The sequence below is a fragment of the Pseudoxanthomonas sp. JC1303 genome (assembly GCF_058448525.1).
In genome coordinates this window covers 225,197-338,774 of the sequence record NZ_CP185958.1, presented here as the reverse complement: position 1 = coordinate 338,774, position 113,578 = coordinate 225,197, and the positions used below count along the sequence as shown (strand labels likewise).

General features: G+C 67.0%; 99 protein-coding genes, 1 tRNA gene and 2 pseudogenes (1 of these 102 only partly in view). 65 read left to right on the top strand and 37 right to left on the bottom strand.

Translation table 11 applies throughout. The annotated features are described in order from the left end of the window. Positions 1-373 precede the first annotated feature (373 nt). On the top strand, positions 374-850 hold the full coding sequence (locus ACORQU_RS01565; protein ID WP_491642955.1) for a cupin domain-containing protein: 477 nt from the start codon (positions 374-376) through the stop codon (positions 848-850). 76 nt (positions 851-926) lie between these two features. Further along, on the top strand, positions 927-1,910 hold the full coding sequence (locus tag ACORQU_RS01560; RefSeq protein WP_491644909.1) for a TraB/GumN family protein: 984 nt from the start codon (positions 927-929) through the stop codon (positions 1,908-1,910). Here ACORQU_RS01560 and ACORQU_RS01555 read toward each other — a convergent pair. From ACORQU_RS01555 to ACORQU_RS01535, 5 genes are all read right to left on the bottom strand, one after another. After that, positions 1,880-2,518: an RBBP9/YdeN family alpha/beta hydrolase gene (locus tag ACORQU_RS01555; protein ID WP_491642953.1), complete on the bottom strand. Its 639-nt coding sequence runs from the start codon at positions 2,516-2,518 to the stop codon at positions 1,880-1,882. The genes ACORQU_RS01560 and ACORQU_RS01555 overlap by 31 nt on opposite strands. A gap of 77 nt (positions 2,519-2,595) precedes the next feature. Next, positions 2,596-4,512, bottom strand: coding sequence for a 1-deoxy-D-xylulose-5-phosphate synthase (gene dxs / locus ACORQU_RS01550; protein WP_491642951.1), 1,917 nt, complete (start codon positions 4,510-4,512; stop codon positions 2,596-2,598). Between the two features lie 138 nt (positions 4,513-4,650). Further along, positions 4,651-5,328: an HNH endonuclease gene (locus ACORQU_RS01545; protein WP_491642949.1), complete on the bottom strand. Its 678-nt coding sequence runs from the start codon at positions 5,326-5,328 to the stop codon at positions 4,651-4,653. A 152-nt stretch (positions 5,329-5,480) separates the two neighbouring features. After that, positions 5,481-7,271, bottom strand: a complete 1,791-nt coding sequence (locus tag ACORQU_RS01540; protein WP_491642947.1) for an acyl-CoA dehydrogenase C-terminal domain-containing protein — start codon at positions 7,269-7,271, stop codon at positions 5,481-5,483. A 136-nt stretch (positions 7,272-7,407) separates the two neighbouring features. Next, a complete protein-coding gene (locus tag ACORQU_RS01535; RefSeq protein ID WP_491642946.1) occupies positions 7,408-7,890 on the bottom strand; it encodes an LEA type 2 family protein in 483 nt (160 codons plus the stop codon). 241 nt (positions 7,891-8,131) lie between these two features. Here ACORQU_RS01535 and ACORQU_RS01530 point away from each other — a divergent pair, with 241 nt between their 5' ends. Further along, a complete protein-coding gene (locus ACORQU_RS01530; RefSeq protein WP_491642945.1) occupies positions 8,132-8,479 on the top strand; it encodes a hypothetical protein in 348 nt (115 codons plus the stop codon). Here the strand turns inward: ACORQU_RS01530 and ACORQU_RS01525 are convergent. The 4 genes from ACORQU_RS01525 to ACORQU_RS01510 form a co-directional block, all read right to left on the bottom strand. Further along, on the bottom strand, positions 8,470-8,670 hold the full coding sequence (locus ACORQU_RS01525; RefSeq protein ID WP_271645126.1) for a hypothetical protein: 201 nt from the start codon (positions 8,668-8,670) through the stop codon (positions 8,470-8,472). The two genes, ACORQU_RS01530 and ACORQU_RS01525, sit on opposite strands and share 10 nt — an antisense overlap. Positions 8,671-8,845: 175 nt before the next feature. Beyond that, entirely contained in the window at positions 8,846-11,935 is a 3,090-nt protein-coding gene (locus tag ACORQU_RS01520; RefSeq protein ID WP_491642943.1) for an efflux RND transporter permease subunit, read from the bottom strand. Beyond that, complete coding sequence (locus ACORQU_RS01515) at positions 11,932-13,026, bottom strand: efflux RND transporter periplasmic adaptor subunit (RefSeq protein WP_491642941.1); 1,095 nt, start codon at positions 13,024-13,026, stop codon at positions 11,932-11,934. The genes ACORQU_RS01520 and ACORQU_RS01515 overlap by 4 nt, the downstream gene beginning before the upstream one ends. Before the next feature lie 105 nt (positions 13,027-13,131). Next, positions 13,132-13,779, bottom strand: coding sequence for a TetR/AcrR family transcriptional regulator C-terminal domain-containing protein (locus tag ACORQU_RS01510; protein WP_271645129.1), 648 nt, complete (start codon positions 13,777-13,779; stop codon positions 13,132-13,134). Positions 13,780-14,248: 469 nt separating this feature from the next. Between ACORQU_RS01510 and ACORQU_RS01505 the strand changes: the two genes are divergently transcribed. Next, positions 14,249-14,410 carry a hypothetical protein gene (locus ACORQU_RS01505; RefSeq protein WP_491642940.1) on the top strand — a complete coding sequence of 54 codons (162 nt, stop codon included), beginning with the start codon at positions 14,249-14,251 and terminating at the stop codon, positions 14,408-14,410. 114 nt (positions 14,411-14,524) lie between these two features. On the opposite strand, the gene ACORQU_RS01500 is transcribed toward ACORQU_RS01505, so the two are convergent. Then, positions 14,525-14,600, bottom strand: a tRNA-Phe gene (locus ACORQU_RS01500). Positions 14,601-14,766: 166 nt separating this feature from the next. Here ACORQU_RS01500 and ACORQU_RS01495 point away from each other — a divergent pair. The 3 genes from ACORQU_RS01495 (at position 14,767) to ACORQU_RS01485 (ending at position 16,305) form a co-directional block, all read left to right on the top strand. Further along, the gene (locus ACORQU_RS01495) at positions 14,767-15,231 is read left to right on the top strand and encodes a DUF6491 family protein (protein WP_271645151.1); all 465 of its coding nucleotides are present in this window, start codon (positions 14,767-14,769) and stop codon (positions 15,229-15,231) included. A gap of 65 nt (positions 15,232-15,296) precedes the next feature. Further along, on the top strand, positions 15,297-15,752 hold the full coding sequence (locus tag ACORQU_RS01490) for a DUF6491 family protein (protein ID WP_491642938.1): 456 nt from the start codon (positions 15,297-15,299) through the stop codon (positions 15,750-15,752). Between the two features lie 76 nt (positions 15,753-15,828). Then, positions 15,829-16,305: a DUF6491 family protein gene (locus ACORQU_RS01485; protein WP_491642936.1), complete on the top strand. Its 477-nt coding sequence runs from the start codon at positions 15,829-15,831 to the stop codon at positions 16,303-16,305. 3 nt (positions 16,306-16,308) lie between these two features. On the opposite strand, the gene ACORQU_RS01480 is transcribed toward ACORQU_RS01485, so the two are convergent. The 4 genes from ACORQU_RS01480 to ACORQU_RS01465 form a co-directional block, all read right to left on the bottom strand. Further along, a complete protein-coding gene (locus ACORQU_RS01480; RefSeq protein WP_491642934.1) occupies positions 16,309-16,587 on the bottom strand; it encodes an oxidative damage protection protein in 279 nt (92 codons plus the stop codon). 1 nt (position 16,588) lies between these two features. Next, positions 16,589-17,632, bottom strand: a complete 1,044-nt coding sequence (gene mutY / locus ACORQU_RS01475) for an A/G-specific adenine glycosylase (RefSeq protein WP_491644907.1) — start codon at positions 17,630-17,632, stop codon at positions 16,589-16,591. A 205-nt stretch (positions 17,633-17,837) separates the two neighbouring features. Further along, positions 17,838-19,235, bottom strand: coding sequence for a signal recognition particle-docking protein FtsY (gene ftsY / locus ACORQU_RS01470; protein ID WP_491642932.1), 1,398 nt, complete (start codon positions 19,233-19,235; stop codon positions 17,838-17,840). A gap of 139 nt (positions 19,236-19,374) precedes the next feature. After that, entirely contained in the window at positions 19,375-20,094 is a 720-nt protein-coding gene (locus ACORQU_RS01465) for an AraC family transcriptional regulator (RefSeq protein ID WP_491642930.1), read from the bottom strand. Between the two features lie 156 nt (positions 20,095-20,250). On the opposite strand from ACORQU_RS01465, the gene ACORQU_RS01460 reads away from it, so the two are divergent. From ACORQU_RS01460 to ACORQU_RS01385, 16 genes are all read left to right on the top strand, one after another. After that, a complete protein-coding gene (locus ACORQU_RS01460) occupies positions 20,251-21,213 on the top strand; it encodes a proline racemase family protein (RefSeq protein ID WP_491642928.1) in 963 nt (320 codons plus the stop codon). After that, on the top strand, positions 21,210-22,322 hold the full coding sequence (locus ACORQU_RS01455; protein ID WP_491642926.1) for an NAD(P)/FAD-dependent oxidoreductase: 1,113 nt from the start codon (positions 21,210-21,212) through the stop codon (positions 22,320-22,322). Before ACORQU_RS01460 ends, ACORQU_RS01455 begins: the two co-directional genes overlap by 4 nt. 23 nt (positions 22,323-22,345) lie before the next feature. Continuing rightward, positions 22,346-22,591, top strand: a complete 246-nt coding sequence (locus ACORQU_RS01450; protein ID WP_491644905.1) for a (2Fe-2S)-binding protein — start codon at positions 22,346-22,348, stop codon at positions 22,589-22,591. Next, positions 22,584-23,894 carry an FAD-dependent oxidoreductase gene (locus ACORQU_RS01445; RefSeq protein ID WP_491642924.1) on the top strand — a complete coding sequence of 437 codons (1,311 nt, stop codon included), beginning with the start codon at positions 22,584-22,586 and terminating at the stop codon, positions 23,892-23,894. Before ACORQU_RS01450 ends, ACORQU_RS01445 begins: the two co-directional genes overlap by 8 nt. Then, a complete protein-coding gene (locus tag ACORQU_RS01440) occupies positions 23,891-24,796 on the top strand; it encodes a dihydrodipicolinate synthase family protein (RefSeq protein ID WP_491642922.1) in 906 nt (301 codons plus the stop codon). The genes ACORQU_RS01445 and ACORQU_RS01440 overlap by 4 nt, the downstream gene beginning before the upstream one ends. Positions 24,797-24,884: 88 nt before the next feature. Further along, positions 24,885-26,483, top strand: coding sequence for an aldehyde dehydrogenase family protein (locus ACORQU_RS01435; protein WP_491642921.1), 1,599 nt, complete (start codon positions 24,885-24,887; stop codon positions 26,481-26,483). Further along, a complete protein-coding gene (locus ACORQU_RS01430; protein ID WP_491642919.1) occupies positions 26,480-27,682 on the top strand; it encodes a M24 family metallopeptidase in 1,203 nt (400 codons plus the stop codon). The genes ACORQU_RS01435 and ACORQU_RS01430 overlap by 4 nt, the downstream gene beginning before the upstream one ends. Positions 27,683-27,786: 104 nt before the next feature. Continuing rightward, positions 27,787-29,619: a DUF885 domain-containing protein gene (locus tag ACORQU_RS01425; RefSeq protein WP_491642918.1), complete on the top strand. Its 1,833-nt coding sequence runs from the start codon at positions 27,787-27,789 to the stop codon at positions 29,617-29,619. After that, positions 29,616-31,430 (top strand): DUF885 domain-containing protein, encoded by a 1,815-nt coding sequence (locus ACORQU_RS01420; RefSeq protein ID WP_491642917.1) that lies wholly within the window; start codon positions 29,616-29,618, stop codon positions 31,428-31,430. Before ACORQU_RS01425 ends, ACORQU_RS01420 begins: the two co-directional genes overlap by 4 nt. Before the next feature lie 108 nt (positions 31,431-31,538). Then, positions 31,539-33,110 carry an APC family permease gene (locus ACORQU_RS01415; protein WP_491642915.1) on the top strand — a complete coding sequence of 524 codons (1,572 nt, stop codon included), beginning with the start codon at positions 31,539-31,541 and terminating at the stop codon, positions 33,108-33,110. 115 nt (positions 33,111-33,225) lie between these two features. Then, positions 33,226-34,881 carry a DUF5597 domain-containing protein gene (locus ACORQU_RS01410; protein ID WP_491642914.1) on the top strand — a complete coding sequence of 552 codons (1,656 nt, stop codon included), beginning with the start codon at positions 33,226-33,228 and terminating at the stop codon, positions 34,879-34,881. A 38-nt stretch (positions 34,882-34,919) separates the two neighbouring features. After that, complete coding sequence (locus ACORQU_RS01405; RefSeq protein ID WP_491642912.1) at positions 34,920-35,216, top strand: flagellar basal body rod protein FlgC; 297 nt, start codon at positions 34,920-34,922, stop codon at positions 35,214-35,216. 199 nt (positions 35,217-35,415) lie between these two features. After that, positions 35,416-37,767: a Tat pathway signal protein gene (locus ACORQU_RS01400; RefSeq protein ID WP_491642911.1), complete on the top strand. Its 2,352-nt coding sequence runs from the start codon at positions 35,416-35,418 to the stop codon at positions 37,765-37,767. A gap of 443 nt (positions 37,768-38,210) precedes the next feature. Continuing rightward, complete coding sequence (locus ACORQU_RS01395; RefSeq protein WP_491644903.1) at positions 38,211-40,586, top strand: beta-L-arabinofuranosidase domain-containing protein; 2,376 nt, start codon at positions 38,211-38,213, stop codon at positions 40,584-40,586. A gap of 444 nt (positions 40,587-41,030) precedes the next feature. Beyond that, positions 41,031-43,931, top strand: coding sequence for a TonB-dependent receptor plug domain-containing protein (locus tag ACORQU_RS01390; RefSeq protein ID WP_491642910.1), 2,901 nt, complete (start codon positions 41,031-41,033; stop codon positions 43,929-43,931). A gap of 284 nt (positions 43,932-44,215) precedes the next feature. Beyond that, positions 44,216-44,485: a hypothetical protein gene (locus ACORQU_RS01385; protein WP_491642909.1), complete on the top strand. Its 270-nt coding sequence runs from the start codon at positions 44,216-44,218 to the stop codon at positions 44,483-44,485. On the opposite strand, the gene htpG is transcribed toward ACORQU_RS01385, so the two are convergent. Continuing rightward, entirely contained in the window at positions 44,454-46,364 is a 1,911-nt protein-coding gene (gene htpG / locus ACORQU_RS01380) for a molecular chaperone HtpG (protein WP_491642907.1), read from the bottom strand. The genes ACORQU_RS01385 and htpG overlap by 32 nt on opposite strands. 328 nt (positions 46,365-46,692) lie before the next feature. On the opposite strand from htpG, the gene rsmD reads away from it, so the two are divergent. The 5 genes from rsmD to ACORQU_RS01355 all read left to right on the top strand — a co-directional run bounded on the left by rsmD (position 46,693) and on the right by ACORQU_RS01355 (position 49,843). Beyond that, a complete protein-coding gene (gene rsmD / locus ACORQU_RS01375) occupies positions 46,693-47,298 on the top strand; it encodes a 16S rRNA (guanine(966)-N(2))-methyltransferase RsmD (protein WP_491642905.1) in 606 nt (201 codons plus the stop codon). 109 nt (positions 47,299-47,407) lie between these two features. After that, entirely contained in the window at positions 47,408-47,908 is a 501-nt protein-coding gene (gene coaD / locus ACORQU_RS01370; RefSeq protein ID WP_271645172.1) for a pantetheine-phosphate adenylyltransferase, read from the top strand. A 63-nt stretch (positions 47,909-47,971) separates the two neighbouring features. Continuing rightward, the gene (locus ACORQU_RS01365) at positions 47,972-48,478 is read left to right on the top strand and encodes a hypothetical protein (protein ID WP_491642904.1); all 507 of its coding nucleotides are present in this window, start codon (positions 47,972-47,974) and stop codon (positions 48,476-48,478) included. 150 nt (positions 48,479-48,628) lie between these two features. After that, positions 48,629-48,877, top strand: coding sequence for a YfhL family 4Fe-4S dicluster ferredoxin (locus tag ACORQU_RS01360; protein WP_271645174.1), 249 nt, complete (start codon positions 48,629-48,631; stop codon positions 48,875-48,877). A gap of 72 nt (positions 48,878-48,949) precedes the next feature. Then, positions 48,950-49,843, top strand: a complete 894-nt coding sequence (locus ACORQU_RS01355; RefSeq protein ID WP_491642902.1) for an MBL fold metallo-hydrolase — start codon at positions 48,950-48,952, stop codon at positions 49,841-49,843. 145 nt (positions 49,844-49,988) lie between these two features. Here ACORQU_RS01355 and upp read toward each other — a convergent pair whose 3' ends face one another. Continuing rightward, on the bottom strand, positions 49,989-50,624 hold the full coding sequence (upp, locus tag ACORQU_RS01350) for a uracil phosphoribosyltransferase (protein WP_491642901.1): 636 nt from the start codon (positions 50,622-50,624) through the stop codon (positions 49,989-49,991). Positions 50,625-50,847: 223 nt separating this feature from the next. Between upp and ACORQU_RS01345 the strand changes: the two genes are divergently transcribed. From ACORQU_RS01345 to ACORQU_RS01325, 5 genes are all read left to right on the top strand, one after another. Further along, entirely contained in the window at positions 50,848-53,385 is a 2,538-nt protein-coding gene (locus tag ACORQU_RS01345; protein ID WP_491642899.1) for a TonB-dependent receptor, read from the top strand. Then, positions 53,385-54,569 (top strand): phytase, encoded by a 1,185-nt coding sequence (locus ACORQU_RS01340; RefSeq protein ID WP_491642898.1) that lies wholly within the window; start codon positions 53,385-53,387, stop codon positions 54,567-54,569. Before ACORQU_RS01345 ends, ACORQU_RS01340 begins: the two co-directional genes overlap by 1 nt. Continuing rightward, on the top strand, positions 54,557-55,942 hold the full coding sequence (locus ACORQU_RS01335; RefSeq protein WP_491642897.1) for a purple acid phosphatase family protein: 1,386 nt from the start codon (positions 54,557-54,559) through the stop codon (positions 55,940-55,942). The genes ACORQU_RS01340 and ACORQU_RS01335 overlap by 13 nt, the downstream gene beginning before the upstream one ends. Positions 55,943-56,133: 191 nt before the next feature. After that, positions 56,134-56,682 (top strand): inorganic diphosphatase, encoded by a 549-nt coding sequence (locus ACORQU_RS01330; RefSeq protein ID WP_491644901.1) that lies wholly within the window; start codon positions 56,134-56,136, stop codon positions 56,680-56,682. 151 nt (positions 56,683-56,833) lie between these two features. Beyond that, the gene (locus tag ACORQU_RS01325; protein ID WP_491644898.1) at positions 56,834-57,541 is read left to right on the top strand and encodes a glycosyltransferase family 32 protein; all 708 of its coding nucleotides are present in this window, start codon (positions 56,834-56,836) and stop codon (positions 57,539-57,541) included. Between the two features lie 62 nt (positions 57,542-57,603). Here ACORQU_RS01325 and ACORQU_RS01320 read toward each other — a convergent pair whose 3' ends face one another. Next, on the bottom strand, positions 57,604-59,103 hold the full coding sequence (locus ACORQU_RS01320) for an aminotransferase class III-fold pyridoxal phosphate-dependent enzyme (protein ID WP_491642895.1): 1,500 nt from the start codon (positions 59,101-59,103) through the stop codon (positions 57,604-57,606). Between the two features lie 150 nt (positions 59,104-59,253). Between ACORQU_RS01320 and ACORQU_RS01315 the strand changes: the two genes are divergently transcribed. From ACORQU_RS01315 to queA, 4 genes are all read left to right on the top strand, one after another. Beyond that, positions 59,254-59,688 carry an Lrp/AsnC family transcriptional regulator gene (locus ACORQU_RS01315; protein ID WP_271645181.1) on the top strand — a complete coding sequence of 145 codons (435 nt, stop codon included), beginning with the start codon at positions 59,254-59,256 and terminating at the stop codon, positions 59,686-59,688. A 175-nt stretch (positions 59,689-59,863) separates the two neighbouring features. Further along, positions 59,864-60,541 carry a hypothetical protein gene (locus ACORQU_RS01310; RefSeq protein ID WP_491642894.1) on the top strand — a complete coding sequence of 226 codons (678 nt, stop codon included), beginning with the start codon at positions 59,864-59,866 and terminating at the stop codon, positions 60,539-60,541. After that, the gene (locus ACORQU_RS01305) at positions 60,538-61,944 is read left to right on the top strand and encodes an XVIPCD domain-containing protein (RefSeq protein ID WP_491642893.1); all 1,407 of its coding nucleotides are present in this window, start codon (positions 60,538-60,540) and stop codon (positions 61,942-61,944) included. The genes ACORQU_RS01310 and ACORQU_RS01305 overlap by 4 nt, the downstream gene beginning before the upstream one ends. Positions 61,945-62,052: 108 nt before the next feature. Then, complete coding sequence (gene queA, locus ACORQU_RS01300; protein WP_491642892.1) at positions 62,053-63,099, top strand: tRNA preQ1(34) S-adenosylmethionine ribosyltransferase-isomerase QueA; 1,047 nt, start codon at positions 62,053-62,055, stop codon at positions 63,097-63,099. 67 nt (positions 63,100-63,166) lie between these two features. On the opposite strand, the gene ACORQU_RS01295 is transcribed toward queA, so the two are convergent. From ACORQU_RS01295 to ACORQU_RS01280, 4 genes are all read right to left on the bottom strand, one after another. Beyond that, positions 63,167-66,712, bottom strand: a complete 3,546-nt coding sequence (locus ACORQU_RS01295) for a glycosyltransferase (protein WP_491642891.1) — start codon at positions 66,710-66,712, stop codon at positions 63,167-63,169. A 90-nt stretch (positions 66,713-66,802) separates the two neighbouring features. Next, positions 66,803-67,573: a class I SAM-dependent methyltransferase gene (locus ACORQU_RS01290; RefSeq protein WP_491642890.1), complete on the bottom strand. Its 771-nt coding sequence runs from the start codon at positions 67,571-67,573 to the stop codon at positions 66,803-66,805. Between the two features lie 20 nt (positions 67,574-67,593). Further along, on the bottom strand, positions 67,594-68,712 hold the full coding sequence (locus ACORQU_RS01285; RefSeq protein WP_491642889.1) for a hypothetical protein: 1,119 nt from the start codon (positions 68,710-68,712) through the stop codon (positions 67,594-67,596). Positions 68,713-68,742: 30 nt separating this feature from the next. Further along, positions 68,743-69,936: a DegT/DnrJ/EryC1/StrS family aminotransferase gene (locus tag ACORQU_RS01280; protein ID WP_491642888.1), complete on the bottom strand. Its 1,194-nt coding sequence runs from the start codon at positions 69,934-69,936 to the stop codon at positions 68,743-68,745. Between the two features lie 240 nt (positions 69,937-70,176). On the opposite strand from ACORQU_RS01280, the gene tgt reads away from it, so the two are divergent. The 6 genes and pseudogenes from tgt to ACORQU_RS01250 all read left to right on the top strand — a co-directional run bounded on the left by tgt (position 70,177) and on the right by ACORQU_RS01250 (position 75,841). After that, entirely contained in the window at positions 70,177-71,319 is a 1,143-nt protein-coding gene (gene tgt, locus ACORQU_RS01275; protein WP_491642887.1) for a tRNA guanosine(34) transglycosylase Tgt, read from the top strand. A 168-nt stretch (positions 71,320-71,487) separates the two neighbouring features. Next, positions 71,488-71,835, top strand: coding sequence for a preprotein translocase subunit YajC (gene yajC, locus ACORQU_RS01270; protein WP_271645190.1), 348 nt, complete (start codon positions 71,488-71,490; stop codon positions 71,833-71,835). Between the two features lie 137 nt (positions 71,836-71,972). Beyond that, positions 71,973-72,356 (top strand): annotated as a pseudogene (gene secD / locus ACORQU_RS01265) (protein translocase subunit SecD); the annotation flags it as partial. Between the two features lie 21 nt (positions 72,357-72,377). Then, the gene (gene secD / locus ACORQU_RS01260) at positions 72,378-73,859 is read left to right on the top strand and encodes a protein translocase subunit SecD (protein ID WP_491644897.1); all 1,482 of its coding nucleotides are present in this window, start codon (positions 72,378-72,380) and stop codon (positions 73,857-73,859) included. A gap of 66 nt (positions 73,860-73,925) precedes the next feature. Beyond that, entirely contained in the window at positions 73,926-74,912 is a 987-nt protein-coding gene (gene secF, locus ACORQU_RS01255) for a protein translocase subunit SecF (protein ID WP_491642886.1), read from the top strand. A gap of 134 nt (positions 74,913-75,046) precedes the next feature. Continuing rightward, positions 75,047-75,841, top strand: a complete 795-nt coding sequence (locus ACORQU_RS01250; RefSeq protein WP_491642885.1) for a dienelactone hydrolase family protein — start codon at positions 75,047-75,049, stop codon at positions 75,839-75,841. A gap of 19 nt (positions 75,842-75,860) precedes the next feature. Here ACORQU_RS01250 and ACORQU_RS01245 read toward each other — a convergent pair whose 3' ends face one another. Further along, on the bottom strand, positions 75,861-76,862 hold the full coding sequence (locus ACORQU_RS01245) for a polyprenyl synthetase family protein (RefSeq protein WP_491644895.1): 1,002 nt from the start codon (positions 76,860-76,862) through the stop codon (positions 75,861-75,863). Between the two features lie 169 nt (positions 76,863-77,031). Between ACORQU_RS01245 and ACORQU_RS01240 the strand changes: the two genes are divergently transcribed. The 9 genes from ACORQU_RS01240 (at position 77,032) to ACORQU_RS01200 (ending at position 86,714) form a co-directional block, all read left to right on the top strand. Continuing rightward, positions 77,032-77,562: a single-stranded DNA-binding protein gene (locus ACORQU_RS01240; RefSeq protein WP_271645194.1), complete on the top strand. Its 531-nt coding sequence runs from the start codon at positions 77,032-77,034 to the stop codon at positions 77,560-77,562. A gap of 494 nt (positions 77,563-78,056) precedes the next feature. Beyond that, positions 78,057-78,875, top strand: a complete 819-nt coding sequence (locus ACORQU_RS01235; RefSeq protein ID WP_491642884.1) for an HDOD domain-containing protein — start codon at positions 78,057-78,059, stop codon at positions 78,873-78,875. 194 nt (positions 78,876-79,069) lie between these two features. Then, positions 79,070-81,043, top strand: a complete 1,974-nt coding sequence (locus ACORQU_RS01230; RefSeq protein WP_491642883.1) for an OPT family oligopeptide transporter — start codon at positions 79,070-79,072, stop codon at positions 81,041-81,043. A gap of 90 nt (positions 81,044-81,133) precedes the next feature. After that, the gene (locus tag ACORQU_RS01225) at positions 81,134-81,682 is read left to right on the top strand and encodes a P-loop nucleotide/nucleoside kinase family protein (RefSeq protein WP_491642882.1); all 549 of its coding nucleotides are present in this window, start codon (positions 81,134-81,136) and stop codon (positions 81,680-81,682) included. A 37-nt stretch (positions 81,683-81,719) separates the two neighbouring features. Further along, complete coding sequence (locus tag ACORQU_RS01220) at positions 81,720-83,855, top strand: S9 family peptidase (protein WP_491642881.1); 2,136 nt, start codon at positions 81,720-81,722, stop codon at positions 83,853-83,855. Between the two features lie 345 nt (positions 83,856-84,200). After that, the gene (locus ACORQU_RS01215; protein ID WP_491642880.1) at positions 84,201-84,611 is read left to right on the top strand and encodes a roadblock/LC7 domain-containing protein; all 411 of its coding nucleotides are present in this window, start codon (positions 84,201-84,203) and stop codon (positions 84,609-84,611) included. 104 nt (positions 84,612-84,715) lie between these two features. Next, positions 84,716-85,078 carry a roadblock/LC7 domain-containing protein gene (locus tag ACORQU_RS01210; protein ID WP_491642879.1) on the top strand — a complete coding sequence of 121 codons (363 nt, stop codon included), beginning with the start codon at positions 84,716-84,718 and terminating at the stop codon, positions 85,076-85,078. A 135-nt stretch (positions 85,079-85,213) separates the two neighbouring features. Next, positions 85,214-86,170: a hypothetical protein gene (locus ACORQU_RS01205; protein WP_491642878.1), complete on the top strand. Its 957-nt coding sequence runs from the start codon at positions 85,214-85,216 to the stop codon at positions 86,168-86,170. A gap of 31 nt (positions 86,171-86,201) precedes the next feature. Continuing rightward, on the top strand, positions 86,202-86,714 hold the full coding sequence (locus tag ACORQU_RS01200) for a GTP-binding protein (protein WP_491644893.1): 513 nt from the start codon (positions 86,202-86,204) through the stop codon (positions 86,712-86,714). 312 nt (positions 86,715-87,026) lie between these two features. Here the strand turns inward: ACORQU_RS01200 and mctP are convergent, their stop codons facing one another. The 3 genes from mctP to corA all read right to left on the bottom strand — a co-directional run bounded on the left by mctP (position 87,027) and on the right by corA (position 89,981). Next, positions 87,027-88,532 (bottom strand): monocarboxylate uptake permease MctP, encoded by a 1,506-nt coding sequence (mctP, locus tag ACORQU_RS01195; protein WP_491642877.1) that lies wholly within the window; start codon positions 88,530-88,532, stop codon positions 87,027-87,029. Continuing rightward, a complete protein-coding gene (locus tag ACORQU_RS01190) occupies positions 88,529-88,711 on the bottom strand; it encodes a DUF3311 domain-containing protein (RefSeq protein WP_271645200.1) in 183 nt (60 codons plus the stop codon). Before ACORQU_RS01190 ends, mctP begins: the two co-directional genes overlap by 4 nt. Positions 88,712-88,940: 229 nt before the next feature. Beyond that, positions 88,941-89,981 carry a magnesium/cobalt transporter CorA gene (corA, locus tag ACORQU_RS01185; RefSeq protein WP_491642876.1) on the bottom strand — a complete coding sequence of 347 codons (1,041 nt, stop codon included), beginning with the start codon at positions 89,979-89,981 and terminating at the stop codon, positions 88,941-88,943. 120 nt (positions 89,982-90,101) lie between these two features. On the opposite strand from corA, the gene ACORQU_RS01180 reads away from it, so the two are divergent. From ACORQU_RS01180 to ACORQU_RS01170, 3 genes are all read left to right on the top strand, one after another. Continuing rightward, entirely contained in the window at positions 90,102-90,467 is a 366-nt protein-coding gene (locus ACORQU_RS01180; protein ID WP_271645202.1) for a PadR family transcriptional regulator, read from the top strand. Continuing rightward, entirely contained in the window at positions 90,464-91,366 is a 903-nt protein-coding gene (locus ACORQU_RS01175) for a sensor domain-containing protein (protein WP_271645203.1), read from the top strand. The genes ACORQU_RS01180 and ACORQU_RS01175 overlap by 4 nt, the downstream gene beginning before the upstream one ends. Before the next feature lie 165 nt (positions 91,367-91,531). Then, complete coding sequence (locus tag ACORQU_RS01170; protein WP_491642875.1) at positions 91,532-92,143, top strand: DUF2306 domain-containing protein; 612 nt, start codon at positions 91,532-91,534, stop codon at positions 92,141-92,143. A 90-nt stretch (positions 92,144-92,233) separates the two neighbouring features. On the opposite strand, the pseudogene ACORQU_RS01165 reads toward ACORQU_RS01170, so the two are convergent. Beyond that, positions 92,234-93,469, bottom strand: a pseudogene (locus ACORQU_RS01165) (polyhydroxyalkanoate depolymerase); the annotation flags it as partial. A gap of 103 nt (positions 93,470-93,572) precedes the next feature. Continuing rightward, on the bottom strand, positions 93,573-94,166 hold the full coding sequence (locus tag ACORQU_RS01160; protein ID WP_491642874.1) for a class I SAM-dependent DNA methyltransferase: 594 nt from the start codon (positions 94,164-94,166) through the stop codon (positions 93,573-93,575). 73 nt (positions 94,167-94,239) lie between these two features. Here ACORQU_RS01160 and ACORQU_RS01155 point away from each other — a divergent pair, with 73 nt between their 5' ends. Then, the gene (locus tag ACORQU_RS01155; protein ID WP_491642873.1) at positions 94,240-94,692 is read left to right on the top strand and encodes a CopD family protein; all 453 of its coding nucleotides are present in this window, start codon (positions 94,240-94,242) and stop codon (positions 94,690-94,692) included. A 37-nt stretch (positions 94,693-94,729) separates the two neighbouring features. Here the strand turns inward: ACORQU_RS01155 and ACORQU_RS01150 are convergent, their stop codons facing one another. Beyond that, positions 94,730-96,415, bottom strand: a complete 1,686-nt coding sequence (locus ACORQU_RS01150; protein WP_491642872.1) for an alkaline phosphatase family protein — start codon at positions 96,413-96,415, stop codon at positions 94,730-94,732. 191 nt (positions 96,416-96,606) lie between these two features. Between ACORQU_RS01150 and ACORQU_RS01145 the strand changes: the two genes are divergently transcribed. Continuing rightward, a complete protein-coding gene (locus ACORQU_RS01145) occupies positions 96,607-97,929 on the top strand; it encodes a dicarboxylate/amino acid:cation symporter (protein WP_491642871.1) in 1,323 nt (440 codons plus the stop codon). Between the two features lie 34 nt (positions 97,930-97,963). On the opposite strand, the gene ACORQU_RS01140 is transcribed toward ACORQU_RS01145, so the two are convergent. Then, the gene (locus ACORQU_RS01140) at positions 97,964-98,368 is read right to left on the bottom strand and encodes a hypothetical protein (RefSeq protein ID WP_271645209.1); all 405 of its coding nucleotides are present in this window, start codon (positions 98,366-98,368) and stop codon (positions 97,964-97,966) included. Positions 98,369-98,510: 142 nt separating this feature from the next. Here ACORQU_RS01140 and ACORQU_RS01135 point away from each other — a divergent pair, with 142 nt between their 5' ends. Further along, positions 98,511-99,011 (top strand): acyl-CoA thioesterase, encoded by a 501-nt coding sequence (locus ACORQU_RS01135; RefSeq protein WP_271645210.1) that lies wholly within the window; start codon positions 98,511-98,513, stop codon positions 99,009-99,011. Between the two features lie 79 nt (positions 99,012-99,090). Here ACORQU_RS01135 and ACORQU_RS01130 read toward each other — a convergent pair whose 3' ends face one another. Further along, the gene (locus ACORQU_RS01130) at positions 99,091-99,756 is read right to left on the bottom strand and encodes a C40 family peptidase (RefSeq protein WP_491644891.1); all 666 of its coding nucleotides are present in this window, start codon (positions 99,754-99,756) and stop codon (positions 99,091-99,093) included. A 399-nt stretch (positions 99,757-100,155) separates the two neighbouring features. Next, positions 100,156-100,722, bottom strand: coding sequence for a C40 family peptidase (locus ACORQU_RS01125; protein WP_491642870.1), 567 nt, complete (start codon positions 100,720-100,722; stop codon positions 100,156-100,158). Positions 100,723-100,790: 68 nt separating this feature from the next. Here ACORQU_RS01125 and ACORQU_RS01120 point away from each other — a divergent pair, with 68 nt between their 5' ends. The 3 genes from ACORQU_RS01120 to gorA all read left to right on the top strand — a co-directional run bounded on the left by ACORQU_RS01120 (position 100,791) and on the right by gorA (position 104,045). Beyond that, the gene (locus tag ACORQU_RS01120) at positions 100,791-101,270 is read left to right on the top strand and encodes an FKBP-type peptidyl-prolyl cis-trans isomerase (RefSeq protein ID WP_271645211.1); all 480 of its coding nucleotides are present in this window, start codon (positions 100,791-100,793) and stop codon (positions 101,268-101,270) included. Positions 101,271-101,336: 66 nt separating this feature from the next. Continuing rightward, on the top strand, positions 101,337-102,608 hold the full coding sequence (locus ACORQU_RS01115; protein ID WP_491642869.1) for a DUF418 domain-containing protein: 1,272 nt from the start codon (positions 101,337-101,339) through the stop codon (positions 102,606-102,608). A gap of 75 nt (positions 102,609-102,683) precedes the next feature. Then, positions 102,684-104,045, top strand: coding sequence for a glutathione-disulfide reductase (gene gorA / locus ACORQU_RS01110; RefSeq protein WP_491642868.1), 1,362 nt, complete (start codon positions 102,684-102,686; stop codon positions 104,043-104,045). Positions 104,046-104,057: 12 nt separating this feature from the next. On the opposite strand, the gene ACORQU_RS01105 is transcribed toward gorA, so the two are convergent. Continuing rightward, entirely contained in the window at positions 104,058-104,402 is a 345-nt protein-coding gene (locus tag ACORQU_RS01105) for a LysR substrate-binding domain-containing protein (RefSeq protein ID WP_491642867.1), read from the bottom strand. Between ACORQU_RS01105 and ACORQU_RS01100 the strand changes: the two genes are divergently transcribed. Next, the gene (locus ACORQU_RS01100) at positions 104,393-104,776 is read left to right on the top strand and encodes an alpha/beta hydrolase (RefSeq protein WP_491642866.1); all 384 of its coding nucleotides are present in this window, start codon (positions 104,393-104,395) and stop codon (positions 104,774-104,776) included. The two genes, ACORQU_RS01105 and ACORQU_RS01100, sit on opposite strands and share 10 nt — an antisense overlap. Before the next feature lie 143 nt (positions 104,777-104,919). Here the strand turns inward: ACORQU_RS01100 and ACORQU_RS01095 are convergent, their stop codons facing one another. The 5 genes from ACORQU_RS01095 to ACORQU_RS01075 form a co-directional block, all read right to left on the bottom strand. Then, on the bottom strand, positions 104,920-106,506 hold the full coding sequence (locus ACORQU_RS01095; protein ID WP_491642865.1) for a DHA2 family efflux MFS transporter permease subunit: 1,587 nt from the start codon (positions 106,504-106,506) through the stop codon (positions 104,920-104,922). A gap of 10 nt (positions 106,507-106,516) precedes the next feature. After that, the gene (locus tag ACORQU_RS01090; protein ID WP_271645216.1) at positions 106,517-107,719 is read right to left on the bottom strand and encodes an HlyD family secretion protein; all 1,203 of its coding nucleotides are present in this window, start codon (positions 107,717-107,719) and stop codon (positions 106,517-106,519) included. Next, complete coding sequence (locus ACORQU_RS01085; protein WP_491642864.1) at positions 107,716-109,191, bottom strand: efflux transporter outer membrane subunit; 1,476 nt, start codon at positions 109,189-109,191, stop codon at positions 107,716-107,718. The genes ACORQU_RS01090 and ACORQU_RS01085 overlap by 4 nt, the downstream gene beginning before the upstream one ends. 2 nt (positions 109,192-109,193) lie before the next feature. Further along, complete coding sequence (locus ACORQU_RS01080) at positions 109,194-109,655, bottom strand: MarR family winged helix-turn-helix transcriptional regulator (RefSeq protein ID WP_271645218.1); 462 nt, start codon at positions 109,653-109,655, stop codon at positions 109,194-109,196. 94 nt (positions 109,656-109,749) lie between these two features. Further along, the gene (locus ACORQU_RS01075) at positions 109,750-110,550 is read right to left on the bottom strand and encodes a cytochrome C assembly family protein (protein WP_491642863.1); all 801 of its coding nucleotides are present in this window, start codon (positions 110,548-110,550) and stop codon (positions 109,750-109,752) included. 109 nt (positions 110,551-110,659) lie between these two features. Between ACORQU_RS01075 and ffh the strand changes: the two genes are divergently transcribed. The 3 genes in view from ffh to ACORQU_RS01060 are tightly spaced (at most 7 nt apart) and all read left to right on the top strand, a layout consistent with a single transcriptional unit that may run on beyond the window. Further along, positions 110,660-112,042, top strand: a complete 1,383-nt coding sequence (gene ffh, locus ACORQU_RS01070) for a signal recognition particle protein (protein WP_491642862.1) — start codon at positions 110,660-110,662, stop codon at positions 112,040-112,042. Between the two features lie 7 nt (positions 112,043-112,049). Next, entirely contained in the window at positions 112,050-113,120 is a 1,071-nt protein-coding gene (locus ACORQU_RS01065; protein ID WP_491642861.1) for an NAD(P)H-dependent flavin oxidoreductase, read from the top strand. After that, on the top strand, positions 113,117-113,578 hold the 5' portion of the coding sequence (locus ACORQU_RS01060) for an aminotransferase class IV (RefSeq protein WP_491642860.1). The gene runs 339 nt beyond the window's last position; only the first 462 of its 801 coding nucleotides appear in the window; it begins with the start codon at positions 113,117-113,119; its stop codon lies beyond the right edge, outside the window. Before ACORQU_RS01065 ends, ACORQU_RS01060 begins: the two co-directional genes overlap by 4 nt.

Sequence of the window (113,578 nt, the reverse complement as noted above, 5' to 3'; positions counted from 1 at the left end):
CGGTCTAAACGGTCTCACGGCAGGGCGCCCACGACGGCGCCATGCCCATTACGGCGCGCATGATCGCCGCTGTAAGGGTTGGCGCTCGAGGGATGGGGGCTCCGAAGGACCGCCGTGTCGTCCCATGTAAAGTGGCGCTACCGGCAGGACAAAGGATCCAATCAGCCGTGGGACGTCGGCGAGTTGGCCCCCCAGGGGCGAGAACGTCCTTGGAGTCGGTCAGGCTCGAAGGCAGTCTGAAGGTCGGGTCCATCTGTGCTGCCTTGAGCGAGATCGACAAGCCTCCTCCTGTAGCGCAGAGAACCACGCCTCTGCTTTCGGTGCGAGTGCGGCACGCCTGCGGCACGTGCGACCTGCTTGCTACGATGGCGCCATGACAGGTGAGGCCGATCAACGCATCCACACATTGCAACTGGCGCCGCATCCGGAAGGCGGGCACTACCGGCGCGTACACGCGTCCGAACGCGTCGTGGCCGCGCCAGGAGGCCCGCTTCGGCCGGCGATGACCGCCATCACTTTCCTGCTCAAGCAGGGCGAGCACAGTCGGTGGCACCGGGTGGATGCCGACGAGCTGTGGCACTGGCAGGCCGGCGGCGCGCTCTGCCTGCAGCAGTTCGACGTGGTCGATGGGACCTTGCGAACGGTGGAGCTGGGGCCCGCATCGGAGGGCCATGTCGCCATGGCGGTCGTGCCTGCCGGGCAATGGCAGCGCGCCTGGACGTCCTCCGCGTTCGCCCAGGTCGGCTGTGTCGTGGCACCGGGCTTCACCTGGGAGGGATTTGCCCTGCTGGAGCAGGCGCCGGAGGTGGGGGTGCGATTGCAGGCGCTTGGCGTCGGCGAGGACGCCTGAGCCGGGGATTTCAATGGGGGACGGGATGCGTCGATGGCTGCTGCTGGTGGGATTGGTGGGCTGCGCACTGGCAACGCTGGCTCGCGCGCAACAGGTACCGGCCACCGCTTCGCCGACGCAGGCGGAGCCTGTGCCCATTACCGACATGGCGCCGATGATCGTGTCGGGGGTGCAACCCGGGCCGGGCCTGTGGAAAGTGACAGCACCGGATGGCCATGTGCTGTGGGTCCTGGGCACGCTGACGCCGCTGCCCAAACGCATGGACTGGCAATCGCGTGAGGTCGAAGCGGCCATCGACCAGTCGCAGGAGTTGCTGCTCCCGCCGACCATGTCGCTGGACACGGGCCGGGGCATGTTCCGCAACCTGTTTCTGCTGCCGGCGCTGTTCAAGGCGATCAAGAATCCCGATGGCAAACAGCTGCAGGACGTGGTGCCGGCCAGTGAATATGCGCGGTGGCGTTTCCTCAAGGCGCGCTACATGGGCGGCGATCAGAGCGTCGAGCGGCGGCGTCCGATCTTCGCCGCGCTCGAGCTCTACAAGGATGCGATGCGTCGCTCGGGCTTGAGCACCGACAACGTCGTGGCCGACCGCGTGGAAAAGCTCGCCAAGCGCGCGGATTTGAAAATCACCCCGGTGGTGAGCACGGTCAAGCTGGAGGACCCGAAGGCGGCCATCAATGAGTTCCAGCGCACCGGCCTGGAGGATCGGACCTGCTTTGCCAGGACGCTGGATGTCCTGGAGCATGAAATCGATGCGATGCGTCTGCAGGCCAATGCATGGGCGATGGGGGATGTGGAGGCATTGCGCGTGGCGCCGCAGGCCAGCCAGTACGCCGTGTGTCAGACGGCCATCGGCGAAAGCGCCATCGCCCGCAAACTGGGTCTCAATGACCTGCGTGAGCGCTCGCTCCAGCTCTGGCTGGAAAAGGCCGAGTCCGCGCTGGCCCACAACTCCAGCACGATCGCCTTGCTGCCCATGGGCCTGGTGCTGCGCAAGGGCAATCTGATGGACGCGCTGCGCGCCAAGGGCTACACCGTGCAAGCGCCCGGCGAGTACTGAGGCCAGCCAGATCCGCCGTGCGGACCGCGCAGCTGGTCGAGCAGCGACTTCGCCGCGGGAAGTTCCAGCACGCCCTCGCTGCCCAGGAAGTGCCCACCGTTTGGTAATACGGTGATCGGGGCGTCCAGGCGCTCGGCCAGCGCGACGCTCAGGGAGGCGGGTACGATTGCGTCATCCGCTGCGGCCAGCAGGGCACGCCTTGGTGCCAAGGTCTGCAGACGGGCGTAATCCAGGGAAATGTTGATAAAGGCATCGAGTTGGGGGAGGCCCGGCAGTGCGGTATCGAAGCCGGATACCAGCAGCAGGGCACCAAGGGGGGCTTCGGTCGGCTGGTGCTGGAGGTGACGTAGCAGCGCGATGCCTCCCAGGCTATGCGCGATCAGCAGGGTGTTCGGGCCGAGAGGCGGCAACGCTTGTTGGAGGTAGGCGTCCCAGCGGGCAGGCTCCGGTGCAGCAGGTTCGGGTGGCGCCAGCACGATGACCTGGGCGCCTTGCGCCTGCAGGGCGTCGCGCAGCCACGGGAACCAGTGGTCGCCGGGCGAGGCGAGATAACCATGCAGGATGAAGACCTGCGCGCCGGCATACGGAAGCGTGGAGGAGGCGGTCAACGCGATGGGCTCCGATGCGAGGAGCGCATGACCTTACCCGCGCGACGACCTCCCGGAAGCTGCGTTGCCACAACGGATCATCTTGCCGCCGACAGGGGCGCGGCCTGACCCGACTGCAGCTGCGGCCAGCGCTTCAGGACCGCGCTGCGGATGCCGCTCGCGTCGAGCCCGGCTTCTGCCAGCAGCTGCTCGCGGCTGGCGTGATGTTGGAATGCATCGGGCAGGCCCAGGTGCAGGATCGGTACGGCCAGGGCCTCGGCATTGAGCAACTCGGCCACGCCCGAACCGGCGCCACCGGCCACCACGTTGTCTTCCAGCGTCACCAGGCCGTCGTGACCGCGGGCCAGCTCAAGCACCAAGGCGCGGTCCAGCGGCTTGATGAAACGCATGTTGACCACCGTCAGGCCCAGTTCGCGGCCGACCTGCTCGGCGGCGGGCACGGTGGCGCCGAACGCCAGCAACGCCACCTGCCGCCCACGATGCCGGACCTGCGCCTTGCCCAGCGGCAAGGTGTCCAGGCTCGCCTCGATGCTGACGCCAGGACCGCTGCCGCGCGGGTAGCGCACCGCTGCCGGGCCCTGGTGCCTGAAACCGGTGGACAGCATCTGGCGGCATTCGTTCTCGTCGGCGGGGGCCATCACCACCATGTTGGGCACGCAGCGCAGGAAGCTCAGGTCCAGGTTGCCGGCATGCGTGGCGCCGTCCGGACCGACCACGCCGCCGCGATCGATCGCGAACAGCACGTCCAGGTCCTGGATGGCCACGTCATGCACCAACTGGTCGTAGGCACGCTGCAGGAACGTGGAGTAGATGGCCACCACCGGTTTGGCGCCGTCACAGGCCATGCCCGCCGCCAGCGTGACCGCGTGCTGTTCGGCAATCGCCACGTCGAAGTAGCGGTCCGGGAACTCCTTGGAAAAGCGCACCAGGCCCGAGCCCTCGCGCATCGCCGGGGTGATGCCCATCAGGAGCGGGTCCGCGGCGGCCATGTCGCACAGCCAGTCGCTGAAGACGTCGGTATAAGTGGGCTTCCTGGTCCCGCCGGCGGCCTTGGGTACCAGGCCCTTGTCCGGGTCGAACGGCCCCACGGCGTGGTAGCCGATCTGGTCGCCTTCGGCCAGTTCGTACCCTTTGCCCTTGGTGGTAATGACGTGCAGTAGCTGCGGGCCCTTGAGGCCCTTGAGGGTCTTCAGGGCGCTGACCAGCGCCGGTACGTCGTGGCCGTCGATCGGGCCGGTGTAATGAAAGCCCATCTGCTCGAACAGCGTGGACGGCACGAACATGCCCTTCCAGTGCTCTTCCCAGCGCCGCATGAAGCGTGCCGGCGGCTTGCGCTTGTCGCCGAGCAGCTTCTTGCCGCCTTCGCGCAAGGCGTTCAGGGTCCGGGACGAACTCATCCGGCCCAGCAGCTGGGTCAGCGCGCCGACGTTCTCGGAGATGGACATCTGGTTGTCGTTGAGGACCACCAGGATGTCCGGATCCTGCTCCATGCCACCGGCATGGTTGAGCGCCTCGAAGGCCATGCCCGCGGTCATCGCGCCGTCGCCGATCACCGCCACGGTCCGGCGGCCATTGCCCATGTGGGCGTTGGCGATCGACATGCCCAGCGCCGCGGAGATCGAGGTGGAGGAATGGCCGACGCCAAAGGTGTCGTACTCGGATTCCTCACGCTTGGGAAACGGCGCCACGCCGTCGGCCTGCTTGACCGTATGGATCGCATCGCGACGCCCGGTGAGAATCTTGTGCGGATAGGTCTGGTGGCCGACGTCCCACACCAGGCGGTCGTGCGGGGTGTCGTAGAGATAGTGCAGGGCCACGGTCAGCTCGATCACGCCGAGCCCCGCCGCGAAATGACCGCCGCTCTTGCCGACCGATTCGATCAGGTAGGCGCGCAGTTCGTCAGCGATGGCGGTGAGCTCTGCCTCGTCGAAACCGCGCAGGTCTGCCGGGGTTTCGATACGGGAAAGGCGGGGATAGCGGATGGCGTCGATCATCGTGGCTGCCACAGATACAGCTGCGTATTTTCGCCCCCAGGGGAAGGAGGGGCAAGCAAGGGGTTCAGTCTGCGATCACCTGACCGGTCGGCGCGTGAAACGCGCGGTCGAGCGCGTTGCGGTGAACCGGCACGACAATCAGGCCGATAGGCGCGAACGCTTGGGCAGGTGGGTCTTCAGGAAGGCCATCTGGTCGGCCAGGATGTTGCGGTTGGACAGGATCAGGTGCTCGATCCAGCTGGGACGGTACGGCACGGCCAACAGCGGCATGTTGGCCTGCTGCGGCGTGCGGTTGGCCTTGCGCGAATTGCAGTGAAAACAGGCGCTGACCACGTTTTCCCAGACATCACGGCCACCCTTGGAGACCGGCAGCACATGGTCGCGGGTGAGCAGTTGCCGCGAATAGGACTGTCCGCAGTACAGGCATAGATGGTCGTCGCGGGCGAACAGGGCCTGGTTGGTCAGCGCCGGGGTGGGCGACAGGCCGGCGGCACGGGCATGCCCGCGCGAGGCGACGATGGGGTGCAGGTCGATGAAGCTTTGCTGGCCTGTGAGCCGGTTCATGCCGCCGCGGACGGTCATGCAGGGGTCGCCCAGCGTCCAGGCGACCGCGTCGCGCGCGTAAAGGCAGGTCGCATCCTGCCAATTGATCCAATCCAGCACCCGACCGTGGGCATCCAATGACAGGAAGCGCACGCCAGAGGGGCGGATCAGAGGGGAGAGTGCGGCGACGACTGCGCCGTCCGACGTGGCGCCATCGATCAGGGCCGGGTTGCCGGAGTCATCCGAATGAAGCTGAGCGGTGTCTGCTTCCATCGGGAAAACAGCTTATACCTGATGGATGACGAATTGTGTACCGCGTTGCGCATTGCATCGTCCTCATGGCCTCCCAGCGGACCGCCGCGAACGCAAAGGGATGCCCTGAGGCGGGTCCACCGCGCTTGCGCGGTGGACCCGCGATGCGGCACTCAGGCGTCGAAACGCGCCTCGTCCATGGCCATCAGCGACTCGGCGCCGGCGCGGATGGCGGCGGCGTGGGCGAGCGTGCGCGGCAGCAGGCGGGCGTAGTAGAAGCGCGCGGTTTCCAGCTTGGCCTGCTTGAACGCCGCATCCTGCTGCGAGGCCTGTGCGGCGACCACGCTGCGCGCCCACCAGTAGGCCAGCACCACGTAGCCCGAATAGAACAGGTAGTCGGTGCTGGCCGCGCCCAGTTCCTCGGGGTTGGTGGCCGCGCGCTGCAGCACGTCCTGGGTCAGGGCGCCCCATTCGGCGGCCTTCTCGCGCAGCGGGGCAATGAACTCGGCGGCGGTCGCATCGCTTTCATGCGCGCTGGCGAACTGCTCGATCAGGCCCAGGAACAGCTTCAGCCCGGCCGCACCGCTGGCCGCGGTCTTGCGCCCGATCAGGTCCAGCGACTGGATGCCCGTGGTGCCCTCATAGAGGGTGGTGATGCGCGCATCGCGGGCCAGCTGCTCCATGCCGTGCTCGTGGATGTAGCCGTGGCCGCCGAAGCACTGCAGCGCGTTGTAGGTGTTCTCGATGCTCCACTCGGTCTGGCAGGCCTTGGAGATCGGGGTGAGGAAGCCGGCCAGGATGTCGGCCCGTTCGCGCTCGGCCGGGTCGGTGGCGTGGTGGGCGATGTCGACCTGGGTGCCGGCGTGCAGGGCGAGCAGGCGCGCGCCTTCGGTCAGGGCCTTGATCGACAGCAGCATCCGGCGCACGTCCGGGTGGACGAAGATCGGGTCGGCCGGCTTGTCGGGGAACTTGGGCCCGGACAGCGAACGGGTCTGCAGGCGCTCGCGCGCATAGGCCAGGGCGTTCTGGTAGGCGCGCTCGGACAGGCCGATGCCCTGCAGGCCCACGCCCAGGCGTGCGGTGTTCATCATGGTGAACATGGCCTGCAGGCCCTTGTGCGGCTGGCCGACCAGATAGCCCTGGGCGCCGTCGAAATTCATTACGCAGGTCACCGAGCCCTTGATGCCCATCTTGTGCTCGATCGAACCGCAGCGCAGCGTGTTGCGCGCGCCGACCGTGCCATCGCGGGCGACCTGGAACTTGGGCACCACGAACAGCGAGATGCCCTTGGCCCCGGCCGGGGCATCGGGCAGCTTGGCCAGCACCAGGTGGACGATGTTGTCGACCAGGTCGTGCTCGCCGGCGGTGATGAAGATCTTGGTGCCGGTGATGGCGTAGGTGTCGTCGCCCAGCGGCTCGGCGCGGGTGCGCAGCAGTCCCAGGTCGGTGCCGCAGTGCGGCTCGGTCAGGCACATGGTGCCGGTCCAGCGGCCCTCGACCAGCGGTTTGAGGAACACCTCCCGCTGCCAGGGCTGGCCGTGGAACTTCAGCGCCTCGATCGCCCCGTGCGAGAGCAGCGGGAAATTGCCCCAGGCCAGGTTGGCGGCGTTGATCATCTCGCCCAGCGGCACGCCCACGGTATGCGGCAGGCCCTGGCCGCCGAACTCGGTGGCCGCGGTCAGGCCGGTCCAGCCGCCTTCGGCGAACTGCGCGTAGGCCTGCTTGAAGCCGGTCGGTGTGGTGACCTCGCCGGTGGCGGCATCCAGGGCGCAGCCTTCTTCGTCGCCGACGCGGTTGAGCGGGGCCAGCACCGTGGTGGTGAAGCGGCCGGCTTCCTCCAGCACCGCGTCGACCAGCTCGGCGTTGGCGTCGGCAAAGCCCAGGCGGGCGAACAGGGGCTCGACGTCCAGCACGTCGTAGAGGGCGAAACGAAGATCTTTCAGCGGGGCGCGGTAGCGGCTCATACGAAGGCTCTCTGGGGCGTGCAGGCCGCTTTCCGGCCCGCTTCGACCCGGAAGCATACTATGGCGTATGGATGTGGGTTTGACCGTGCCGGATGAACCGGCGCGCCGGTCGCGACGCGCCCTTCCTCGCGGCGTGTCAGCGCAGGACGCCGGCCAACCCGGGCGCCGGGCTGAGGGTGCTGTGCATGTCGATCTGGAAGTCGCGCTGCTTTTCGTCTTCCGGCGTGGCCTGGACGCTGCCCTTGAGCGCGTATTCGAGCACGGTGCCGCCGGCCAGGGCATTGGCCACGGCCATCCTGGCGTCGGCCGAGGGCGAGAGCCTCACCTCCACCACGTCCGCCGACTCGGGACCGATGGAAAAGCCGGGAGAGGCATTCAAGGTGCCGGCCTCCACGCCGCCGGCGGTGACCGCCAATGCGACCGTGTCATAGCGCATGGGGATGGAACTGTAGTTCTGCAGGCGCAGCTGGACTTGCCACTGGCCGTCGGCGCCCACGGACACCTGCTGCAGGCTGGCGGCGGGTTCGGAGACCCGCCGGACCAGCCCACGGTGACAGCCGGCCAGCAGGAGGACGGCGCAGGTCAGCAAACACAGCACAAGCGTCAGGCGGCGGGACATCAGGGGAGCCTCGAGTATCAGTGGTTGGGGAGGATACAACGCCGCTTTGTCTGCCCTCGCGGCTTTTTGCGAAGCCACCGCGGCCGTCGCCAACGGCAGTATCGATGGCATCGGCGCAAGGCAGGCGCCAACGCTCAGTGTCGTTGCACAAGCTGGGTCAATGTGACGCTTTTTACATCAGAAACGCGATCGTCCGCGCATAACCTGCCCAGACACGACCTTTGGTGGAGGGATTCTGCTTATGGACAAGGACATGCACGTCATCGCGTTGCCCTGGTTTTACGAAGACGATTACGAGGATTTCCGCGATCTGCTGCGCGAGCGCCAGTGGCATCGCAACTACCAGGACTGGAAGCAAGCCGCGCCCGAAGCGCGCGCGCGCTTGGAGCGGCAGGGCATGAAGGTGGTCCAGGTGCCGGTCCGCACCGCCGACCTGAAGGCCTTCTGCGACCAGCGGACCCGGCGCGTCAACAACGATGCGCTGGTCGACTACTGCAACGAATGGGCCCGCGCCTCACGTGGCCTGGCGGCCAAGCAGCGTGGCAGCCTCAGCCTGGCCGACGAGAAGCCGCGCGCCGATCACCGGTAGTGCAGGGTGCCGTCTGGATCGATCCGCTCGATGGTGTCGAGCAGGCGGCGCATGTGCTCTTCCATGTCGCGGGTGGACATCGACGGCCCGGTGGCAGGCACGGTGCGCAGCAGGGCACCGTCCGGGCCGTACACCATCAGCACGCCTCGCATGCAGCGGTTCGGTGCGTCCACCAGATAGGACGTGGTCACCTCGAAATCCCCGAACCTGCGTTCCAATCGTCAACCCGCCGCGCTTGAATCCCAGGGCGAATGGTAGCGGCAGTCGCGCGAAAGGCCCGTCACCGGCAGATGGCGGTTGCGTCATGTGGCAGGGCGGCGGGCGAGGATCCTCGTTGAGGCCTCGCCCCTGCCTGCCGCCAAGCCCTCAGTTCCCGCGAGGCGAGGCCGCGCTGGCGTGCGGGTGTGAAGGCCGTCGCCGCAGCTTGCGCGACAGCCACTCGCCGATGTCGTCGATCAGGGTGAAGGCCGCCGGGATCACGATCAGGCTCAGTAGCGTGGAGGTCACCAGGCCGCCGATCACGGCGATGGCCATCGGCGCACGGAAGCTGGAATCGCCGGCGAAGCCCAGCGCGATCGGCATCATGCCCGCGCCCATGGCCAGGGTGGTCATGATGATCGGCTGGGCGCGCTTGCGGCAGGCGTCGATCAGGGCGTCGTGTTGGCTCAGGCCATGTTCGTCCTCGGCGATCACCGCGTAGTCCACCAGCAGGATCGAGTTCTTGGTGGCGATGCCGATCAGCATCAGCAGGCCGATCAGCGCCGGCAGGGACAGCATGTTCTGGGTGAGCAGCAGCGCCCCGAACGCCCCGCCCGCGCACAGCGGCACGGCGATCAGGATGGTCATCGGCATCAGCGCGTGGTTGAACAACAGCAACAGCACCATGTAGATGCACACGATGCCGGCGGCCATGGCCAGCAGGAACCCGACGAACAGCTCCACGAACACCTCGGCATCGCCGGTGTTGAGGAAGCTCACGCCTGGCGGCAGGTGCTGCACGCTGGGCAGCTTCTGCACGGTGTCCATGACATCGCCCAGCGGCCGGCCGTTGAGCTCGGCGGTGAGGGTGACGTTGCGCTGGCGCTGGTAGCGCGAGATCTGCGAGGGGCCGCTGCCCAACTCGATATCGGCGACCGCCGCCAGCGGCACCGGGCCGTAGCGGCCAGGCACGCGCAGTTGGTCGATCAGCGCGGGATTGGACAGCGTCGCCTCGGAAAAGCCGACGCGGATCGGCACCTGGCGATCTGGCAGGTTGAGCTTGGCCAGGCGCTGTTCGTAGTCGCCGGCCGTGGCGATGCGCGCGGCCTCGGCGATGTCGGTGGTGGATACGCCCAGGTCCGCCGCGCGCGCCGGATTGGGCACGATCTGGATCTCGGGGCGCAGCAGCGATGCGCTCGAAGTCACGCTGCCCAGGCCCGGGATATCGCGCAGGTCGCGCTCCAGCGCGAGCGAGGCCTCCTGCAGGTGCTGCGGGTCGTCGCCGGACAGCACCAGCTGCAGCAGGTTGCCCGGTTCGGAGCTCACATAGCTCACGCGCACGCCGGGCAGATTTGCCAGGCGCGCACGCGCGTCACGCTCGAGCGCGCGCTGGTCGCGCTTGCGCGTGTCGGCCGCGCCCCAGTCCAGCACCAGGGTGGCCTTGCGTGGGTCGGCCACGCCGGTGGTGGACGGATCGCCCAGGTCCAGCACGCTGCCCACCGCGGTGTAGACCTGCTTGAGTTCGGGCATGTCCTTGAGCAGGGCACGCGCGCGCTCGGAGACGGCGACGGTGTCTTCCAGCCGCGTGCCCGGCGGCAGTTCCAGGCTGAGGTTGCTGCGGCCCAGGTCGGACTGCGGGATGAAGGTCGCCGGGATCAGCGGCACCAGCGCCAGCGACGCGACGAACAACCCGGTCGCGATCCACAGCGTGCGGCCACGGTGGCGCAGCGCTGCGTCCACCCAGCCCAGGTACCAGGTCATCAGCTTGGATTCGGCCTTTTCTTCGCCATGCGGCTTGAGCAGATAGGCCGCCATCATCGGGGTGAGCAGGCGCGCGACCAGCAGCGAGAACAGCACCGCGGTCGCCGCCGTCCAGCCAAACTCGCGGAAGAACTTGCCGGCGATGCCAGGCATGAAGGCGACGGGGACGAAGACCGCGGCCAGGGTCAGCGAGGTGGCGATCACCGCGTTGCCGATTTCCCCGGCCGCCTCAGTCGCCGCTTCCAGCGGTGGCTTGCCCATGCGCAGGTGGCGCACGATGTTCTCGATCTCCACGATCGCATCGTCGACCAGGATGCCCACCACCACCGACAGCGCCAGCAGGGTGATCATGTTGAGGGTGAAGCCGAACCAGTACATCACCGCGAAGGTCGGGATGATCGACAGCGGCAAGGCCAGCGCCGAGACCCAGGTCGCCCGCCAGTCGCGCAGGAACGCCCACACCACCAGCAGCGCCAGCAGCGCGCCTTCGTAGAGCATGGTCATCGACGAGTCGTAGGAGCGGTGGGTCTCGTCGATGGCGGTGGTGACCAGGCGGAAGTCCACGCCAGGGTGCGACGCCTTCAGCGCGTCCAGCGCCTTGTGCACGCCGGCCTCGACCTCGACTTCGCTGGAGCCGCGCGTGCGCGACATCGAGAACGCCACCACGTCCTTGCCATCCAGCAGGGCGGCCTCGCTTGGATCGGCCGATGCGTCGGTGACGGTGGCCAGTGCCGACAGGCGCACCGAGCGACCGTCCGGTAGGCTGATCGAGTAATCGCGCAACGCCTGCGCGTTGGCGACCGTGCCCAATGTCCGGATGGTCTGCTGTGCGCCGTCCAGCTCGGCCTTGCCGCCGGCGCGTTCGACCTGGATCCTGGCCAACTGCTGCGACACATCGCCGGCGGTGACGCCGAAAGCGAGCAGGGCGTTCGGGTCGAGGTCCACGCGCACCTGGCGCTCGACGCCGCCCACGCGGGTGACCCGAGCCACACCGGGCACGCCGTACATCGCGCGCATGATCTCGCGGTCGACAAACCAGCTGGCCTCGTCGCGGCTCATCTTCGGCGCGACCAGGGCATAGGTCATCAGCGACCCGCCGATGTCGACCTTGGAGATCACCGGCTCCTGGATGTCCTGCGGCAGGTCGGTGCGGATGCGGGTGACCGCATCGCGGGTGTCGTCCAGCGCAGTGCCCAGGTCGACATTCAACTGGAACTCGATGCTGGTGGTGCTGACGCCTTCGCTGACCGTGGAGATCACGCGCTTGACGTTGTTGATCGTGGCGACCGAGTCCTCGACCTTGCGCGTGACCTCGGCCTCCAGCTGGCTGGGCGAGGCGCCCGGCTGGGTCACCGTCACGGTGGTCATCGGGAAGGCGATGTCCGGGAAGCGCGCCACCGGCAACTCGTGGAAGCCCCATAAGCCGGCTACGCACAGCACGAAGAACAGCATCAGCGCCGGCAGTGGCCGGCGGATGGCCCAGGCGGAGAAATTCATGGGGCGTTCGCTCCCTTGCCGGCATCGACCACGCGCACGCGATCGCCATCGCCGAGGAAGCCAGCGCCTTCGGACACGACCCGTTCGCCGGCCTTGAGGCCTTCGACGATCTCGGTGCGGCCCTGCACGGTTTGCCCGGTGCGCACGCGCCGTCGGGTCACGCTGTCCTTGTCCTTCAGCGTGAACACATAGCTGTGACCGTCGCGCTGGACGATGGCCGCGCTGGGCACCATCAGGGCCTGGCCGTCGCCGGTCAGGATGCGGCCTTCGACGAAGGTACCCGGCTTGAGCGGCCCAGGCGTGGGCAGATCGGCGTACACCGTGCCCGTACGCGTCTGCGCATCCACGCCCGGCGTCACCGCGCGCACGCGGCCGGCGATCTGCTGGCCGGCATAAGTCAAGGCAACCGGGTTGCCGACCGCCACGTCGGCGAGCTGCGCTTCGGGCAGTTCGGCGCGCCATTCCAGACGACCGTCGCGGATCAGGCGCAGCAGTTCGCTACCGGCCGAGACGACCTGGCCGGGCTGGATCAGGCGCTTGGAGATCACCCCATCGGCGGGCGCGCGCAGTTCGGCGAAGTCGCGCTGTAGCCTGGCCGCGTCCAGCGAGGCGCGCGCGGTGGCCAGCTGGGCCCTGGCCTGGGTCGCGGAGGCGCGTAGTTCGTCCAGGTCGCTGACACTGATCAGCTGCGTGGCCGCGAGCTTCTCGCCGCGCGTCTGCTTGGCTTGCGCGAGGTCCAGCGCGGCCTTGGCCTGCTGGGCGGCGGCGTTGGCCTGGGCCACCTCGCTGTCCAGCGTGCGGTGGTCGAGTTCGAGCAGGACCTGGCCCTGCTTCACGCTCTGACCGACATCGACGTTGAGGCGGGTGATGCGCTGGCCACTCAACTCCACGCCCAGCTGCATTTCCTCGTAGGGCGACACCGGGCCGGAGACGATCACGCTGCGCGCCAGCGGATAGGTCCGCACAGGCGTCAACGCCACGGCCAGCGCCGAAGATCCCTCCACAGGCTTGTCTTCGGCACCGCCACCGCAGGCGGCGAGCAGGGGCAGGGCGGCGAACAACAGGGACCAACGCAGAAGTGGCGCACGCATAGAGGAACCAAAGTGAAAGGGTGAGGTGTTGGCTGGTGCAGGGCGCCAGTTGGCCCTTGCATGGCTTTGAAAGCGGCGGTGTTCCGGGATGCGTCCCGGGGCGAGCTAATGGGAAGGGACGGAGCGCTTCAGGATCTGTTGCTCGACCCCATCGAGGATGAGATCGATGCCATTGCTGAAGCGCTCGTCGAACTTCGGCTCGGCCAGCACCTCGCGCGCCTCCCAAAAGTGCGGAAAACGCGCCTTGGCCAGTTCGAAAAACGCCTGCTGGACGCCTTCGGCCGCATCGGGATAGTCATGGTGCGACTGTTCCTCGATCACAAAGCCCATGACGTAGTAGATCGAGTCCAGCGCCGAACTCGCGGCGAACGCCACCGACGCGCCGGCCTGCAGCAGCGCTGCGATGGTCGCATCGCCGACGCGCAGCATGTTCTCGGTCGCCAGGAACGTGCCCGCGAAGACGCGCGCGCCATCGCGGTGTGCCTTGAACGCGGTGCGGAACTCGTTTGCGATCTGGTGCATGGTGCTTCGCCAATCCTGTCCTTGTGGAATGTCACGCGCCACCTCGGCGATCAGCGCATCGGCCAGCGCGTCGATCAGCGCCTGCTTGCTCTTGAAGTGCCAATACAGCGAGGGCGCCCGGATCCCGAGGTTGCACGCCAGCTTGCGCAGACTGACGCCCTCCATGCCCGCCTCGTCGAGCAGACGGAATGCCGCCTGGATGATGTGATCCTGCGTGAGCGGGCTGCGCATGGCGTGGCGTCTAACAGCGTTAGGTTGCGGACTCTAACGGTGTTAGGTCGGGGTGGCAATTGCTTCGCAGGCCTCCAACGGCAGAAGGAAATCTCGGTTATCCAATTGCATGAATTCGCGCGGCGCTGACGCGTCCAGCCAGGCACGGTCGCGTCCAGCCAGGCACGGTCGCGTCCAGCCAGGCACGGTCGCGTCCAGGCCGAAGCGCTCCACGTCGCGATTGAGCGTTTCCAGGTCTTGGCCTGGGCCACCGACGAGCGCCTGATCGCCGAGGTCGGTGTTCGTCTGGACCAGGCGCTGTTCTGCTTGTTGGTGTGGGAGGCGGGGCGATCAGTGTGGTCGACCTAGCCGACCTGGCCGAACAGTGGGCGCGATTATCCGACCGTCAGGCCGCCAGGTCGCCAGGCTGGAGCATATGGAACTTGTGATCCGCCGCGGGAATCCCTAAACCCGCCGTAGGCGCGAAGCCGTGGCTTCGCCTAAGGGCAGGGCGGCGACCGACCAGCTCGACCAGGCGCGCGGGCGCATGGCGCAGGACATCTTCAAGGACTGGTCTTCGACCGACATCAACGACCTGGTACGGCTGATGCGCAAGTTCGCCGACGCACTGAAAGCAGGGACCAAGGCGTGACGTGGGAATGGCGATGTGCGTGGATCACAACGACGGTATTCCCATGGTTGAATGAAAAAGGCCTCGCATCGCTGCAAGGCCTTGCTTCGTTACGCTTTAGATCGCCACCTGAAGTGGTGGCCGGGGAGGGAATCGAACCCCCGACACAGGGATTTTCAATCCCTTGCTCTACCAACTGAGCTACCCGGCCGGTGCTGCACTTGCGGCCGAGCCGAAGCGAGGCGCGCATGATACGGAGGGATTTCCGATCCGGCAAGCCATCGGTTTCCTGAACGTCCAGATTCGGACAGCGGACGGCGGCACATCATGGGCGCATGATCCTCCAGGCGGATTGCCATACATCAAAGGGAGTTGCCATGTCCAGGTTTCGCGCCTCGCTTAGAGGTTCTTTATTTGCTTTTGCGGCTCTGCTGTCTGGTTGCGCCTCGCTAGGGACTTCACGGCTGAGCGCGGCGCAAGATGTGGAACTCTTCCAGTCGCACGCTGGCGAACCCATCAAGGCTTTCAGCCCCTTTGGCGGAATTTCCCAATGGGAGACTGTAGGTGACTCGGCAGTTGCCGTTTGGACAAAGCCGGACACTGCGTATTTGCTCGGTGTCGCCGAGGGCTGCTTGGATCTTGAGTGGTCGCCGCGGCTGTCCCTGAGCCGCGAGCACGACAGGGTCTATGCCGGCTTTAATCATGTCCTTGTGAGGCGGCCGGGTGAGAAGGATGCTAAGCGATGCAGGATCGAGACGATTCAGCCCTTGGACGTGCAGGCCCTGCGAGCCGCGCAGGCGCGCGCACGCCCTGGTGCTCTGAAATTATCCGAGGCGGGATGAGAGGAGCTGCCAGTACGGTGAAGATGACAATTACGTCTACCTTTGCCGGATACCTCGCCAGATCAATGGCCGCCGCCCTGCTGGCCATACTCGGCGTGGGTTGCGCCACGACCGGACTGACCGACGAACAGGAGCTGGCGCTGTATCGCGCGCATGCGGGCGAGCCGGTGAAGAGCTTCACCTTCCTGGGTCAGCTCAATGGCTGGACTCCGCTGGGCGATACCGCGCTGGCGGTGTGGACCAGGCCCAGCGAGGCCTATCTGCTGGAGCTGCCGGGCCGTTGCATGGACCTGGACACCGCGCCTGCGATCACCGTGACCAATCAGGGCAGCCGGGTCTACGCGAAGTTCGACGACGTGCTGGTGCTGGGCGGGCTGCGCAATACCTTCCGCATGCCGTGCCGCATCGACACGATCCGGCCGCTGGACGTCAAGGCATTGCGCCGGGCGCAGAAGCAACTGCGCGAAGCCAGGGCGGCCGAGCGACAGGCCGGTGCGCCGCCGCCGCCGGCGAGCCCCTGAGAGGCGCCCTCACGGCGCATTGCGGTGCGCGGGCGTCTGATCTCCGACGTCCTGTGGACGTCAACGGAGAATCGTCATGCAGCGTCTGTGTTTCCTTGCGGTCCTGGCCGGCGCGTTGGCGCTCTTGTCGCTGGGTGGTTGCGCGACCGGCACCGGGCTCAGCGATGCGCAGCGTCTTGCGCTGTATCGCGAACACGCGGGCGAGCCGCAGCGCGATTTCCGCTATACGAGCCGCCAACTCACCGGCTGGACCGCGCTGGGCGACGAGGCGCTGGCGGTGTGGACCAAGCCGAACGAGGCGTATCTGCTGGAGTTCGGGGGCGGTGGCTGCAGGGATTTGAACGCGGCCTCGACCATTCTGATCACCAACCTGCTGGGTCAGGTGTCGGCCGGGATGGATCGGGTACAGGTGCTCAATCGACCGGCCGGCTTCAACATCGCCTGCCGCATCCAGACGATCCGCGCGCTGGACACCAAGGCGATCCGCGCATCGGAAAAAGCCCTGCGCCAGGCGCGCACCGCACAGCGTGACGCGGCCCCTGCCAGCGATTGACCCTTAGGCGTCGCTTTCGGGCGCAACGTAGCCGGCGGGCTTGTCGGTCTGGCCGCCGAACAGGAACTTGCGCAACTCGTCCTCCAGGAACGCGCGGTCCTTCGGGTTGCGCGGCGACAGGCGGTTCTCGTTGATGAGCATGGTCTGGTGGGCCAGCCATGCCGCCCAGCCAGCCTTGCCGATGTGCTCGAACACCTGCTTGCCCAACTCGCCGGGGTAGGGGACGTAGTCCAGGCCTTCGGTGTCTTTGTTTTCGTACTGGCAGAACACGATGCGGGGCATGTCAGGCATCCAGGAGTTTGCGGATGGGCGCGGGCAGGCCCAGCGTGGAAAGTTCGCCGGTAGAGACCCAGCGCAGGTCGGCATTGTCGCCCGCCGCGTCGCGCGAGGACAGGCGCCGCCAGCGCAGCGGCTGCATGTGTAGACGGTAGTGGGTGAAGGTGTGCGGGGTGTCGGGCAGTTCGTCGGCGGCGTCGAAATCGCCGGACAGATGCGCATCGAACCAGACACGCGCGGAGGCGGTGTCGTCGGCCTGCGGCAGCGACCACAGGCCCGACCAGATGCCCACCGGCGGCCGGCGTTGCAGCAGCACCCGGCCCTGCGCGTCGAAGGCCATCAGCATCACCGCGCTGCGTTCGGGCAGCGGCTTGCCGGGCTTGGGCGTGGGCAGGGCCTCGGTGAGGCCCTCGCGGAAGGCGACGCAGTCCGCCGAGATCGGGCACAGCAGGCAGGCTGGATTGGCGCGTGTGCACAGGGTGGCGCCGAAATCCATCTGCGCCTGGGTGTAATCGGCCAGGCGGCCTGCGGGGACGTGCTGGACGTGATCGATCGCTAGTGCCCACAGCTGCTTTTCGATGGCCGGCAGGCCGGGCCAGCCGGCGATGCCGTGCACGCGCGCGAGCACGCGCTTGACGTTGCCGTCCATGATCGCGAAGCGCGCGTTCCAGGCCTGGCTGAGGATCGCGCCGGCGGTGCTGCGGCCGATGCCGGGCAGCGCATGCAAGGTCTCGAAGTCGCGCGGCAGGTCGCCGTCGTGCAGCTCCACGCAGCGCTTGGCCGCGGCATGCAAGTTGCGCGCGCGGGCGTAGTAACCCAGGCCGGCCCATTGTGCCATCACCGCATCCGAGCTTGCGGCGGCCAGATCCGGCAACGTCGGGAAGGCCTGCAGGAAACGCGCGAAGTACGGGATGACCACGCGCACCTGGGTCTGCTGCAGCATGATCTCCGACAGCCACACGCGGTACGGCGTGCGCGGATGCTGCCAGGGCAGGTCATGGCGGCCATGCTGGTCGAACCAGGTCAGCAGTTTGATGGCGAAGGTATCGATGGGCGGCTGCTCGTGCGGGCGATGAGTGGCTGGCCTGTAGCGCCGAGCTTGCTCGGCGGGGCTTTGCCGGGACAGCTCCAGCCGAGCGAGCTCGGCTCTACCGGGAAGGCTTGGTTGTAGCGCCGAGCTTGCTCGGCCGGGCTTTACCGGGACAGCCCCAGCCGAGCGAGCTCGGCTCTACAGGGAGGGTGCGAGCGATCTGTTGCTAGGCCGCGCTGCCCAGCGCTTCGGGCAGCAGGGCGTCGACGAAGGATTCGGCGTCGAACACGCGCAGGTCTTCCGGGCGCTCACCGATGCCGGCATAGCGGATCGGGATGCCGAACTCGCGGGCCAGGGCGAACACCACGCCGCCTTTGGCGGTGCCATCCAGCTTGGTCACCACCAGGCCGGTCACGCCCACGGCGGCGTGGAACTGTCGCAGCTGGGAGAGCGCGTTCTGGCCGGTGGTGCCGTCGATCACCATCAGCACCTCGTGCGGGGCGGCGGCGTCGATCTTGCCCAATACGCGGCGGATTTTGCCCAGCTCGTTCATCAGGCCGGTCTGGGTGTGCAGGCGGCCGGCGGTATCGGCGATCAGCACCTGGGTGCCGCGGGCCTTGCCGGCCTGCAGCGCGTCGAAGGCGACGGAGGCTGCATCCGCATTCTGGCCCTGCGCCACCACCGTCACGCCGTTGCGCTCACCCCAGGCCTGCAGCTGGGCCACGGCCGCGGCGCGGAAGGTGTCGCCAGCGGCCAGCATCAGGCTGAAGCCATCGTCCTTGAAGCGCTTGGCCAGCTTGCCGATGGTCGTGGTCTTGCCCACGCCATTGACGCCCACGGTCAGCACCACAAAGGGCTTGGCGTCGCGGTCGATGGCCAGCGGCACGGCGACCGGCTTGAGGATGGCGATCAGCTCGGCGCGCAGCGCGGCCAGCAGCGCGTTGGCATCGACGAACTCGCGGGCCTTCATCCGCTTGCGCAGGGATTCGACCAGCGTGGTGGTGGCGGTCACGCCGACATCGGCGGTGATCAGCGCGGTCTCGATCTCGTCCAGCAGGTCGTCGTCGAGCTTGGGATTGCGCGAGAACAGCCCGCCGAAGCTGCGCGCGAACGCACTGCCGCGCAGGCGCTCACGCCAGCCGGTCTTGCCGGCCGGGGCGGCGGGTTTTTCGGTGGTGGCAAAGCTTGGCGCCGGGGCAGGATCCGGTGCCGGGGCGGGATCCGGGTCCGGCGGGGGCGCGACCACCGCCGGCGCGACGGCCACCACCGGCGGCTGCGCGGGCAGCGGGGTGGTCGTAGACACGGCCGGTTCAACGGCGACTGGCGTTTCCGGCTGCGCGGCAGGCGGAGCGGAGGGAGGCGCCGGTGCGGGCGTCACGACGTCTGGCTGGCCTTGATCGGGCGGAACAAAGCGCTGCGTGTCAGGCGTCTGCGGGGCGGCCGGTGCCTCGGCCGCGGATGCCTGTCGGGCCTGCTCAACCGCGGTGACGGGATCGTCCTGCTGTGGCGGCGCCGGGCGTGGGTCCGGAAACGCCGCAGCCAGTTCTTCCACGCTGTAGCGCCGGGTGCTGCCATCCTTGCCGGAGGCGTCATCGGGCTTTTTGCGGCGGAAAAAACTGACCATATCGAGGCACTTTTTCAGGGGGCTACATGCTAGCACCCAGCCTGTGCGCGGCCTTTAAGCCAAGGTGAAAGCCAGGCGTGGGCGCCATGCCGAATTCTGCACCGGCCTGCTGGTGCCGGCGGCCCGAACGCGCCGCGGCTCAGCCGCGCAAGGTGCGGTAGTCGCGCGGTGTCATGCCCACGGTGGCCTTGAACTGGCGTGCGAAGGCGCTCTGGTCGGCAAAGCCGCACTGCTGGCCGATGCTGGCGATGCTGTCCTCGCCGTGCAGCAGGCGCATGGCCGCTTCGATGCGCAGCTTGGTCAGCAACTGCTGCGGGGTGACCTGGAACACGCGGCGGAAGTGTCGCTCCAGCTGCGCCACCGACAGGCCGGCCAGATCCGCCAGGGTCTGGACGCGCAGGTTCTCGCCGAAACGCTTCTGCATGAATTCCATGACCGTGTTCAGGCGTTCGAAGGCGCTATGACGGTTGTCGGGCTGGCCCAGGTCGCGCGAGACGCCGACCACGCCGATCACCTCGTTGTCTTCGCACACCGGGCGCTTGAAGGTCAGGCACCAGCCGGGCAGGCGGTTGGGATACAGGTGCACTTCCAGCTGGTTGTCGATGACCTCACCGCAGAGCACGCGGCGGTCCTGCATCAGGTAGCTGCCGCCCAGCGGCAGGGGAAAGACATCCAGCGGTGAATTGCCGATGACCTCGCTGCGCTGCTTGCGCCCAAGCCGGCGCACCAGGGTTAGGTTGCAATGGGTATAGCGGCCTTCGCGGTCCTTGATGAAGAACACCACGTCGGGCAGTGCATCGAACAATGTCTGCATTTCCAGCGCGGGAAGGTTGAGCTGCATGGTGGTGACCAAACGCATCGCCGTTGCGGCGGGGACCCTGCCCAGCCAGGGCGGAGTTCACGATCCTAGCGCAAAGCACGGGCCCGTAGACGGCGGCGAAATTGTGCGAATTTCCGCATCGCGGCCCGGGATTGGACGCTAGTCGTTCCCGGTGCCCAGGTGTGAGGATGTGGCATGCACACGATCGACGTCATTGACTCCCACAGCGCCGGTGAACCGACCCGGGTGGTCCTGTCAGGGTTCCCGGACCTGGGCGCGGGAAGCCTGGCCGAGTGTCGCGAGCGTTTCAGCCGCCGGTACGACCACTGGCGTAGCGCCATTGCCTGCGAACCGCGCGGCTCGGACACCATGGTCGGTGCGCTGTTGCTGCCCGCGCGCGATCCCGGGGCGTGCACCGGCGTGATCTTCTTCAACAACGTGGGCACCCTGGGCATGTGTGGCCACGGCACCCTGGGCGTGGTGGCGACCCTGGCGCAGCTGGGCCGCATCGGGCCTGGTCAGCACCGAATCGAGACGCCGGTGGGCACCGTGGCGGTGGAGCTGGCGGAGGACGGGCGCGTGACCATCGACAACGTCGAGAGCTATCGCCATGCGGCTGGCGTGGTGGTGGACGTGCCCGGCTACGGTCAGGTACGAGGCGATGTGGCCTGGGGCGGCAACTGGTTCTTCATCACCGAGCAGTCGCCCTATCCGCTGGACCTGGCCCACCAGCGCCAGCTCACGGCCTACACCGAGGCGATCCGGATCGCGCTTGAGACCGCCGGGATCACCGGACAGGCCGGGGGCGAGATCGACCATGTCGAAGTCAATGGCCTGGCACCGGACGGCAGCGGCCAGGCGCGCAACTTCGTGTTGTGCCCGGGGCTTGCCTACGATCGCTCGCCCTGCGGCACCGGCACCAGTGCCAAGCTGGCCTGCTTGGCGGCGGACGGCAAACTGGCGCCAGGCCAGGTCTGGGTGCAGCAAGGCATCCTGGGCAGTGTGTTCGAAGGCAGCTTCAGCGTGTCCCCCTCCGGGCGCGGCATTGTCCCGCGCATCTCCGGCCAGGCCTACGTCACCGCGCGGTCGCAGCTGTTGATCGACCCGGCCGATCCGTTTGCCTGGGGCATCGGGACCAGGGTGCCAATCCCGGAATGATCGTTTACGACCTCATCGTGGTCGGCGCCGGCATTGTCGGGGCGGCCTGTGCCGAAGCGGCGGCGGGTGAGGGCCTGCGCGTGGCGTTGGTCGAGCCCGGCCCGGTGGGCGGCGGGGCGACGGCGGCGGCGATGGGGCATCTGGTGGCCATGGACGACGATCCGGCCGAGCTGGCGCTTTCAGCCTATTCGCTGGGCTTGTGGGAGCGCTATGCCGAGTTGCGAGAGGCTGAATTCAGCCGCTGCGGCACCCTGTGGGTGGCGCGCAACGAAAGCGAGCTAGCCGTGGTGCCGGCCAAGATCGCGCGCCTAGCGGCGGCGGGGCTGGCCGCCGAGGTGGTCGATGCCCAGCAGTTGTACGCGTTGGAACCGGCGCTGGTCCCGGGCCTGGCGGGCGGCATGCGGGTGCCGGGCGAGGCAGTGGTCTACCCACCGCGCATGGCGCGCTATCTGGTGGACCAGGCCTTGCAGGCTGGTGGGCAACTGTTCGCCGGCCGGCGGGTGACCGAGCTGCTCGCCGATGGCGTGCGCCTGGACGATGGCCAGCGGCTGTCCGGGCCGGTGCTGGTGGCCAGCGGCCTTGCGGTGCCGCAGCTGCTGCCCGAACTCAAGGTGTATCCGCGCAAGGGCCAGCTGGTGATCACCGACCGTTATCCGGGCCGGATCCGGCACCAATTGCTGGAACTGGGCTATGCCGATTCGGCGCACGGCGATGCGGCCACCAGCGTGGCCTTCAACGTGCAGCCGCGTCCAACCGGGCAGCTGCTGATCGGCTCATCGCGCCAGGTCGGAGTGAGTGATCGGGAGATCTCGATGCCGCTGCTGCGGCAGATGCTGGAGCGGGCGTTCGCGTTTCTGCCGATGCTGCGTGGGCTGCAGGCGCTCCGGGTCTGGACCGGGTTGCGTCCGGCCACGCCCGATGGCCGCCCTTACCTGGGCCAGGTGCCTGGACGTGGTCAGGTCTGGGTGGCAGCCGGACACGAAGGGCTGGGCGTCACCACCGCGCTGGGAAGCGCGCGATTGCTCATCGATGGGCTGCTTGGGCGCACCCCGGCCATCGACCCGGCCCCTTACGACCCGGCGCGCGCGCTGACGCGAGAGGCGGCATGAGCGGCACCACCTCCACGCGCGTTGTGCCTGGCCTGATTGGCCTCGACGTCAATGGCCAGCGGGTCGAAGTGCCGGCCGGTGCCAGCGTCGCCGCCGCGGTGGCGACGCTGGGCGTGCCGTTCCGGCAATCGCGCAGCGGTCAGCCGCGCGCGCCCCTGTGCGGCATGGGCGTGTGCTTCGAGTGCCGGGTGCAAATCGACGGCGTTGCCCAGTCGCGTGCGTGCATGACGCCGGCCCGCGAGGGCATGCAGGTGTCCACCGATGCTTGAGCCGGTCCGCCATTATCAGGTGCTGGTGGTCGGTGCCGGCCCGGCCGGGCTGGCCGCCGCGCAGGCGGCGGCCAGCCATGGCGCACGTGTTGGCCTGGTCGATGCGCAGCCGCGCGCGGGCGGCCAGGTCTGGCGACACGATATCGACCAGGGGGTGCCGGCTGCGGCGCAACGTGCGTTGGCCATGCTGGATCAACGTGGCATCGACTGGCTCGCGCAGACCCAGGTGACCTTGTCGCAACCGGGCTGGCTGCTCGCCGATGGTCCTGATGGCGCGTGCCAGCTGCATTACGACAGACTGGTGCTGGCCACCGGGGCGCGCGAACTGCTGCTGCCGTTCCCGGGTTGGACCCTGCCCGGCGTGACCGGTGCGGGCGGCGCCCAGGCGTTGGCCAAGCAAGGCTGGCCGCTGGCCGGCAAGCGGGTGCTGGTGGCAGGCAGCGGTCCGTTGCTGCTGGCCAGCGCGGCCACCCTCAAGGCCCATGGCGCGGTGGTGCTGGGAATCCACGAACAAGCCTCGGCCGGCGCATTGGCAGGCTTCGCGCTGCAACTTGCGCGCTGGCCGGGCAAGGCGGCGCAGGCGGTGGCGCTGCGCGCGCAGCTGGCGGGCATTGCCTATCGCGGCAGCAGCGTAGTGGTCGCCGCCCATGGCGATACCTGCTTGCGCGAAGTGGAGATCGAAGGCCCGCGCGGCCGCCAGCGCATCGCCTGCGACCAGTTGGCGGTCGGCTATGGGCTGGTGCCCAACACCGAGCTGGCGCAGTTGCTCGGCTGCCGCATCGAATACGTCGGCGCGCATCCGCAGGTGGCGGTCGATGCCCAGCAGCGCACCAGCATCGAACACGTCTTTGCCGTGGGCGAGGCCTGCGGCATCGGCGGCCTTGACTGTGCTTGGGTCGAAGGTGCCATCGCCGGTCACATGGCTGCCGGTGGCTACGCGGCCGCGCGTGCACTGACCCCGCGCCGGCGCCGCGCGCGGGCTTTCGCCAGCCTGCTGCGGCGCCAGTTCGCACTCACCCCACGCGTGCACGCGCTGGCGACGGCCACCACCACCGTCTGCCGCTGCGAGGACGTGACCCTGGGTGAACTGGCCGGCTTTGCCGATAGCCGCGAGGCCAAGCTGCAATCGCGCTGCGGCATGGGCGCCTGCCAAGGACGGGTCTGCGGCACCGCGCTGGCAGAACTGGGCCTGGGCCGGCCCGAGCTTTCCACCGATGGCGGCCGCCGGCCGCCGTTGTTCCCGGTCCGCCTTGCGGCGCTGGCCGACTCCTTCACCGATCCATCGCAAGGGATATCCCCATGAGCAATGCACCTTTCTGGAAGGGCGTCCTGCCCGCCATCACCACGCCGTTCAATGAAGACGGCAGCGTCGACCATGCCTTCCTGGCCAAGCACGCCGGGCAGCTGGTGGACGCCGGCTGCACCGCCATCGTGCCGCTGGGCTCGCTGGGCGAAGCGGCCACGCTGTCCTTCGATGAGAAGGTCGCCATCATCACCACCCTGGTCAAGGCGGTTGGCGAGCGCGTGCCGGTGGTGCCGGGCATTGCCTCGCTGTCCACCGCCGAAGCGGTCAGGCTGGCCCAGGCCGCCAAGGACGCCGGTGCGCGCGGGCTGATGGTGCTGCCGGTGTACGTGTATTCGTCCGACTGGCACGAGGCCAAGGCCTACGCGCGCGCGGTGCTGGGCGCCACCGACCTGCCCAGCATTCTGTACAACAACCCGGTGGCCTATCGCACCGACATCCTGCCGGCGCAGATCGCGGAACTGGCCGCTGAGTTCCCCAACCTGCAGGCGGTCAAGGAATCCTCGGGCGAGATCCGCCGCTTCGCCGCCATCAAGGAACTGCTGGGCGAGCGCCTGGTGCTGCTGGTGGGCATGGACGACGCCATCGTCGAAGGCCTGGCCATGGGCGCCGAAGGCTGGATCGCCGGCCTGGTCAATGCGTATCCGGTGGAGTCGGTGAAGCTGTTCGAACTGGCCCGCGATGGCGGCTACCCGGCCGCAGCCGAGCTCTACCACTGGTTCCTGCCGCTGCTGCGCCTGGATACGGTTCCCAAGTTCGTGCAGTTGATCAAGCTGGTCCAGGCCAAGGTCGGCATGGGCAGCGAAACCGTGCGTGCCCCACGCTTGGTCGTGGAAGGTGCCGAACGCGCCGCGGCATTGCAGGTGATCGACCAGGCCATCGCCACCAAGCCTGCGCTGTAAGGCCCTGGCGGAGCCTGCTCCGCCGCGCCGTTGAATGCCTGCGCCGGCGTGCCCGGTCCAGGCCGATGTCCCCGTCTTGGAGACCGTGATGAATGCTTCGAAACAACCCGTCCTGTTGGCCGGACGCTGGCAGCAAAGTCTGTCCCCCCAGGGTGGCTTTCATGCAAACGACCCGACCACCGGTGAGGTGATCGGGCCGTGCTTCCCGATCAGCGGCGCGGACGATATCGAGGCGGCGCTGGCTGCCGCCTGCGAGGTGGCCGCCACCCTGGCGGCGGCGCCAGTTGAACGCATTGCCGCGTTCCTGGACGCGTATGCCGCTGCACTGGAGGCCGATGCCGACACCCTGGTGGCCCTGGCCCACCAGGAAACGGCATTGCCTGGACCAACCCGCCTGCGCGGCAATGAGCTTCCGCGCACCAGTGGCCAGCTTCGCCAGGCGGCCAAGGCGGTGCGTGAGCATGCCTGGACCACCCCGACCATCGATACCGCCGCGGGCTTGCGCGCGCATCTGGCGCCGCTGGGCAAACCGGTGCTGGTGTTCGGCCCGAATAATTTTCCGTTCGCCTTCAACGCCATTGCCGGCAGCGACTTTGCCTCGGCCATCGCCGCGCGCAACCCGGTGATTGCCAAGGCCCATCCCTTGCACCCTGCCACCAGCGAGCGCATGGCGCAGTTGGCGCATCGGGCGCTGGAGGAAGCCGGCCTGCCGCCGGCCGCGGTGCAGATGCTGTACCAGTTCGACAACGCGCTTGGCCTCAAGCTGGCCGGCGATACGCGCCTGGGCGCGATCGGCTTTACTGGCAGTCGCGCTGGCGGATTGGCGCTGAAGGCGGCCGCCGACGCCGCCGGCGTGCTGTTCTACGCCGAGCTGTCCAGCGTCAACCCGGTGTTCGTGCTGCCGGGCGCACTGGCCGAGCGCGGCCAGGCGCTGGCGCAGGAGTTCTTTGCCTCCTGCACGATGGGCAGCGGCCAGTTCTGTACCAATCCCGGCGTGCTGGTGGTGCCCCGCGGCCCGGCCGGTGATGCCTTCGTGGCGGCGGCGACCGAGCACTTTGCCGGGGCCGCGCCGATGGTGCTGTTCTCGCAGGGCGGTGTGACCCACCTGGCGCAGGGCGTGGCCACCTTGCGTGACGCCGGGGCCGCCCTGTTGGCCGGCGGCACGGCGGGCGAGGGTGCGGGCTTCCGCTACGCGCCAACCCTGCTGAGCGTGGATGCGGGCGATTTCCTCGCCCACCCGCAGGCGCTACAGACCGAGGCGTTTGGCCCGGTCAGTCTGGTGGTGCGGGTGGACGGCACCGAACAGATGGTCGCGGTGGCGAGCGCCTTCCAGGGCAACCTCACCGGCACCTTGTATCGCGCCGCCGACGGCGGCGATGACGAGGCCTGGCGCGCGATCGCCCCGGTCCTGCGCGCGCGCGTGGGCCGTTTGATCAACAGCAAGATGCCGACGGGGGTGGCGGTCAGTGCGGCCCAGAACCACGGGGGACCGTTCCCCAGCACCGGCCATCCAGGCTTCACCTCGGTGGGCATGCCGGCGGCGATCCATCGCTTCGCCGCGCTGCACAGCTACGACGCGGTGCCTGATGCGCTGCTGCCGATTGAACTGCGCGATGCGAACCCGGCGCGGATCCAGCGCCTGGTCGATGGGCGGTGGACCTGTGCCGATGTGGAGGTGGTGGCATGAGCGGCCAGATCGGTGGCCTGAGCCTGGCCGAGGCCCAGGCGCAGCTGCAGCCATGGACAACGTTGGCACCGGCCATCGGCGCCGATGAATACCAGCAGCGCATTGCCCGCGCCCGCGCGCTGATGCGCGAGCAGGGCGTGGACGCGCTGCTGGTCGGTGCCGGGACTTCGCTGCGCTATTTCACCGGCGTGCCGTGGGGCGCGACCGAACGCTTGGTGGCCATGCTGCTGACCGCGCAAGGCGAGCCGCAGCTGATCTGCCCGGTGTTTGAGGAAGGCTCGCTGGATGCGGTGCTCAAGGTGCCGGTCGCCAAGCGCTTGTGGGAAGAACACCAGGACCCGCACGCGCTGGTGGTGCAGGCCATGGCCGCCCAGGGCGTCACCAAGTTGGCGTTGGACCCGGGCATCGCCTTCGGCGTGCACACCGGCTTGCGCGCGCATCTGGATGCGGACGCCATCGTCGATGCCAGCGCGATCATCGACGGTTGCCGCATGTGCAAATCCGCGGCCGAACTGGCGTTGATGCAGCAGGCCTGCGACATGACCTTGCAGGTCCATCGGTTGGCGGCGGGCATCGCCCGCGCCGGCATCGGCACCGACGAACTGGTGCGCTTCATCGACCAGGCCCATCGCGCGCTGGGCGCCGACAACGGCTCGACCTTCTGCATCGTCCAGTTCGGCCATGCCACCGCCTTCCCGCATGGCATCCCTGGCGTGCAGCACCTGCAGGAAGGCCAGTTGGTCCTGATCGACACCGGCTGCACCGTGCAGGGCTACCACTCGGACATCACCCGCACCTGGATCTTCGGCACGCCCAGCGACGCGCAGCGCCGGATCTGGGACCTGGAGCAGGCCGCGCAGGCTGCTGCGTTTGCCGCGGTGCGCCCGGGCGTGAGCTGTGAGTCGGTCGACGCTGCCGCGCGTGCGGTGCTCGAAGCGGCCGGGCTTGGTCCCGATTACCGGCTGCCTGGCCTGCCGCATCGTACCGGCCACGGCTGTGGACTTTCGATCCACGAGGCGCCGTATGTGGTCCGTGGCAACGCCACGCTGCTGCAGCCCGGCATGTGCTGCAGCAACGAACCGATGATCGTGGTCCCGGGTGAGTTCGGGGTGCGGCTGGAAGACCATTTCTACGTGACCGAACGCGGTGCGCAGTGGTTCACGCCGCCATCGCCGGCCATCGACCGGCCGTTCGCCTAGATGGCCGCGCGCGCGGACCGCGCTCGCAGTGACCGCGCGCGCTGGCTTTTAGTTTTTCGTCGGTCTTGTCATGGCCGCATCGTGGCCTTCCATGGAGTGAGTGCATGAACCTGTTCCGTCCTCTTGTTGCCAGCGTGCTGGCTGCTGCCTTGTGTACGGCCTGCAAGCCGGATGCGCAGGCGCCAACGTCCCAGGTCTCAAGCAGTGCGGCCTCTGCGCAGCAGGCCGCCAAGGCCTTTGATGCGTTGCTGGACGTGCAGTGGCAGTACCAGCTGCAGCACAGCCCGGAGTTCGCCAGCATCATTGGCGACAAGCGCTACAACGACCGCTGGAGTGACTACTCGCTGGCGGCGGTCGAGGCCGACCGTAAGGCCACGGCCGATTTGCTGGCCCGGTTCAAGGCGGTCGATGCGCGTGCACTGGACGAGCAGCGCCAGCTCAGCCTGAAGATGATGCTGGGCCAGCTGCAGGACAAACTGGAGTCGATCCGGCTGAAGAATTACGAAATGCCGCTGGAACCGGTGGGCGGCATCCAGCTGTCGCTGGCCGGGCAGGGCGATGCGTTTCCGTTCGACGATGCCAAGGATTTCCAGGACTACATCAAGCGCCTGCAGGCGGTGCCGGTGGTGATCGACCAGGTGATCGAGGTCTCGCGCCAGGGCGCCAAGGACCACCTCATCCAGCCGCGCTATCTGCTGGAAAAGCTGCCCGCACAGATCACCAAGATCGCAGCGCCCGCTGGGGCCGACAGCGCGTTTGCCTCGCCGCTGAAGAAACTCGACCAGGCCGTGGCCGATCCGGCCCAGCGTGAGCAACTGCGCGCGCAGTTGATCGCGGCCATCGATGACCAGGTGCGCCCGGCCTATACCAAGCTGGCCGCGTTCGTGCGCGACGAGTACGCCGCGCAAGGGCGTGAGCACGAAGGCCTGTGGTCCTTGCCCGATGGCGATGCGCGTTACCGGTTTGCCATCCACACCCAGACCACCACCGACAAGTCGCCCGAGGAGATCCACCAGATCGGCCTGAGCGAGGTGGCGCGGATCGAGGGCGAGATGACCGCGATCGCCAAGGCCCAGGGTTATCCGGACCTGGCCAGCTTCCGCAAGGCGGTGGCCACCGACAAGTCGCACTTCGCCAAGAACAGCGAGCAGATCCTGGACCTCTACCGCGGCTATATCGCCGGGATGGAGCCGGAGCTGCCCAAGCTGTTCGGCCGCCTGCCCAAGACGCCGTTGATCGTGCAGGGCATGCCCGCGTTCCGCCGCGAGGCGCCCGGTGCCGAGTACTGGCAAAGCAATCCGCAAGGCACCAAGCCGGCCATCGTGATGGTCAACGCCAACGATGCCACCGAGCGCACCTTGGTCAACATCGAGACCACCGCCTATCACGAGGGCGTGCCCGGCCATCACCTGCAGATCTCGCTGGCCCAGACCCTGCCGCTGCCGCCGTTCCGCCAGCAGGCCGGCTACAACGCCTTCATCGAAGGCTGGGCGCTGTATGCCGAGCGCCTGGCCGGCGAGGTGGGCTTCTACAAGGATCCTTACAGCGCCTATGGCCACCTGGCCGGGGAGCTGCTGCGTGCCAACCGCCTGGTCCTGGATACCGGCGTGCACTACAAGCACTGGACCCGCCAGCAGATGGTGGACTTCTTCCACGCCCATCCGTCCGACGACGAGCCCAGCATCCAGGCCGAGACCGACCGCTACATCGTCTGGCCAGGCCAGGCCCTGGGCTACAAGCTGGGCCAGCTGAACATCCTGGCGCTGCGCGCCAAGGCGCAACAGGCGCTGGGCGACAAGTTCGACATCCGCGCCTTCCACGACGAAATCCTCGGTGGCGGTGCCATGCCGCTGGATCTGCTTGATGCACGGATCGATGCGTGGATCGCACAGGTCCAGGCCGCACCGGCTGCCCCCAACACCAAGGAGACTCCATGAGCCTGCGTGCCCCCCTGTCCTTGGCGCTGCTGCTGGCCATGACCAGCACCGGTCTGGCCGTCCACGCCGGCGATGCGAGCGCCGCCGTGACCCCAACCACCGGCAGCACTCCGGCCAACGATGCGGCGGCGCGCTTCAAGGCGCTGTACACGCGCGAATGGGCCTGGCGCCAGGTGCAGGACGCCGGTGGCGATGACGAAAACGGCAACAGCAGGCCGGCCGACCACCTGCCCCAGGTCGATCCGGCCACCCAGGCCATGCGCACCGCGTACTGGCAGCAGGTGATGGCCGAACTGAAGACCATCCCGCAGGATCAGCTCTCGGCGGTGGACCAGGTCAACTACCAGGTCTACCAGCAGCAGATCCAGGTGCTGCTGGACCAGCAGCGCTTCCACGCCTGGGAGATGCCGTTCAACAGCGACACCGCGTTCTGGACCAACCTGGGGTTCACCGCGCGCGGCACCTTCCACAACGCCGAGGACTATTGCCGTTACCTGGCCCAGCTGGCCGATATCCCGCGTTACTTCGACGACCAGACCCGCAACATGCGCGCGGGCCTGGCGCGTGGCTTCAGCGTGCCGCGCGTGACCTTGACCGGCCGCGACCAATCGATTGCCGATGTGGCCAACGCCAAGGGCGAGGCCAATCTGTTCTACACCCCGTTCAAGCAGATGCCGTCCAGCATCCCCGCCGCCGAACAGGCCCAGCTGCGCCAGCAGGCGTTGGTCGCCATCTCCAGCAGCGTGATCCCGGCCTACGACAAGCTGCTGCACTTCATCCGCCAGGAGTACTTCCCCAAGGCGCGCAAGACCCTGGCCGCCGAAGCCATGCCCGATGGCAAGGCCTACTACCGCGCGCAGATCCGCGAGTTCGTCACCGAGGACATGGATCCCGAGCAGATCCACCGCATTGGCCTTGAGGAAGTGGCCAGCCTGCGCAAGCAGATGCAGCAGGTGATGGACGAGGTGGGCTTCAAGGGCAGCTTCTCCGAGTTTCTGACCTTCCTGCGCACCGATCCGCAGTTCTATGCCAAGACCCCGCAGGAACTGCTGGACCACGCGGCCTGGATCGCCAAGACCATGGACGGCAACCTGGGGAAGTTCTTCGGCCGGGTGCCGCGCCAGCGCTTCACCATCAAACCGGTGCCCGACGACCTGGCGCCGTTCTACACCGGTGGCCGCGGCGGCATGGACACCTATTGGCTCAACACCTACAACCTGCCGTCGCGACCGCTGTACGTGCTGCCGGCGCTGACCCTGCATGAGTCCTCGCCAGGTCACTCGCTGCAGATGTCGCTGGCGGCCGAAGACACCGATCTGCCCGACTTCCGCCGCTACACCTATATCTCCGCCTATGGCGAGGGCTGGGCGCTGTACTGCGAATACCTGGGCCAGGAAATGGGCATGTACACCACGCCCTACGAGCGCTTTGGCTACCTGACCTACCAGATGTGGCGCGCGGCACGGCTGGTCATCGATACCGGCGTCCACCACCAAGGCTGGACCCGCGAACAGGCGCTGGCCTACCTGCGCGACAACGCGGCCCTGAGCGAGCACGAGATCACCACCGAGGTGGATCGGTACATCGCCTGGCCGGGCCAGGCCCTGTCCTACTACCTGGGCGAGCTGGAGATCCTGAAGCTGCGCAAGCAGGCGCAAGCGGCGCTGGGCGACAAGTTCGACATCCGCAACTTCCACGACGCGGTGCTGTCGCTGGGCTCGGTGCCGCTGCCGGTGCTGGACGCACGGATCGAGCGCTTCATCGCCGAGGGCGGCAAGTCGCCCTGGGCCGATCAGGACACGAGCCGGTAGCGCGCAGCTTGCTGCGCTGGGAGCTTCACCGGTAGCGCCTCAGCCGAGCGCGCTGGGGCGCTAAAAAAAATGCCGGGCACGCGCGGCTTTACTTCTCGGGGGACATCCATGGCAGCACAGGGCAAGTTCCACAAACGTCTCAGCCTCACCGACCTGACCTTCATCGGGCTGGGGTCGATCTTCGGCTCGGGCTGGCTGTTTGCCGCCAGCCATGTGTCCTCCATTGCCGGGCCGGCCGGGATCCTGTCCTGGATCGTCGGCGGCATCGCCGTGTTCCTGCTGGGCCTGGTGTATTGCGAACTGGGTGCGGCACTGCCGCGCGCCGGCGGCGTGGTGCGCTACCCCGAGTATTCGCACGGGACGCTGCTGGGCTGGCTGACCGGCTTCATCACCCTGATCGCGTTTTCCAGCCTGATCGCCATCGAAGTGGAAGCCTGCCGGCAGTACGCCGCGGCCTGGTTCCCGACGCTGAGTCAGCCTGGCAGCACCCATCCCAGCCTGTCCGGCTGGCTGCTGCAGTTTGGCCTGCTGGTGCTGTTCTTCCTGCTGAACTACTTCAGCGTCAAGACCTTCGCCCTGGCCAACAACATCATCAGCGTGTTCAAGTTTTTGGTGCCGCTGCTGGTGATCGTGCTGCTGCTGGCGCACTTCAATGGCGACAATCTGACCAGCCACGGGTTCGCGCCTTCCGGTGCTGCGGGCGTGGAAGCGGCGATCTCCGCCGGCGGCATCATCTTCGCCTACCTGGGACTGACGCCGATTGTGTCGGTGGCCAGCGAGGTGCGTGATCCGCAGCGCACCATTCCCATCGCCTTGATCCTGTCGGTGGCGCTGTCCACGGTGATCTACGTGCTGCTGCAGCTCTCGTTCCTGGGCGCGGTGCCGGGCACCGCACTGGCCAACGGCTGGGCCGGCATGGACAAGCTGTTCTCATTGCCGTATCGCGATATCGCCCTGGCGCTGGGCCTGGGCTGGCTGGCCACGCTGGTGGTGGCCGACGCGGTGGTCTCGCCCAGCGGCACCGGCAACATCTACATGAACGCCACGCCGCGGGTGGTCTATGGCTGGGCACGCAGCAGCGGGTTTTTGTCGGCGCTGACCCGGGTGGACGCCAAGTCGGGCATTCCGCGTCCTGCGCTGTGGCTGAGCTTTGCGCTGTCGGTGTTCTGGACCCTGCCGTTTCCTTCATGGGACACCCTGATCGGAGTGGTGTCGGCGGCCCTGGTGCTGAGCTATGCCATCGCGCCGGTGACCGTGGCGGCGTTGCGGCGCAGCGCGCCTGACTTGCCGCGGCCGTTCCTGGTCAAGGGCCTGGCGGTGCTGGGCCCGCTGTCGTTCATGATCGCCGCGCTGATCGTCTACTGGTCCACCTGGGCCACGGTGTCCTGGCTGCTGGGCCTGCAGGTGCTGATCTATGTCGGCTATGTGCTCTCGCAGCTGTCCGATGCGGCGCGGCGGGCGCGAGTGCTGTGTCAGGTGCGCAGCTCGGCGTGGCTGATCGCGTTTTTCATCGGGGTGATGGCGGTGTCGTACCTGGGCACCTTCGGTGGCATCGGCGTCATCGCCCATCCCTGGGACACGGTGTGCGTGGCCGTCATCGGGTGGTTCATCTACCAATGGGGCGCACGCAGTGGCCTGCCCAGCAGCGCGTTGAAGCTGGAGGAAGACGATGGCGAATGAGCGTTTGTCGGGCGCCTGCAAGGGCGGCGCCGGGTTGATCGGCCCCGTCGCGGCCGGTGCAGCGCCTGGGATGCGGCGGATCATGAGCAGGCAGATGAGAGCGGCTTGGGCAGCGATGAGTCATTTCCGGCCCAGCCGTCATCCGGGCCCGGCCCGCCGCGGCGCCATCGACGCCCAACGCGCCTGGGCGCTGAAGCCGCTCCTGCGCCGGCTGGCATGCGCCGCGCTGCTGCTGCCTGGGCTGGCCTGCGCCGAGCAGATGCCGCGCTTTGTCAGTCAAGACGGGCGCCATGCGCTGATCGTCGATGGCGCTCCGTACACGGTGCTGGCCGCGCAACTGCACAACTCCTCGGCCTGGCCGGCGGTGTTGCCCGAGGCGCTGGACCAGGTGGTGGCGCTGCATGCCAACACGGTGGAGGCGCCGGTGTATTGGGAGCAGTTCGAGCCTGCACCGGGCAAGTTCGACACCACCAACGTCGATGCCTTGGTCGAACAGGCGCGCCAGCGCGGCCTGCGCGTGGCGCTGCTGTGGTTCGGCACCTGGAAGAACGGCCAGATGCATTACGTGCCCGAGTGGATCAAGCGCGACGAGGCCAAATACCCGCGCATGCGCGATGCCGACGGCCAGCCGGTGGATGTGCTGTCGCCATACGCGCCGGCCAATGTGGAGGCCGATACGCGTGCGTTTGCGGCGTTGATGGCGCACCTGCGCAAGATCGATGGCGATCGCCATACCGTGATCCTGGTCCAGGTCGAAAACGAGCCCGGGGCCATCGGCACCGTGCGCGACCACGGCCCGGCTGCCGATGCCGCGTTCGCCCAGCCGGTGCCGGCGCAGATCGCCGCCAAGCTCGGCAAGCCGGCGGGCAGCTGGCAGCAGCTGTTCGGGCCGGAAGCGGCCGAGGCGTTCAACGCCTATGGCATCGCCCACTACATCGAGCAGGTCACCGCCGCGGGCAAGCGCGCCTATCCGCTGCCGATGTACGTCAATACCTGGCTGCGCTACAAGGGCAAGAAATTCCCGGGCCTGGATTACCCATCGGGCGGGGCGACGGTCAACGTGTTCGACCTGTGGCGGGCGGCCACCCCGTCGGTGGACTTCATCGGCACCGACATCTACACCAGCGACTACAACGAATACACCAAGGTGATCGGCCAGTACGCGCGGCCGGACAATCCGGCCTGGGTGTCGGAAACCGGCTTCGAGGCGGCCACCGCGCCGTTCCTTTATCACGTGCTGGGGCAGGGCGGGATCGGCTTTTCGGTGTTCGGGATCGACGGCAATACAGACAGTGCCGACAATCGCGCCGCCATCGCCGCCCATGCCGCCAACTTTGGCCAGCTCGCGCCGTTGCAGCGCATGGTGGCCAAGGCCGCGTTCGAGGGCCGGCTGCAGGCCATCGCCGAGCAGCCCGGCCAGCCGCAGCGCACGCTGGTGTGCGGCCCCTGGCAGGCCAAGGTGTCCTTCGGGGCGCCGCATTGGGGCGATGCGCCGCCGATCCTGCCCGGCACCGAGGACCACGGCGGACGGCTGCTGGTACTCCAGCAGGGGCCCGATCAATTCCTGGTGACCGGGATGGCGGCGCGGATTGAATTTTTCCGCGAGGCGGCCGATAACCAACATGGAAAGCTGCTGCGGGTGGAGCAGGGCCGGTACGTCGAGGGGCAATGGCGGTTCGAGCGCCTGCTCAATGGCGATGAAACCGACTACGGGCTCAACTTCGGTCGCGACGATCCCCCCGTGTTACGGGTGACCGTCGGGACCTACTGACCGCCGCAGCCGTCCTTGTCTTTGCTTAGGATGCGCCCATGAGCCTGACGTCCATCTCCAGTTCCGGCATGCAGGTCGCGGCGATGCGCCAGGACGTGGCAGCCGGCAATATCGCCCGCTCGGTCGTGCCCGGCGCCCCACGTCAAGGCGTAGCGGCCAGCACCTTGCCTGATGGCGGGGTGAGCGGGTCTGTGATCGCTGCGCCTGCTGGCGAGGACGGCATGGTTACCGACCTGGTGGACAGCCTGTCGGCACGCAACGACTTCCAGGCCAACGCCGCGGTGCTGGCGCGCTCGGACCAGATGCTGGGTAGCCTGCTGGACGATTGGGCTTGAGCGATCGCACTGGCCCGAGGGGTCAGGGCCTGCAATGTCCCGCGCGTCCCGCGTGGTGATGCGCTGCTCGCCTGCGCGGCGTCTGTGACCTGGCGCCCAGGTTGTGCACGATTCCGCGTCGCTGCAACCGCCATCCCACAAGACGCAGCGCGCTGCGACTGCGCACGATGCAGGCTGATCATTGCACGGGTGAACGGAGATGGATCGGAGAGCATTCCTGCGTCAGGGCGTGGTCGCCACGGCAGCCATTGGCGTGGGACCGGCTGTCGCGGTCTCGCCCATCGCTGCACCTCAAGCCGTACCACCGCCGCGTCCACGCCTGCAGCCGCTGCCTGAGGCGGGCTTTGTCGGGCACGCCGTGTTGTGCCAATTCCAGCATCTTGGCAGTCAGTGGACGGTCTATGAGGACCAGCGTTCGCCCCAGGGCGTGCTGAGCCTGGCCTGTGCCGAGGGCGTGCTGGCGCTGGGCAAGCGCACCGAGGCGGTATGGGGTGCTGATACGCCGCCGTATTTCGGCATGCCGTTGGCCAAGGTGGCGATGGCCCAGGCCGACTTGCTCGCCGACCGGCTGCTGCGCGACGGAGACCCACGCGAGGATGAAGTGCGCGATGCGGCGCCGCCGCCGGCCTCGCGGCTGGACCCCAAGGACACCAACGGCCGGCTGCCGTGGACCACCTTCGTGGGCACGGTGCAGGGCAACGACACCATGCAGGTCTATCCGGACGGACGCACCCGCACCTATCGGGCGATTCAGGCATTTCCCGAGTTGGCCGATGCAGACCAGGTCGCCCATCGCGACGAAGGCTTGCTGGGCGGCTGGATGCCGGCGGTCCACAAAGTGATTCCGGCAGGTGCGGGCCGCTGGTATGACCTGCTGGTGTTCGCCGACGTGGACGCGCAGGACAAGTTCGTGGTCCAGACCTGGCATCGCGCGGTGCTGGTCGAACACGGCGTGGCGGTCAAGACCGTCTACGGCTACAGCTATCCGGACTTTCCGCCGCGGCGTGGCCCGGCCAAGCCAGAGGATTTCTATCGTGGCCTGATCGACTTCGCCGCCAGCTGGCAGGCGCGATTGGCCGATTTTTCGGCGCTGCAGCTGCCCGATGCCAGCTGGTCGGACATGGCACGCTTTGCGTTTGCCCGCGAACTGGTGGTGCGCCCGCTGGGCGTATACCCCAAGTACGGCGCGGTGGACCGCGACTACTACGGCAACGAGTACGACGGTTTCCAGGATACGTTCACCAGCTCGCTGTACGCCAACCTGGAATGGGGCCGCTTCGCTCAGGCCGGTGCCGTGCTGGACAACTACCTGTCCGAGTACACCGCGCCCGACGGCATGGTCAACATGCGCGGGCCGGAGACCGGCCAGTTCGGCTTGACCCTGTCGCTGCTGGCGCGCTACCTGCGCTACACCGGCGATGTGGCGCTGCTGCGCAAGCACCAGGGCAAGATCGTGGCCACCGCGCAGATCCTGGTCGAGCTGCACGAGGCCAGCCTTGCGCTGCCAAAGACCGATCGCGGCCATGGGCTGATCCACGGCTGGAGCGAGTCCGATGCCTGCCTGTATCCCGACCCGACGCTGTGGTGGAAACCGTACTTCGGCAACAGCGCACTGGCGATCCGCGGCTGGGAAGACATCGCCGCGGTGTGGCCGGTGCTGGCCGGCACGGCCGGTGCCAGCGGGCAATGGCGCCAGCGTGCGCAGCAACTGCGCAAGCGCTTGCTCGACAGCATCCGCGCCGATGTGCGACATGACCTCAGCCCGGCCTATCTGGGACCGTTGCCCGGCACCACGGAAACCTTTCGCCAAGCGATGTCGCAGGACGATCCCAGCAAGAGCGAGCAGCTGTGGTCGCACCGTGCCTATGCCGAACTGCTGCAGGCCGATGTGCTGCCCGATGACCTGGCCAACCTGGTGATCGACTGCCTGCGCGGCCACGGCGGCACCACCTTGGGCATCGTGTCCAACATCTGGAAGCCCAGCCCCGAAGCGCGCGACATCCTGGGCTTCATCTCCTACGGCTACGCGCAGCAGCTGCTGCGCCTGGACCGGATCGAGGAATACCTGCTGTTCCTCTATGCACACCGCTACCAGGCCCACACCCGTGGCAGCTGGACCGCAGGCGAGGTGGCCGGCATCACCGGTGGCATGCCGCTGTTCTGCATGCCGGCGCAGATGACCGTGCCGCTGCTGCTGCGTTGGATGCTGGTGTTCGACCAGGGGGATGACTTGTTCCTGGCACGGGCCGTGCCACGCGATTGGCTGGCCAGCGGCGAGCCCATCGAGATTGCCGATGCGCCGACACCCTGGGGCAAGGTCGGCCTATCGCTACGCGCCGAGGCGGACGAGCGGCTGATCACTGCCGAGGTCGTGCTTCCGCCTTCGCGGCCCAAGGCGATCTGGCTCACCTTGCGAGCGCCGGCCGGCACGCGCTTGAAGGATGTAAAGGTCGCCGGTGTTGCTGCCCAACCCGTGGGCCCGCACGGGGATCGACTCGCGTTGCCGCTCAGCGCTGCATGCAGGATCAAGATCCAGGCGCGCTACGACTGAGCCTGTCCACGCAAGCAGGACCTCGGCTTTGCGCAGGCATTCCGGGTGTCGGCAAGGACCAGGTGCACCTGGACCCTCGACATGCCCTGGCGCTGTTTGCACAGGCGGCGCGCCGGTCCGTTGATGCCCGGCGCTGGCAAGGTCAGGGGGTCTGCGGGCGATTTCATGCGCAAATCCGCGCCAGGAGCTGCTTCAGCGCGCAAGACCTCGGTGCGTTTGCGGTGTGATAGTCCTTGACAGCCCCGCCAGCGATGCAGGCCCATCGCTGGCGCCGTGGCGGCATGTCGGAAAACGCCGATCGATGGCGTGCCTGCGCCGCGCGGTGACGGGGTGATCCAGTCAGCGAGAGAGCACCCCATGCGCCCATCCTCAAGCCCGATTGTCTCCTGCCCGCGTCAGGGTCGGCCGACATGAGCGACCAACCCAACCTCCCTCTGTCGGGGATGTCGATGGACGATGCGGTCCACACCGGGTTGACCGAGGTTTCGCGGCGCCGCTTCCTGCAATGGAGCGCGCTGGCGGTGGCCGCCGGCTTTCTGCGCTTCCCGCTCGATGCGTCGGCAGCGACGGCTGGCAAAGTCAGCGCGGTGCCGCTGCAGGACGTGAACCTCAAACCGTCGATGTTCCTGGACTCCCTGCAGACCAATCGTCGCTATCTGTTCGAACTGGAGCCGGACCGGCTGCTGCACAACTTCCTCCAGTACGCCGGCCTGCCGCCCAAGGGCGAGGTCTATGGCGGCTGGGAAGGCGACACCATCGCCGGCCACACCCTGGGCCACTACCTCAGTGCGCTGTCCAAGCTGTACGCGCAGACCGGTGATGAACAGGTCAGGCAGCGTGTCGACTACATCGTCAATGAGCTGGCGCGTGCGCAGGCGCAGGACAAGGATGGCTACGTCGGCGGGCTGACCCGCAAGACCGACGATGGCAACATCGTCGGCGGCAAGCACGTGTTTGAGGACATGCGTGGCGGCGCGGTCAAGGGTAGTGCGTTCAACATCAATGGCAGCTGGTCGCCGCTGTACACCGTGCACAAGCTGTTCGCCGGTCTGCTCGATGCCAACGCCCTGGCCGACAACGCCCAGGCACTGCAGGTGCTCACGCCCCTGGCTGGCTATTTTGCCGGCGTGTTCGACGCGCTCGATCACGTCCAGATGCAGAGCCTGCTCGATACCGAATTCGGCGGGCTCAACGAGTCCTACATCGAGCTGGGCGCGCGCACCCGCAAGCCGCGCTGGATCGCGGTGGGCAAGCGCCTGCGCCACGAGAAGATTATCGACCCGACCATCGCCGGCAAGGACGACCTACCGCATCACCACGCCAATACCCAGGTGCCCAAGTTCATCGGCGAGGCGCGCCAGTTCGAAGTGGCCGGCGATGCTGATTCGGCCGCTGCGGCGCGCTTCTTCTGGGAGACGGTGACCCAACACTACAGCTACGTCATCGGCGGCAATGCCGACCGCGAATACTTCCAGCAACCGGACACCATCGCCTCGTTCCTGACCGAGCAGACCTGCGAGCATTGCAACAGCTACAACATGCTCAAGCTGACCCGGCACCTGTACCAGTGGACCCCGCAGGCGCGCTATTTCGATTACTACGAACGCACCCTGCACAACCACACCATGGCCGCCCAGCATCCGGCCACCGGCATGTTCACCTACATGACGCCGATGATCAGCGGCGGTGGTCGCGAATACTCGAACAAGTTCGATTCGTTCTGGTGCTGCGTGGGCAGCGGCATGGAGGCGCATGCCCAGTTCGGTGACTCGATCTACTGGCAGGACGGGCAGTCGCTCTACGTCAATCTCTATATCCCGTCCAAGCTGGACTGGAAGGCAGGCGATCTTGCGCTGGAACTGGACAGCGGCGTGCCCGACAACGGCCGCGTGCGGTTGCAGGTCACCCGTGCAGGTGACAAGGCGCCGCGCCGACTGCTGCTGCGCATCCCGGCGTGGAGCCAAGGCCGGCACGTCCTGAAACTCAATGGCCGCAAGACCCGCGGCAAGGTCGCGGACGGCTATGTCGCGCTGGAGCGCGACTGGAAGGCGGGTGACCTGGTCGAGATCGCGTTCGATACGCCGCTGCGACTGGAGCATGCCGAAGGCGACCCGGAGACCGTGGTGGTGATGCGTGGCCCGCTGGCGCTGGCGGCCGATCTTGGCCCGGTCAGTGAACCCTATGACGCGCCAGATCCGGCACTGGTCGCCGATGCCTCGCCATTGTCGGGTTTCAGCGCATTGCCCGAGCCAGGCCGCTACCTGTCCAGCACCACGCGGCCGCAGGCGCTGGAATTCTCGCCGTTCTATGCCCAGTACGAGCGTCGCAGCGCGCTGTACTTCAAGCGCATGGATTCGCAGCAGTGGGCGCGGGAAGCGGCGCGTCGCGAGCACGAGCAGCAGGCGAGGGCAGCACTGATGGCCAGTGCAGTGGACATGATCCAGTTTGGCAACGAGGCTTCCGAGAACGCGCACAAGCTCAGCAGCGACACCTCGTTTGGCGGCGCCTACCGCCGCCAGGAATGCCGCGACGTGCGCGGCAAGGGCTTCGTCGAGTTCCAGATGCAGGGCGGCGAACAGCCGATGGCGTTGCGGCTGCGCTTCTGGGGCAGCGACAAGGGCCGCTTCAACATCCTCATCGACGGCCAGCTCGCGGTCGAAGTGCAGGTCGACCGCAGCCAGGTCATCGACTTCATCGATCGTGACTATCCGCTGCCGCAGGCGTTGACCCGCGGCAAGAAGCGGCTGACCTTCCGTTTCGAGCCGCAGCACGGCGACACCGCCGGTCCGCTCTTCGGCGGCTGGCTGATTCGGGTCTGATCGGGTCGCGTGTTGTCCTGCCTGACACACCCCCGCGGAGCTTCAACGACAATCCAGTGCATGCTTGTGCTGCCGCTGGCCCTGCCGCCTCAAGGCCGCGGCATTCGCTGATCCCGCAATCATGCAAATTTCCGCGCCCAACACTGGGATTTGCAACAAGACGTGACGGCGGCAAGCCGGCACATTGTGACCATCAGGTTAAAAGTTCACCGGGGATTGACGGTGGACTGCAACGCACAAGCGCCGACGCATCGAGGCGGATGAAGGCAGGTCGGTCACCGTCGGCCGGCCGTGTCCTCGTATCGCTGCAACACGACTGCGCCGGCGCGCTTTTCGATCTTCGCTGATGAGGGTTTATCTGCCGACCACTGGCCCATGCCGGTGCGTGGTTCGCTTTGCCTGACATTTCTCTTCGCTCGCCCCCACTGATCCAGGAGTTCGCACATGCCTTCACGCCCGTCCCATCCTCGGCCGCTGTACGGGGCTGTCCGATCTTCCGGTCGTCGCCTCCGACCGCTCGCGCTGGCCACCGCCTCGGCGCTGGCGGCTGCGTGGATGACGCCTGCCCTTGCGCAGGACACCAGCGGTGACCAGGCCCCCAAGACCCTGGACAGCGTGGTGGTCACCGGTTCGCGCCTGCGCCGGGTGGATACCGAAACCGCCAATCCGGTGGTGACGGTCTCGCGCGAGCAGATCACCGCCAGCGGCAAGGCCACGGTCGGCGACCTGCTGCAGTCACTGCCGTCCATTGCCGGCAACGCGACCAATCCCTACACCAACAACGGGGGCGGCACCGGCGCATCGACGGTTTCCCTGCGCGGCCTGGGCGACAAGCGCACCCTGGTGCTGGTCAACGGCACGCGCCTGGCCTACAACGACGTCAATGCGATCCCGGCCAGCATGATCGAGCGCATCGAAGTGCTCAGCGACGGTGCTTCGGCCGTCTATGGCTCCGATGCCATTGGCGGGGTGGTCAATTTCATCCTGCGCGAGCGCTATGAGGGCGTGCAGTTCTCCACCGACTTCGGCACCAGCGCCAAGAGTGACGGCAATCGGCGCAATTTCTCGCTGACCGCGGGCAAGGCGTGGGACCGCGGCAGCCTGGTTGGCGGCCTGTCTTATCACAACATCGATGCGGTCTCGGCCGCCGAGCGCGACTATTCCAAGGACGCCCTGTACCTAATCGATGGACAGCCGGTGAAGCAGGGCTCCTCGGCCACGCCGACCGGATCGGTCAACTTCAACGATGGCTCGGCGGCCTCCACGGCGCTGGCGTCCAGCAATGGCTGTTCGCGCGTCACGCTCAACGCTGGCGTCAGCGGCATGGCCAACGCCGGGGATTTCCATTGCTATAACGCAGCCAACGACTCGTACAATTACCAGCCCTACAACCTGTTGCAGACCCCGCAGAAGCGTACCAATGCCTTTCTGCTTGGCAGCCTGCGCCTGACCGACTCGGTCGAGGCCTACATCAACACATGGTTCAGCAAGACCGAGTCGTCCTCGGTGATCGCGCCGATCCCGATCTTCGCCAACGGCGACAACTTCCTGGTCTCGGCCGACAGCTACTACAACCCATTCGGCGTCAACTTCGGCACCGACCGCAGTACGGGCACCTCCTACAACGACCTCAACGTGCGCATCACCGGGTTGGGCAACCGGCGCTACCAGTACAACACCTACAACCTGCAGATCAATCCAGGCCTGCGCGGCAGCTTTGGCCAGTCATCCTGGCAATGGGATGCCAGCCTCAACTACGGACACGTCAAGCAGAAGTCGATCAATTACGGCTTCCTGGATTACGAGACGTTCAACCAGGCCGTGGGTCCTTCTTTCATGGACAGCGACGGCACGGTCAAGTGCGGTAGCGCGGGCAACGTCATCGCCGGCTGCACGCCGGTCAATATCTTCAACATCAACGATGCCTCCAGTCTGTCGGCGCTGCAGGACATGCTGGTCAATCCGGTGAACACCAGCGTTTATACGGTCAAGCAGTTCGAGGCCAATGCCAACGGCAACCTGTTCGATCTGCCGGCGGGCACCGTGAGCCTGGCTGCAGGCGTGTCCTATCGCAAGGAGTCCACCAGCACCCAGGCCGACCCGCTGTGGACCGGTGACGAGAACGGTTTGTGCGGGGTGATCGAATACTGCGCGTCGGTCCTCAGTGGCAGCTTCACCGTCAGGGAAGCCTATGCCGAGGCCTTGTTCCCCTTGCTCAAGGACCTGCCGTTCGTAAGCTCGCTGAACTTGAGCGTGGGCAGTCGTTTTTCCGATTACAGTTCGGTCGGAAGCAAGACCAACAGCAAGGTGTCGCTGGAATATCGTCCCGTGGAGGACTTGCTGCTGCGCGGTACGGTGTCCCAGGTGTTCCGCGCTCCCAACATCAGCGAGTTGTACGCCGGCGTGGCTGGCGACGCGGCCACCGCCAGCGATCCATGCAATGGCTACACCGGTGGCCATGATGCAGCCTGTGCCAATGTGCCGACCGATGGCAGCTACCAGCAGGCCGATGGCCAGGTATCGGGCAAGGCATCCGGAGCCGCCATCGCCGGCTATCAGCTCCAGCCTGAAACCGGCAAGTCCTATGACGTTGGCTTTGTCTATGACCCCCATTGGATCGAAGGCCTTTCACTGAGCGCGGACTGGTGGCGTATCAACCTGGAGGACACCATCACCCAGGTCTCGGCGCAGACGGTGCTCAATCAGTGTTATGCCAACGGTGGCAGTGCCTTCTGCTCGCTGATCCACCGGAACGGCAACGGCACCATCAATTACGTGGCCGAGCCCACGGTCAACCTCGGCAAGTTGTGGGCCAGTGGTATCGACTTCAACGTCGGGTATCGCCTGCCTGACACCGCCTGGGGACGGCTCACCACCAGCCTCAACGGCACCTACCTGACCCGCTATGACGTGCTCCCCGACACCACCGACCCCAGCACGGTGACCATTCACAACCTCGGCAAGTTCACCTACTCGTACGGCAACTTCCCGCGCTGGCGAGCCTTGGGCACGGTGGGTTGGAACCTGGGTGACTGGAGCGCCAACTGGCGTATCCGCTACGTGGGCAAGACCCAGATCGGCAGCAGCGACCTGGACCAGAGCCTGTCGGCCGATGCCGATCAGGCAGGCGTGGTTCGCAAGATCGGTGCAGTGGTCTACAACAACCTGCAGGTGGGCTACAACGTCAAGCCGTGGCACACCTGGTTCGAAGTGGGCGCGGACAACATCGGCAACAAGCAGCCGCCGCTATACTACGCCAACAATGTTGGCAATGCCAACACCGACGTGGCGACCTACGACTTGCTTGGCCGTTACTACTGGGCGCGTGCGACGGTGAGCTTCTGAGTGTGGTCTCCAGGGCACCTGCGTGGTGTCCTGGAGGCGATGCCAATGCCGCCTGTGTTGGGCGGTTGCATGAGGGTGTGGATCGCTGGCTGGGCGCAGGCGCTGTTGCTGCGCCCGGTATCAGCACGACCTGCAATGGCATCCGTTCTGAAGATCTCACTGGCTGGCGATCGTGCGGCCAAAGGCGCTGCACAACTCCCGAACCTGGCGCTCGGTGATGGGTTCCACCTGGCACGTGGGGGTCGAGGCGACCCTGCGCCTGGCAGGGGTGTCAGGTGTGGATCGTGACCAATCACAGTGAACAGGCGCGCAGCCTGGATCTGCCCACCGCGATGCGTGATCTTCTGGAAGACCATGCCCCTGCGCGCAAACACCTGGTGTCGCCGGCCTATGGTGTGGCCTTGCTGAGTCAGGCGGACCTGCGCGCCCAGCGCGTTGAAGCAGGGTTCCATGCGGATGTCGCGCACAAAAAAAGACCGGCGCGGAAGGCCGGTCTTTTCATTCAACGTGTGGGTGCAGTGATCAGCGTGCCAGGTCAAGCAGCAGCTTGTTGAGCCGACGCACGTAGCCGGCCGGGTCCTTGAGGCTGTCGCCGGCGGCCAGCGCGGCCTGGTCGAACAGCACCTTGGACAGGTCGGTGAACCGGTCCTCGTCGGCCTCGGCATCCAGGCGCTCGATCAGCGGGTGGCCGGGGTTGAACTCGAACACCGGCTTGCCCTCGGGCACCTTCTGTCCGCTGGCTTCCAGGATCTGGCGCATCTGCAGTCCCAGGTCGCCCTCGCCAATGGCCAGGATGGCTGGCGAATCGGTCAGGCGGTGGGACACGCGCACCTCAGAGACGTCCTCGCCCAGCGCGCCCTTGAGACGCTCGACCAGCTTCTGCTTGTCCTTGGCGATTTCTTCCTGGGCCTTCTTGTCCTCTTCGGACTCCAGCGCGCCCAGGTCCAGGTCGCCACGGGCGACATCGACGAAGGACTTGCCGTCGAACTCGGTCAGGTAGCTCATCAGCCATTCGTCGATGCGATCGGTCAGCAGCAGCACCTCGATGCCCTTCTTACGGAACACCTCCAGGTGAGGGCTGTCCTTGACCGCAGCGAAGCTCTCGCCGGTCAGGTAGTACAGCTTGTCCTGACCTTCGACCATGCGCGACACGTAGTCGGCCAGGGCCACGTCCTGGGCATCGGTGCCGGACTTGGTGGAGGCAAAGCGCAGCAGGCCGGCGATCTTCTCGCGGTTGGTGTAGTCCTCGGACGGGCCTTCCTTGAGGACCTGGCCGAACTCCTTCCAGAACTTCGCGTAGTCCTCCGGCTTGTCCTTGGCCAGCTTCTCCAGCATGTCCAGGGCGCGCTTGGTCAGCGCCGACTTCATCGAGTCGATCACCGGGCCTTTTTGCAGGATCTCGCGCGAGACGTTCAGCGGCAGATCCGAGGAATCCACCACGCCCTTGATGAAGCGCAGGTACAGCGGCAGGAACTGGTCGGCCTGGTCCATGATGTAGACGCGCTGCACGTAGAGCTTCAGGCCCTTGGCCGCGTCGCGGTGGTACAGGTCGAACGGCGCACGCGCCGGGGCATACAGTAGCGAGGTGTACTCCAGCTTGCCCTCGACCTTGTTGTGGCTCCAGGCCAGCGGATCGGTCTGGTCGTGGGCGACGTGCTTGTAGAACTCCTGGTACTCGGCGTCGCTCACCTCGGACTTGGGCCGGGTCCACAGCGCGCTGGCGCGGTTGACGGCCTCCCATTCCGGCGCGGCCGGGGCCTCGCCTTCGGCCGGGGCGGGCTGGTCCTTGAGCAGTTCCACCGGCAGGGCGATGTGGTCGGAGTACTTCTTGACGATGCCGCGCAGGCGCCAGCCATCGGCAAAGCCTTCCTCGCCTTCCTTCAGGTGCAGAACGATGGTGGTGCCGCGCTCGGGCTTGTCGACGGTGGCCACCTCGAAGTCGCCTTCGCCCCTGGACGACCAGTGCACGCCCTCGCTGGCGGGCAGGCCGGCGCGGCGGGTGTAGACGTCGACCTGGTCGGCGACGATGAAGGCCGAGTAGAAGCCCACGCCGAACTGGCCGATCAGGTGCGAGTCCTTCTTCTGGTCGCCGGAGAGATTCTTGAGGAAGTCGGCGGTGCCGGACTTGGCGATGGTGCCCAGGTGCGCGATGGCTTCCTCGCGGCTCATGCCGATGCCGTTGTCGTCGATGGTGACGGTCTTGGCTTCGGTGTCGTAGGTGATGCGGACGCGCAGGTCGCTGCCATCGCCTTCCAGCAGCGAGGCGTCGGTCAACGCCTCGAAGCGCAGCTTGTCGGCCGCATCGGCGGCGTTGGAGACCAGCTCGCGCAGGAAGATCTCCTTGTTGGAATACAGCGAGTGGATCATCAGCTGCAGCAGCTGCTTGACCTCGGTCTGGAAGCCCCGGGTTTCCTTCTGGGTCTCGGTGGTCATGGGTCGTCTTGCTCCGTGGGTGGGACAGGCCGGTGGCGGCCGATGGCTCCCGGGGTGTGGGCACATGCCCGGTTTTCAAGAGCGGCGGATGCGGCCGAAGCCCTGTAGCGCGGCGCTTGCTCCGCTGGAGCTTTTCCCGCGATCTGGTCGAAGGGCAGCGGGGCAGGCTCCGCTCTACAGAGGGAAATCTCGGGCGAGCCCAGCGGAGCGAGCTCCGCGCTACAGGTGCGGCAAGATCATCGGCGTGTCCAGCGGAGCAAGCTCCGCGCTACGGGGAATGCGGGCACCGGGATCGTTATCATCTGCGGCCGTCCCATCGATCCCGACCATGCCGCGTCTGCCGCCCCCGTCTCCGGCCCGTTCCGCCCGTTCCGCCCGTTCCGGCCATGGCCAGGTGCGCATCGTCGGCGGGCGCTGGCGCAACACGCGCCTGGCCGTGCCGGACGTGTCCGGCCTGCGCCCCAGTGGCGATCGGGTCCGCGAGACGCTTTTCAACTGGCTCACCGGGCAACTGGCCGGGATGCGGGTGCTGGATCTGTTTGCCGGGACCGGGGCGCTGGGGCTGGAGGCGGTCTCGCGCGGGGCTGCGGAGGCCGTCCTGGTCGAACGCGACACCGGGGCGGCGCGGCAGTTGGTCCAGGTCGTGGAGCGGCTCGGGGCCGCCGGGCAGGTCCAGGTGGTGCAGGGCGATGCGCTGGGCTGGCTGGCCCAGCAGCCCGAGGGCGGCTTCGACCTGGCGTTCGTCGACCCGCCGTTTGCCGCCGGGCTCTGGCAGCAGGTGCTCGACGACCTGCCGCGCGTCCTGGCGCCCCAGGCCTGGCTGTACGTGGAGTCGCCGCTGGACCAGGCACCGGCGCTGCCGTCGGGCTTCGTCCTGCATCGGGAGGGCCAGACCCGCGAGGTGCGCTATCGGCTGGCCCGCGCGCTCGGGTGAAGTCCGCTGCCCACCGCCGCGCCTGGTGTCTGTGCGTGCACCGGGGCTTGGACAGCTTCCGAGGCGGCGCTGTTACACTGAACGGCGAACTTTCCACGGTATTTTCTGAATGAGCGTGTCGCCCATCCGGACCGCGGTCTATCCGGGCACTTTCGACCCGATCACCAACGGTCACCTCGACCTGATCGACCGCGCCGCACCGTTGTTCGAGCGGCTGGTGATCGGTGTTGCCGCGAGCCAGAAGAAAGGCCCGGCGCTGCCGCTGGAGCAGCGCGTGGCGCTGGCCCAGTCGGCGGTGGCCCACTATCCCCACGTGGAAGTGCTGGGATTCGACAGCCTGCTGGCCGATTTCGTGCACAAAGTGGGCGGCCGGGTGCTGCTGCGCGGGCTGCGCGCGGTGTCCGATTTCGAGTACGAGTTCCAGATGGCCAGCATGAACCGGCATCTGATCCCGGACGTGGAAACGCTGTTCATGACCCCGGCCGAGCAGTTCGGCTTCATTTCCTCGACCCTGGTGCGCGAGATCGCGCGCCTGGGCGGCGACGTGTCCGGCTTCGTGCCGGCCTCGGTCGCCAAGGCGCTGCAGGATGCGCGTCGCGATGCGGCCTGACGGCCGACCCACCCAAGATTCCCCCGCCCCTAGACCGAAAGATTCCAACCGGAGGCTGTACCCATGAAGTCCACCAACCGCCTGCTCCTGGCCGCCTGCCTGGGCCTGTCCGTCGTGTCCCTGGCCGCCTGCGGCAAGAAGGACGCGGCGCCCGCGCAGGAAGCCGAGGCCGCACCGATGAGCGCGCCGTCGGGCACCGATGACGCCGCGTGGAAGAAGTACCTGCAGGACGTGGTGCCGCGCAACATGGGCAACATCAACAACCCGCCGATCATGTACTACCTCCCCGCCGAGACCGACTCGGACTTCCAGGGCAAATACGACCGCCTGGCCGAGCAGATCGACAACGCTGCCCAGCGTGGCGTGACCACCGGCAACATGGTGGCCTTCGGTTCGCCGGTCAGCGCCAAGATGGCCGACCTGATCGTGGCCGCCTTCGGCAAGGCCTCTCCGGGCTCGTTCAAGGGCGCACGCGTGCTGTTCGTGGGCGCCGCTGCCGACAACGACCGCGTCAAGGCGGCCGTGGAGCCGTCGGGCGCGGACTACGTGTTCGTCGACACCAAGCAGTAATCCTGTGCGAGACGGCGGCGCGCGCATGCGCTGCCGCTGCCAGGACCCCAGTCGCCGCGTGCGGCTGGGGTTCTTTGCTTCACCGCCTTGCATCGTCGCAGGGCTGCCCGCACCTTCCTTCGTGTTCCCGCGCAACGCTGCAGACGTGCCATGTCGCTGAAGATCAACAACCTGTGCGTCAACTGCGACGTCTGCGAGCCGGCCTGTCCCAACCAGGCCATCTCCATGGGCGAGGAGATCTATGTCATCGACCCGGCGCGCTGCACTGAGTGCGTCGGGCATTACGACGAGCCGCAGTGCGTGGTGGTCTGCCCGGTGGAGTGCATCGACCCGGATCCCGAATACCCGGAGAGCCAGGGCGATCTGTTGGCCAAGCTGGCGCGCCTGCAGGCCGGCTGATCGTCACCACGGCTTGGGCTGCAGCGCTCGCGCGCGCATCATGTGCAACTGGTCGCCGGGAGGGCACGTCTGATGAAACTCTGGTCCATCGTGGGCAATTCGCAGAAGCTCGATGGCGGGGCGATGTTCGGCAACGCGCCGCGCGCGCTGTGGGCGCGCTGGGTGCAGCCGGACACGCACAACCGTATCGACCTGGCCTGCCGCGCGCTGCTGGCGCAGGATCTGGGCGGCAAGACCGTGCTGTTCGAGACCGGCATCGGCGCCTTCTTCGAGCCGAAGCTGCGTGAGCGCTACGGCGTGGTCGAGGCCGAGCATGTGCTGCTCGACTCGCTCGCGCACGCGGGTGTCTCGCACGAGGACATCGACGTGGTGGTCCTGAGCCACCTGCACTTCGATCATGCGGGTGGGCTGTTGGCGCCGTGGTCGGAGGGGCAGGGGCCTCGACTGCTGTTTCCCAACGCGACCTTCGTGGTCGGCGCGGCGCACTGGCAGCGCGCCCGGCAGCCGCATCCGCGTGATCGCGCCAGCTTCATCCCCGAGCTGCCCGGCTTGCTGGAAGCCAGCGGACGGCTGGAGATCGTCGAAGGCGAGTATGCAAAGGCGCTGGGCGAGACGGTGCGCTTCCGCTACAGCGATGGCCACACACCAGGCCTGATGCTGGCCGAGATCGTGGGGCCCGAGCGCGATGCGCAGGGGCGGCCCCATGGCGGGGTGGCGTTCTGCGCCGACCTGATCCCGGGACGCTTCTGGGTGCATGTGCCGATCACGATGGGCTACGACCGCAATGCCGAACTGCTGATCGACGAGAAGCGCGCGTTCCTGGAAGACGCGCTGGCGCGCGACGTGCGCCTGTTCTTCACCCATGACACCGATTGCGCGCTGGCGCAGGTGACCCGCGACGAGCAGGGCCGGTTCGGCACCACCCACGAACTGGCGGAACTCAAGGCGCGGCCGCTGGCCGCGTAACACCTCTGCTCCCGTAGAGCGGAGCTTGCTCCGCTGGGCTTTCTCGCTGACCGAACAAAAAAGTAGCGGAGCGAGCTCCGCTCTACGCGGGCCTGTTTGGTTGGGAGGGCTGTAGCGGAGCGAGCTCCGCGCTACGCCGACCGGTTCAGCTCTCCACGCGCGTGCCGAAGATTCGGTCGCCCGCATCGCCCAGGCCGGGCAGGATGTAGCCCTTCTCGTTGAGATGGTCGTCGATCGCGGCGGTATACACCTCCACGTCTGGATGCGCGGCCTCCAGTGCCTTGAGGCCTTCCGGGGCGGCGACCAGGAAGATGCCCTTGATCCGCTGTGCGCCGGCGCGCTTGAGCATGTCGATGGTGGCGATCAGCGTGCCGCCGGTGGCCAGCATCGGGTCCAGGATCAGGGCGTCGCGTTCTTCCAGGCGGCCGGTGAGGCGCTCGAAGTAGGGCACCGGCTGCAGCGTTTCTTCATCGCGCTGCAAGCCGACCACGCTCACGCGCGCGGCCGGGATCAGGGCCAGCACGCCGGGCAGCATCCCCAGGCCCGCGCGCAGGATCGGCACCAGGGTGATCTTGGCCCCGGCGATCTTCTGCACCTCGACCGGGCCCGCCCAGCCCTGCAAGGTGTCCGGCTCGGTGTGCAGGTCCGCCGTGGCCTCGTACGCCAGCAGCGTGCCCAGCTCGGTGACCAGTTCGCGGAAGCCCTTGGTGCTCAGGTTCGCATCGCGGAGCAGGCCGATCTTGTGGCGGACCAGGGGATGGCGGACTTCGACGGTTTTCATGGCAGGGGTCTTCGAGGAGGGTGCGGGCAGTGTGCCGCAACCGGCGCGGGCTGAACCAGCCGGAAGATGACGTTGGCATGACGGATATGGCGTCTTCCAGCGCCGGTTTACGCAGAAAAGATGACGGTCTGAGCTGTGTGACCGCGAGTTGTCACTGGCATGAAACCTCTCGGACATACCGTGCGCCCTGACATTTTTCCGACCTGTCTGGGGACCCCACGCCGTGCCGAATCGCCATCGCCTTGCCATCGCCGTGTCCGTGACACTGGCCACGCTGATCGCCTCGCCAGCCTTTGCTGCCGATGCTCCCGCCGCCGCACCCAACGATGCGACCACGCTGGACAGGCTGGTGGTCCGCCCGCAGCTGGAAGCTCAGGTGCGCGCGATCGATCTGAAGCGCGATTCCAATGCGATCCTCGATGCAGTGGCCGCCGATGATGTGGGCGATTATCCTGACCAGAACGTGGCCGAGTCGCTGTCCCGCCTGCCGGGCATCAGCGTGACGCGCGATCAGGGCGAAGGCCGCTACGTCGTGGTGCGCGGTCTGGACGCGGCGCTCAACAGCGTGACCGTCGATGGCCTGCATCTGGGCACGGCCGAAAGCGACAACCGCGCCACGCCGCTGGACACGATCCCCTCCGAGTCGACCGAGCGACTGAAGGTGATCAAGTCGCCCACACCGGACATGCCCGGTGACTCCATCGGCGGCACCATCGAGGTCGAGTCCGCCTCGGCCTTCGACCGTGACGGGCGCAGCCTGCGCGCCAAGGTCGAGGCCAATCATCAGAATCTCAGCGGCAAGACCAGCCCGAAGGCTTCGTTCAACTACTCGGACCTGTTCGCCGACGACACCTTCGGTGTGGCGGTGGGAGTGAATTACCAGGACCGCGAGTTCCAGTCCGACAACACCGAAGGCGAGTACGACACCCTGGACAACGGCGACCTGTTCATGGTTCAGCAGCAGCGTCGCAAGTACTACGTCGATCGCAAGCGCATCGGCGCCAACCTCAACCTGGACTGGCATCCGGACGCGGACAGTAAGTATTACCTGCGCACGCTCTACAGCGACTACCAGGATGCCGAGACCCGGCAGAACACCGTCATCGACTTCGACGTGGACGACGTGGTCGCCAACGGCGACGGCACCTACAGCGCCCCGGTGGATGACCTGGGCAAGCGCGTGCGCTATCGCACCAAGAAGCAGAAGGCCTACGCGGCCAGCTTCGGGGGCGAGAACCGCCTGACCGATGCGGTGGTCGACTACCAGGTGGGCTACACCAAGACCGAGGAGCGCGTGCCCGACGAGATCGAAGCCCGCTTCAAGCTCGCCAAGAGCGTGCGCAACGATCTGGAGGCCAGCATCGACCAGACCGGCAGCCTGCCGCGGATCGACTTCTCCAATCCCGACTGGGAGTCCAACGACAACTACGCCTTCAACAAGTTCGTGCTGTCGCCGGGTGCCACGGACGACAAGGAGTTCAGCGCCAAGGTCAACGTGCGTTTCGATGGCGAGCACGGTCGCTACAAGATGGGCCTGCTCGGTCGCTTCCGCGACCGCGACGTGAACAAGGACGAGCCGGAGCTGTCCGAAGGCCCGGACATCGATCTGACCGACTGGACGGTGTCCGCGCCGGACCATCGCCACAACAGCCTGGGCCAGGCGCTCAGCTCCTCGGCGATGCGTGACTATTGGGCGCAGTACGGCGATCTCTACAGCGCCGACGACGGCGATGTGGCCAGCAATGCCGTGGCCGCCCTGGCCGAGGACTACACCTCGCGCGAGGACATCCTGGCGGCCTACGTGATGGGCACCTGGGACATCGGCGCACTGCGCGTGATCGCCGGCGTGCGCGCGGAAAACACCAGCTTCAGCGCGACCGGCAACCAGATCGACGTCGAGGACGAAGAGACCTTCAGCGTCAGCCAGCTCAAGGCCAGCAACAGCTACACCAACGTGTTGCCGGGGCTGCACCTGCGCTGGGATGGTGGTGATGGTTGGGCGCTGCGTATGGCGTTGAACAAGACCGTCTCGCGCCCGGGCTTCGGCCAGATCGCGCCGCACGCGACGATCAACAACGATGACATGGAAGTGGAGGTCGGCAACCCGAACCTGGATCCCTACGAGTCGACCAACCTGGACTTCTCCTTCGAAAAGTACCTGGGCGACAGTGGCATCGTCTCGCTGGGCCTGTTCGAGAAGTGGATCGATGGCTACATCGTCGACACGGTGCGCAACAACGATGCCGACTATGCCGGCTACGACGTGTCCATGGCCATCAACGGCGACAACGCGCGGGTGAAGGGCGCCGAGTTCAACTACCAGCAGTCGCTGAGCTTCCTGCCCGAGGGCTGGAACGGGCTGCTGGTCGGCGCCAGCGGCACCTGGCTGGACACCGATTTCGACCCCGGCCTGGAAGACCGCGCAGGAGAGGACTTCACGCTGCCGCGCGCCTCCAAGCATGTGTACAGCGGCTACCTGGGGTACGAGAAGTACGGCGTCTCGGCGCGGGTCTCGGCGGTGTATCGCAGTGAGTACCTGGACGAGTTGGGCAAGGGACGTGACTTCGATATCTATGTCGCGCCCAACACCCAGCTGGATTTCGGCCTGAGCTACCAGGTCACCGACAACGTGGAACTGTACTTCGATGCGTCCAACCTGTTGGACAAGCCGCTGGAGCGTTACCAGGGCGACCGCTCGCACACCCAGCAATACGAGGAATACGGCCGCACCTACGCGGTCGGCGTGAAGGTGAAGCTCTGATGGCGGCCGTGTCCCTGTTGCGCGGCCCGGCCGCGCTGGCCCTGGCGTGCGCGCTGCTCTCGGCCTGCCACCCGGCGCAGGACGCCGCGCCGGCCGCGCCGGCTGCTGCGACGCCCGCGCCGCCGGTGGCCGATGCCGCCGACCGTGAGCCCGACGAATCCACCGAGCATGATCCCCTGCTCAGCGAGGCCAACATCCCGCATGCGGTGGTGGACGAAGCGTTCGTCACCCCTTCCACGCCGGCGGACAACCTCGATTCGCCCGCCGCCTGGGAGGCCCCGGACGGCAAGCGTTGGGTGATCACCACCGCCAAGAAGACCGGTGAACTGGTGGTGTTCGATGGCGATACCGGTGAGCGCCTACGCACCGTTGGCGGCAAGGGGACAGCACCGGGCCAGCTGGACCGGCCCAATGGCATCGCGGTGGTGGGCGACCTGGCCCTGGTGGTCGAGCGCGACAACCATCGGGTGCAGGCCTTCTCATTGCCGGCGTTCAAATCGGTGGCGGTGTTTGGCGCCGCGGAGCTGAAGAAGCCTTACGGCCTGTGGGCGCACGAGAAGGACGGTGGCATCGAAGTCATCGTCAGTGACAACTACATGCTGGGCGCCGACGAGGAAACCGTCCCGCCACTGGCCAACCTGGGCCAGCGCTTCCGTCGCTACCAGCTGGCGCGCCAGGGCGATGCGTGGAAGGCGACGCTGACCCAGACCTTCGGCGACACCACCCAGGCCGGTGCGATCCGCGTGGCCGAGTCGGTGTTCGGTGATCCGGCCAACGACCGCCTGCTTCTGGCCGAGGAAGATGTGCCGGCAGGCACGCGCCTGCGTGAGTACAGGCTGTCCGACGGCACCTATGCGGACAAGGACATCGGCGCGGATCTGTACAAGGCCCAGGCCGAAGGCATCGCCCTGCTGGCCTGCCAGGATGGCAGCGGCTACTGGATCGGCACCGACCAGTTCAAGGATCGCAGCCTGTTCCACGTGTTCGACCGCAAGACCCTGGCGCCGGTCGGTGCGTTCTCCGGCAAGGTCACCGCCAACACCGACGGGGTGTGGATGGATGCCCGTGGGGATGCGCGCTTCCCGCAGGGCGTGCTGTACGCGCTGCACGACGACCAGGCCGTGGCGGCGTTCGACTGGCGCGACATCGCCAAGACGTTGAAGCTGAAAGCATGCGCGCCTTGATGGGGCGCATTCGCAGCGGCCTGCTGCTTGGGGTGTGCTGCGTCGCCTGGCTGGGCGGCGTCGCGGCGCAGGCGCAGGTCGAGCCCAACACCCAGGTGCCCCCGGGCAGCACGCATTACGCGGCCACCGGATTTCCGGACCGCATCGTCGCCTCGCCGGCGCAGGATGCCGCCACCGGCTTTGCCGTGGCCTGGCGCACCGATGCCCGTGTCTCGCAGCCGGCGCTGGAACTGGTGGTGGCCGGCGATTCGCCGGACCTGGGGCCGCCGCGGGTGTTCAAGGCCGACACGCGGGTCTTGCAGACCGAAAACGGCGTTGCGCATCACCATCGCGTCGACATCGATGGGCTCAAGCCAAACACACTGTATGCCTATCGCGTGCAGGGCCACGACACCTGGGGCAGCTGGAACCACTTCCGCACGGCGGCGCCCGCAGGGACTCCGCTGACGCTGCTGTATTTCGGCGACACCCAGAACAAGAACCTCAGCCTGGTCTCACGGGTCCTGCGCCAAGCCTGGCGCAGCACGCCCGATGCACGGTTGGCGCTGTTCGCCGGCGACCTGGTCAGTGGCAAGGATGGCGTGGACGACAGCGAGTGGGCCGAGTGGTTCGAGGCCGGGCGCTGGCTGCTGGAAGGCACGGCAGTCGCACCGGCCCCGGGCAACCATGAGTATCACGAGGAATTCGAGGACACCCCGCAGCAGCGGCGTGCGCTCGGCGGCCACTGGCCGGTGACGTTCGCGCTGCCGAGAAATGGTCCGACTGCCACCGCGCAGACCACCTACTGGTTCGACTACCAGGACGTGCGGATCGCGGTGATCGACGGGACCTCGGCACTGGACCTGGACACCGGCGCGGCGCAGGCGGCGTGGCTGGACCAGGTGCTGACCGGCAACCCGCACCCGTGGTCGATCGTCGTGATCCACCAGCCGTTCTATTCCCCGCGCGCAGCACGTGACAATGCGCTGCTGGTCGAGCAGGTGCTGCCGGTGATCCGCAGGCACAAGGTCGACCTGGTGCTGCAGGGCCATGACCATACCTACGGTCGTCGCGGCGACACCGACAACACGACCACACCGGTGTTCATCGTCTCGGTGGCCGGACCCAAGCAATACCGGCTGTCGGATGACGCACGCAAGACGATGAAGCCGGTGGGCGAGGACACCCAGCTCTACCAGGTCCTGAAGATTGATCCGCAGCACCTGTCCTACGAGTCGCGTACCGCCACCGGGCGGCTGTACGACGCGTTCGACGTGGTGCGCGAGGCCGATGGCAGCAAGCGTCTGGTTGAGCGGACCGACGGCCGCATCGCCCCGCGCGACTGTGCGCGGGGCGAGTCACCCAAGGGTCGCGAGGACCGCTGCTGGGAATGAGCCAGTTCCGCCAACACGGCTGACAGGTTTGGGGCGTCATCAGCCCTCCGCACCCAACGCCCCAAGCCCGGGTCGGTGACCCGGCGCCTGGCCCCATTCGTCCCGAGGAACCCACGATGCGCTTCAAACTTTTCTTCTGTACCGCCATGGTGCTCGTTGCCGTGCCCGCCCTGGCCCAGGGCCCGGAGTTCATGCGCAACCCGCTGCATGTGCCGCAGCCGAAGGCCGCGCCGGCCGAAGCGCGGGTCATGATCGAAATCCCGGCCGGCAGCTTCACCAAGTACGAGACGCGCGAGGATGGGCTGGTCTTCGTCGACCGTTTCCAGTCCATGCCGGTGGCCTATCCGGCCAACTACGGTTCCATGCCCAGCACGCTGGCCGGCGATGGCGATCCGCTGGATGCGCTGGTCTTGACGCGTGAGCCGCTGCATCCGGGCGTGCTGATCGACTTCCGCCCGATCGGCGTGCTGCGCATGATCGACAAGGGCGCGCACGACGAGAAGATCATCGGCGTGCCCACCGACAAGGTCGATCCCACCTACGCGGACATCCAGGACCTGAAGGACCTGCCGGAGCTCGAACGCCAGCGCATCGAGGCCTTCTTCCGCGTCTACAAGGACCTGCCTGCCGGTCGCAACACGGTGCAGCTCAATGGCTGGGGCGATGCGGCCGAGGCGCGCGCACTGATCGCCGAGGCGGTGAAACGTGGGCAAGGACGCGCGGCACGGGCCGGGGAATAAAAGCGGGCAAAAACCTGTTGAAGTCGAGATATTTTTTGTGATCTAGTTATCTGAGGGGCTGGATACGGAGATGCTGGCCCTTCTGGCACCGCCTGATCACGCCGCACTCGGCGTTGACGTTCTCCCCGCCAAGCGACATGGAAGCGTCCTTGTGATCCCTCAGATTTTCCATTTGACCGCACCGACCCTGCAACTGAGCTGGGAGGAACGCCAGATGCGTCGCCGGATGGAGCGCACGCTGGTGGACTGGGAGGGGCACCTGTGGGATGACGCCGCCAACGATGCATTGATCCGAGAGCACTTTCCGCAGTTCCATGAGCAGTACGCGAGGATTGCCTTCGGTGTGATGCAGGCCGATATCGCGCGCTGTGCGTACATGCACGCCTTCGGCGGCTTCTATTTCGACACGGACTACAAGCTGCTCAAGCCGATGGACGCGCACCTGATGTCCAAGGTGTGCGTCCTGCCGCTTGAAGAGGGCGCTGAAGGGACACAGGATTTCAAGATCGGCAACGCGGTGCTCGGCTCACAGGCAGGCCACCCTTTCTGGTCGGCGTTCATCGCGCACATCTTCCAGGCACATGCGCCTGAAGTGCTTGAAGATCATCGCCGGATTCCCTTGATCTCCGGCCCGCGAGGCATGACCTTGTTCTATCTCGCCAATCGAGATCGCTTTGGCGATGTCTATTTCCCACCGCGCAACGCCTTTCACCCGGACCGCACCTGGTTTGGGCTCGGCCAGCGTGCGGGCGAAGCCGCGTTTGGCTCCCATCTGTGCTGGGCTTCCTGGCGTGGCAAGAGCCCGCGGCGTGCGGTGACTAACTACCTGCGCCGCAAACTCACCGCCGCGCCGATTTGAGCGGGGAGGCACGAAAAAAAAGCCCGCTAACCGCGGGCTTTTTCCGTGTAGGGCCGTCAGTCTCAGGCGGCCTCGGCCTCGCGCAGGCGCGGCCCTTCGCGCAGGGCACGGCCGACCAGACCGACCAACAGATCCAGTTCGTCCTCGGCAATGGTGAACGGCGGAGTGAAGCGTAGCGAATTGGCGCCGCCGTGGATCACGTTGAGCCCGTGCATGCGCAGCCATTCCTCGGTGGAGCCCGCGCCGTAGCACTTGAACTGCGGGGCTAGCTCGCAGGAGAACAGCAGCCCGGTGCCCTGCACATTGGTGATCAGCCCGCCGAGCTCGGCCTTGAGCCGTTCCAGCTTGGCCACGGCCTGCGCACCGCGGGTGCGAATGTTGGCGCGCACGGCTGGGGTGAGCAGGCCCAGCGTGGCGCAGGCGGTGTCCAGTGCGCGCGGATTGGAGGTCATCGTGTTGCCGTAGACGCCCTTGCGGTACAGCGCGGCGGTGGCCTCGGTCACCGCCAGCACCGACAGCGGATACTGGGCGGCGTTGAGTGCCTTGGAGTAGGTCTCCAGGTCCGGTGCCTGAAGGCCCTCGAAGCCCGGGTAGTCCACGACCGACAACACGCCGTGGGCGCGCAGGCCGGCCTGGATCGAATCCACTAGCAGCAGGCTGCCATGGGCGCGCGTCAGTTCGCGCGCGGCGGCGTAGAAGGCCGGCGGCAGCGCCCGACCCGGGTCGCCTTCGCCCATCACCGGCTCCAGGAACACGGCCTCGACGAACCAGCCATTGGCATCGGCATCGGCGAAGACCTGGCGCAACGCGGCTTCGTCATAGGGCGCCACGGCAATGACCGAGTTCTCGCCGCGATAGCTGGCCAGGTGCTGCTGGTAGGTCTTGCGGGTGGAATCCGAGTACAGCCCCGGCTTGTCGGTGCGGCCATGGAAGCTGCCCTTGACCACCACGCGCTTGAGGGTGTGGCCCGCGTGGCGCGCGCCCGGATCGGTCATCAGCTTGGCGTTGATGTCGGCGATGCGCGCGGCCAGGCCAACCGACTCAGAGCCCGAGTTCAGGCACAGGAATTTCGCGTACGGGCAGCCGTCCGGCCGGGTGTGGCCGATCTCGGCACGCATCGCACGCTCGAAGCGCAGCTGCGACAGGCTGGGCGTCATGATGTTGGCCATGGCCTGGGGACGGGCCATCGCGTCCAGCACGGCCTCGGGCGTATGGCCGAAGCCGATCATTCCGTAGCCACCGGCATCGAAGAGCACCGCACCCTTGAGGGTGACCACCCAGGGCCCACGCGCGGCGAGGGCCACGTACGGGTTGACCGCATCGTCTGCATAGAAATTGACGTAGCCGGCCTGCAGGCGCGCGACCTGCTCGGCCTCGTCCAGGTCCAGGAGGTCATCGAACTCGGCGGCCAGGGCCTCGAACTGGGCGGCGGCCGCGCCGATGGCCTGGCCGAGTTCGGGATGCGAGCCGGCGAGGCGCTCCAGGGTCGCGTCATCCAGGCCGGTGGTCTGGCGGGCGCCGGCGCGGGCGCGCAGCGGGGCGAGGGAAGCGATCACGGACATGGAACCTCCTGGCGGCAAGGGTGGAAAGTGTGGCGGCAGGCCTGACGGCGCCGACTTGCTTCCATTATTGGGACATCCTGCGGTGGATTGGCAGGTATGATCCGGGCACTTCATCGGCTTTTTTCGTCGAATCGACGAGTGGTTCTGTACATGGCGACGATTTCCACTTCCGACCAAGCCTTGATCGCCATCCTGCGCGAGGACGCCCGTGCGCCCGTGTCTGAGATTGCGCGCCGCCTGGGCGTGTCGCGCACGACCGCGCAGAGCCGGCTGCAGAAACTGGAGCGGCAAGGGGTGATCGCCGGCTACGGTGTGCGCCTGCGCGACGACGTGGAACATGGCCATATCCGCGCCCACATCCTGGTGACGGTGCGGCCCAAGCAGATGGTGGCGGTGACCAATGCCCTGCGCGCGATGGCCCAGGTACGCGCCCTGCATTCGGTCAGCGGTCCGCACGATCTGATCGCCATCGGCATGGCGCCGACCGTGGGCGAAATGGATGAACTGACCGACCGGATCGGGGCTATCGATGGGGTGGAGCGCACGACCTCCTCGATCATCCTGTCGACCAAGTTCGAACGCTAAGCGGATGCGGGCAGGGCGCGCATCACCTTGATCGCGTCGCGCTCCCTCAGGCAGGCGGCTCGACCGCATCGCGTTCTTTCATCGCGCTGTTTCTGCACTGCATCCCAATTTGACAGGCTCCCTTGCGGTGACGACCATTCCCGCAAGGCTTGCCGATTCCCCGTGGAAGGATCCCATGACGCGCCCCCAGCTCCGTCTGTTTGCCGCCCCCGCGCTGTTGTTCGCCCTGGCCGCCTGTTCTCCTTCGGATTCAAGGACCGATATGAATGCTGTGACCTCATCGACTGCCGATCACGGCGGCACCGCCGCGTCCGCGCGCAACCCCGCGCCAAAGGATGCCTACCGCGTCACCATGACCATCAAGGACGCGCCCGGGCCCTTCGGCTGGATGAAGGCATTGGCGCAGTACGACGTGGTCAACAAGGAGTGCCTGAGCCCGCCGAAGGACAATCCCGGCGGCCGCAGCGCGCCGGTGCCCACTGACGATGTGGAGATCCCGCTGCGGAAGATCTCCGACACCGAGTACGAGGCCGTCGTCTACGCCGACCAGATGCTCGACCAGGACTACACCGGACGCGGCGTTTGCCACTGGAAGCTGATCCAGTTCCGCGTGCATATGAAGCCGACGGGAGCGCATGAAGAGACCTTGTTCATTCCGAGCATTCCGGATGACAAGTTGCTCTCAGCTTCCACTGAGCATGTTTTCTTCAACAAGATCTCTTACTCGGATCGTGATGCCGAGTATGAGCCGATCGATACGGGGGAGAGCAATCGATCCAGGTTTGGCCCATCGATCAAGGACTCTGATCTCTTTACGGTGAAATTTGCCGCCGAGAAGGAGCGTGCGCCGTGACGCTCAGCAGCCAGCAGTACGCCGACCTGGCTGACTTCAGTTATGGGCGTGACCAGAAGGGCAATGAGCACATTGATCTGCAGTCTCTGGTCGGCAAAGTTGTCAAGATGGACGACGGGACCAGCTACCGAATCCTGGCCCATGCCGACAAACCTTCTGGTTATCAGGGCACCATCTTCCAGCGTGAGGACACGGGTGAAATCGTGGTCGCGCATCGTGGAACGGAGTTCACGAGGGAGCCGCTCAGGGATGGCTTACTCACCGACGGCGGGATGGTGTTCAGTCGTGCCAATCAGCAGGCCGCCGACGCGATCGCGTTGACGCGCGAAGCACAGTGGCGCGCTGAGAAGTATGGACATCAGAAGAGTGTTCCCGCTCCGGAAGTCACCGTCACCGGCCACTCCCTCGGCGGCACGCTGGCGCAGATCACCGCGCACCACTTCGATCTGCGCGGCGAGGCCTTCAACCCCTATGGCGCCGCCAGCCTGGGAATGCGGATTCCCGAGGAAGCCACGCCGAAGTTCATCAATCACGTCATGGCGGCCGATGTGGTCAGCTCGGCCAGTCCGCACTACGGGCAGGTTCGCGTCTACGCCAATGCTTCGGAAATCACGCAGCTGCGCATGTCCGGCTATCGGGATGGCGTCCTCGCCGATGTGCTGACGCCTGATCACCCAGTCGTGGCCTCGGTGAACACCTCGCACATGATGCACAACTTCCTCAACGTCGACGGTAACTACCGGCCCGACGTGTCGGTGCTGGGCGATCCAGGCGCGCGGACGCGCGCGCGCGAACACGACCACATGATCGAAAGCTACCGGAGCGACATCCGGGCGATCCGCCGCGGCGCGAGCGCGTTGGGTGATGCAAGCGAGATCCTCAGGGGCCCCGGTCCGGCCGCCGACCGGATCCGTGAACTCATCGAACCGTCCCTGCCTGCGGGTGAGCCTGCGCGCCGGGAGCAGCATCGCCAGCACGGCGCCTCGCTCGCTCCGGGCGCGTTGCCGCTGCCGGACATGCGCGACCCGGCGCATCCGGCCAACGGCCGCTACCAGCAGGCCTACGCTGGGGTCTCGCAGATCGACCAGGGCATGGGGCGCACGCCCGATGGCAGCAGCGAGCGCCTGGCCGCGGCACTGACCGCTGCCAGCCCGCATCTGTCCTCGATCGATCGGGTGGGCTTGAGTCCGGACGGCAGCCGCGCCTTTGCGGTGGAGGCGTCCAACGGCCCGGTCGAGGCGCGCCAGCGGGCGCAGGTGGACGTGGTCAGCGCCGTGCAACGCCCGGTCGAGGCCAGCACCGCGCAATGGCAAGTCGCCACCGATCAGCTCGCCCAGTCGCACGCGCGCCAGCAGGCGCAGGAACGCGCTAATCCGGTGGTCCAGGGCCCGGTGATGGGCTGAGTGAGCCGGCGCAGGCGCCCCCTTTCGCAGGGGCGGGCCTGCGCCACGGCGGGACCGGTCGCGCCGGCCCGTTAGAATACGCGGCCGACCCGATACCGACTGCCCGCGTTGAAGAAGTCCGATTTCCACTATGACCTCCCGCCCGAGCTGATCGCCCAGGCACCGCTGCCCGAGCGTTCCGCCAGCCGTCTGTTGATCGTCCCGCCGGGCGATGCGCCGCTGGCCGACCTGCACGTGCGCGACCTGGTCGACCAGCTCGATGCCGGCGACCTGCTGGTGTTCAACGACACCCGGGTGATTCCGGCGCGGCTGTTCGGGGTGAAGGAAACCGGCGGGCGCGTGGAAATCCTGATCGAGCGCCTGTTGCCGGACAACCGTGCCCACGCACAGATCGGGGCGAGCAAGTCGCCCAAGCCGGGCGGCCGCATTGCGCTGGATGCCGGGGGCAGCTGCGAGGTGCTGGGGCGCGAAGGCGAGTTCTACGAATTGCGCTTCGACGTGGGCGAGGCCCTGGACAGCTGGCTGATCAAGGCCGGGCAGATGCCGCTGCCGCCCTACATCACCCGCGCGCCGGGGCAGGACGACCAGGAGCGCTACCAGACCGTGTTCGCCCGTGAACTGGGCGCGGTGGCCGCACCGACCGCCGGCCTGCACTTCGACCAGCCGCTGCTGGAGGCGCTGAAGGACAAGGGTGTGCAGTTCGGCCACATCACCCTGCACGTGGGCGCCGGCACCTTCCAGGCCATGCGCGTGGACGATGTGCGCGAGCACCGCATGCACAGCGAATGGCTCAATGTGGGGGCCGAACTGATCCAGCAGATCCGACGCACCCGCGCCGCCGGGGGCCGCGTGATCGCCGTGGGGACCACGGTCGTGCGCGCGCTGGAGAGCGCCATGCGCGATGGCGAGCTGCAGCCGTTCGCCGGCGAGACCCGCATCTTCATCTTCCCCGGCTACCGCATCCGCAGCGTCGACGCGCTGGTGACCAACTTCCACCTGCCCGAAAGCACGCTGCTGATGCTGGTATCGGCCTTCTCGGGCAAGGAGCGCATCCTGCAGGCCTACTGGCACGCGGTGGAGCAGCGCTACCGGTTCTTTTCCTATGGCGATGCGATGCTGCTGTTCCCGAGGGACTGGACCGCGCCAGGCGCCTGAGCCCCAGCGCGCCCGAGGGTTTGGCGGCGCGCGGCCTCGCTTGGCGCGCGCCGCGCGCAGGTCCCGATCAGTCCGGCAACCACTGGGAAATCCAGAAACGGGCATGTCGCTCGTCCAGCATCCAGTCCTGGTGCACGGCCGCCCGCAAGGCATCGCCCGCTTTTGCCGCGGCCGCCTGGTCACTGACGTGCATCTGGATCGCATCCACCCAGTCGCGGAACCTGGGCTTGACCCGGGTGACCGGCAGGTCGCCCTGGTAGGGCGCGATGTCGCTGCACACCACCGGAAAGCCACAGGCGCCGTACTCGAGCAGGCGCAGGTTGCTCTTGCAGCGATTGAACAGATTGTCCTCCAGCGGGGCCAGGGCCAGGTCCAGATCCAGGCTGGCGAGCTTGGCGGGATAATCGGCGATGGCCACCGGCGGATGGTATTCGCGCACATAAGGCCGCAGGCTTTCCGGGCACATACCGAAGAACACCCAGTCGACCTCGTCGGCCAGGGCGCGGACCACATCGGCGATGAGTTCCAGGTCGCCGCGATGCCCGGCACCGCCGCCCCAGCCCACGCGCGGCTTGCCGCCTTCGCGACGGCCTGAGCGCACATCCTTCCACCAGGGCAGGGGCAGGTGGTTCTCGACCACGCGGATATCGCCGTGCAGCCCGTCCAGCGCTTCGGCCAGTTCCGGCGTGGAGACCACGAAGCGATCCACCAACTTCAGCGCCTCGCGCATGGTGCGCAGGACGTCCTTGGGCAGCTGTCCATGGTGGGCGCTCTTGCGCGGCAGCAGAGGTAGATAGTCGTCCAGTTCGGCCACGCGGAACGCGCGGCTGAAGCGCGCCAGGCGCTTCTGCTGCGCCATCTTGTCCTCGAACATCTGACGCTGCAGCACGATGACGTCCGGCTGGCGACGCTCCAGCTCGATGGGCGAATAGTAGCGCCCGCTCCACTCGGCATCGGCCACGCCGAAAGTGTTCATGGCATTCACCGGCTGGATGATCCGGTACTGGCCACAACCATCCTGATCCGCCGCCAGCGCGACAGCGACCGGAAGCGGGTGCCAGGACTCCAGCGGATGCCAGTTGTGCTGCGGGTTGACGTCCACCGCAAATCCCCGGCCCTGCAGGGTCAGGTTGCGGTTGTAGGCCGGATCGCGCGCGATCCACGGCAGCCAGCGGTCGTACATGACGTCCTGTTCTTCGCGGAACCGCTTCACCTTGGCCTGCTGGGTGGCCTGGTCGACCTGCTTCTGGCTGACGCTGCCCTCGTGCAGGACCAGCGCATGCGGCGTCCACACCACCAGATAGCCGGCACTGCGGACCTTCAGGCACAGGTCCACGTCGTTGTAGGAGACCTTGAAGGCCTCTTCATCGAGCCCGCCGACCTCCGCATACAGCGACTTGCGCACCATCAGGCACGCGCCGGTGACCGCCGTGTAGTCCTGGTCGACCTGCAGCCGGTACATGTAGCCGGGGGCGTCGAGCTTCTCATCGATGAAGGGATGTTCGGCCGGGCCTCGCAGCCCCAGGATCACGCCGGCGTGCTGGATGGTGCCATTGGGGTAGAGCAGTTTGGCGCCGACGATGCCCACCTCCGGCCGCTGCGCATGATTGAGCAGCGCATCCAGCCAGTCCTCGTGCAGGATGGCCGTGTCGTTGTTGAGCAGGACCAGGTACTCGCCACGCGCCTGGCTTGCGGCGAAGTTGTTGATGGCCGAGTAGTTGAAGGGATGCGGATAGCGCAGCACGCGCAGCTGCGGGCTTTGCAGCGATTCGATGCCATCGAGCCAGGCGACCGCGTCCGCCTCGTCGCTGCCGTTGTCCACGATCAGCACTTCGTAGTTCTTGTAGGCGGTCTTCTCCAGCAGCGTCTCCACGCAGCGCTGGAGCATGCCAAGCTGGTTCTTCGTGGGAATGATGATGGAGACACCAGGCGTGGCCTGGTGCCCGTAGTGGATGCGATAGCAACCCGGAAGATGCGTGTCGACCGAAGCGTGTTCGTAGCCGCGGTTGCGCAGATGCCGATCGAGGGCATGCACCTCCGCTGGTCTGGATCGGATCTCCTGAGGCGGCACCACCAGCAGGGGCTCGGGCACATGGGTAAGACCCTCAAGGCCACCGATGTCGATCAGGCGCAGCAGCAGGTCAAGCTCTGCCGCATCCGCGGCGTCTGCATCAAAGCCGCCGAGCTCAAGAAAGATATCGCGCCTGAACAGCCAGTGCCTCGCCATGCCGGAGGGCATGGACAGCAAAAGGTCCAGATTGAAGTCGGGCCGGAACACCGCAGACAGGTCGCCGTCTTCGCCGAGCATCATTTCGTCGGCGTAGATCGCCCGGAGGTCGTCGTTGCCGATCAGGTGCTGCGCCACCATCTGCAGGCCTGCGGTGGTGAAGGTCTCGCCCGCCTGGACCAGCATGAACCAATCCGACGTGTCGCCGGCGATGATCCGGTTGACCAGGGAGGATTCGCTTTCTTGTCCCGACTTTTCCGCAAGATGCAGCTGCGTCAGCGTTGTGCCGGGAGGCGGCAATGCGCCGTCAAGGACGAAGATCCTACGTGGCAAGAATCCAGCACTGAGGTTCTCAAGACTTCTCAGCGTACGTGCCAAGGACGGGCCGTCCTGGCCTCCGCAAATAACGATCGACATGGTCGCCGCCCCGAGCTGGTCCTGCCGCAAGGCGATCTGCCGCGCTTGCGATGCAGTGGGCTTTCGCAAAGACAACCACTGCTCGAGCCGGTCGAAGGGCTGACGCCCAGCGATCATACGTTTGATGCGCTGTCCCAGATCAATGGTCTCAACCTGCGTGGGTGCGTCGAGGCGAGCGACTCGGACAAGATGATTGTCTTGGTCTCGATACCAGCCGAGCGCACGGATCATGTGCTTGAAGTACAAGTACCAATCGTTGCCGATGTCGGGATTGAGATGGCTGGCATGACTCGTCTGTTCGCGCGAGACGCGGAAACTCGACAGCGGCTTGACCAGGTAGGCCAAGGAGCCCTTCCGCAACAGGTTGACGTTCATCGTCAGGTCGCCGAGCCATTTGACCTTGTTGCCGCCCAGCGAGAACTGCTTGCCGGCTAGCGGCAGGATATGCGCGCGCCGCACCATCACCGCGCTGGGCTCGCCAATGAAATTGAGCGTGTGATCACCCAGGAGCGACACCAGGTCGCCACCTTCCACCAGGACGTCGAATTGGAACGGCGAGAGGGTCGCACCGCTGTCGCGTATCGGATCTCCGGCCTCGTCTATCCTGTTCCGGCGTGAAGTTGCCAGGGCGACATCGGGGTGCGCGTCCAGCACCTCGGCGAGGCTCTTCAAGCATCCGGGAAGCAGTACATCATCGTCGTAGAGGAATTTGATGTAGTGCCCGCTGGCCCGTCGGATGCATTCGCCGACGTTGCCCTCTTCGCCCAGCGAAGCCGCATTGCGGTAGTAACGCAGCGGCACGGACGGGTGCCGTTCCTGGTGCTCAGCGACGATCGCCGCGACCTCCTCGCCAGGGCTGTCATCGCACACCAGGATTTCGAACTGATCGAATTCCTGCTTCAACGCGCTTTCGAGTGCCGCGCCCAGGTACTTGGCCTTGTAGGCGGGAATGGCGACGGTGACACGCATGCTCTGGGAGGCTGGCGCGTCGGGAGCGGTGAATTGGGAGGATGCAGGGTGCAGAGTCACGAAAAACTCCAGAGGCGACGGTGCGAAGGATCAAGCCAGGACGAAAAGGGGGCGGTTGAGGAACTCGCCAAGCGCATCCTTGCGATGCGCGTTGGCCGGGCAAAGGTCGCGGTAGACGATGTCGTCTGGCTCCTGTGCCTGCTCTGCCACCCCCACATGCCGGACCTTCCACACGCCACGCACGCCGTCAGTGATGAAGGCCACCATCTCCTCAATCGTGCCGTGCTCGAACAGACCGGCGTGGCGGTTGCCCTTCCAGTTGAAACCAAGCTGGAACACCAGCGTGTTGCAACGCTCCCGCATGCCGATGAGGCTGTGGATGATCTGCGCGCGCGCGCCCTGGACCGACAGGTCGGGGTCGCCGTAATCGTCGCCGACGTGATGCAGCACATTGAGGAGCAGGGCGATGTCGTGGTGTCCGCGGTCCTGCGTGAAGTCGAAGTAGTGGCCGTTCACTGTCAGGCGCGCCTCCAGCCCGAGCGCCGCACGCGCGGCCTCCAGGAATTGAACGTGGTCCTTGCTGCCCTCATAGCCGGTTGCGTGGCGGGCGCCAGCCTGCAGCATCTCCATCAGGAAGAAGCCGCTGTTGCACCCGATGTCCAGCACGCTGCGGTCCTTGACCTCGATCCGTTGCAGGACATAGTCCAGCCGCGCGCGCTCGTACCGGCGCAACGTGGGCAGGGACGTGTTGGCCAGATAAGGCAGCAGCGGCGCTGGAATTTCCTGGTAGCAGGCATGCTTGCTCCCGCTTCGCGTTTTCTCGAAGGCATCGAGTAGCGCGGCTTGCATCGCGTCGGGCATGGCAGAGTCCGATGAAAGGGTCATGAAAGAGAGTGCGCGTTGGCCAAGCGCAGCTTGATGGCGGTCCGCGCCTCGTTGAGGAACAATCGGAACGTGTCGCGCCGGAGATAGAGCTCCTGCGCGAGCAGTCCTAGACGTCGTGGCCAGGAAAGCGCGCGTGCGGACGGATACACCCGCACCCGGCGGCGGCGTCCCCAGTCCATGAGCCAGCCTCCCATCCACAGATAGCCCGCGCCCTGTCGCCCTGGCGGCAGGGGCGCGCAGGTCCCCGCAAAGGCTTCGGGCTTGAAACCGGCCCGTTCCGCCAGGCTCCATGGTCCCCAGAAGCGAGGGTTGACCTCGATCAGGTAGTGACGACCGTCGATCTCCATCGTTTCGATCATGGCGTAACCCCGATAGTTCACGCTGCGGAACAACGCCGTGAGCTTTTCGCTGGTATCCAGGTCCGGGCATGCGCACAGCTCTGCGGCGATGATCGACTTGCCGTTGGCTTGCTGCAGCAGGTTGCGTTGGTAGGCGAAGGTGGCCGTGCCGTCCGCTGCAAAATGCGCCAGGTAGTAGTAGCTGGCGCCTTCGAGATAGGTCTGGAAGAAGTAGAGCGCGGGATCGGCGTTGCGGTGGAAGGCGTGGAGCGCCGCCGTGTCGAAGATCAGTTCCGGATAGAGCTTGCGCCCATCCGGCGCAAACTCGGTCTTGGGCTTGGCCACCAGTGGAAGCGCCTGCGCGGTCGGCGCTTCCAAGGAAGGAGGGGCCAGAAGACCGAAGCCTGCCGCGAGCGCCAACAGGCGTGCCTTGTCCGAGACCGCCGCGTACAGGTCCGCATCGACCAGACGCACGCGAAGCCCGGCCTGCTCGAAGCGGTCACGGTAGTCCAGGACCAGGCGATTGATGGATTCGGCTGTCGGCAGGAAGGTCAGTGACTGTCCGGGATGGCGCGCGACGAGTTGAGCGACGCATGCCAGCATGTCGTCCAGGTCCAGTGCGTCGGAACCGCGCGTGGTCGCAATCCACGTTCGATATTTGGTCAGGCGCATTGGGTCATCGCCGGGACGGGCCACGATCGCGCACGGTACGCCGCGCGCCGCGAAGGACCGGCAGATCGCGATGAGCGCGCGCTCGTTGGCGCCCGAGAAGACCACGTAGCGGGTGGCGACAGCGTCTTGCACCCCTCACCGCCCTACGGTTGTGTGCCTGCCGGCGTGGGCGACGATGCTGACGATCCGCTCGATTGTGGCGTCTTCCAGCGCCGGGTAGATGGGAAGGCAGAGGATCTCGCGCGCTGCAGCGGTTGCCACCGGCAGGTTCTCCTGCTGGGTGCCGGGCAGGCCGCGATACATCGGGAACTGGGAGATCAGTGGATGGAAGTAGCGCCGCGCATAGATCTGGTGCTCCCGCAGCACCGCATACAGGTCGTCGCGCTCGATCGGATAGCTGGGTCCCACCAGGACCGGGAAGTAGGCGAAGTTCGAACCGTGCTGCTGCCGCGGGGGCAGGGTGATCCCCGGCACGTCCTGCAGCAGCTGGCGGTACAGGGTGTCGATCTGCTCGCGCCGGGCCAGTGCCTTGTCGATGTGCTGCAACTGCAGCAGCCCGAAGGCGGCATTGATCTCGCTCATCTTGCCGTTGATGCCGGGTGCGACGACGGTGGTCTCGTCGACAAACCCGAAGTTCTTCAGGTGGTCGATACGGCGCTTGGTGCGCGCGTCCGGACTGATGATCGCGCCGCCTTCGAAGGTGTTGAAGACCTTGGTGGCGTGGAAGCTGAGCACCGACAGGTCGCCATGCCGCACGATGCTGCCACCGTCGTCGTTGACGCCGAAGGCATGGGCGGCGTCATAAATGACCTTCAGGCCGTAGTTGTCCGCGATCGATTCGATGGCGTCCACCGCGCAGCGCCGCCCATAGCAGTGGACCGGCAGGATCGCCGTGGTCTGCGGGGTGATGGCGGCCTCGATCTTGGCCGGGTCCAGGTTCAGCGTCTCCGGCTCGATGTCGACGAAGACCGGCTTGATGCCATTCCACAGCAGGGCATGGGAGGTCGCTACGAAGCTGTAGGGCGTGGTGATCACTTCGCCGGTGATGCGCAGGGCCTGCAGGGCCGTCACCAGGGCCAGGGTGCCGTTGGCGAAGAGCGAAATGTGCTCGACGCCAAGGTATTGGCAGAGTTGCCGTTCCAGTTCCTGGTGGCAGGGACCGTTGTTGGTCAGCACCTTGCGCTCCCAGATGCCCTGCAGATAGGGCAGAAACTCCTCCAGCGGAGGCAGGTAAGGCTGGGTGACGTAGACCGGATCGGTAGAGGCGTCCCGGGCTTGAGCGTCAGTCCAGGGCGTCGTCGCCGGTTGGAGGGGTCGGGCTGAGTTCATCGCGTACTGACCGCCGCTGCTGCTTGTAAAGGGGAATGTCGCCTCTGCACCGGGCGGATGCAGGACGGCAACGCTTTGATTCTGCTGGTTAAACGTCGCGGTCATGGCAGATGCAAGCGCCGTGCCGAGCGCGCGACGGCATTTTGGCGGTGGTGTTGCGTGGCGGGCGGAACCATCTACGGGCTGGGCCTGGAAGCGCCGATTCAGGACAATGGCCCGCTATTTCCGATCCCGCCATCCATGTCCCGACTCCAGTTCCAGCTCAAAACCACCGATGGTGACGCCCGCCGAGGCCAGCTGACCTTCCCCCGCGGCACCGTCCAGACCCCGGCCTTCATGCCGGTGGGCACCTATGGGTCGGTCAAGGGCATCCTGCCCGAGCACATCGCCGAGCTGGGTGCGGAGATCATCCTGGGCAATACCTTCCACCTGTACCTGCGCCCGGGCCTGGAGGTCATCGGCCAGCACGGGGGCCTGCATGGCTTCGCCCGCTGGGACAAGCCGATCCTGACCGACTCGGGCGGCTTCCAGGTGTTCTCGCTGGCCCATCGCCGCAAGATCACCGAGGCCGGCGTGACCTTCGCCTCGCCGACCGATGGCGCCAAGGTGTTCCTGGGCCCGGAGGAGAGCATGAAGATCCAGCACGTGCTCGACTCGGACATCGTGATGATCTTCGACGAGTGCCCGCCGGTGACCGTGGATGGCAAGCCGGTGGACAAGCGCGTGGTCCACAAGTCCATGGAGCTGAGCCTGCGCTGGGCACAGCGCTCGCGCGATGCGCACAATGCGCTGGGCAATGACGCGGCGCTGTTCGGCATCGTTCAGGGCGGGGTGCACACCGACCTGCGCGCGCAGTCGGCGCAGGGTCTGCAGGACATCGGCTTCGACGGTTATGCCATCGGCGGGCTGGCGGTGGGCGAGACGGAAGCCGAGCGCAACGCCATGCTCGAGCACCTGCACCCGCAGCTGCCCACCGACAAACCGCGCTATCTGATGGGCGTGGGCCGGCCGGAAGACCTGGTCGAGGGCGTCGCGCGTGGGGTGGACATGTTCGATTGCGTCATGCCGACCCGCAACGCGCGCAACGGTCATTACTTCACCGGCTTCGGCACCGTGCGCATCCGCAACAGCAAGTACGAGCACGACCTGGAGGTGATCGAACCGGGCTGTGGCTGCTATGCCTGCCGCAACGGCTTCACCCGCAGCTACCTGCGCCACCTGGACCGCTGCAACGAAATGCTTGGACCCATGCTCGGCACCCTGCACAACCTGTGGTACTACCAGTCGCTGATGGCGCAGATGCGCGCGGCGATCGAGCAGGGGCGGTTCCAGGCGTTCCGGGCGGATTTCTACGCCGCGCGCGGTGCAACGCCGCCGGACTAGGGGGCCGGCAGAGGGCAGGGAGCGGAACCTTTTCCGCGCAATGTGGTCGGAATCGGCCAGGAAGGGGGAAGTTGACGGTTTCGACCCGATGCGCGGCCCCAGTCACGCCCGCCGTGGCCCCATGGCATAATCCGCGGCTGCTTTCGGCCCAACAATGGACCCAGATACATGAATCTGCTCGATTTGATCATTCCCGCCGCGCACGCCCAGGCGGCCGGCGCGCCCGCCCCGCAGGGCGGCGGCCTGTCCATGCTGATCTTCCCGGTCGTCCTGATCGCGGTGATGTACTTCGTGATGATCCGCCCGCAGATGAAGCGCCAGAAGGAGCACAAGGCCCTGCTGGACAAGCTCTCGCGCGGCGATGAGGTCATCACTTCCGGCGGCATCGCCGGGTTCGTGGCCGAGATCGGCGACAACTTCGTCACCGTCGAGGTGGCCGATGGGGTCAAGGTCCGCGTGCAGAAGGGCGCGGTCGGCAACGTCCTGCCCAAGGGCACGCTGAAGTCCGCCGTCTGACGGATCGTGCCAATCGACGGACCGCCTTGGCGGTCCGTCTTTTTGTTTCATCCCTGGCCCGGCGGCTGCAATGCCGCAGACGTCCGGTCCCATCACGTAGTGCGCGCCTGGGGATGCAGGTGCGCGGGTGCTAAGCAATGCTTGAGTTTCCTCGCTGGAAATATGTCCTGATCCTGGTCGTGCTGGCGGTCAGTGCGCTGTACGCGCTGCCCAACATCTACCCGCAGGATCCGTCCGTGCAGATCACCGCCAGCCATGGCGCGACCATCGACGATGCCTTGAAGGCCAAGGTCGAGGCCGCGCTGAAGGGCGCCCAGGTCACTCCCAAGCAGCTGGAGACCCGTGATGGCGACCTGCTGGTGCGCCTGCCCAGCGCCGAGGCGCAGACCAAGGCCAACGACGCACTGCGCGAATCGCTGGGCCAGGACTACACCGTGGCCCTGAATCTGGCCTCCACCGTGCCGGACTGGCTGTCCAACCTGGGCGCCAAGCCCATGGTGCGCGGCCTGGACCTGCAAGGCGGCGTCCACTTCACCCTGCAGGTGGACCAGAAGGCCGCGCTGGACAAGCGCCTGGACGCCTTCGCCGAGGATGCGCGGGTCACCTTGCGTGACGCCAAGATCCATTACGAGTCGGTGCAGCGTCAGCCCGACAACAGCATTGTGGTCACCCTGGCGGGCGACCAGAACGCCGATGCGGCCCGCACCAAACTCGCGCAGGCCCTGACCCTGTCCACCGGCAGCGCCAGTGGCGCGTTGGTCGGCACCTCGCCGCTCAACTTCGACGTGGACGGCAACCGGGTGACCATCCGCGTGCCCGAGAGCGAGCTGGCGCAGATCTCAGGCGCGGCCATTCAGCAGAACATCACCACCTTGCGCAACCGCGTCAACGAGCTGGGCGTGTCCGAGCCGATCATCCAGCAGCAGGGCGACGACCGCATCGTGGTCCAGCTGCCGGGCGTGCAGGACACCGCCGAGGCCAAGCGCCTGATCGGCGCCACGGCGACCATCGAATTCCGCGCGGTTGTCGACGGCGATGCGTTCGAAGCCCAGCGCACCGGCAACGTGCCGCCGGAAGCCAAGCTCTACACCCAGCGCGACACCGGCGCGCCGGTGCTGCTGAACAAGCGCGTGCTGGCTTCAGGCGACCAGATGGTGGGGGCCACGGTCAACGTGGACCAGAACGGCCTGCCGGCGGTGGACATCACCCTGAACAATGTCGCCGGCCAGCGCATGTTCGACTTCACCAGTCAGAACGTCGGCAAGCGCATGGCGGTGGTCTACATCGAGCGCGTGCCGCAGGTGACCATGGTCGACGGCAAGGAAGTGCGCAGCGTCAAGGTGAGCGAGGAGGCGCTGGCGCCCTCGACCATCCAGGGCGTGTTCGGCAAGAACTTCCAGACCACCGGCCTGACCAAGGACGAGGCCGACAACCTGGCCAAGCTGCTGCGCGCCGGTTCGCTGGCCGCGCCGATGGATTTCGCCGAGGAGCGCGTCGTCGGGCCCAGCCTGGGTGCGGAGAACGTGCAGCGCGGCGTGACCGCGGTGGTCTACGCCTTCCTGTTCACCCTGGTGTTCTTCGGCGTCTACTACCGCATGTTCGGCGCGATCACCTCGGTGGCGCTGCTGTTCAACCTGGTGATCGTGGTGGCGGTGATGTCCTTGTTCGGCGCGACCATGACCCTGCCGGGCTTCGCCGGCCTGGCGCTGTCCATCGGTCTATCCGTGGATGCCAACGTCCTGATCAACGAGCGTATCCGCGAAGAACTGCGGGCTGGCGTGCCGGCACGGTCGGCCATCGCGGCCGGCTACGAGCGCGCCGGCGGCACCATCCTGGACGCCAACCTCACCGGCATCATCGCCGGCGTGGCGCTGTATGCCTTCGGCACCGGGTCCCTGCGCGGCTTCGCGGTGACGATGATCATCGGCATCCTGGCCTCGATGTTCACCGCCATCACCGTCTCGCGCGCGCTGGCGGTGCTGATCTACGGCGGCCGCGCCAAGCTCAAGGCCCCGGCCATCTAAGCGGTACGCGAATCCTTCGCAGGAGTCCGCGCGGCGCGCGGGCTGTTCAATGAAGAGCAAGACACCATGGCACTTTTCCCGCTGCACCTGATTCCCAACGACACCAACATCGACTTCATGCGGCTGCGCCGGGTGACGGTGACGATAACCCTGGCGTTGCTGGTCGCCTCCATCACGCTAATGGCCACCAAGGGCTTCAACTATGCGCTGGACTTCACCGGCGGTACCGTGGTTGAAGTCCGCCTGGACAAGCCGGCCGACGTGGAAAGTGTGCGCCAGCGCCTGCAGGCCGCCGGTTACGAAGGCGCCCAGGTGCAGAGCTTCGGCAGTGGCAGCGATCTGCTGGTGCGCCTGCAGCCGCGTGACGAGGACGCCGCCAATGCGGCCGGTGCCTCCACCGGCGAGGCCAACACCCGCACCGCGCGCGAAGTGATCGCCGCGATCTCCTCCTCGGACAACCAGGCCACGCTGCTGCGCAACGAGTTCGTCGGTCCGCAGGTGGGCAAGGACCTGACCAAGAACGGCATCTATGCGGCGGTGTTCGTGCTGGTGGGTTTCCTGATCTACATCGGCTTTCGCTTCGAGTGGAAGTTCGCGGTGGTGGCCACCGTCACCACGTTGTTCGACGTGCTGGTGACCGCGGCGTACTTCTCGCTGAGCGGGCGCGAGTTCGACCTGACCGTGCTGGCCGGCCTGCTGTCGGTGATGGGCTTTTCGATCAACGACACCATCGTGGTGTTCGATCGCGTGCGTGAGAACTTCCGCGCGCTGCGCCTGTCGCCGCTGGAGGTCATGAACCGCTCGATCAACCAGACCCTCTCGCGCACCATCATCACCTCGCTGGTGTTCTTCCTGTCGGTGCTGGCGCTGTACCTGTACGGCGGCGGTTCGCTGCAGGGCCTGGCCCTGACCCAAATGATCGGCGCGGTGCTGGGCACCCTGTCCTCGATCTTCCTGGCCTGCCCGCTGCTGACCCTGGGCTTCTTGGCGGTGAGCAAGCAGGACCTGCTGCCCAAGGCCAAGGACGTGGAAGCGCTGGCGCGCCGCCCATAGGCGCCGGAGCCGTCGCTTCCCAAGAAAAAAGGCCGCGCCACGTGCGCGGCCTTTTCCATTGCACCTACCTTCGCGCCGTGACACGCGCGGCGCGCCTACACTCGGCCTTCTTCGGCGGATGGCGAGGTGTGGGCATGCGCGTCTTTTCCAGGGTGGTATGGGCCGGCATCCTGTTGGCTTGTGCGCTGCCAGCGCTGTCGCGCGAGGTGGTGAAGCCGGTGCAGTGGAAGGTCGGCAATCAGGGCTTTTCCGGCTATCTGATCTATGACGATGCGGGGCCGGCGCAGCGCCCGGGCCTGGTGATGGTCCCGGACTGGATGGGCGTGACCGATGGTGCGGTGAAGATCGCCGGTCAGGTGGCAGGCAAGGACTATGTGGTGCTGCTGGCCGACGTGTATGGCACGGGGGTGCGGCCGGCCAACACGCAGGAGGCCGGCAAGCTGGCCGGAGGCCTGAAGGCCGACCGACCCGCGCTGCGCGCCCGGGTGCGAGAAGCCGTTTCAGTGCTGAAGGCGCAGGCCGGTAGCGCGCCATTGGACGTGTCCCGGATCGGCGCCTTCGGCTTCTGCTTCGGCGGCACCACCGTGCTGGAGCTGGTGCGTGGCGGCGACCGGTTGGCCGGCGTGGTCACCCTGCACGGTGGACTGGAGCCGGGCAGCACGCCCGCCGCGCCCGGCTCGGCGCGTACGCCGCTACTGGTCCTCAACGGCGCCGACGATCCGACCATGCCGCCCCAGGTCATCACCGATTTCCGCAAGGAAATGGACGCGGCCGGCGCGGACTGGCAGTTCGTGGATTTCAGCGGCGCGGTGCACTGCTTCGCCATCCCCGGCGCGGATGCGCCAGGCTGCAAGTACGATCCGCGCGCGGCGCGACGTGCCTACCGGATGATGGGCGACTTCTTCGACGAGGTCTTCCACCAGCACTAGACTGGTGGCGGCGCCAGCCTCAGTGCTGGCGTTCGACCGCGTAGCGGGCCAGGCCGCGCAGCGCGGCGACGGCGTCATTGTCCGCCAGCCCGTCCAGCGCATCTTCGGCGGCCTGCGCGTACTCGGCCGCGCGGCGCTGGCTGTAGGCGATGCCGCCGGTGGCCTGGATGGCGGCCAGGACCTCGGGCATGGCCGTGGTGTCGCCATCGGCCACGATCTGGCGCAGCCGCGCCTGTGTGGCCGCCCCGGAGTGGGCGATGGCGTGAATCAGGGGCAGGGTGGCCTTGCCTTCCGCCAGGTCATCGCCCAGGTTCTTGCCCAGCGCCTCGGCATTGGCGGTGTAATCCAGCACATCGTCGGCGATCTGGAAGGCATATCCCAACTGCATGCCGTAGTCGTACAGGCGCTGCTGGGTGGCCTCGTCCGCGCCGGAGGCCAGTGCCCCGAGCCGGGTGCCGGCGGCGAACAGCACCGCGGTCTTGCGCTCGATCACGCGCAGGTAGGCGGCCTCGTCGGTGTCCGGGTTGTGCACGTGCAGCAGCTGCAGCACCTCGCCTTCGGCGATGCGGTTGGTGGTGTTGGCCAGGATCCGCATGACCGCCATGCGGTCCAGCTCGACCATCAGCTGGAAGCTGCGCGAATACAGGAAGTCGCCGACCAGCACGCTGGGCGCGTTGCCCCACAGTGCATTGGCCGTGCTGCGGCCGCGACGCAGGTCCGATTCGTCCACCACATCGTCGTGGAGCAGGGTCGAGGTGTGGATGAACTCGACGATCGCGGCCAGCTGATGATGCTCGGCAGTGGCCTCGGCCCCGCAGGCGCGGCCGGCCAGGGCGACCAGCATCGGCCGCAGGCGCTTGCCGCCCGCGGAGATGATGTGGTCGGCGATCTGGTTGATCAGGACCACGTCCGAGGCCAGGCGGCGGCGGATCAGATCATCGATGGCGGCCATGTCCGGGGCGGCCAGGGACTGGATCTGGGGGAGTCCCAGCGCGGAGCGGGGGAGCGGGACGGCGGACATGCGGACCGGGGTGTTCAGGAAGAATCGCAATTATAGGTTCATGGGGCGCTTTTCCGGTCAGGATTGCCTGACCCGCGGGCGCGGCGGGTGCCGATGGACGGGACCGGCGGGCTATAATCGAATGTTGTTGCCTGCGATCGGCGGGCGGACCTGACGGACGGATTTTTCTATGGCACGCGGCATCAACAAGGTCATCCTGGTGGGCAACCTGGGCAATGACCCGGACACCAAGTACACGCAGAGCGGCATGGCGGTCACCCGCATCAGCCTGGCGACGACCAGCGTGCGCAACGACCGTGAAGGCAACAAGCAGGAACGCACCGAATGGCACCGCGTGGTGTTCTTCGGCAAGCTCGGCGAGATCGCCGGCGAGTACCTGCGCAAGGGCTCGCAGGTCTATGTGGAAGGCGAGCTGCGCTACGACAAGTACACCGGCCAGGACGGCGTGGAGAAGTACAGCACCGATATCGTCGCCAACGAGATGCAGATGCTCGGCGGCCGCGGCGAAGGTGGCGGCGGCATGGGCGGTGGCGATCGTCCCCAGCGCGCCCCGCGCCAGGAATACGGTGGTGGTGGCGGTGGGCAGCGCGGCGGCGGTGGCGACAGCTACGGCGGCGGACAGCAGCAGCCGCGGCGCCAGGCGCCCGCCCAGCAGCCGGCGCCGATGGACGATTTCGCCGACGACGATATCCCATTTTGAGCAGCGTCTGACCTGCATGCGCAGGGGACGTTGCCTGCTTGCACAAGCGCCGGTTGCCTTCCAGCAACCGGCGTTTTGTTTTTTCGATTTCGAGCTTTGATGGTGTGCGCATCCGGTAAGCGACGGCTGAGATCACCGCACCGTGCGCATGCGGTCACCCTGTTTCTTACGACCCATCCACCAGTGCCCTGGGAATGATGGCCGTCAGGCCTGCCTGCAGTGGTCTGAGACGGACCATGATGGAAAGGACAGGTGGCCCCAGGCGTATTGGGGTTCGTGATGCGCCGCGAGGTCCTAGTGGCATGATGTGCCCGTGGTCGGCGGGTGTCGGAGGGGGCATCGGGGCACGCGGGTTTGCCCCGATTGCTGGTCATGCCGCGGCGCTCTAATGTCGGCGCGACCGGTGACCGAGGGCTTGAGTCGCTCGCCTGACGGAACGGTTCATGGGGCGCTCGGTCCGACCCAGACGCAGGTCTATTCACGTGGAGGGATGCATGAAGCTGGAGACGCTGTTCGACAAGCTGCACGAGCTGCCGACGATTCCGAAAGTGGCGCAGGAGCTGATCCTGCAGTTCGACGATCCCAAGACCCATATCGACAGCCTGGCGCGCAACATCGAGCGCGATCCGGTTATCGCGGCCAAGGTCCTGCGCCTGGCCAATTCGGTGCGGTTCCATGGGACGCGCGACTCGACCAGCATCGACGACGCGGCGATGCGCGTGGGCTTCAACACGCTGCGCACCCTGGTCCTGGCCTCGGCCATGACCGGCGCGTTTCGCACCAACGCGGCCTTCGACCTGAAGCAGTTCTGGCGGCACAGTTTCGAGGTTGCCAGCATCTGCAGGCTGCTCGCCCGCCAGCGCGGGGTCGATCCGGACACCGCCTTCACTTGCGGAATGATGCACAACCTGGGCGAGTTGCTGATCCAGACCGGGGCGCCGGAATATGCCAGCCGCCTGCGCACCACGGTTTCGTCGGCCGCGCATGCCGCCGATGAAACCCTGCAGCTCGGCTTCGGCTATCCGGAAGTCGGCGCCGAACTGGCCAGACGCTGGCTGTTGCCGCAGATCATCCAGGACGCCATTGCCTATCAGGCCAAGCCGCGCCAGGCTCCCGAAGGCGACCAGATGGCGCTGCTGGTCGCGCAGGCGGCGCACATCGCCGATGCGATCGAGCGTTTCGGCGGCGCTGGCGAGGCCGCGCGCGAAGCGGTCGAAGGCCCGCTGATGGAAGGGATCGACCTGGACCAGCTCTTCGAAGCGCTGCCCGAGGTGGCCCAGGCCGATCGCGCATTCTCTGAAGTGCTGGCCTGAGTCGCCCGCACCCGCGCTGCGGCCGAGGAGGCTCGCACGTGCGGTGTCTGCAAGTCTGCGCAGGCCCCGTGCCTGGCTGAGGACGCTTGCCTGCCGAATCTGACGTCGCCGCCGCGCGCGCGACGGCTTGGCTGGACTTGCCACCCCCCAGACGCTAGCGTTGGGCGGATTTTTTGCCATCAGGGGTGAACCCAATGAGCCAAGCCGCGCCACCGCGCCAGCTCACCTTTCGTGCCGTCGTCCTGGCGGTCGTCCTGGCCGTGGTGCTCTCCGCGGCCAATGCCTACCTGGGCCTGTTTGCCGGGTTGACCATCGCCACGGCCATCCCGGCGGCGGTCGTGTCGATGGGCGTGCTGCGCCTGTTGGGCGGCGGCACCATTCTGGAAAACAACATCGTCCAGACCGGGGCTTCGGCGGGTTCGTCGATTGCTGCGGGGGTGATCTTCACCATCCCGGCGCTGGTGATCATGGGCTACTGGCCGGACTTCAAATACTGGTGGGTGCTGGGCATCGCCGGCCTTGGCGGCTTGCTGGGCGTGCTGTTCTCGGTACCGCTGCGGCGCTCGATGATCGTTGAAGAACCGCTGCCGTTCCCCGAAGGCAAGGCCGCTGCCGAGGTGCTCAAGGCCGGTGAAAACCCGGGGCCGGGGCTGAAAATCCTGGCCCTGTCCGGCGCGATCGGGGCCCTGGTCAAGCTGGCCGCCGCCAGCGGCCTGCGTATCATCCCCGATACCTGGCTGCAGTCGGCCTATGTGGGCAGTTCGAAGCTGACCGCCTTCATCGGCACCAACCTGTCGCCGGCCCTGCTGGGCGTGGGCTATATCGTCGGGCTCAACGTCGGCATCGTGGTGGTGTCCGGGTCCATCCTGTCCTGGCACATCGCCATCCCGCTGTACCAGGCGTTCTTCGCCGGCAGTGATCCGGCGCTGGCGCAATCCATCGCAGGCGCTGGCTCGGCAGATGCCGCCTACGCCATCTGGAGCGCCAAGATCCGCTACCTCGGCGTGGGTGCGATGCTGATCGGCGGCATCTGGACGCTGTTCTCGCTGCGCAAGTCGCTGCTGGGTGGCATCAAGAGCGGCTTTGCCGCTGCGCGCAGCAGCGCAGGCAGCGCCGCCCTTGCCGAGACCGAGCGCGACCTGCCGATGAAGTGGATGCTGGTGGCCACCGTGGTGTTCACCCTGCCGCTGCTGGGCCTGTACCAGGCCATCGTCGGCCAGTGGCATGTGTCGATTCCGATGGCGATCATCATGGTCGTGGCCGGCTTCCTGTTCGTGTCGGTGTCCGGCTACCTGGCCGGTCTGATCGGCTCGTCCAACAACCCGGTCTCGGGCATCACCATCTCCACCATCCTGTTCGCCTCGGTCGTGCTGGCGCTATTGATGGGCAAGAGCGGGCTGACCCCGGTGGGCAGTGGCGGCGCGCCGCTGGGCGCGGTGGCTGCGATCATGATCGGCGCGGTGGTGTGCTGCGCCGCGGCAGTGGGCGGTGACAACCTGCAGGACCTCAAGGCGGGCTATCTGGTCGGCGCCACCCCGTGGAAGCAGCAGCTGATGCTGGGCATCGGTGCGTTCTCGTGCGCGCTGATCATGGCGCCCGTGCTGAGTCTGCTTTCGCAGGCCTATGGCATTGGCGCACCGACGCCGGAGCATCCCAACGCGCTGGCGGCACCGCAGGCCAACCTGATGGCCTCGGTCGCGCGTGGGCTGTTCGGCGGCCAGCTGCCGTGGACGATGATCGCGCTGGGTGCGGTGGTCGGCGCGATCGTCATCGCCATCGATGAGTGGCTCAAGAAGACCGGCAAGCGCTTCCGCGTCCCGGTGCTGGCCGCCGCCATCGGCATCTACCTGCCGCTGGAACTGATGGTGCCGATCTTCCTGGGTGGACTGATCGCGCATCTGGTCGAGCGCTTCCACAAGGTGCGTGCCGATGACGAAGAGGCGCGCGATCGCGTGCATCGCCCGGGCGTGCTGTTCGCCGCCGGCCTGATCACCGGCGAGGCGCTGATGGGTATCGCCATCGCCGTGCCGATCGTGGTCTCGGCGCGTGCGGACGTGCTGGCGCTGCCCGAGCTGTTCCAGCTCAACCAATGGGTCGGCCTGGCCGTCCTGTTCCTGGTCGGCTGGCTGCTGTATCGCACCGGCAAGAAGGGCGAGCAGGCGGCGTAGTGTGACGGAGCAGTCCCGCTCCGATGTGGCCCTGTCCCGCTTGTAGCGAGGTCCTAGCCCGACCTCGCAATGCCCCCGTTCGCCCAACGCATGAACTCCACGTCCACGCCAACGGCCACGCGCAGGATCGTGCTTGTCTCGGGTGCTCCGGGGGCCGGCAAGACCACCCTGGCCGTTCCGCTCGCGCAGCGTTTGGGACTGCCGTTGTTCTCCAAAGACTTCATCAAGGAGACACTCACAGATGCCTTGGGCGCCGACGACGGGGGCCTGCAGGCGTCGCGCAAACTGGGCGGTGCGTCCATGGAGCTGTTGTGGATGCTCGCCCAGTGCGCGCCAGCGGCGGTGCTGGGGGCCAATTTCCGGCCGCACAGCGAGTATGAGCGCAATCGGATCGCTGCGTTGGACGCTCGGGTCGTCGAGGTCCATTGCGACTGTGGGCTGGACGAAGCCGCCAGGCGATTTGGCGAACGGGCGGCCAGCACCGGCCATCATGCCGCGCATCCGCTGCGGACGCTCGACGCTCAGGCTCTGGCCGAGTACGACCGCCCGCTGGGGATCGGCCAACGGATCCATGTCGACACCAGGTCTCCTGTCGACCTGACCGTGCTTGTCCAACGGATCTTGCTGGCCTGGGCATGACGCTTCGATGGCCGCGCCCGCTTTGCCTGGACAGGTCATGGCGGCCTACCATCGGTCACTTTTCGCAGTTTCCGGAGTTCGCGCCATGACGCTACGTCCCGCCTTGTTATCTCTCGCCTTGATCGCCGCGCTGCCGGCCGCTGCCGCCGAACGCGGCTTCGACGTGCACGACATGGTCAAGCTGGATCGCGTCTCCTCGCCGGTGCTTTCGCCCGATGGCGGGCGTGTGGTGTTCGCCAAGCGGGTGATGAATGAGGCGGTGACCAAGGCCAGCACCGCGCTGTACCTGCGCGACCTGCGCACGCGTGATCTGGCGCCGCCCAAGCAGATCACCCCGCAAGGCTGGAACGTCAATTCGCCGGCGTTCTCGCCCGATGGCCAGACGCTGTATTTCCTCTCGTCCAAGTCCGGCAGCCAGCAGCTCTACGCGATGCCGGCCACCGGCGGTGCGCCACGCCAGGTGACCGATTTCGCGGTGGACGTGGACGGCTACAAGCTCTCGCCGCAGGGCGACCGCGTCGTCTTCAGCGCCGGCGTGTTTCAGGACTGCGGCTCGGACCTGGGCTGCACCAAGCAGAAGCTGGAGGACGCCAAGCAGTCCAAGACTACGGGGAAGGTCTTCGACCACCTGTTCGTGCGTCACTGGGACACCTGGAACGATGGCCGCCGCAACACGTTGTTCGTTGCGCCGCTGCCGGCGGCCGATGCCAAGCCGGTGGTGGGCGCCTCGGCCATCAGCGCCACGCTGGACGGTGACGCGCCGTCAAAGCCGTTCGGCGGCATGGATGATGTCGCCTGGTCGCCGGACGGCACGTCGGTGGTGGCCAGCATCCGCGTGGCCGGGCGCGAGGAACCGTGGTCGACCAACTTCGACCTGTACCAGCTCGACGCCAGCGGCCGTGCGGCGCCCAAGGACCTGACCGTGGCCAACAAGGCCTGGGATGCAGGCCCGGTGTTCAGCGCCGACGGCAAGACGCTGTACTACCGCGCGATGAAGCGCCCTGGCTTCGAGGCCGATCGCTTTGGCCTGATGGCCATGAACCTGGCTACCGGCAAGACGCGCGAGATCGCGCCGAAATGGGACCGCTCGGCCGATGGCCTGCAGGTCTCGGCCGACGGCAAGACGCTCTACGTGCCCGCGCAGCAACTGGGCCAGCATCCGTTGTTCGAAGTGGACATCGCCACCGGCGGGGTGTCGCAGATGGTCGGCGGCAACACCGTTGCCGAGTTCGATATCCAGGGCGGCACGCTGGCGGTGATGACCAACTCGCTGCAGACCGGCAACCAGCTGTTCACCGCGCCGGTGGCGAAGGAGAGCAGCGGCGCAGGCGCCAGCGCGATGCGTGCGATCACCCAGAGTGCGGGTGAAATGCTGCCCGAGGTGAAGTTCGGTGAGGCCGAGCAGTTCACCTTCAAGGGCTGGAACAACGAGACCGTCCACGGCTACGTGGTCAAGCCGTGGAACTACCAGGAGGGCAAGACCTATCCGGTGGCCTTCCTCATCCACGGTGGCCCGCAGGGCAGCTTCGGCAACAGCTGGAGCTACCGCTGGAATCCGCAGACCTACGCCGGTCAGGGCTACGCGGTGGTGATGATCGACTTCCACGGGTCCACCGGCTACGGCCAGGCCTTCACCGATGCGATCAGCCAGCATTGGGGCGACCGCCCGCTGGAGGACCTGCAGAAGGGTTGGGCGGCCGCGCAGCAGCAGTATGCCTTCCTCAACGGCGACAAGGCCTGCGCGCTGGGCGCCAGCTACGGCGGCTATATGACCTACTGGATCGCCGGCAACTGGAGCCAGCCCTGGAAGTGCCTGGTCGACCACGACGGCGTATTCGACAACCGCATGATGGGGTACAGCACCGAAGAACTATGGTTCTCCGAGTGGGAGAACGGCGGCACACCGTGGGAAAACCCGGAAGGTTACGAGAAGTTCAATCCGATCAACTTCGTCAAGAACTGGCGCGTGCCGATCCTGGTGATCCACGGTCAGCAGGATTTCCGCATCCCGGTCGAGCAAGGCCTGGCGGCGTTCACCGCGGCCCAGCGCAAGGGCATCGAGTCCAAGTTCCTGTACTTCCCCGACGAGAACCACTGGGTGCTCAACCCGCAGAACTCGATCCTGTGGCACGACACGGTCAATGCCTGGCTGAAGGAGCACATCGGTCAATAGCGACCCGGGTGTCTCATCACCAAGTGGCGCGGCGGGGCACCCAGTGTCCCGCCGCGTCGTTTTGGGCAAGCGCAAAATGCACCGCTCGACTTGATCACCGATCCGGGCAGGGCGGGGTGATTGAACCAGGCCATTTTGTCAGGCTTTTAATGTGACTTAAGTCTCTTTTTTGCGAGAAAAGCGACGTGATGCGCATCGTGCGCCGGGTTGTAGACGCGTGAAGAGACACGGCTTCACTCACAATATCGTTCGTGACCGAGGCCACAAAGTTGGCACGCGCCATGCTTGAGGACGTCCGAGATCGGAGGAAAGCACGACGTGGAACGTGGAACGGTGGAGAAAGTCATGAGTGTGATGGGCGAATTGGGCCGTGAAGCCGACCTTGGCAGCCGAGGGGCGGTGCTCGAGGAATTCCGGCGCACCTGCGAACGCACGCCCGGCATTTGCATGCTGCTGCTGTCCACGGCCGATGGGCGCTCGGTGGCGGACTGGTCCACCCTGGACGTCGATCCGCGGCGCCTGTCGGCGATGACCAATTCGTTCCTCACCCTGGGCGAGACGGTCGCCCGCGAGCTGGGGATGGGCTCGGCTGACTACGCCACCATCTGCACCCAACAGGGCAACATGGTCTTGATTCGGTTGGATCTGGGGCGACCCATGACCCTGGCCGCGATGGGAGCCTCTGAAATGAACCTCGCCGTTCTGTTGTTCGGTGCGCGCGAGTGTGCGTCGCGATTGAAGGCGCGGCTGACCTGACTGATCGCCGGTTCGCTTGCAACGCCACCCTGGACGGCAGAGCAGGGGAGGCACCTCATCTTCCCGGGCGACCGGGTCCATCACCAACCTACGGATGTTTTTTCATGGCAAACCTCAAACTCGACGACCTGCACAACATCGCAGGCTTCATCGGCGCGGCGCTGGTGGACAGCGACAGCGGCATGGCCCTCGGCATGACCGGAGGCGGTGGCGCGATTGACCTGGAAGTCGCTGCCGCAGGCAATACCGAAGTGGTGCGCGCCAAGCGCCGCGTGGGCCAACAACTCAATCTGGATGACACCATCGAGGACATCCTGATCACGCTCGGCAAGCAGTACCACCTGATCCGCCCGCTGGAGACCAACGGTGCGCTGTTCCTGTACGTGGTGCTGGACCGCTCGCGCGCGAACCTGGCCATGGCCCGTCACGAGGTCAAGGCGTTCGAGAAGACGCTCGACTTCGGCTGAGCCAGTTCCCTGGGCGCAGACCCTTGAGCGCAGCGCCTGGATCCAACGGTGAAGGCGCCGCGCCGATGTCCAGCGCCTTTTTGTTTCGCCTCCACTGGCCCTACCGTCATGCATGCCCCTCCTCGTCGATTGCTCGTGGCGTCCGCAGGCCTGGACCTGCTGCCGGCCACCCGCCTGAAGGTCGCCAGTTCGCTGCTCATGGCTGATCGCCTGGAGGTCGCCGTGGTCCCGTGGACTGGGGCAGCGGTAGACCTGCTGATGGCCGATGCAGCCTCATCGGAAGGCAGTGCCGCGATTCGCGAGGCCTGGGCCGCGCGCTTGCCAGTGGTGACCTTCACCCGCGAAGCCGGCGCCCGATCAGGCACCGCTGCCGAGCTGTCGCCCACCGCCTCGGTGCGGCAGATCGCCGACACGCTCAAGACCGCGCTGGCGGCTGGTGCCCGGCAGGGCGAACCTTTGGCGCCTCGCTCGCTGCGGCTGGTTGATCTGTTGCGGGTGGAAGCCCGCCCGCTGGGCGAGCCCCACGGCCGGACGCTCATGGAGCTTGGTCTGCTGCGCGTGGTGGTTGATCCGATGGCGACGCGCCTGCACATGCTTCGGCGGATGCCGCTGGACGAACTGCTTGATGCGGTGGAAGACCCGCGGTGGCAATCCACCCGGCTTTCCGAGTCCGATTGGCAACGCCTCTATCGTCCGGATGTCACGGTGAGCCATCCACTGGAAATGCTGTGGTGGTGGCTGGCGGCGCGCGAACGCTTCGAGTTGCCGGTCGTGTCGCTGGGCGAATTGCGTCTGGCCGCATGGCCAGATCTCGACACGTCCATCACCCCGGTCTCCTGGCTGCCGGTGCTGGCGCAGCTGCGGATTCGTGCCTGGCGGCCCACCGCACTGGCCTCGGCCACCGGTATACCCTTGCCCACCGTGCGCCGCGTGATGACCGCGGCGCAGGTGAGTGGACTGGGGCAGACGGTAATCGACGGTGGGGAGTCAGGTAGCCAGCCCCTGCGACGGATGGCCGAGCCGGAGGCCCGCTCTTTCCTGCGCATCGCACGCAGGTTTGGTCTGAAGTTGATGGGGTTGCAGCGTGACTAACTACTACAACAAGCTGGTCTTCGTCGGCAGCATGGGCGCCGGCAAGACCACGGCCATCTGCTCGATCGCCGATACCGCCCCGGTCAGCACCGAGATGCCGCTGAGCGAGCATGCCACCGAGGAAAAGCACGCCACCACGGTGGCGCTCGACTACGGCACGGTGGAGCTGGAGGAGGGCGAACTGCTGCACCTGTACGGCGTGCCGGGGCAGCGCTACCTGGACTTCATGTGGCCCATGGTGTGCCTGGGCGCCATCGGCGTGATCGTGCTGGTCAATGCCGGCGAGCAGGACAAGACCGAGTCCACCGTGGCGTTGTTGCGCCGTTTCGCCGAGTTGGCGCCCGAGGCCAGTTTCGTGATCGGTGTAACGCGTTCGGATCAGGTGCCGTCCTTCCAGCTGGTGGAATTCCGTGACGCGCTCGGGGCGGCCGGCTTCGGCGTGCCGGTGATGAAGGTCGACGCACGTCAGGCCATCCAGGTTGACTTCCTGGTCAAGACCCTGCTCTCGTGCCGCCACGCCGGCGCGATGATGCTCGAAGGCTGATAGGCAACCGGTGGCCGTCGAAGGTGGAAAGCCAAACCGCGCTCGCTGTAGCGTGGTCTTCCGGCGTGCCGAAAGCGGCGGCTCGGCCTTTTTCGCCGTGGATCGTAACCCGGCGCTGCGTGCCCTTCGACTTGGAATGGCCTCTCATCGGCGGCTGGTGGTGTAGCCGCGCGGCGCACCTGGAAGCGCAGGTTGCACATGGTCCGCTTGCGACTGTGTCAGTCGGCGAAGATGACCCCAAAAGCGAAGGGCGAGGTCTGCACCTCGCCCTTCGTCGTTTTCGCATGGCGGCCTAGGGCCGCGGCTGACTCTTCAGTCCATCTTGGCCAGCGGCTGCGGCTTGCTGACCATGTTGTGGATGGCCTGCACCACCACCGTGACCACGATGTTGATCACCAGCGCCAGCAGCCCGGTGTAGACCGTGTAGCCGGTATCGCCAAAGATCAGGGTGTGCACAGGTTTGACGCCGTCGGCGATGGCCAGGTACGAGCCCACGCCCAAGCCGACGACCAGGCCGGTCAGCAGCGCCGGTGCCCGGAACCAGCGCGACCACAGGCCGAAGGCCATGGAGGGCAGGGTCTGCACGATCCACACGCCGCCCAGCAGCTGCAGGTCCAGCGCGAACTTGGTCGGCAGGAACAGGATCACCACCAGCGCGCCCACCTTGACCAGCAGCGAGACGATCTTGGCGACCTTGGCCTCGCCCGCGGGCGTGACCTGCGGATTGACGTAGGCCTTCCAGAAGTTGCGGGTGAACAGGTTGGAAGCGCCGATGGACATCACCGCGGCCGGAACCAGTGCGCCGATGGCGATGGCGGCGAAGGCGAAGCCCACGAACCACTGCGGGAACAGCGAGTTGAACAGCGCCGGCACCACGTCGTTGTTGCTCTCCACCTTCACGTTGGCGGCGTAGGCCATGTAGCCCAGCAGCGCGATCAGGCCCAGCAGCACGGTGTAGGCCGGCAGGAAGATCGCGTTCTTGCGGATCGTGTTGGCACTCTTGGCCGCGAAGATGCCGGTCAACGTGTGCGGATACATGAAGGCCGCCAGCGCCGATCCCAGGGCCAAGGTGGCGTAGGGCAGGAACTGCGGGCCCTGCAGGATCAGGCCGCTGGGCGGGGTTGCCGGTTTGGCCGCGTAGGCGTCGCGGGCGATGTTGAACACGTTCTCGTAGCCGCCGAGCTTGATCGGCACCAGGACGACCGCGACCAGGACCACGATGTAGATCATCAGGTCCTTGACGAAGGCGATCAGTGCCGGCGCGCGCAGGCCGGCCGAGTACGTATACAGCGCCAGGATGATGAAGGCGGCAGCCAGCGGGAATTCACCGGTGAGCCCCAGCGCCTTGATCACCACTTCCATGCCGACCAGCTGCAGGGCGATGTAGGGCATCGTGGCGACCACGCCGGTCAGGGCGACCATCAGTTCGAGCGGCCGGGACTTGTAGCGGCCCCAGACCACGTCGCCGGCGGTCACATGCCCGTGCTTGTGGGCTTCCTTCCACAGCTTGGGCATCAAGGTGAAGACGATCGGATAGACCAGGATCGTGTAGGGCAGGGCGAAGAAGCCATAGGCACCGACCGCATACACCAGGGCCGGCACGGCGATGACGGTGTAGGCGGTATAGAAGTCGCCGCCGACCAGGAACCAGGTGATCCAGGTGCCGAACTTGCGGCCGCCCAGGCCCCATTCGTCCAGGTGGGCCTCGCCGCTGCCGCGCTGCCAGCGCGAAGCCCAGAACCCCATCACCGTGACCAGCACGAAGAAGAACGCGAAGACGGCCAGTGCCGTCCAGTGGATAGTAGGCGCCTGCATCATTCTTCCCCGTGGGTCTTGTATTCGTGGCGATAGACCAGCCAGGTGATCAGCGAGGTCACCGGGATCCACAGGAACTGGTACCAGTAGAAGAACGGCAGGTCGAACAGGACCGGGAGCTCCTTGTTGTAGAAGGGCACCCACAGCAGGCCAAAGAACGGCAGCAGGAGAAGGTATTTCATCGCGAGGGGATCCTCGAACTCGGATGGAGGGCCATGGCCGGTGGCGCAGCCGTGCCGGTCATGCGGAACGCGGAGAGCGGCCGCATCGTGGTGTCGCAGGTGCGACGAGAATGCGGGCTTTCCCCTTGCGGGAAGGGTCACCCTGCAGTGCACAAGCGTCAATGCATGTGCGCCCGATCACAGCACCTACTTTGGTAGTAAGGCGCCGGTCGCATCACGCAAGCGCAGCTCAGAGCCAGCGTGCGCGCTTGAACAACACGTAGAGCACCACGCACACCACGGCCATGGCGCCGACCAGTCCGGGATAGCCGAAGCGCGCGTGCAGCTCGGGCATGTTCTGAAAGTTCATGCCATACCAACTGGTCATCAGGGTGGGCGCGGCCAACAGTGCGGCCCAGGCGCCCAGGCGCTTGACCGTTTCGCCCTGGCCCAGCGTGACCAGCGAGAGGTTGACGCTGAGGGCGGTGCCCAGCATCTCGCGCAAGGTGTCGATGCCGTCGTTGACGCGCAGCGCGTGATCGTGGACATCGCGCAGGTACAGGCGGATCTCCTCGGGCACCAGCGCGCTCTGGGTGCGCATCAGGTGGGCCAGCACGTCCTGCAGCGGGCCCACCGCCACGCGCATCAGGGTCAACTCGCGCTTGAGGTCGTAGAGCCGCCGCACGACCGCGCCCTTGTAGGTCTCCGAGAAGATGTCGCGCTCCAGCGAAAACAGGGCGTCGCGCGCCTGTTCGATGATCGGCATGTAGTTGTCCACGATGAAGTCCAGCACCGTGTACAGGCAGTAGGCCGGGCCCATGGCCAGCAGTTCGGGCTCGCGCTCAATGCGCAGGCGGGCCGGGGTGTAGGACAGCGAGGCGCCGTGGCGCACGGTGATGAGGTAGCGCGGCCCGAGAAAGGCCTGGGTCTCGCCGTAGCGGATCTTCTCCTCGATGACCTGCACGGTGTGCATGGCCAGGAACAGCGAGTTGCCGTAGGCCTCCAGCTTGGGCCGCTGGTGCGCCTTGCCGGCGTCTTCGATGGCCAGGTCATGCAGGCCGAATTCCTCCTGCAGCTTGAGCAGCACCTCTTCTTGCGGCTCGTACAGGCCCACCCAGACGAACGAGCCGTCGTCATTGGCCAGCACTTCGCTGATCTGGTCCAGCGTCAGGTCGCTGCGCTTGCCGTCGCAGTCATAGGACGCGCAGGTGATGACGCAGGCCGGATTGCCTGGCGTGTTGGGTGCGGGCTGGGGAAGGGAGGGCGAGGACGACGTGGGCAGCAGACTCATGGCGGCAATCCTGCGCTCGGCTGCGTGAACACGGCAAGGTCGAGAAGGGGTGACTACCGGCACATCCGCTATACCGGACTTCGCACTAGTATCGTGTTCAACCTAGTGCGGGAGCCGGTCATGGGCGACGCAGACAACCAGCTGCGGAAATTCCAGAAGGAGCTCAGCGCCGGCACGGTCTCGTTGGCCCTGCTGGCCGTGCTGGCCCAGGCCGACGAGCCCTTGTATGGCTACCTGATCGCCAAGCGCCTGGAGCAGGTGGGTCAGGGCGTGCTGGCCGGCAAGCAGAGCGCGCTGTATCCGGTCCTGCGCAACCTGGAGGCCGCCAGCCTGCTGGACAGCCATGTCGAGCCATCGGCCTCCGGGCCCCCGCGCCGCTATTACCGCATCACGCCGCTGGGGCAAGAGGCCCTGGCGCAATGGGCCGCCGCCTGGCGTGCCACCCGCGATTCCGTCGATTCCGTCCTGAGGGGGACTTCCGCATGAACGCTCAAGGCCTGCCCACCACCATTCCCGAATACCTGACCCAACTGCGCGCGGCGCTCAAGGGCGCCGACCCGGCCATGATCCAGGACGCGCTTTACGACGCCGAGGAATACCTGCGCTCGGAGCTGGCCGAGCAGGCCGGCCGCACCGAGGCCGAGGTGATCGCCTCGGTCGCCGGCAGCTACGGCGCACCGGAGGAAGTGGCCGAGATTTATCGCGAGACCGAGGTGACGGTGAACCGCGCGCTGCGCGCCCCGCCGCCACCGAAACGGCGCTCGTCGATTGGCAGGTTTTTCGGCGTGGCGGCCGATCCACGGACCTACGGTGCGCTGTTCTACATGTTGCTGTCGCTGATCACCGGCACGTTCTATTTCACCTGGGTGGTCACGGGCGCGTCCCTTTCGGTGGGCACCCTGATCCTGATCATCGGCTTGCCGTTGCTGGTGCTGTTCTTCGGCTCGATCCGGGTGCTGTCGCTGGTCGAAGGACGCATCGTGGAGGCGCTGCTGGGCCAGCGCATGCCGCGTCGCCCGCTGTACACCCAGCGCGACCGACCGTGGCTATCGCGCATCGGCGACATGTTCACCGACCCGCGCACCTGGAGCACCATGCTGTACCTGTTGCTGATGCTGCCGCTTGGCGTGGTGTATTTCAGCGTGGCCATGACGCTGCTGTCGGCATCGCTGAGCATGCTGGCCACGCCGCTGCTGTATTTCTGGGACGACTCGCATGTCTGGGTCGACGGCGTCAGCGTCACGGTCAGCAATGCGTGGGCCATCCCGCTGGTGTGCCTGCTGGGCCTGGTGCTGTTGTTCGTCACCCTGCACGTGGCACGCGGCATCGGCCAGCTGCACGGCTGGTTGGCCAAGCAGCTGCTGGTGCGTTCGCCGGTGGTCTGAAGCGGGGAGTGAGCGTGACGGAGTGGGGAGTGAGTGGCGAAGCGATGCCTTTGCTCAGGTCTTACTGCTTCACGCTCACTCCAGCTTTCCACGCTCAGCCGGCTGTTCACGGTCGTCCGCCGGCGTTCCCGGTGCAGGAATCAATTCAAGGGGATGGATCACGTGGTGAAAACCATCGGCAGAGTTGCGCTCTGTGTGCTGGCCTTGGGCGTCGCCGGTTACGCCACCCTTGCGTACGCCCTGTTGCCGCTGGGGGCGCTCGTCCATCCCGGCATGCGACTGACGTTTCATGCGCACCCGGTGGGGATCTATACCCACGTGTTCGCTTCGTCGCTCGCGCTGTTGACGGGTCCGCTCCAGTTTTCTTCTAGGTTTCGGCAGCGGCATTGGCGGGTGCATCGCTGGCTTGGTCGCGTGTACCTGGGAGTCGGCGTTGCGTTGGGCGGGTTGTCTGGCCTGTACATGGCAACGCTTGCTTTCGGCGGGCTCACGGCGAAGTTTGGATTCGCCGGCCTAGCGTCGATCTGGCTTTACACGGGACTGCGAGCATTCCGGGCCATCCGCGAAGGCGATGTGGCAGCGCATCGCAAGTGGGTGGTGCGCAACTTCGCGCTGACCTTCGCAGCCGTGACCCTGCGGATCTACCTGCCGCTGTCGATCGCCAGCGGCATTCCGTTCGAGACCTGCTATTCCGTGATCGCGTGGCTGTGCTGGATTCCGAACTTGCTCGTGGCCGAGGCGCTCTTCAACCGGAGATCCGGCCGGTCGCAGATGTGATCCGAGAAGTGAGCTCAGGGCGATGAGGCGTGAGCGAAGGCGTTGCTTCTTCACTCTCCTCACTCCTCTCCACTCACTCCTGCCTCACTTGTACTTGGCGAAGAACGCCTTGACGTCCGGATAGACCTCTTCGCGCCAGCGCCGACCGCTGAAGATGCCGTAATGGCCGGCCCCCTTCACCGTTAGATGCTTGCGCCGGGCCTTGGGGATGCCGGTGCACAGCGCGTGGGCCGCCTCGGTCTGGCCCAGACCGGCGATGTCGTCCAGTTCGCCTTCGATGCTCAGCAGTGCGGTGCGCTTGATCGCGCTGGGATCGACACGCTGCCCATCGATGATCCATTCGCCACGCGGCAGCAGGAACTCCTGGAACACCACGCGGATGGTGTCAAGGTAGAACTCGGCCGGCATGTCCAGCACGGCGTTGTATTCGTCGTAGAAACGCCGGTGCGCATCGGCGTCGTCCAGATCACCCTTGACCAGGTCGGCGTAGAAATCCCAGTGCGACATGAAGTGGCGATTGGGATTCATTGCAATGAAGCCAGCGTGCTGCAGGAACCCCGGGTAGACGGCGCGGCCGTGCCCCGGATAGTTCTGCGGCACGGTATGGATGACGTTGTTTTCGAACCACGACAGCGGGTTGCGCGTGGCCAGGTCGTTGACCTGGGTGGGGCTGACACGGGCATCGATCGGCCCGCCCATCATCACCAGCGAGCGCGGCGTGGCCTCGCCGGCTGCTGCCATCAGCGAGACCGCGGCCAGGACCGGCACGGTCGGCTGGCACACGCTCATCACGTGCAATTGCTCGGCGCCGATGTGGCGGATGAACTGCTGGATGTAGGCCACGTAGTCGTCCAGGCCAAAGCTGCCGGCGTCCTCGGGTACCAGGCGCGCATCGATCCATTCGGTCACATAGACCTTGTGGTCGCGCAGCAGGGTACGCACGGTGTCGCGCAGCAGGGTGGCGTGGTGACCGGACAGGGGCGCCACGACCAGCACGGTCGGCTGGACCTTGAGCTTTTCGATATACACCTGGTCGTCGGTGTAGCGCTTGAAGCGCAGCAGCCGACAGAACGGATTGGCGAGGACTTCCTGCTCGATGACCGGCACGTGCCGACCTTCGGCCTCGACCTCGGGGATGTCCCAGGCGGGCTTCTCATAGTCCTTGCCCAGCCGATGCATCAACTCGTTGTAGGCCGAGATGCGCTCGGCCCCGGGCAGGTTGGACAACCAACTGTTCGGATCGGAGAAGATGCGAGAGCTGGCATCGGCCAGGTGAACCCACGGGGCCATCCATTGCCGGCCCATCTCGTGCCACTGGTAAAGCATCATAATTATAGAAACCGTTACAGAACAGGCGGTTGGCGCGGCGCAGCATAACGGAGTTTGAATATTTTGACGTGAATTCGGCTTTCCGTTCGTCGGGGGCTTGTCAGGCCGTGGTTTCCAGTGCAGCGGCTTGCGGCGCCAGGTCAGGCCCCAGCCAGCAGTGCGAACCCGCCGGGCGCATCCCGACGCGGTCCAACTGGCGTCGGTACCAGGCCGCGGTACGCGCCTTGAAGTCGACGTGGTCGCCTTCGAAATCGTCCTGCGCGGTGAAGGTTTCCAGGAACGCGACCCCCCCGCACAACTCGGCCAGTCCGGGCAGGCCGCGCTTGAGTTCCGCATCGGGCACGTAGTGCAGCACGTCGGCGCAGACCAGCAGATCCACCGGCGCGCACGGGCGCAGCCACTGGAAATCGCCGAAGGCGGCCAGGTGCAGGTTGCGTCGCGCGCCATGGCGCCGCACCGCGTATTCGCTGCTGTCGAACCCGAGATACTGCGCCTTGGGTCGCAGCTTCAGCAGTGGCGCGCGCCAGGCCCCCTCGCCGCAGCCGATGTCCAGGACCGTACGCACCGGGCGCTCCAGCCAGTATTCGGCGCAGGCCACGGCCAGGGCGACCTTGCGCGCCAGTCGCGCGGGACCGCCGATGTCGCCGCGCCGGTACCACTGCTGGAAATACGCCTGATCGTACTGCTTGTCCAAGATGCGTCGCCGGGAAGGGATGGGCGACAATGATGGCCTTGTTGCCACGCCGCGCGCCACGGAGTCCGATTCGATGCAGGCCTATCTCTGGGTGAAGACCTTCCACCTGTTGTTCGTCATCGCGTGGATGGCGGCGGTGTTCTACCTGCCCCGCATCCTGGTCAACCTGGCCGAGAGCGCCGGCCAGACCGAGGTGCAGGCGCGCCTGCAGTTGATGGGGCGGCGGCTGTACCGCTTCGGCCATGCGATGTTCGGGCTGGCATTGGTCCTGGGCCTGGTGCTGTGGCTGGGCTATCACCTGATCCCGGACTTCCCGACCATGGTCGGTGGCCGCGGCGGCTGGCTGCACGCCAAGCTGGGCCTGGTGGTGCTGATCCTGGCGCACTACATCGTCACCGGCCGCTGGCTCAAGGGCGTGGCCAAGGGCAAGGCCCTGCCATCGGGCAAGGCGCTGCGCTGGTTCAACGAGGTGCCGGTGATCGCGCTGGTGGTGATCGTCTACCTGGTGCTGGCCAAGCCGTTCTGATCATCGGCGCCGGTGCTTGCGGCGCCGCGTCTGGTCCTCAGTCCTTTTCGAACGCCGCCGGCTGGGGCAGCTCCACAGGCACGCCGTCGGCGTTGCAGGTGCCGGCCTGGCACAGGCGCGCGCGCAGGCGCGGGGTGGCCTGCACGATCAGGTGATAGAGCGTGTTCTGCTCGATCGTGCCGTGCACGGCCAGGCTGCCCGGGCCGGTGGCCCAGATCCCGACGTCATCGCCGCCGTGGGTTTCGGACTTGGTCGGGACCATGGATTCCTGCAGGTAGTCCGGTGACTCGGTGTCCACATCGGTCAGGTCCGGGCGGCCGGCGGAGGGCTGCACGTCGGCCGGCTCGTGCAGGAAGGTCTTCGGACCGGCATGCTGGGTGTTGCTCTGTCCGGGATAGCCGGGTCCGTTGGCATAGCTGAGGGTGGTGTAGGGCAGTCCGGTCTGGTCGCGCGCCAGCTGACTGCGATCGCCATCCTCGCCGGAGATGCCGCGCACCTTGCCCAGGATCGGATTGCCGCGCACCGGATAGCCGACGAAGTTGAGCGAATGCGAGTGGTCGGCGGTGACGATGATCAGGGTGTCGGCCGGTGCGGTCTGCACGGCGGCGCGCACCGCATCGGACAGGGCAATGGTCTCGTCCAGGGCGCGGAAGGCGTTGCCGTAGTGGTTGGCGTGGTCGATGCGGCCGCCTTCGACCATCAGCACGAAGCCTTCCGGCTTGCGCGAGAGGGCGCGGATCGCGGTGGTGGTCAGTTCGGCCAGGTTGGGCTCGCCGCCCGGCGTGCGATTGCGATCGTGGTCGAACTGCATGTGGTCCGGTTCGAACAGGCCCAGCAGCGCCGGCGCGTCCTGGGCGGCCTCGAGCTGGCGGGTATTCCAGACGTAGGCGCCGCCGGGGTGGGCCTGCTTCCACTCGGCCACCAGGTCGCGTCCGTCCAGGCGCAGGCCGACCTTGTCGTCGTACTCCGGGTCGCGCTCGGTGGCCGGCTGGAATTCACTGCGTCCACCGCCCAGCGCGACGGTCGGGCCGTGGCCGAAGCGTGCGTCGCCCAGCAACTGCTGGGCGATGTCCTGGCAGCCGGCGGCGCGGGCTTCGGGGGTCAGGTCGGCGTCGCTTTCCCAGTTGCGCTCCGGACTATGCGCGTAGGTGGCGGCCGGGGTGGCGTGGGTCAGGCGCGCGGTGGTGACGATGCCGGTGGCCAGCCCGGCACTGTCGGCCAGCTCCATCCAGCTCAACAGATGCTTGGCCTGGCTGTCGGCGCAGTCGGTGCGCTGGCCGGCACTGACGCCGATGGCGCCCATGTGGGTCTTCACCCCGGTCATGATCGCGGTCATGGTCCCGGCCGAATCGGGCGTCTGCGAATCGACGTTGTAGGTCTTGCTCAGGGCGGTGGCCGGGAAGCTTTCCCAGCTCAGCGCGTTCTCCTCGCCGCTGCCGCCCTTGCGCTGGCCCTCCAGGATGCGCGCGGCGGCCACGGTGGTCAGGCTCATGCCATCGCCCAGGAACAGAATCACGTTGCGCGCCTGGCCGGCCATGGCGCCGTTGCCCGCCGCGCGCGCCGCGCCGCTGCGGTACCACCATTGCGGGGTCTCGCCCTGCGGGTGGGCGACCTGGGGAACGTCGATCGCCGCCACGGGCGTGGCCTTGGGCCCGGTTGCGGTAGCGCAGCCAGCGGCCAGGGTGGTGGAGAGGGCCAGGGCGAGGCAGCGGGGCACGCGCATGCAAGGGGATCCGGTCGAAAGGGGCAGCCGCCGAGTATGCCGAGCCCAGACAACAGCAACATGACGATCCCGACGGCGGTGCCAGGCGTCGATGTCCCGCTGCTGGCCCGCCGGGTTCCACGGCGGGCGTCGCCAGTGGCGGCTGGCTCGGCTATTGTCCGCGATCGATTCCCCGGGGCGAGACGCGCGCGATGAAACTGGTACAGGCATGGCTGAAGATCCCGTTCTGGCAGCGGGTGGTGGCCGGGTTCGTGCTCGGCGCGTTGGCGGGTTGGGCGTTCGGCCCCAACGCGGAAGTCTGGTTCGGGCCGCTGGGCGATCTGTACGTCACCTTGATCAAGATGATCGCGATCCCGCTGGTGTTCTTCGCGGTCATCAACGCGATCTCGGCACTGAGCGGACAGAAGTCCATCGCCGCCCTGGGCGCGCGCACCTTCGGTTGGTTCGTCGTCACCGCCTGTCTGGCGGTGGGCGTGGGCCTGCTGGTGGGCACGGTGATGCAACCGGGCAGCGGTGCGCTGAGCATCGGCATCGATTCGGCGTGGAAGCCGCGCGACGTGCCCAGCCCGATCAAGGTGCTGCTGGACGTGGTGCCCTCCAACCCGTTCTTCGCCCTGACCGGCATCGGCACCCGGACCAACGCGGCCGGTGAGACCGTGCTGGCCGCCGGGCGCGGCTCGATCCTGCCAGTGATCTTCTTCGCCGCCCTGCTGGGCTTTGCCATGGTCAAGTTGGGCGACCGGGTGGCCGAGGCGCGCAAGGTCACCGCGCAGATGAGCGAGATCATGATCCAGGTGACGCGCTTCGTGCTGGAAGTCACCCCGATCGGCACCTTCGGCCTGATCGCCGCGCTAGTGGGCGCCTACGGCTTCGAGAAGCTGCTGCCGCTGGGCAACTTCGTCATGGCCCTGTACATCGCCTGCCTTCTGCACATCGTGGTGGTCTACGGCGGGCTGCTGCTGCTGCACGGGCTCAACCCGCTGAAGTTCTTCCGCGGCGCGGCGCCAGGCATGCAGGTGGCCTTCGTCAGTTCGTCCAGCTTTGCCGCCATGCCGGTGGCGATCCGATCGATCACCCACAACCTGGGTGTCAACAAGGACTATGCGTCCTTTGCCGTGCCGCTGGGGGCCAGCATCAAGATGGACGGCTGCGGGGCGATCTACCCGGCGCTGTGTGCCTTGTTCATCAGCCAGTACACGGGCGTGCCCCTGACCGGCAACCAGTATTTCGTGGTCCTGATCGCCTCGGTGCTGGGCAGCTTCGGTACCGCCGGCGTGCCGGGCACCGCGGTGGTGATGGCCACGGTGGTGCTGACCGCCGCGGGCCTACCGCTGGAAACCATCGGCTATCTCTACGCCATCGACCGCGTGCTGGACATGATGCGCACGTTGACCAACGTCACCGGGCAGATGCTGGTGCCGACCCTGGTCGCCCGTGAGACCGGCCTGCTGGACAAGCAGGTCTACGAGGCGGCCTCGACCAATGTCGGGGTCGAGGAGGCGGTCGAGCGCTGATCCTCGCCGGTCGCCTGTTCGGGACGCGGCCCGCTCAGACTTCCAGGCGGGGGATCGCCAGGCGGATGCCTACCACCGCCAGCGGCATCGGCAGCAACAGGCAGCTCACCGTCAGCCAGGCCGGGAAGGGGATGAAGGCGGCCAGGCCGATCGCCGCAGCCATGACCGCGGCCCCGACGCTGAAGGCGGCCATTGCGCGGTGGATGCGCGAGACCGCCGCGGCCACCCAGCCACCGGCCAGGCCGGCCAATGCGCTGCCGCCGATCAGGCAGGCCAGCGCCTCGCGCGGCGCATCCAGCGCGTAGCGCGAGAGATTGAAGACCGAATAGAAATCCGGGCTCGCAGGCAGCCGGTACAGCAACACGTAGCCGTAGCACGCGCCTGCGAGCAGAAGGGCCGCCGTCAGCAGGCCGGCCGCGATCCCTGCCATGGTTCGCATCACACATTCATTCCATTGAGTGGGAAGCAGGAAGGATGGCGCGAAAGTCCGCGCGGCTGCAAGCCGCTATTCTGAGGTCCAGCGGCACATGCCGTCTCTTCCCTATCCGGACTGCGTGCCCGGCCATCACAGAGGAACCTGCATGCGCGGCGAACAGCGTGAACTGACGTTTCGATTCCTGGCCGAGCCCAAGGACGTCAACTATGGCGGCAAGGTCCACGGCGGCGTGGTGATGCGCTGGATCGACCAGGTCGGCTATGCCGCTGCAGTCGGCTGGAGCGGCCACTACAGCGTCACCGTGGCAGTGGGGGGCATCCGCTTCGTGGCGCCGATCCGGATTGGCGACCTGGTGACCGTCACCGCCAAGCTGGTCCATACCGGCACCAGCAGCATGCATTTTGCGGTGGACGTGCGCGCGCGTGACCTGGGGCTGGACGACGGGCAGTCGGCCAGCCGCCTGTGTACCCACTGCGTGATCGTGTTCGTGGCCATGGACCAGGCCGAGGGCAGGCCGACCGCCGTGCCATCGTGGACGCCGACCAGTGACGAGGACCATCGCCTGGCCGAATACGCGACCAAGGTGATGGAGCTGAGCAAGGGGATCGAGCAGACCGTCGCCGCCTTCCATGCCTCCTCGGCATGATCGAGGTGCCGTCGCGCGTCTGGGTACGAAAAAGCCGGCGCATGCGCCGGCTTTTTCATGCGATGAAGGAGGTGGCGACTTACATCGCGACCCGGCGCGCCTGGACGAAGCGGCTGGCCCAGTAGCCGGACGTCAGGCTGTCCACGCGCACGTCCTTGCCGGCGCTGGGCGAGTGCAGGAAGCGGCCTTCGCCCACGTAGATCCCGACGTGGTTGACGCGACCGCGACGGCCGAAGAACACCAGGTCGCCCTGACGCAGCTCATCGCGGCTCTTGATCAGTTCGGCGTTGTCATTGGCGGCCATATCGCGCGAGACGCGCGGCAGATCGATGCCCAGCGCGGTGCGGAAGACATAGCTGACCAGACCGCTGCAATCCAGCCCACTGTCCGGATCGCTGCCACCCCAGCGGTACGGGGTACCCAGCAGCGTCAGTGCGCGCTGCAGGACGCTCTGGACCTTGCCCACTTCGCTGTCGTGGGCGGCAGCCGCGCCGGTCAGGTTGTAATTGCTGAGCAGTCGGCTCAGGTCGCCGGCCAGCATGGCCGAGCGGTCCATGACCGGGACGGTATCGGTCGCGGCCAGTCGCGGCAGCAGGGCGGTGAGCGTGGCGGCGGCGGCCTCGGTGGCCTTGTCGCGCAGACTCGGGCTGCTGACGGTGGCGGCGACCGCCGTCGGGGCAACCGCCGCCGCTGGCGCGCTTGCGGCGGCGGCGAGCGCGACCGCCGGTGCGGCGCCGGCCTGGATCGGCTGGCCGGCCGGGGTGGAGGCCCGTTTCGCATCCGACAACACGGTCGGCACGCCCGTCGCCACGGTGGTGGCCACCGGGCTGGTCAGGATCACGGAGGAGGAGGAATCGTTCGCCGTGGGTGCTTCGGCTGCGGCCTGCGGGGCAGGGGCGGCTTCCTGCGCCATCACCGATCCGGATGCGCCCAGCAGGGCCAGGATCAGGAGGGAAAGCGGACCTCGACGGAGTCGACGGGTGGTGAGCGGCAGGCCTGTCGGCAGGTCGTCGATCGTCACGGGCAGGTGAAGGTTTCGCGGCGGAAACTGGAGTTTGCCGTTAGACCGGGGTGAAAATGTTCAAACTCCGTTATAAAAATGCGAATCTATAAGTGATTTCTGTCACATTTCTAGCCATCACGCCTAGTTAACAACGCGGCGCGCGCCGGTGTAGTGATCGCGCCAGTAGGGTCCATCGAGCAGATCCAGGCGGACGGTGCCGCCGGTACTCGGGGCATGCACGAACCGGCCTTCGCCCACATAGATGCCGACGTGGCTGACGTTTCCGCGACTGCCAAAGAAGACCAGGTCGGCCGGTGCCAGCCGGTCTTCGGCGATTTTGGGGCCCTGGACCTGGGCCAGCTCTCGGGACGTGCGCGGCAGGCGCAGGTCGAGCATCTGTCGGTAGACGTAGTTCACCAGGCCGCTGCAGTCGAAGCCGGACTCGGGCGTGTTGCCTCCATAGCGATACGGGGTGCCGACCAGCCCCAGGGCGCGCATCAGGACGTTGTTGACCGCGGCCGGATCGTTGACCTTGACGGTGGGCCAGGACTTGCCCGACGTGGATGGAGGAGGCTGGCGGACGACGGCGCGGTTGCCGCCGCACCCGGCCAGCAGCACGGCCAGGGCGATGGCGCCGGCCAGGGCCAATGGCATGGCTGGCAAGCGCCGGGGCGAGCCGGGATAATGGGCGGTCTTCATCGCGGCCATGTTGACCGCGCCTCCTGCGGCACACAAGCCGCTCCCCGCCGCGATCGCGGCCCATCCAAGAGTTTTCAATGAAAATCGCCAAAGACAGCGTCGTGCGTTTCCACTACACCGTTTCCGAGGTTGGCTCCGAGCCGCTGGAAAGCTCCAAGGACCGCGAGCCGCTGGCGATCCTCATTGGCCACGGCAACATCATCCCGGGCCTGGAGAACGCGATGATGGACAAGGAAGCCGGCGAGAGCTTCGGCGTGGATGTCGCCGCGGCGGAGGCCTACGGCGAGAAGCGCGACGGCCTGAGCCAGCGCGTGCCCAAGAAGCACTTCGGTGGGCAGAAGCTCAGCGTCGGCCAGCAGGTCGTCCTGCAGACCAACTTCGGACCGCGCGCGGTCACCATCCAGAAGGTGGGCATGAGCGTGGTCGACGTCGACCTCAACCATCCGATGGCGGGCAAGGACCTGCACTTCGACGTGGAGGTGGTGGAAGTGCGTGAGGCCTCGCCGGAGGAACTCGAGCACGGCCACGTTCACGGTGACGGTGGCCACCATCACTGATCCGCATCCCCGCGATGCACCTGGCGGCCCGCATCCTGCGGGCCGTCTTCGTTTGCGGGCCTGCCCATGAACATGCGCGCTGACAACACACGTCTCGCTGCGCCGCTGACCGCCCCTGCGCGCGTGCCGGCGATGGACGTGCTGCGCGGATTGGCCTTGCTGGGCATCCTGTTGATGAACCTGGAGGGGATGGCCGGGCCGCCCACCACGATGGCCAGCGGCATCGACCCGAGCCTGCATGGGCTGGACCGCTGGGTCGACGCGGCGATCTATGTTTTGGTGCAGGGCAAGTTCATCGCCTTGTTCTCGCTGTTGTTCGGCGCCGGGTTTGCAGTGATGCAGGCGCGCGCAGAACGCGAGGGGTGGGCATTGGGACCGGTGTGGCTGCGGCGCTGCGTCGGGCTGCTGGGGATCGGATTGGCCCATGCGCTGCTGGTGTGGTCCGGCGACATCCTGGTGACCTATGCGCTGTGCGGGTTCGCCCTGCTGGCCTTCGGCGAAGTGCTGGGCGGGCTGCTGGCCTGGATCGGCGTGTTGCTGTTTCTTGCGCCGGCGGGCCTGTCGCTGGCGGTGGGCATGGCCCATCCGTGGCTGTCGGGAGATCCGGCCTGGCAGCAGGCGGTGCAGGCCCAGGCCGCGCACGTGCAATCGCTCGCCGCCATGCAGGTCCAGGTCTATGCGCACGGTGGGTATCTGACTGCGGTCGCGCAGCGGTTACGAGACTTTGTCCAGGTCCTTCAGGCCCTGCCGCTCAATGGCTTGCAGGTGTTCGGCCTGTTCCTGGTCGGGGCCTGGTTGCACCGGGTGTTGGCGCGACCGGCCGACCATCGCCGCGCCCTGGCCTGGATGCGCTACGGCGCGCTGCCGCTGGGGCTGGCGATGATGGGGCTGTCGGTGATGCTCTCGCCGTGGCTGGATCCGGCGCGCACCGATCCGCGCCTGTGTCTGGCTGCGGCGCTGGCATCGGCGGCCGCGCTGCCCTGTTGCCTGGGCTATATCGGATGGTGCATGGCGGGGTTCGCCGTCCGCCCGACGCGTCTGGCGACATGGCTGGCCGCGGCGGGACGTCTGGCGCTGAGCAACTACCTGCTGCAGTCGCTGGTGTGTACCTGGGTGTTCTATGGGGCGGGCCTGGGGATGTTCGGCATGGCCCGTCGATGGCAGCTGCCGTTTGCGGTGGGCCTGTTTGGCATGCAACTGCTGGCGAGCCGCTGGTGGGCGCGACGTGGTTGGCCGGGGCCCGTGGAATGGCTCCTGCGTCGGCTCACCTACGGGGCCGCCGGGCTGCGTCAGGCCGGCTGGCCGGCACGCCGTGCGGACGCGCGGAAGACGCCTTGACGCGTCTTGCGGGAGAATCGACCGGCACCGGCGCCATCGCGCGGTGCGCCTTCCCCTGCATTGGAGTGGTTCGGCATGACGCAAGACGACACCTATGACCTGATCGTGATCGGAGGTGGCTCTGGCGGGCTGGCCGGTGCCTTCCGTGCCGCAGAATACGGCGCCAGCGTGGCGATCCTGGAGCCGGGCGAACTGGGGGGAACCTGCGTCAATGTCGGCTGTGTGCCGAAGAAGGCCATGTGGTTGGCCGCCGAAGTTGGCCGGCACATCGAGACGGCCGCCACCCTTGGATTCAAGGTCCAGTCCGGAGCCCTCGACTGGCAGGAGTTCATCGTCCATCGCCAGCGCTATATCGCCGGCATCCACGACAGCTATCGCCGGCGACTGGAGAAGTCAGGGATCATGCGCATCCCCGCGCGCGGCACGCTGGTGCCCGGTGGGGTGCACTGCGAGGACGGGCTGGACCTCAAGGGACGCCACGTGTTGATCGCGACAGGTGGCCGCCCGCACCGGCCGGCCATCCCCGGCGCGGAGCTGGGGATCGACTCCGATGGCTTCTTCAACCTGTGCGCGGCGCCGGAGCGCGTTGCGATCATCGGCGGTGGCTATGTCGCGGTGGAACTGGCCGGCGTGCTGCAGGCGCTGGGCAGTCAGGTGGAACTCTTCGTACGCGGGCCGTGCCTGCTGCAGAGCTTCGAGCGTGCCTTGAGCCTGCAGCTTGCCGAGAACCTGCGCCAGAGCGGCATCCGCTTGTTCTTCGAGACCGAGGTGACTGCGCTGGAGCGTGCGGGTGGCGATGCGGTCGATGTGGTGACTGGCACTGGCCGGATGCCGGCGCCCTATGACTGCGTCATCTTCGCGACCGGGCGGACGCCCAACACGGCGGGGCTGGGCCTGGAGCGGGTCGGGGTACGCACCGGACCGATGGGGCATGTGGAGGTCGATGCGCGCCAGGACACCAGTGTGCAGGGCATTCATGCCATCGGGGACGTCACCGCGCTGGGCGTGGACCTGACGCCGGTGGCGATCGCCGCTGCGCGCCGGCTGATGGATCGGCTCTTCGGCGGGCAGCCCGAAGCCCGGTTGGACTACGCCAACGTGCCGAGCGTGGTGTTCTCGCATCCGCCGATGGGTAGTGTCGGTCTGAGCGAAAAGGAAGCCAGAGCCGAGCACGGCGACGATGCGGTGCAGGTGTTTTCCACGACCTTCCGGCCGATGCTCTCGGCCCTGGCCGACGAGTCCCAGCACAGCCTGTTCAAGCTGGTCTGCGTCGGGCCGGAGCGGCGCGTGGTCGGTGTGCACCTGATGGGGGAGAGCGCCGACGAGATCCTGCAGGGTTTCGCCGTGGCGGTGAAATTGGGAGCCACCCTGGACGACCTGCACGACACGGTGGCCATCCATCCGACCAGCGCCGAGGAAATCGTGCTGCTGCGCTAGGCTGCCGCCGCGCTACGCTTCGGGGCGCTGCGCCAGCAGCCATCTCCTGAATGCCGACATCGCCGGGGTGACCGGACGGCTCTTCAGCATCGCCAGCCAGTACGCGCCGGTGCTGATGCCGACGGGAAATGGCTGGACCAGGCGCCCGCTGTCGATCTCACGCGCGAACATGCAGGGCGGCACCAGCGCAACGCCATGTCCGTCGATGGCCGCCAGCGCCATCAGGGTCGACGCGTCGAAAACGGGGCCGCGCGGCGAGACAGGGGCGCAACCGGCGGCCTGGAACCAGGCCGGCCAGTCCTGCGGCCGGTAGGAACGCAGCAGCGGCACGTCCTTCAGGTCCGCAGGTGTCCTCAACCGCGCAGACCAGCAATGTCTTCACGCCGAGCTATGCAGCCGTGGATGCGGCCGACAGGCTCAGCAGCCGTCCCGATTTTGCGATCGCGGCGTATCCGGGGCATCTGTGCCGCGACGGCAGGTTCGCTCCTGGCTTTAAGGTCACCGCGCGCACCACGCCGACCTTCCTGGTGCAGGACTGGGATGATCCGGTCGACGACATCTGCAACAGCACCCTCTATGCGCGCGCGCTGGATCAGGCCGGCGTGCCGGCCGAAGTCCACCTGTTCGCCAAAGGCGGCCATGCCTTTGGCCTGCGTCCCTCCGGACATCCGGTCGTCAAGGTGTGGCCGCAGCTGGTGGAGCACTGGCTGAAGGAGATCGGGATCCTGTGAGCGCAAGGCGGGACGCCTGACTCGGCAATCAGGAACCCGTCCTTCCCAGCTTCACGGAAACGAACACGGGGGATCTTGTCCGTGACTTCAACGACACAGGGCCGCATCGCTGCGGCCCTGTATCGTCGGGTGCTTTTGCGTGCTCAGTGGCCGCCGGCCGCCGCGCCGCCACCGGCCTTGGACGCGAACGGAGGCTTGGCCAGCCAGACGAACACGATGATGCCCAGGAAGATCCAGCCCAGCAGGTGGAAGACCTCGTTGAAGCCAATCTGCGCGGCCTGCTGGCTGATCATCTGGTTCAGCGCGACCGCGCCGGTCTGCAAATCCCCGTGGCCGAGACGGCTGACGGTTTGCTGCATGCCAGGGTCGTAGGCGTTGATGCTTTCGGTCAACTCGGCATGGTGGATGGTGATGCGCCGGTTCCAGATCCATGTGGTCAGCGAAGCGGCGAAGCTGCCGCCCAAGGTGCGCACGAAGGTCGCAAGGCCAGAACCGGCCGCGATTTCGTGCGGCTCCAGGTCCGACAGCAGGATGGTCAGCACCGGCATGAAGAACAATGCCACGCCCAGGCCTTGCATCAGCTGCACCTCGGCCACCCGCCCAAAGTTGACGTCCAGGTTGAAGCCAGAACGCAGGAAGCTGGTGGAGGCCATGACGAAGAAGGCAAAGCTGGCCAGGATGCGCAGATCGAAGCGTGGGGCGTACTTGCCTACGAAGGGCGTCAGCAGCACGGGCAGGATGCCCAGTGGCGCCGACGCAAACCCCGCCCAGAGCGCCGTATAGCCCAGGTTGCGCTGCAGCCACAGCGGCACCAGCAGGCCGATGGCGAAGAACGCCGCGTAGCCGAACACCATCGCCAGCGTGCCGGCGGTGAAGTTGCGGTGGCGGAACAGGCGCAGGTTGACGATCGGATCCTTCTCGGTCATCTCCCAGATCACGAATACGATCAGCGAGATCACCGCCACGATGGTCAGCCACACGATCTTGGTCGAGTTGAACCAGTCTTCGTCGTTGCCCAAGTCCAGCATGATCTGCAGCGCGCCCACACCCAGGATCAGCGTGGCCAGGCCCATGTAGTCCATCTTGGGCTTTTCCAGGCGCTCGGGGCGACCCTTGAGCTGGCGTCCGACGACCACGCTGGCGAAGATGCCGATGGGAATGTTGATGAAGAAGATCCATTCCCAGCTGTAGTTGTCGGTGATCCAGCCGCCCAGGATCGGACCGGCGATCGGTGCCACCACCGTCACCATCGCCAGCAGGGCGATGGCTTGCCCGCGTTTTTGCGGTGGATAGATGGAGATCAGCAGCGCCTGGGTCACCGGATACATCGGCCCGGCGACAAAACCTTGCACCGCGCGCGCCACAACCAGCAGTCCCATGGAGTTGGCGATGCCGCACAGGAACGAGGCGATCACGAAGGCCAGCGTGGCCCAGGTGAACAGCTTCACTTCACCGAAGCGGCGGGTCATGAAGCCGGTCAGCGGCAGAGCGATCGCATTGCTCACCGCGAACGAGGTGATCACCCAGGTAGCCTGGTTGGCGCTGGCGCCCAGGTTGCCCGAGATCGTGGGCAGGGACACGTTGGCGATGGTGGTGTCGAGCACCTGCATGAACGAGGCAAGCGCCAGGCCGATCGTGGCCAGCACCATGTTCGGCGGGCGGAACGGTGCGGCCGCCGCCGGCTTGGGGGCGGCCGGTGGGCCGCCCGCGTCTTCGGCGATGGTGGACATCAGCGGGGTCTCAGTTCTTGGCCTGGGCCTGGTCGGGCAGGTTCTGTTCGATGATCGACTCGATCACCTGGTTGGCGTCGGCCAGCTGCTTCTCGTAGGCCGAGGTCGTCATCAGCGGCTTGGCGTTGGCCGCGCGCGCCGGTGCCAGCACCGTGCCGTCCTGGTCGTGCAGGTCGACGTTCACGTCCATGCTCAGGCCGATGCGCAGCGGGTGCTCGCGCAGCTGCTTGGGATCCAGGGTGATCTTGACCGGCACGCGCTGGACGATCTTGATCCAGTTGCCGCTGGCGTTCTGCGCCGGCAACAGCGAGAACGCGCTACCGGTGCCCAGCCCGAGGCTGTCGACCTTGCCTTCATAGGTGACGTCGCCGCCGTACAGGTCGGCGTGCACTTCCACCGGCTGGCCGATGCGCATCTTGCCCAGCTGGGTTTCCTTGAAGTTGGCTTCCACCCAGACCTGGTCGATCGGGACGATGGTCATCAGCGTGGTGCCGGGCTGGACCTGCTGGCCCAGCTGCACGCGGCGCTGGGCCACGTAGCCGGACACCGGGGCGACGATGGCGGTGCGCTGCAGGTTGAGATAGGCCTGGCGCAGCTGAGAGGCGGCAGCCTGCACCTGCGGGGTCTTGCTCACCGTGGTGGAGTCCACCAGCGCGCGGCTGCGCTGCAGGTTGCCACGCGAACCGCCCAGGGCCGCCTCGGCCGAGGCCAGCACGTCACGGGCATGGGCCAGTTCCTCGCGCGAGACCGCGCCGGTGGCGACCAGGCCTTCGCGACGCTTGACGTCGGCGCGGGCCTGCTCGACGGCGACCTGGCGGGCGCGCAGGTCGGACTCGCCGGACTGGACGTTGCTGAACAGACCGCGCACCTGGCGCACGGTTCCGGCCAGGTTGGCCACGGCCTGGTCGTAGGCGACCTGGGCGTCGTTGGGGTCCAGGTGGACCAGCGCCTGGCCGGCTTCGACCTTCATGCCGTCGTCGGCGTCGATGCTCACCACCGTGCCGGTGGCCTGCGGGACGATGGAGACGATGTTGCCGTCGACATAGGCGTCGTCGGTGCCCTGATGCCAGCGGCCGTACAGCAGTTCGTAAGCCAGCCAGGCCGCGCCTGCGACGATCACCACCAGCAGCAGGATCAGCAGGGCGCGCTTGCGGTTGCTCTTCTTCGGCGGCTGGGCGCCGGCCGGTGCGGAGGGTTGGGTCTGCGTGTTCATGGCGTGGTTTCGGCGGTCATAGTGGAAGAGGAGGCGGTCAGCGGCAGGCCGCCACCGAGCGCCTGGTCGAGGTCGACCACGGCGGTGTAGCGCTGGGCCTGCAGGCCGGCCAGTTGCTGTTCGAGCTGGAGCAGCGGGCGCTGGGCGTTGAGCACGTCCAGTTGGGTGCCCAGCCCGGCCTTGTAGCGGCTGGAGGCCAGGTCATAGGCCTTGCGCGCGGCGTCGCGGGCCTCGGTCACCGAGCGGGTCTGGGCGTCCAGCGAGCGGGCGGCCTGCACCGCGTCGGCGACTTCATGCATGGCACCGACCAGGCTCTGGTTGTAGCTGGCCACGGCCAGGTCGTACTGGGCATCGGCGTTGTCCAGGTTGGCGCGCAGGCGGCCGCCGTCGAAGATCGGCAGGCTGATCGCCGGGCCGCCCAGGCCCAGCACCGCATCGCTGTCGAACAGGTCCGACAGGCTGGAAGAGGCCAGGCCGACGATCGCACTGAGGTTCACGCTGGGCTTGAAGGCGGCCTTGCGGGCGTCGACGCCACGGCTGGCGGCTTCCACGCGCCAACGTGCGGCGACCACGTCGGCGCGGTGGCCCAGCAGTTCGCTGGGCAGCACGCCGGGGACGGCCGGCGCGGGGGCCTGGAGCAATTGCGGCCGGGCGATGGACAGACCGCGGTCCGGGCCCTTGCCCAGCAGCGCGGCCAGGGCGTTACGCAGCGCGTCGATGCGCTGCTGCGCGGCCTGCGCCTGCTGGCGCGCGCCGGCGATCGTGCTCTCGGCCTGGCGCAGCTGCAGATCGTTGTCCAGGCCGGCGTCCACACGCTGCTGGCTCAACGCGCGCAGGTGACTGGCGCGCTGCTGCTCGCGCTGGGCCACATCCAGCAACTCGAACGCGTCGGACAGGGAGATGTAAGTGCGGGCGATGTTGGCCGAAAGCGTCAGGCGCGCGGCCTGCGCGTCGACCTCTGCCGCCTTGGCCTGGCCCACGGCCGATTCCCACGCCGCGCGCTGCCCGCCCCACAGGTCGGGCGCCCACTTGAAGTTGAGCATCAGAACGTTGGCCCACATCACGTCGCCGCCGATCTCCGAGCCGACCAGACCCTTGGGCAACTGCACGCCGCTGTACTCGCCGGTGGCGTCCAGGGTGGGCTTGCGCGCCGCATCGGCCGCGCCGACCTGCGCCTGCGCCTGGCGCAGACGGGCATCGGCGGCGGTCAGCGAGGGGCTGCCCTGCAGGGCTTCGCCGATCAGGCTGTCCAACTGCGGGTCGCCCAGGGCCTTCCACCACTGCTGGTCGGGAAAGGCGGCGCTGCTGTAGGCGGCATCGCCCAGGGACTTGCTGGCGCTGAGGGTATTGGCGTCGAGGGGTTGGCCGGTCGTGGACAGGCCATGCGTGCTGGCGCAGCCGGCCAGGGCCAGCGCACAGGCCAGCGACACGGTAAGCCTGGCGGGCAGGCGCGTGGAGACGGGCGTGGACATGGTCAATCGATCTCGGAGGTAAGGTTGTCGCGTGCCTGCTCGAGCAGGCGCATCAGTTCGCTGGATTCGGCCTCGGTCATGCCGGCCGTTGCGCGTTCGAGCACGCGCTCCCCGCACTGCTGGATGTCTTTCCAGATGCCCACGCCCGCGTCCGTCAGATGGATGTGCAGGGCGCGGCGATCGCCGGGGTCGGCCTGGCGCACGACCAGGCCGCGGGCTTCCAGGCGGTCAAGCAGGCGGGTCATGGCGCCGGGATGGACTTCAGCCACGCGGGCCAGATCGGTCACGCTCGCCATGCCATCGGCGAGCTTCTTGATGGTGATGAACTGGCTGAAGGTCAGGTCGTGGCCGGTCTGGGCCAGTTCCTTCTCCAGGACCGCCCAGATTCCATCGCGGACCTGGCGGATCAGTAAGCCCAGCGAGGAGCCGCTGGCCGGTGTGCAGATGACGGGACGGCGCTTCATGGCGCGGCATGATCCGCGCGCATGGGATATTTGTCAATGCAAATATTGTTTCAGCAATGGAATGACGCGTCGCGGCATTCCGCTGACAGAACGGTCAGCTTCCCACGGTGCGATGCAGGATCAGTTCCAGCACCGCCTTGCTGCCGAAAAAGGCGAGCACCAGCAGGGCCATGGCAGTCAGGGTCCAGCCCACGGCCGTGGTCCCGCGCCAGCCCCTGCGCCAGCGGCCCAGCAACAGGCCGCCAAAGGCCAGCCACGACAGCACGCTGAGGACCGTCTTGTGGATCAGGTGCTGGGCGAAGAGGTTTTCGACGAACACCGTGCCGGTCAGCAGGACGGCGGTGAGCAGGACGAAGCCCACGGTGATCGTGCGGAACAGCAGGGTTTCCAGCTCGGTCAGCGGCGGCAGCGCGCGCAGCCAGGCATTGAAGGCGCGCCGGCGCAGGGCGCGCTCCTGTACCCACAGCATGATCGCCAGGACCGCCGCAATGCCCAGGGTGGCGTAGGCCAGCAGCGCCAGCCACGCATGCAGTTGCAGGCGCCAGTCCAGGGGCGGAGAGGGGCGATGCCCGTACGCGTGGTAGGCGGCCAGCATCAGGGCCGCCAGCGGAAAGGCGACCACGCCGACGGTGGCCATCCGGCTACGGGTGGCGAACACCGTCGTCACCGCGGCCATGCCCAGGGCGACCAGCGAGAGCGCGGAGAAGAAGTGCATGTCCGGGCCGCCCGGGGTCTGCCAGGCAATCCACAGGTGGTAGCCGGCATGCAGCGCGATGGCGGCCAGGGCCGGCCAGCGCCAAGTTCGCCCGGGACCGGCGACATCGGTGCCCACCGTGCGCACGAGCAGGAAGGTGGCCAGCAGATAAAGGAGGATGGACGGTGCGATGAATCCCATCGCGCAAGTGTCTCACGCGTCTGCCGCTTTCCGATGCGGCGCGGGGCGCCGGATGGGGTCTGCCTTGGCGGATATACTGCGCGCCCGCTTTTTCTCTCCGGTCGTTGCCATGTTCGAATCCCTGACCCAGCGCCTGTCCGGCACCATCGAACGCCTGCGTGGCCGTGGTCGCCTGACCGAGGAAAACATCCGCGAGGCCACCCGCGAAGTGCGCATCGCACTGCTGGAGGCCGATGTGGCCCTGCCGGTGGTCCAGGCCCTGGTCGAACGCATCAAGGTGCGCGCGGTCGGCCAGGAAGTGCTCAAGTCGCTGACCCCGGGCCAGGCCCTGATCAAGATCGTGCGCGACGAGCTGACCGCGGTCATGGGTTCGGCCGCCACCGACCTGAACCTCAATGTCCCGGCCCCGGCGGTGATCCTGATGGCCGGCCTGCAGGGCGCGGGCAAGACCACCACGGTCGGCAAGCTGGCCAAGCACCTGAAGGAAAAGCGCAAGAAGAAGGTCATGGTGGTCTCGGCCGACGTCTACCGCCCGGCCGCCATCGAACAGCTCAAGGCGCTGGCCCAGCAGGTCGACGTGCCGTTCTTCCCGTCCGAGGCCTCGCAGAAACCCGAGGACATCGTCCGCGCCGCCATCGACGATGCGCGCAAGTCCTTCATCGATGTGCTCATCGTCGATACCGCCGGCCGCCTGGCGATCGACGAGGCGATGATGTCCGAGATCAAGGCCCTGCACGCGGCGGTCAAGCCGGTGGAGACCTTGTTCGTGGTCGACTCGATGACCGGCCAGGACGCGGCGACCACCGCCAAGGCGTTCTCCGAAGCATTGCCGCTGACCGGCGTGGTGCTGACCAAGACCGACGGTGACGCCCGTGGCGGTGCCGCGCTGAGCGTGCGCTACATCACCGGCAAGCCGATCAAGTTCATCGGCGTGGGCGAAAAGCCCGACGGTCTGGACGTGTTCCATCCCGAGCGCGTGGCCAGCCGCATCCTGGACATGGGCGATGTGCTGTCGCTGGTCGAGCAGGTCGAGGGCCAGGTCGACAAGGACAAGGCGCAGAAGCTGGCCGAGAAGGTCGCCAAGGGCAAGAAGTTCGACCTCAACGACATGCGCGACCAGCTCGAGCAGATGCAGGGCATGGGCGGCATCGGCGCGCTGATGGACAAGCTGCCCGGCCTGGGCCAGGTGCCCGAGCATCTCAAGGCGCAGGTCGCCGGCAACAAGGAAGTGCCGCGCATGATCGCCATCATCAACTCGATGACCAAGAAGGAGCGCCGCAACCCGGCGCTGCTCAATGGCTCGCGGCGTGCCCGCATCGCCAAGGGCTCGGGCACCCAGCCCTCCGACGTGAACAAGCTGATGAAGCAGTACACGCAGATGGAAAAGATGATGGGCAAGCTGGGCCGCGGCGGCATGAAGGGCATGATGCGCGGCATGAAAGGCATGATGGGCGCCATGGGCGGCGGCCGCGGCGGCATGCCGTTCCGTTGAGCGCCTGATGACCTCGGCCGCACGCCTGCGATCGCAGGCCTTCTGCGCAAGGTTCGGCCTGCAACTGCCGGTGCTGTTGGCGCCGATGGCCGGGGCCTGTCCGGTGGCGCTTTCCGCGGCGCTGGCCAACGCCGGCAGCATGGGCGCGATGGGGGCAGTGCTGTCCGCGCCGCAGGACATCGGCGCCTGGATGGAGGCATTTCGCAGTCGTTCCAACGGCCTGGCACAGGTCAATCTGTGGGTGCCGGACGCGCCGCCTGTGCGCGATGCCGAAGCCGAGGCTGCCGTGCGCGCGCTGCTGGCGCAGTGGGGACCGGAAGTACCTGCCAGTGCGGGCGATGCGCGGCCTGCGGATTTCGATGCGCAGTTCGATGCCGTGCTGGCGGCGCGTCCGCAGGTGCTGTCCACGATCATGGGCGTGCTCACGCCGCCCCAGGTACGGGCGCTGAAGGCTGTCGGCATCGCCTGGTTCGCCACCGCCACGACGCTGGCCGAGGCGCGGCTGGCGCAGGACGCTGGCGCCGATGCGGTGGTGGCCCAGGGATTCGAGGCCGGCGGCCATCGCGGCGCCTTCGACCCGGCCGCCGCCGAGCACCAACTGGTCGGCCTGTTTGCCCTGGTGCCGCGCCTGGCCGATGCACTGTCGATTCCGGTGATCGCCGCCGGAGGCATCGCCGATGGGCGCGGCGTCGCCGCTGCGCTGACCTTGGGGGCGAGCGCCGCGATGGTCGGCACCGCGTTCCTGCGCACGCCGGAGGCCGCGATCGCCCCGGCCTGGGCGCAGGCCCTGGCCGACACTGAGCCGCAGGACACGTGGCCGACGCGGGCGTTTTCCGGTCGGCTGGGGCGCTCGGTGGCCACCGCCTACGTGCGTGCGGCTGCGGCCGCCGACGCACCCTTGCCCGCGCCATACCCCGTGCAGCGCGGCCTGACCGCCGCGATGCGCAAGCAGGCGGTGGCCGAGGACCGGCTAGATGCCCTGCAGGCCTGGGCCGGGCAATCCGCCTGGGCGGCCCAGGCGCGGCCGGCGGCCGAGCTGCTGCACGCATGGTGGGCGCAGGCCGACGCGCTGCTGTGAGCACGCCTCGCCTGACGCTCGACGGGCATGCCGTGTCGGCCGAGCACCTGCGCGCGCTGGCGCAGCATAACTATGGTCACTTCACTGCTTTCCGCGCGCGCGAACGCGCCGTGCAGGGCCTGGACCTGCATCTGGCGCGACTGCGGGAGGGGCAGGCCGCCCTGTTCGAGGCGCCGTTCGACGAAGCCGCCTTGCGCACCCAGCTGCGCGCGGCCCTGGCGGGCACCGAGCTGGTGTCGGTGCGTGTGACCGGCTTCGCGCGGGATTTCGATCATCGTGATCCGCTGCGGCCAGTGGTGCCCGAGTGGTTGTTTTCGGTCGCGCCCGTCGGGGCGATCGCGCCTGCTCGACCCGTGAGGCTCAAGTCCTACGCCTTCGTGCGTCCGCTTCCCCACATCAAGCACGTGGCGACCTTCCCGCTGTTCCACTATCGCCGACAGGCGCGGCTGGCAGGCGCG

What these genes read in the sequence shown, in the direction of transcription:
- ACORQU_RS01565 (WP_491642955.1), top strand. Translation starts at nt 374, where the DNA reads ATGACAGGTGAGGCCGATCAACGCATCCACACATTGCAACTGGCGCCG.
- dxs (WP_491642951.1), bottom strand. Translation starts at nt 4,512, where the DNA reads ATGATCGACGCCATCCGCTATCCCCGCCTTTCCCGTATCGAAACCCCG.
- ACORQU_RS01545 (WP_491642949.1), bottom strand. Translation starts at nt 5,328, where the DNA reads ATGGAAGCAGACACCGCTCAGCTTCATTCGGATGACTCCGGCAACCCG.
- ACORQU_RS01540 (WP_491642947.1), bottom strand. Translation starts at nt 7,271, where the DNA reads ATGAGCCGCTACCGCGCCCCGCTGAAAGATCTTCGTTTCGCCCTCTAC.
- ACORQU_RS01535 (WP_491642946.1), bottom strand. Translation starts at nt 7,890, where the DNA reads ATGTCCCGCCGCCTGACGCTTGTGCTGTGTTTGCTGACCTGCGCCGTC.
- ACORQU_RS01530 (WP_491642945.1), top strand. Translation starts at nt 8,132, where the DNA reads ATGGACAAGGACATGCACGTCATCGCGTTGCCCTGGTTTTACGAAGAC.
- ACORQU_RS01520 (WP_491642943.1), bottom strand. Translation starts at nt 11,935, where the DNA reads ATGAATTTCTCCGCCTGGGCCATCCGCCGGCCACTGCCGGCGCTGATG.
- ACORQU_RS01515 (WP_491642941.1), bottom strand. Translation starts at nt 13,026, where the DNA reads ATGCGTGCGCCACTTCTGCGTTGGTCCCTGTTGTTCGCCGCCCTGCCC.
- ACORQU_RS01510 (WP_271645129.1), bottom strand. Translation starts at nt 13,779, where the DNA reads ATGCGCAGCCCGCTCACGCAGGATCACATCATCCAGGCGGCATTCCGT.
- ACORQU_RS01495 (WP_271645151.1), top strand. Translation starts at nt 14,767, where the DNA reads ATGTCCAGGTTTCGCGCCTCGCTTAGAGGTTCTTTATTTGCTTTTGCG.
- ACORQU_RS01490 (WP_491642938.1), top strand. Translation starts at nt 15,297, where the DNA reads ATGGCCGCCGCCCTGCTGGCCATACTCGGCGTGGGTTGCGCCACGACC.
- ACORQU_RS01485 (WP_491642936.1), top strand. Translation starts at nt 15,829, where the DNA reads ATGCAGCGTCTGTGTTTCCTTGCGGTCCTGGCCGGCGCGTTGGCGCTC.
- ACORQU_RS01480 (WP_491642934.1), bottom strand. Translation starts at nt 16,587, where the DNA reads ATGCCCCGCATCGTGTTCTGCCAGTACGAAAACAAAGACACCGAAGGC.
- ftsY (WP_491642932.1), bottom strand. Translation starts at nt 19,235, where the DNA reads ATGGTCAGTTTTTTCCGCCGCAAAAAGCCCGATGACGCCTCCGGCAAG.
- ACORQU_RS01465 (WP_491642930.1), bottom strand. Translation starts at nt 20,094, where the DNA reads ATGCGTTTGGTCACCACCATGCAGCTCAACCTTCCCGCGCTGGAAATG.
- ACORQU_RS01460 (WP_491642928.1), top strand. Translation starts at nt 20,251, where the DNA reads ATGCACACGATCGACGTCATTGACTCCCACAGCGCCGGTGAACCGACC.
- ACORQU_RS01455 (WP_491642926.1), top strand. Translation starts at nt 21,210, where the DNA reads ATGATCGTTTACGACCTCATCGTGGTCGGCGCCGGCATTGTCGGGGCG.
- ACORQU_RS01445 (WP_491642924.1), top strand. Translation starts at nt 22,584, where the DNA reads ATGCTTGAGCCGGTCCGCCATTATCAGGTGCTGGTGGTCGGTGCCGGC.
- ACORQU_RS01440 (WP_491642922.1), top strand. Translation starts at nt 23,891, where the DNA reads ATGAGCAATGCACCTTTCTGGAAGGGCGTCCTGCCCGCCATCACCACG.
- ACORQU_RS01435 (WP_491642921.1), top strand. Translation starts at nt 24,885, where the DNA reads ATGAATGCTTCGAAACAACCCGTCCTGTTGGCCGGACGCTGGCAGCAA.
- ACORQU_RS01430 (WP_491642919.1), top strand. Translation starts at nt 26,480, where the DNA reads ATGAGCGGCCAGATCGGTGGCCTGAGCCTGGCCGAGGCCCAGGCGCAG.
- ACORQU_RS01425 (WP_491642918.1), top strand. Translation starts at nt 27,787, where the DNA reads ATGAACCTGTTCCGTCCTCTTGTTGCCAGCGTGCTGGCTGCTGCCTTG.
- ACORQU_RS01420 (WP_491642917.1), top strand. Translation starts at nt 29,616, where the DNA reads ATGAGCCTGCGTGCCCCCCTGTCCTTGGCGCTGCTGCTGGCCATGACC.
- ACORQU_RS01415 (WP_491642915.1), top strand. Translation starts at nt 31,539, where the DNA reads ATGGCAGCACAGGGCAAGTTCCACAAACGTCTCAGCCTCACCGACCTG.
- ACORQU_RS01410 (WP_491642914.1), top strand. Translation starts at nt 33,226, where the DNA reads ATGAGTCATTTCCGGCCCAGCCGTCATCCGGGCCCGGCCCGCCGCGGC.
- ACORQU_RS01405 (WP_491642912.1), top strand. Translation starts at nt 34,920, where the DNA reads ATGAGCCTGACGTCCATCTCCAGTTCCGGCATGCAGGTCGCGGCGATG.
- ACORQU_RS01400 (WP_491642911.1), top strand. Translation starts at nt 35,416, where the DNA reads ATGGATCGGAGAGCATTCCTGCGTCAGGGCGTGGTCGCCACGGCAGCC.
- ACORQU_RS01395 (WP_491644903.1), top strand. Translation starts at nt 38,211, where the DNA reads ATGTCGATGGACGATGCGGTCCACACCGGGTTGACCGAGGTTTCGCGG.
- ACORQU_RS01390 (WP_491642910.1), top strand. Translation starts at nt 41,031, where the DNA reads ATGCCTTCACGCCCGTCCCATCCTCGGCCGCTGTACGGGGCTGTCCGA.
- htpG (WP_491642907.1), bottom strand. Translation starts at nt 46,364, where the DNA reads ATGACCACCGAGACCCAGAAGGAAACCCGGGGCTTCCAGACCGAGGTC.
- rsmD (WP_491642905.1), top strand. Translation starts at nt 46,693, where the DNA reads ATGCCGCGTCTGCCGCCCCCGTCTCCGGCCCGTTCCGCCCGTTCCGCC.
- coaD (WP_271645172.1), top strand. Translation starts at nt 47,408, where the DNA reads ATGAGCGTGTCGCCCATCCGGACCGCGGTCTATCCGGGCACTTTCGAC.
- ACORQU_RS01365 (WP_491642904.1), top strand. Translation starts at nt 47,972, where the DNA reads ATGAAGTCCACCAACCGCCTGCTCCTGGCCGCCTGCCTGGGCCTGTCC.
- ACORQU_RS01360 (WP_271645174.1), top strand. Translation starts at nt 48,629, where the DNA reads ATGTCGCTGAAGATCAACAACCTGTGCGTCAACTGCGACGTCTGCGAG.
- ACORQU_RS01355 (WP_491642902.1), top strand. Translation starts at nt 48,950, where the DNA reads ATGAAACTCTGGTCCATCGTGGGCAATTCGCAGAAGCTCGATGGCGGG.
- upp (WP_491642901.1), bottom strand. Translation starts at nt 50,624, where the DNA reads ATGAAAACCGTCGAAGTCCGCCATCCCCTGGTCCGCCACAAGATCGGC.
- ACORQU_RS01340 (WP_491642898.1), top strand. Translation starts at nt 53,385, where the DNA reads ATGGCGGCCGTGTCCCTGTTGCGCGGCCCGGCCGCGCTGGCCCTGGCG.
- ACORQU_RS01335 (WP_491642897.1), top strand. Translation starts at nt 54,557, where the DNA reads ATGCGCGCCTTGATGGGGCGCATTCGCAGCGGCCTGCTGCTTGGGGTG.
- ACORQU_RS01330 (WP_491644901.1), top strand. Translation starts at nt 56,134, where the DNA reads ATGCGCAACCCGCTGCATGTGCCGCAGCCGAAGGCCGCGCCGGCCGAA.
- ACORQU_RS01320 (WP_491642895.1), bottom strand. Translation starts at nt 59,103, where the DNA reads ATGTCCGTGATCGCTTCCCTCGCCCCGCTGCGCGCCCGCGCCGGCGCC.
- ACORQU_RS01315 (WP_271645181.1), top strand. Translation starts at nt 59,254, where the DNA reads ATGGCGACGATTTCCACTTCCGACCAAGCCTTGATCGCCATCCTGCGC.
- ACORQU_RS01310 (WP_491642894.1), top strand. Translation starts at nt 59,864, where the DNA reads ATGACGCGCCCCCAGCTCCGTCTGTTTGCCGCCCCCGCGCTGTTGTTC.
- ACORQU_RS01295 (WP_491642891.1), bottom strand. Translation starts at nt 66,712, where the DNA reads ATGCGTGTCACCGTCGCCATTCCCGCCTACAAGGCCAAGTACCTGGGC.
- ACORQU_RS01290 (WP_491642890.1), bottom strand. Translation starts at nt 67,573, where the DNA reads ATGCCCGACGCGATGCAAGCCGCGCTACTCGATGCCTTCGAGAAAACG.
- ACORQU_RS01280 (WP_491642888.1), bottom strand. Translation starts at nt 69,936, where the DNA reads ATGAACTCAGCCCGACCCCTCCAACCGGCGACGACGCCCTGGACTGAC.
- tgt (WP_491642887.1), top strand. Translation starts at nt 70,177, where the DNA reads ATGTCCCGACTCCAGTTCCAGCTCAAAACCACCGATGGTGACGCCCGC.
- yajC (WP_271645190.1), top strand. Translation starts at nt 71,488, where the DNA reads ATGAATCTGCTCGATTTGATCATTCCCGCCGCGCACGCCCAGGCGGCC.
- secF (WP_491642886.1), top strand. Translation starts at nt 73,926, where the DNA reads ATGGCACTTTTCCCGCTGCACCTGATTCCCAACGACACCAACATCGAC.
- ACORQU_RS01250 (WP_491642885.1), top strand. Translation starts at nt 75,047, where the DNA reads ATGCGCGTCTTTTCCAGGGTGGTATGGGCCGGCATCCTGTTGGCTTGT.
- ACORQU_RS01245 (WP_491644895.1), bottom strand. Translation starts at nt 76,862, where the DNA reads ATGTCCGCCGTCCCGCTCCCCCGCTCCGCGCTGGGACTCCCCCAGATC.
- ACORQU_RS01240 (WP_271645194.1), top strand. Translation starts at nt 77,032, where the DNA reads ATGGCACGCGGCATCAACAAGGTCATCCTGGTGGGCAACCTGGGCAAT.
- ACORQU_RS01235 (WP_491642884.1), top strand. Translation starts at nt 78,057, where the DNA reads ATGAAGCTGGAGACGCTGTTCGACAAGCTGCACGAGCTGCCGACGATT.
- ACORQU_RS01230 (WP_491642883.1), top strand. Translation starts at nt 79,070, where the DNA reads ATGAGCCAAGCCGCGCCACCGCGCCAGCTCACCTTTCGTGCCGTCGTC.
- ACORQU_RS01225 (WP_491642882.1), top strand. Translation starts at nt 81,134, where the DNA reads ATGAACTCCACGTCCACGCCAACGGCCACGCGCAGGATCGTGCTTGTC.
- ACORQU_RS01220 (WP_491642881.1), top strand. Translation starts at nt 81,720, where the DNA reads ATGGCGGCCTACCATCGGTCACTTTTCGCAGTTTCCGGAGTTCGCGCC.
- ACORQU_RS01215 (WP_491642880.1), top strand. Translation starts at nt 84,201, where the DNA reads ATGAGTGTGATGGGCGAATTGGGCCGTGAAGCCGACCTTGGCAGCCGA.
- ACORQU_RS01210 (WP_491642879.1), top strand. Translation starts at nt 84,716, where the DNA reads ATGGCAAACCTCAAACTCGACGACCTGCACAACATCGCAGGCTTCATC.
- ACORQU_RS01200 (WP_491644893.1), top strand. Translation starts at nt 86,202, where the DNA reads ATGGGCGCCGGCAAGACCACGGCCATCTGCTCGATCGCCGATACCGCC.
- mctP (WP_491642877.1), bottom strand. Translation starts at nt 88,532, where the DNA reads ATGATGCAGGCGCCTACTATCCACTGGACGGCACTGGCCGTCTTCGCG.
- ACORQU_RS01190 (WP_271645200.1), bottom strand. Translation starts at nt 88,711, where the DNA reads ATGAAATACCTTCTCCTGCTGCCGTTCTTTGGCCTGCTGTGGGTGCCC.
- corA (WP_491642876.1), bottom strand. Translation starts at nt 89,981, where the DNA reads ATGAGTCTGCTGCCCACGTCGTCCTCGCCCTCCCTTCCCCAGCCCGCA.
- ACORQU_RS01180 (WP_271645202.1), top strand. Translation starts at nt 90,102, where the DNA reads ATGGGCGACGCAGACAACCAGCTGCGGAAATTCCAGAAGGAGCTCAGC.
- ACORQU_RS01175 (WP_271645203.1), top strand. Translation starts at nt 90,464, where the DNA reads ATGAACGCTCAAGGCCTGCCCACCACCATTCCCGAATACCTGACCCAA.
- ACORQU_RS01155 (WP_491642873.1), top strand. Translation starts at nt 94,240, where the DNA reads ATGCAGGCCTATCTCTGGGTGAAGACCTTCCACCTGTTGTTCGTCATC.
- ACORQU_RS01150 (WP_491642872.1), bottom strand. Translation starts at nt 96,415, where the DNA reads ATGCGCGTGCCCCGCTGCCTCGCCCTGGCCCTCTCCACCACCCTGGCC.
- ACORQU_RS01145 (WP_491642871.1), top strand. Translation starts at nt 96,607, where the DNA reads ATGAAACTGGTACAGGCATGGCTGAAGATCCCGTTCTGGCAGCGGGTG.
- ACORQU_RS01140 (WP_271645209.1), bottom strand. Translation starts at nt 98,368, where the DNA reads ATGCGAACCATGGCAGGGATCGCGGCCGGCCTGCTGACGGCGGCCCTT.
- ACORQU_RS01135 (WP_271645210.1), top strand. Translation starts at nt 98,511, where the DNA reads ATGCGCGGCGAACAGCGTGAACTGACGTTTCGATTCCTGGCCGAGCCC.
- ACORQU_RS01125 (WP_491642870.1), bottom strand. Translation starts at nt 100,722, where the DNA reads ATGGCCGCGATGAAGACCGCCCATTATCCCGGCTCGCCCCGGCGCTTG.
- ACORQU_RS01120 (WP_271645211.1), top strand. Translation starts at nt 100,791, where the DNA reads ATGAAAATCGCCAAAGACAGCGTCGTGCGTTTCCACTACACCGTTTCC.
- ACORQU_RS01115 (WP_491642869.1), top strand. Translation starts at nt 101,337, where the DNA reads ATGAACATGCGCGCTGACAACACACGTCTCGCTGCGCCGCTGACCGCC.
- gorA (WP_491642868.1), top strand. Translation starts at nt 102,684, where the DNA reads ATGACGCAAGACGACACCTATGACCTGATCGTGATCGGAGGTGGCTCT.
- ACORQU_RS01095 (WP_491642865.1), bottom strand. Translation starts at nt 106,506, where the DNA reads ATGTCCACCATCGCCGAAGACGCGGGCGGCCCACCGGCCGCCCCCAAG.
- ACORQU_RS01090 (WP_271645216.1), bottom strand. Translation starts at nt 107,719, where the DNA reads ATGAACACGCAGACCCAACCCTCCGCACCGGCCGGCGCCCAGCCGCCG.
- ACORQU_RS01085 (WP_491642864.1), bottom strand. Translation starts at nt 109,191, where the DNA reads ATGTCCACGCCCGTCTCCACGCGCCTGCCCGCCAGGCTTACCGTGTCG.
- ACORQU_RS01080 (WP_271645218.1), bottom strand. Translation starts at nt 109,655, where the DNA reads ATGAAGCGCCGTCCCGTCATCTGCACACCGGCCAGCGGCTCCTCGCTG.
- ACORQU_RS01075 (WP_491642863.1), bottom strand. Translation starts at nt 110,550, where the DNA reads ATGGGATTCATCGCACCGTCCATCCTCCTTTATCTGCTGGCCACCTTC.
- ffh (WP_491642862.1), top strand. Translation starts at nt 110,660, where the DNA reads ATGTTCGAATCCCTGACCCAGCGCCTGTCCGGCACCATCGAACGCCTG.
- ACORQU_RS01065 (WP_491642861.1), top strand. Translation starts at nt 112,050, where the DNA reads ATGACCTCGGCCGCACGCCTGCGATCGCAGGCCTTCTGCGCAAGGTTC.